This is a genomic window from Bifidobacterium parmae, assembly GCF_002860365.1.
GTDB classification, from domain to species: Bacteria; Actinomycetota; Actinomycetes; order Actinomycetales; family Bifidobacteriaceae; genus Bifidobacterium; species Bifidobacterium parmae.
The window spans coordinates 1-111,904 of record NZ_NMWT01000007.1; the positions used below are offsets into that span (position 1 = coordinate 1).

73 protein-coding genes, 2 tRNA genes and 6 pseudogenes are annotated in these 111,904 nt (G+C 65.7%); 40 read left to right on the forward strand and 41 right to left on the reverse strand.

Features of this window, described 5'->3' with window-relative positions:
• Nucleotides 1–258 precede the first annotated feature (258 nt).
• Entirely contained in the window at nt 259–1,248 is a 990-nt protein-coding gene (gene rsmI, locus Uis4E_RS03145) for a 16S rRNA (cytidine(1402)-2'-O)-methyltransferase (protein ID WP_101621819.1), read from the reverse strand.
• Nucleotides 1,249–1,365: 117 nt separating this feature from the next.
• On the opposite strand from rsmI, the gene Uis4E_RS03150 reads away from it, so the two are divergent.
• Complete coding sequence (locus Uis4E_RS03150; protein ID WP_101621820.1) at nt 1,366–4,062, forward strand: YhgE/Pip domain-containing protein; 2,697 nt, start codon at nt 1,366–1,368, stop codon at nt 4,060–4,062.
• The gene (locus Uis4E_RS03155; protein ID WP_101621821.1) at nt 4,059–6,398 is read left to right on the forward strand and encodes a YhgE/Pip domain-containing protein; all 2,340 of its coding nucleotides are present in this window, start codon (nt 4,059–4,061) and stop codon (nt 6,396–6,398) included. The genes Uis4E_RS03150 and Uis4E_RS03155 overlap by 4 nt, the downstream gene beginning before the upstream one ends.
• A 604-nt stretch (nt 6,399–7,002) precedes the next feature.
• Here Uis4E_RS03155 and Uis4E_RS03165 read toward each other — a convergent pair.
• The 3 genes from Uis4E_RS03165 to fbaA form a co-directional block, all read right to left on the reverse strand.
• Entirely contained in the window at nt 7,003–7,365 is a 363-nt protein-coding gene (locus tag Uis4E_RS03165) for a hypothetical protein (RefSeq protein ID WP_101621823.1), read from the reverse strand.
• Nucleotides 7,366–7,653: 288 nt separating this feature from the next.
• Entirely contained in the window at nt 7,654–8,958 is a 1,305-nt protein-coding gene (locus tag Uis4E_RS03170; protein ID WP_101621824.1) for an ATP-binding protein, read from the reverse strand.
• Nucleotides 8,959–9,393: 435 nt separating this feature from the next.
• Nucleotides 9,394–10,461, reverse strand: a complete 1,068-nt coding sequence (gene fbaA, locus Uis4E_RS03175) for a class II fructose-bisphosphate aldolase (protein WP_101621825.1) — start codon at nt 10,459–10,461, stop codon at nt 9,394–9,396.
• 342 nt (nt 10,462–10,803) lie between these two features.
• Between fbaA and Uis4E_RS03180 the strand changes: the two genes are divergently transcribed.
• Nucleotides 10,804–12,327: a C1 family peptidase gene (locus tag Uis4E_RS03180; RefSeq protein WP_101621826.1), complete on the forward strand. Its 1,524-nt coding sequence runs from the start codon at nt 10,804–10,806 to the stop codon at nt 12,325–12,327.
• 505 nt (nt 12,328–12,832) lie between these two features.
• On the opposite strand, the gene Uis4E_RS03185 is transcribed toward Uis4E_RS03180, so the two are convergent.
• The 3 genes from Uis4E_RS03185 to Uis4E_RS03195 form a co-directional block, all read right to left on the reverse strand.
• Nucleotides 12,833–12,906: transfer RNA gene (locus Uis4E_RS03185), tRNA-Gly, on the reverse strand.
• A 186-nt stretch (nt 12,907–13,092) separates the two neighbouring features.
• Nucleotides 13,093–14,016: a copper homeostasis protein CutC gene (locus tag Uis4E_RS03190; protein WP_207764537.1), complete on the reverse strand. Its 924-nt coding sequence runs from the start codon at nt 14,014–14,016 to the stop codon at nt 13,093–13,095.
• Nucleotides 14,017–14,089: 73 nt separating this feature from the next.
• Complete coding sequence (locus tag Uis4E_RS03195) at nt 14,090–15,313, reverse strand: ROK family protein (RefSeq protein ID WP_101621827.1); 1,224 nt, start codon at nt 15,311–15,313, stop codon at nt 14,090–14,092.
• A gap of 309 nt (nt 15,314–15,622) precedes the next feature.
• Here Uis4E_RS03195 and Uis4E_RS03200 point away from each other — a divergent pair, with 309 nt between their 5' ends.
• Nucleotides 15,623–17,158 (forward strand): xylulokinase, encoded by a 1,536-nt coding sequence (locus Uis4E_RS03200; RefSeq protein ID WP_101621828.1) that lies wholly within the window; start codon nt 15,623–15,625, stop codon nt 17,156–17,158.
• Nucleotides 17,159–17,408: 250 nt separating this feature from the next.
• Here the strand turns inward: Uis4E_RS03200 and Uis4E_RS03205 are convergent, their stop codons facing one another.
• The 6 genes from Uis4E_RS03205 to Uis4E_RS03230 all read right to left on the reverse strand — a co-directional run bounded on the left by Uis4E_RS03205 (nt 17,409) and on the right by Uis4E_RS03230 (nt 26,761).
• The gene (locus Uis4E_RS03205) at nt 17,409–18,053 is read right to left on the reverse strand and encodes a sugar O-acetyltransferase (RefSeq protein ID WP_101621829.1); all 645 of its coding nucleotides are present in this window, start codon (nt 18,051–18,053) and stop codon (nt 17,409–17,411) included.
• 348 nt (nt 18,054–18,401) lie between these two features.
• Nucleotides 18,402–19,778, reverse strand: a complete 1,377-nt coding sequence (locus Uis4E_RS03210; RefSeq protein WP_101621830.1) for a sugar porter family MFS transporter — start codon at nt 19,776–19,778, stop codon at nt 18,402–18,404.
• 701 nt (nt 19,779–20,479) lie between these two features.
• On the reverse strand, nt 20,480–21,823 hold the full coding sequence (gene xylA / locus Uis4E_RS03215) for a xylose isomerase (RefSeq protein ID WP_101621831.1): 1,344 nt from the start codon (nt 21,821–21,823) through the stop codon (nt 20,480–20,482).
• A 748-nt stretch (nt 21,824–22,571) separates the two neighbouring features.
• Nucleotides 22,572–23,543: a zinc metalloprotease HtpX gene (gene htpX / locus Uis4E_RS03220; RefSeq protein WP_101621832.1), complete on the reverse strand. Its 972-nt coding sequence runs from the start codon at nt 23,541–23,543 to the stop codon at nt 22,572–22,574.
• Between the two features lie 200 nt (nt 23,544–23,743).
• A complete protein-coding gene (locus Uis4E_RS03225) occupies nt 23,744–25,051 on the reverse strand; it encodes a serine hydrolase (protein WP_101621833.1) in 1,308 nt (435 codons plus the stop codon).
• Between the two features lie 234 nt (nt 25,052–25,285).
• Complete coding sequence (locus tag Uis4E_RS03230) at nt 25,286–26,761, reverse strand: FAD-dependent oxidoreductase (protein WP_165784826.1); 1,476 nt, start codon at nt 26,759–26,761, stop codon at nt 25,286–25,288.
• Between the two features lie 261 nt (nt 26,762–27,022).
• On the opposite strand from Uis4E_RS03230, the gene Uis4E_RS03235 reads away from it, so the two are divergent.
• Nucleotides 27,023–28,546 carry an amino acid permease gene (locus Uis4E_RS03235; RefSeq protein WP_101621835.1) on the forward strand — a complete coding sequence of 508 codons (1,524 nt, stop codon included), beginning with the start codon at nt 27,023–27,025 and terminating at the stop codon, nt 28,544–28,546.
• A 26-nt stretch (nt 28,547–28,572) separates the two neighbouring features.
• Nucleotides 28,573–29,568: an asparaginase gene (locus Uis4E_RS03240; protein ID WP_101621836.1), complete on the forward strand. Its 996-nt coding sequence runs from the start codon at nt 28,573–28,575 to the stop codon at nt 29,566–29,568.
• Between the two features lie 48 nt (nt 29,569–29,616).
• Here the strand turns inward: Uis4E_RS03240 and Uis4E_RS03245 are convergent, their stop codons facing one another.
• Both Uis4E_RS03245 and Uis4E_RS03250 read right to left on the reverse strand, forming a co-directional pair.
• Nucleotides 29,617–32,148: an HAD-IC family P-type ATPase gene (locus Uis4E_RS03245; RefSeq protein ID WP_101621881.1), complete on the reverse strand. Its 2,532-nt coding sequence runs from the start codon at nt 32,146–32,148 to the stop codon at nt 29,617–29,619.
• 748 nt (nt 32,149–32,896) lie between these two features.
• The gene (locus Uis4E_RS03250) at nt 32,897–34,960 is read right to left on the reverse strand and encodes a S1C family serine protease (protein WP_101621837.1); all 2,064 of its coding nucleotides are present in this window, start codon (nt 34,958–34,960) and stop codon (nt 32,897–32,899) included.
• A 554-nt stretch (nt 34,961–35,514) separates the two neighbouring features.
• Between Uis4E_RS03250 and tgt the strand changes: the two genes are divergently transcribed.
• The 5 genes from tgt to Uis4E_RS03275 all read left to right on the forward strand — a co-directional run bounded on the left by tgt (nt 35,515) and on the right by Uis4E_RS03275 (nt 38,949).
• Nucleotides 35,515–36,903: a tRNA guanosine(34) transglycosylase Tgt gene (tgt, locus tag Uis4E_RS03255; protein WP_243394300.1), complete on the forward strand. Its 1,389-nt coding sequence runs from the start codon at nt 35,515–35,517 to the stop codon at nt 36,901–36,903.
• 92 nt (nt 36,904–36,995) lie between these two features.
• A complete protein-coding gene (locus Uis4E_RS03260; RefSeq protein ID WP_101621838.1) occupies nt 36,996–37,850 on the forward strand; it encodes a nitroreductase family protein in 855 nt (284 codons plus the stop codon).
• Nucleotides 37,851–38,116: 266 nt separating this feature from the next.
• Nucleotides 38,117–38,202, forward strand: a tRNA-Leu gene (locus tag Uis4E_RS03265).
• A 109-nt stretch (nt 38,203–38,311) separates the two neighbouring features.
• On the forward strand, nt 38,312–38,572 hold the full coding sequence (locus Uis4E_RS03270) for an AbrB/MazE/SpoVT family DNA-binding domain-containing protein (RefSeq protein ID WP_101621839.1): 261 nt from the start codon (nt 38,312–38,314) through the stop codon (nt 38,570–38,572).
• Nucleotides 38,569–38,949: a type II toxin-antitoxin system PemK/MazF family toxin gene (locus Uis4E_RS03275; protein ID WP_101621840.1), complete on the forward strand. Its 381-nt coding sequence runs from the start codon at nt 38,569–38,571 to the stop codon at nt 38,947–38,949. The genes Uis4E_RS03270 and Uis4E_RS03275 overlap by 4 nt, the downstream gene beginning before the upstream one ends.
• 17 nt (nt 38,950–38,966) lie before the next feature.
• Here Uis4E_RS03275 and Uis4E_RS03280 read toward each other — a convergent pair whose 3' ends face one another.
• Nucleotides 38,967–39,299, reverse strand: a complete 333-nt coding sequence (locus Uis4E_RS03280; RefSeq protein WP_101621883.1) for a putative heavy metal-binding protein — start codon at nt 39,297–39,299, stop codon at nt 38,967–38,969.
• A gap of 379 nt (nt 39,300–39,678) precedes the next feature.
• On the opposite strand from Uis4E_RS03280, the gene Uis4E_RS03285 reads away from it, so the two are divergent.
• The 6 genes and pseudogenes from Uis4E_RS03285 (at nt 39,679) to Uis4E_RS03305 (ending at nt 44,834) form a co-directional block, all read left to right on the forward strand.
• On the forward strand, nt 39,679–40,515 hold the full coding sequence (locus Uis4E_RS03285) for a GNAT family N-acetyltransferase (RefSeq protein WP_101621841.1): 837 nt from the start codon (nt 39,679–39,681) through the stop codon (nt 40,513–40,515).
• A gap of 929 nt (nt 40,516–41,444) precedes the next feature.
• Nucleotides 41,445–41,547, forward strand: a pseudogene (locus Uis4E_RS12395) (DivIVA domain-containing protein); the annotation flags it as partial.
• Nucleotides 41,548–41,585: 38 nt separating this feature from the next.
• Nucleotides 41,586–41,936 (forward strand): annotated as a pseudogene (locus tag Uis4E_RS11820) (DivIVA domain-containing protein); the annotation flags it as partial.
• 95 nt (nt 41,937–42,031) lie between these two features.
• Nucleotides 42,032–42,472: pseudogene (locus Uis4E_RS03295) on the forward strand (very short patch repair endonuclease); the annotation flags it as partial.
• Nucleotides 42,473–42,875: 403 nt separating this feature from the next.
• Complete coding sequence (locus tag Uis4E_RS03300) at nt 42,876–43,235, forward strand: hypothetical protein (protein ID WP_101621844.1); 360 nt, start codon at nt 42,876–42,878, stop codon at nt 43,233–43,235.
• 108 nt (nt 43,236–43,343) lie between these two features.
• Nucleotides 43,344–44,834 carry a Sau3AI family type II restriction endonuclease gene (locus Uis4E_RS03305; RefSeq protein ID WP_101621884.1) on the forward strand — a complete coding sequence of 497 codons (1,491 nt, stop codon included), beginning with the start codon at nt 43,344–43,346 and terminating at the stop codon, nt 44,832–44,834.
• Nucleotides 44,835–44,953: 119 nt separating this feature from the next.
• Here the strand turns inward: Uis4E_RS03305 and Uis4E_RS03310 are convergent, their stop codons facing one another.
• Nucleotides 44,954–46,084, reverse strand: a complete 1,131-nt coding sequence (locus Uis4E_RS03310) for a hypothetical protein (RefSeq protein WP_101621845.1) — start codon at nt 46,082–46,084, stop codon at nt 44,954–44,956.
• A 214-nt stretch (nt 46,085–46,298) separates the two neighbouring features.
• On the opposite strand from Uis4E_RS03310, the gene dcm reads away from it, so the two are divergent.
• Nucleotides 46,299–47,573: a DNA (cytosine-5-)-methyltransferase gene (gene dcm / locus Uis4E_RS03315; RefSeq protein WP_101621846.1), complete on the forward strand. Its 1,275-nt coding sequence runs from the start codon at nt 46,299–46,301 to the stop codon at nt 47,571–47,573.
• Between the two features lie 46 nt (nt 47,574–47,619).
• On the opposite strand, the gene Uis4E_RS03320 is transcribed toward dcm, so the two are convergent.
• The gene (locus Uis4E_RS03320; RefSeq protein WP_101621847.1) at nt 47,620–49,326 is read right to left on the reverse strand and encodes an AIPR family protein; all 1,707 of its coding nucleotides are present in this window, start codon (nt 49,324–49,326) and stop codon (nt 47,620–47,622) included.
• An 83-nt stretch (nt 49,327–49,409) separates the two neighbouring features.
• On the opposite strand from Uis4E_RS03320, the pseudogene Uis4E_RS03325 reads away from it, so the two are divergent.
• The 5 genes and pseudogenes from Uis4E_RS03325 to Uis4E_RS03345 all read left to right on the forward strand — a co-directional run.
• Nucleotides 49,410–49,865 (forward strand): annotated as a pseudogene (locus Uis4E_RS03325) (DUF3427 domain-containing protein); the annotation flags it as partial.
• Nucleotides 49,866–50,124: 259 nt separating this feature from the next.
• Nucleotides 50,125–50,817, forward strand: coding sequence for a hypothetical protein (locus Uis4E_RS03330; RefSeq protein WP_101621848.1), 693 nt, complete (start codon nt 50,125–50,127; stop codon nt 50,815–50,817).
• Between the two features lie 349 nt (nt 50,818–51,166).
• On the forward strand, nt 51,167–51,946 hold the full coding sequence (locus Uis4E_RS03335; protein WP_133125384.1) for a hypothetical protein: 780 nt from the start codon (nt 51,167–51,169) through the stop codon (nt 51,944–51,946).
• A gap of 122 nt (nt 51,947–52,068) precedes the next feature.
• Nucleotides 52,069–52,599 (forward strand): nucleotidyltransferase domain-containing protein, encoded by a 531-nt coding sequence (locus tag Uis4E_RS03340; protein ID WP_101621850.1) that lies wholly within the window; start codon nt 52,069–52,071, stop codon nt 52,597–52,599.
• Between the two features lie 5 nt (nt 52,600–52,604).
• Nucleotides 52,605–53,033 (forward strand): HepT-like ribonuclease domain-containing protein, encoded by a 429-nt coding sequence (locus Uis4E_RS03345; protein WP_101621885.1) that lies wholly within the window; start codon nt 52,605–52,607, stop codon nt 53,031–53,033.
• Nucleotides 53,034–53,112: 79 nt separating this feature from the next.
• On the opposite strand, the gene msrB is transcribed toward Uis4E_RS03345, so the two are convergent.
• From msrB to Uis4E_RS03375, 6 genes and pseudogenes are all read right to left on the reverse strand, one after another.
• A complete protein-coding gene (gene msrB, locus Uis4E_RS03350) occupies nt 53,113–54,123 on the reverse strand; it encodes a peptide-methionine (R)-S-oxide reductase MsrB (protein WP_101621851.1) in 1,011 nt (336 codons plus the stop codon).
• 10 nt (nt 54,124–54,133) lie between these two features.
• Nucleotides 54,134–57,007 carry a bifunctional lysylphosphatidylglycerol flippase/synthetase MprF gene (locus Uis4E_RS03355; protein WP_165784829.1) on the reverse strand — a complete coding sequence of 958 codons (2,874 nt, stop codon included), beginning with the start codon at nt 57,005–57,007 and terminating at the stop codon, nt 54,134–54,136.
• Nucleotides 57,004–58,656 (reverse strand): alpha/beta hydrolase, encoded by a 1,653-nt coding sequence (locus Uis4E_RS03360; protein ID WP_243394301.1) that lies wholly within the window; start codon nt 58,654–58,656, stop codon nt 57,004–57,006. The genes Uis4E_RS03355 and Uis4E_RS03360 overlap by 4 nt, the downstream gene beginning before the upstream one ends.
• Nucleotides 58,657–59,320: 664 nt before the next feature.
• Complete coding sequence (locus Uis4E_RS03365; protein WP_101621853.1) at nt 59,321–59,851, reverse strand: Hsp20/alpha crystallin family protein; 531 nt, start codon at nt 59,849–59,851, stop codon at nt 59,321–59,323.
• A 787-nt stretch (nt 59,852–60,638) separates the two neighbouring features.
• Nucleotides 60,639–60,899: pseudogene (locus Uis4E_RS03370) on the reverse strand (acylphosphatase); the annotation flags it as partial.
• A gap of 120 nt (nt 60,900–61,019) precedes the next feature.
• Nucleotides 61,020–61,994 carry a DMT family transporter gene (locus Uis4E_RS03375; RefSeq protein WP_101621855.1) on the reverse strand — a complete coding sequence of 325 codons (975 nt, stop codon included), beginning with the start codon at nt 61,992–61,994 and terminating at the stop codon, nt 61,020–61,022.
• A 51-nt stretch (nt 61,995–62,045) separates the two neighbouring features.
• Here Uis4E_RS03375 and Uis4E_RS03380 point away from each other — a divergent pair, with 51 nt between their 5' ends.
• Nucleotides 62,046–62,378 carry a hypothetical protein gene (locus tag Uis4E_RS03380; protein ID WP_243394302.1) on the forward strand — a complete coding sequence of 111 codons (333 nt, stop codon included), beginning with the start codon at nt 62,046–62,048 and terminating at the stop codon, nt 62,376–62,378.
• A 72-nt stretch (nt 62,379–62,450) separates the two neighbouring features.
• Here the strand turns inward: Uis4E_RS03380 and Uis4E_RS03385 are convergent, their stop codons facing one another.
• The 6 genes from Uis4E_RS03385 to Uis4E_RS12160 form a co-directional block, all read right to left on the reverse strand.
• Entirely contained in the window at nt 62,451–63,641 is a 1,191-nt protein-coding gene (locus Uis4E_RS03385; protein WP_243394303.1) for a toxic anion resistance protein, read from the reverse strand.
• Nucleotides 63,642–63,928: 287 nt separating this feature from the next.
• Complete coding sequence (locus tag Uis4E_RS03390) at nt 63,929–65,038, reverse strand: substrate-binding domain-containing protein (RefSeq protein ID WP_101621856.1); 1,110 nt, start codon at nt 65,036–65,038, stop codon at nt 63,929–63,931.
• Entirely contained in the window at nt 65,035–66,036 is a 1,002-nt protein-coding gene (locus tag Uis4E_RS12155) for a hypothetical protein (protein ID WP_243394304.1), read from the reverse strand. The genes Uis4E_RS03390 and Uis4E_RS12155 overlap by 4 nt, the downstream gene beginning before the upstream one ends.
• Nucleotides 66,036–67,772: a substrate-binding domain-containing protein gene (locus Uis4E_RS03400; protein WP_243394305.1), complete on the reverse strand. Its 1,737-nt coding sequence runs from the start codon at nt 67,770–67,772 to the stop codon at nt 66,036–66,038. Before Uis4E_RS03400 ends, Uis4E_RS12155 begins: the two co-directional genes overlap by 1 nt.
• Nucleotides 67,773–67,879: 107 nt before the next feature.
• Nucleotides 67,880–68,977, reverse strand: coding sequence for an alpha/beta fold hydrolase (locus Uis4E_RS03405; protein ID WP_101621857.1), 1,098 nt, complete (start codon nt 68,975–68,977; stop codon nt 67,880–67,882).
• Between the two features lie 21 nt (nt 68,978–68,998).
• A complete protein-coding gene (locus Uis4E_RS12160; RefSeq protein WP_243394306.1) occupies nt 68,999–72,334 on the reverse strand; it encodes a S9 family peptidase in 3,336 nt (1,111 codons plus the stop codon).
• A 691-nt stretch (nt 72,335–73,025) separates the two neighbouring features.
• Here Uis4E_RS12160 and Uis4E_RS03430 point away from each other — a divergent pair.
• The 7 genes and pseudogenes from Uis4E_RS03430 (at nt 73,026) to pknB (ending at nt 82,275) form a co-directional block, all read left to right on the forward strand.
• The gene (locus tag Uis4E_RS03430; protein ID WP_034529472.1) at nt 73,026–73,727 is read left to right on the forward strand and encodes an FhaA domain-containing protein; all 702 of its coding nucleotides are present in this window, start codon (nt 73,026–73,028) and stop codon (nt 73,725–73,727) included.
• A 55-nt stretch (nt 73,728–73,782) separates the two neighbouring features.
• Nucleotides 73,783–74,370 carry an FHA domain-containing protein FhaB/FipA gene (locus Uis4E_RS03435; RefSeq protein ID WP_101621858.1) on the forward strand — a complete coding sequence of 196 codons (588 nt, stop codon included), beginning with the start codon at nt 73,783–73,785 and terminating at the stop codon, nt 74,368–74,370.
• Between the two features lie 7 nt (nt 74,371–74,377).
• Nucleotides 74,378–75,815, forward strand: a pseudogene (locus tag Uis4E_RS03440) (PP2C family protein-serine/threonine phosphatase); the annotation flags it as partial.
• Between the two features lie 355 nt (nt 75,816–76,170).
• Nucleotides 76,171–77,763, forward strand: coding sequence for an FtsW/RodA/SpoVE family cell cycle protein (locus tag Uis4E_RS03445; protein WP_101621860.1), 1,593 nt, complete (start codon nt 76,171–76,173; stop codon nt 77,761–77,763).
• Nucleotides 77,760–79,226 carry a peptidoglycan D,D-transpeptidase FtsI family protein gene (locus tag Uis4E_RS03450; protein ID WP_101621861.1) on the forward strand — a complete coding sequence of 489 codons (1,467 nt, stop codon included), beginning with the start codon at nt 77,760–77,762 and terminating at the stop codon, nt 79,224–79,226. The genes Uis4E_RS03445 and Uis4E_RS03450 overlap by 4 nt, the downstream gene beginning before the upstream one ends.
• The gene (locus Uis4E_RS03455; RefSeq protein WP_101621862.1) at nt 79,223–80,197 is read left to right on the forward strand and encodes a serine/threonine-protein kinase; all 975 of its coding nucleotides are present in this window, start codon (nt 79,223–79,225) and stop codon (nt 80,195–80,197) included. Before Uis4E_RS03450 ends, Uis4E_RS03455 begins: the two co-directional genes overlap by 4 nt.
• Nucleotides 80,194–82,275: a Stk1 family PASTA domain-containing Ser/Thr kinase gene (gene pknB / locus Uis4E_RS03460; protein ID WP_101621863.1), complete on the forward strand. Its 2,082-nt coding sequence runs from the start codon at nt 80,194–80,196 to the stop codon at nt 82,273–82,275. Before Uis4E_RS03455 ends, pknB begins: the two co-directional genes overlap by 4 nt.
• Before the next feature lie 437 nt (nt 82,276–82,712).
• Here pknB and Uis4E_RS03465 read toward each other — a convergent pair whose 3' ends face one another.
• From Uis4E_RS03465 to Uis4E_RS03475, 3 genes are all read right to left on the reverse strand, one after another.
• Complete coding sequence (locus Uis4E_RS03465; RefSeq protein WP_101621864.1) at nt 82,713–83,357, reverse strand: anthranilate synthase component II; 645 nt, start codon at nt 83,355–83,357, stop codon at nt 82,713–82,715.
• A 176-nt stretch (nt 83,358–83,533) separates the two neighbouring features.
• Nucleotides 83,534–84,742, reverse strand: coding sequence for a class E sortase (locus tag Uis4E_RS03470; RefSeq protein WP_101621865.1), 1,209 nt, complete (start codon nt 84,740–84,742; stop codon nt 83,534–83,536).
• Between the two features lie 6 nt (nt 84,743–84,748).
• Nucleotides 84,749–85,639 (reverse strand): DUF881 domain-containing protein, encoded by an 891-nt coding sequence (locus tag Uis4E_RS03475; protein WP_101621866.1) that lies wholly within the window; start codon nt 85,637–85,639, stop codon nt 84,749–84,751.
• Between the two features lie 183 nt (nt 85,640–85,822).
• Here Uis4E_RS03475 and crgA point away from each other — a divergent pair, with 183 nt between their 5' ends.
• Complete coding sequence (crgA, locus tag Uis4E_RS03480) at nt 85,823–86,287, forward strand: cell division protein CrgA (RefSeq protein WP_207764538.1); 465 nt, start codon at nt 85,823–85,825, stop codon at nt 86,285–86,287.
• 2,782 nt (nt 86,288–89,069) lie between these two features.
• Here crgA and Uis4E_RS03485 read toward each other — a convergent pair.
• Nucleotides 89,070–89,777 carry a rhomboid family intramembrane serine protease gene (locus Uis4E_RS03485; protein WP_101621890.1) on the reverse strand — a complete coding sequence of 236 codons (708 nt, stop codon included), beginning with the start codon at nt 89,775–89,777 and terminating at the stop codon, nt 89,070–89,072.
• A gap of 133 nt (nt 89,778–89,910) precedes the next feature.
• Between Uis4E_RS03485 and Uis4E_RS03490 the strand changes: the two genes are divergently transcribed.
• Complete coding sequence (locus Uis4E_RS03490; RefSeq protein ID WP_101621868.1) at nt 89,911–90,147, forward strand: hypothetical protein; 237 nt, start codon at nt 89,911–89,913, stop codon at nt 90,145–90,147.
• Nucleotides 90,148–90,388: 241 nt separating this feature from the next.
• Here the strand turns inward: Uis4E_RS03490 and Uis4E_RS03495 are convergent, their stop codons facing one another.
• A complete protein-coding gene (locus Uis4E_RS03495) occupies nt 90,389–92,833 on the reverse strand; it encodes a glycogen/starch/alpha-glucan phosphorylase (RefSeq protein ID WP_101621869.1) in 2,445 nt (814 codons plus the stop codon).
• A gap of 251 nt (nt 92,834–93,084) precedes the next feature.
• On the opposite strand from Uis4E_RS03495, the gene Uis4E_RS03500 reads away from it, so the two are divergent.
• Nucleotides 93,085–93,528 carry a sterol carrier family protein gene (locus tag Uis4E_RS03500; RefSeq protein ID WP_101621870.1) on the forward strand — a complete coding sequence of 148 codons (444 nt, stop codon included), beginning with the start codon at nt 93,085–93,087 and terminating at the stop codon, nt 93,526–93,528.
• A gap of 2 nt (nt 93,529–93,530) precedes the next feature.
• Here the strand turns inward: Uis4E_RS03500 and Uis4E_RS03505 are convergent, their stop codons facing one another.
• On the reverse strand, nt 93,531–93,938 hold the full coding sequence (locus Uis4E_RS03505; protein ID WP_101621871.1) for a DUF3073 domain-containing protein: 408 nt from the start codon (nt 93,936–93,938) through the stop codon (nt 93,531–93,533).
• A gap of 185 nt (nt 93,939–94,123) precedes the next feature.
• Between Uis4E_RS03505 and trpS the strand changes: the two genes are divergently transcribed.
• The 3 genes from trpS (at nt 94,124) to Uis4E_RS03520 (ending at nt 96,811) form a co-directional block, all read left to right on the forward strand.
• Nucleotides 94,124–95,251, forward strand: a complete 1,128-nt coding sequence (gene trpS, locus Uis4E_RS03510; protein ID WP_101621872.1) for a tryptophan--tRNA ligase — start codon at nt 94,124–94,126, stop codon at nt 95,249–95,251.
• 139 nt (nt 95,252–95,390) lie between these two features.
• On the forward strand, nt 95,391–96,176 hold the full coding sequence (locus Uis4E_RS03515; RefSeq protein ID WP_101621873.1) for a hypothetical protein: 786 nt from the start codon (nt 95,391–95,393) through the stop codon (nt 96,174–96,176).
• A gap of 128 nt (nt 96,177–96,304) precedes the next feature.
• The gene (locus Uis4E_RS03520; protein ID WP_165784830.1) at nt 96,305–96,811 is read left to right on the forward strand and encodes a hypothetical protein; all 507 of its coding nucleotides are present in this window, start codon (nt 96,305–96,307) and stop codon (nt 96,809–96,811) included.
• Between the two features lie 320 nt (nt 96,812–97,131).
• Here Uis4E_RS03520 and Uis4E_RS03525 read toward each other — a convergent pair whose 3' ends face one another.
• Nucleotides 97,132–98,157 (reverse strand): hypothetical protein, encoded by a 1,026-nt coding sequence (locus Uis4E_RS03525; RefSeq protein ID WP_101621891.1) that lies wholly within the window; start codon nt 98,155–98,157, stop codon nt 97,132–97,134.
• A 250-nt stretch (nt 98,158–98,407) separates the two neighbouring features.
• Between Uis4E_RS03525 and Uis4E_RS03530 the strand changes: the two genes are divergently transcribed.
• Nucleotides 98,408–99,922, forward strand: a complete 1,515-nt coding sequence (locus Uis4E_RS03530) for an amidohydrolase (RefSeq protein WP_101621892.1) — start codon at nt 98,408–98,410, stop codon at nt 99,920–99,922.
• Between the two features lie 67 nt (nt 99,923–99,989).
• Here the strand turns inward: Uis4E_RS03530 and Uis4E_RS03535 are convergent, their stop codons facing one another.
• Nucleotides 99,990–101,666: a sodium/proline symporter gene (locus Uis4E_RS03535; RefSeq protein ID WP_101621875.1), complete on the reverse strand. Its 1,677-nt coding sequence runs from the start codon at nt 101,664–101,666 to the stop codon at nt 99,990–99,992.
• 203 nt (nt 101,667–101,869) lie between these two features.
• The gene (locus Uis4E_RS03540) at nt 101,870–103,603 is read right to left on the reverse strand and encodes a threonine/serine exporter family protein (RefSeq protein WP_243394309.1); all 1,734 of its coding nucleotides are present in this window, start codon (nt 103,601–103,603) and stop codon (nt 101,870–101,872) included.
• A 411-nt stretch (nt 103,604–104,014) separates the two neighbouring features.
• Between Uis4E_RS03540 and Uis4E_RS03545 the strand changes: the two genes are divergently transcribed.
• Both Uis4E_RS03545 and Uis4E_RS03550 read left to right on the forward strand, forming a co-directional pair.
• Nucleotides 104,015–106,771, forward strand: a complete 2,757-nt coding sequence (locus tag Uis4E_RS03545) for a phosphoenolpyruvate carboxylase (RefSeq protein WP_101621877.1) — start codon at nt 104,015–104,017, stop codon at nt 106,769–106,771.
• Nucleotides 106,772–107,637: 866 nt separating this feature from the next.
• On the forward strand, nt 107,638–108,969 hold the full coding sequence (locus tag Uis4E_RS03550; protein ID WP_101621878.1) for an OFA family MFS transporter: 1,332 nt from the start codon (nt 107,638–107,640) through the stop codon (nt 108,967–108,969).
• A 235-nt stretch (nt 108,970–109,204) separates the two neighbouring features.
• Here the strand turns inward: Uis4E_RS03550 and Uis4E_RS03555 are convergent, their stop codons facing one another.
• Together Uis4E_RS03555 and Uis4E_RS03560 are read right to left on the reverse strand one after the other, a co-directional pair.
• Nucleotides 109,205–110,350 (reverse strand): ATP-binding protein, encoded by a 1,146-nt coding sequence (locus Uis4E_RS03555; protein WP_243394307.1) that lies wholly within the window; start codon nt 110,348–110,350, stop codon nt 109,205–109,207.
• 626 nt (nt 110,351–110,976) lie between these two features.
• Nucleotides 110,977–111,904, reverse strand: a 928-nt coding sequence (locus tag Uis4E_RS03560; protein ID WP_207764539.1) for a thioredoxin family protein, incomplete at its 5' end; no start/stop codon positions are given.

Below are 111,904 nucleotides of genomic sequence, written 5' to 3' on the forward strand. Positions count from 1 at the left end.
GTCGCGAATCCGAAGGCGGACGCGGCGCTGCTCGAATATGTCTCGCAGGCGGGCGGGCCGGGTGTCAAACGCGCGCTCACCGTGCTGTTGGAGTCGCTGGACGAGCGGGAGACGACAGCGCGACACCCCCTCAGTCAGCTTCGCTGACAGCTCCCCCTCAAGGGGGAGCAAAGGGATGGAGCCCACCAAGGCCGGACCACAAAAGGGATGAGCCGGGCGGAGGCCCGGCTCAGAAGAGCAAAGCCCGAGAGCGGAACGCTACTGCTTGATGGCGAGGACGGCCTGATAGACCTGCTTGCGGTTGGCGAGCGTGCCGTCGGGCAGCGGGTGTTCGCCGACGACCTGCGTGATCGCCTCCTTGATGCGCAGGCCGTCCTCGAGCGCGCGGTCGATGGCGAGCACAGCCAGATCCTCGACGGACAGCGTACTCGGCGCCACGGCGGCCGCCTCCTCGTCGGAGGCGCCGGCGACGACGAGCACCATCTCGCCGCGCGGCGGATCGTTGTGCACACTGTCGCGGATCTCGGCGATCGTGCCACGGCGGATCTGCTCGTAGTCCTTGGTGAGTTCGCGGCACAGGGCCATGCGGCGGTTCGGGCCGAACGCGTCGAGCAGATCGTCCATCGAATCGTCGATGCGGTGCAGCGTCTCGTAGAACACGATCGTGCGGCGTTCGCCCTGCAGCATGCGCAGATGCTGCACGCGTTCGGAATGCTTACGCGGCAGGAAGCCCTCGTAGCAGAAGCGGTCGGTCGGCAGGCCGGACAGGGCGAGCGCGTCGAGCACGGCGGACGGGCCGGGCGCGCAGGTGACGGGCAGATCGCGTTCGATGGCCCGGCGCACGATCGCCAGTCCCGGATCGTTGATCGTGGGCATGCCCGCGTCGGAGACGACGAGCACGGTCGCGCCGGTCTCCACGTTGTCGAGCAGGCCGTCGGCCTTGTCGCGCTCGTTGTGGTCGTGGTAGGCGACGACGCGGCCGTTCACGTGTACGCCGAGACGGTTCGCGAGGTCGTAGAGGCGGCGCGTGTCCTCGGCGGCGACGATGTCGGCGTGCTCGAGCAGCGCGCGCAGGCGTGCGGACGCGTCGCCCACGTTGCCGATCGGGGTGGCGGCGAGCACCACGGTGCCCGCCGGGATGGCGACGGCCACGGTCGCCGCCGCGCCCGCTTCCGCCACGCCGGCGCCCGCGTCCGCCCCAATCGGCCCATTCACGTCGTTCACGTTCACATCCGCTGCATTGGTCATGCCTCCAGTATCCCCCACCCCCTCGGACGCACGGGTCGACAACGCCGCGATGCCGAGTAATGTGCTCCACGGAACCGAAAACACGCGCGGTCGGAAAACGGAAAGAAGGCTGCCGAAGTGCGAACGATATGGCGTGTGTTCACCCGCGATCTGACGCGCATCCTGCGCAATCCGGTCGCCGTCGTGGTCACGTTGGGCGTGGCGATCATCCCGTCGCTGTACGCATGGTTCAACATCCTCGCGAACTGGGACCCGTACTCCGCCACCGGCAACATCCAGGTGGCGGTCGTGAACAACGACAAGGGCACCAGCTCGCCGCTCGTCGGCAAGCTGGACGCGGGCGGGCAGGTCGTCGCGCAGCTCAAGCGCAACCATCAGCTCGGCTGGCGGTTCGTCGACGAGACGACCGCGCTCAACGGCATGCAGACGGGCGACTACTACGCGGCCATCGTCCTGCCGAAGGACTTCAGTTCGAGTCTCGCCGACGCGCTCACCAGTCCGAAGCGACGCCCGAAGATCACGTACTACGTGAACGAGAAGAAGAACGCGATCGCGCCGAAGATTACCGACACGGGCGCCACCACCATCGACGAGCAGATCAACCAGACGTTCGTCGCGACCGTCGGCGACACGGTCGCGAAGGCCGTGTCGCGCGCCGGCCGCGACCTGACCGGCGCGGCCGCATCGACGCAGAGCGACGTGATCGGCGATCTCGACACCGTCGTCGACGACATCCGCGACGTGGACGCGGCGCTCGGCGACATCGAGACCACGCTCGACCAGTCCGACGGCACGATCGCGAGCGCGCGCGACACGATCGCGAAACTCCGGCGGGCCATCGCCGCCGCGCAGCGCACGTCCTCGCAGTCGGGCACGCTGCTCGCGCAGGCGCAGACCTCGTCGCAGCAGCTGTCCACGACGATGGTCGGCGCGCTCGACCAGGGTTCGGCCGGGTTGAGCGGCATCGGCGTGAAGGTGAACACGGCCGCGGGCGACGTGACCGGCACGCTCAACGGCGCGCAGGAGTCCGTCGACCGGATCCACAACGCGATCTCGACGCCGCTCGGCCAGACCGCCGGCGCGGCCGACGATCTCAAGGCCGCGCTGCGGCGTGCGGGCATCGACGAGCACACGTCCGACCCGGTCGGCCAACGCATCTGGAAGCAGGTGGACGCGCTGTCCGACGCGGTCGCGAAGCAACAGCAGCAGGTCGACGACTTCCACAAGCACACGACCGCGTTCATCGGCGCCGGCAAGGACGCGGCCACGAGCCTGTCCGGCGCGACCGGCACGGCCGTCTCCGGCGGCATCACCGGACTGAACACGGCGCGCGGCACGCTCACCGGCACGGTCATGCCGAACCTCAACGCGTCGCTGGGCTCGTTCGCCGCGTTGAACGGCACGATGGCGGGCACGCTCGTCACGCTCGCCGACACCGCCGACCAGACCGACGGGCTGCTCGGCCAGCTCGCCGACACGATCGGACAGACCAAGACGACGGTGAAGGACACGCGTGACCAGCTCGACCAGCTCATCGGCGACGTGACCGGCGTGCGCACCGACGTGGCCGCGCTCGACAGCTCCGCCGCCTACACGGCCATCAAGGACCGGCTGCATCTCGACGACAAGGAGTTCGGCAGGTTCATGGGTTCGCCGGTCGCGCTCACCACGCGCACCGTGTATCCGACCGACAACTACGGTTCGTCGGTCACGCCGTTCTACACGAACCTCGCGCTGTGGGTGGGCGGGTTCGTGCTCATCGCCATCTACAAGCTCGAAGTGGACCGCGAGCAGCGCGGCGAACTGCGTCACCTGACCGCCACGCAGGCGTATCTGGGACGCTGGCTGCTGCTCGTCACGATCGGCCTGCTGCAGGCGGTCATCGCCTGCGCGGGCGATCTCGTGCTCGGCATCCAATGCGAGCATCCGCTGCTGTTCCTGCTCGCCGGCCTCGTCTGCTCGTTCGTCTACGTGAACATCATCTACGCGCTGGCGGTCGCGTTCCGCCACATCGGCAAGGCGGTGGCCGTGATCCTCGTCATCGTGCAGATCCCGGGCGCGTCCGGCCTGTACCCGATCGAACTGATGCCGAACTTCTTCCGCGAACTGCACCCGTGGCTGCCGTTCACCTACGGCATCAACGCGATGCGCGGGCCGATCGCCGGCACGTACGCGAACCACTACTGGCTGGATCTGGGCCATCTGCTCTGCTACCTGCCGGTCGCCCTGTTCGTCGGACTCGTGGTACGCCGCTACGCGATGAACCTCAACGCGCTGTTCGACCGCCGCCTCGGCGACACCGACCTGATGATCACCGAACACGACACGATGGTCAACGAGCGTGTGCGGCTCACCTCCACGTTCCGCGTCGCCGCGGACTCCGCCGAACTGCGCGAGTTCGTCACACGCCGCGCCCGCCGGTTCTTCGACCGCTATCCGAAGATGATCGTCGCCGGCCTCGTGCTGCTCACCGTGCTGCCGTTCGTCTTCCTCATCCTCCTGTTCCTCACGCAGGCGAAGATCGCGATGCTGTCCGCGTGGATCGCGTCGATCATCATCATCGACGCGTTCCTCATCATCGTCGAATACACGCGCGAGAACTATGCGCGCGAACTGGGCGTGAGCGCGCTGAGCGCCGAACAGTTCCGCGACGTGATGCTCAACGGCTACATCTGGCGGCGCCGGCGCGCGGCGGCGCCGGAACCGGACGACGACACCGAAGACACCGAAGACCTGACCGAACGGCTGCGCGGCGTCTCCGACACGGCACAGCCCGCACCACGATCCGACGACACGAAGGGAGGCGCGCGATGAGGAACATCTGGCGCATCTTCGCCCGCGACGTGCAGCAGGCCACGCGCAACGTGATCGCGATCATCGTGGCGATGGGCCTCGTCATCGTGCCCGCGCTGTACGCGTGGTACAACATCGCCGCGAGCTGGAACCCGTACGGCAACACGAAGGCGCTCAAGGTCGCCGTCGCGAACACCGACAAAGGCTACAAATCCGACCTGATGCCGGTGCGCATCAACGTCGGCGAGACGGTGACGAGCGCATTGCGCGCCAACCACCAGCTCGACTGGCAGTTCGTCGACAAGGCGAAGGCCGTCGACGGCGTGTATTCCGGCGAATACTATGCGGCGCTCGTCATCCCGCAATCGTTCAGTGCCGACATGATGACCCTCTTCTCGCCGAAGATCCGCCACGCGAAACTCGACTACTACCTCAACGAGAAAATCAACCCGATCGCGCCGCACATCACCGACCAGGGCGCGAGCACGGTCGCCACGACCATCGACCGGACGTTCGTCAAAACACTTGGACAGGTGGCGTTGGGACTCGCCTCGAACGTCGCGCAATACGCCGACAGCCCGCAGATGCAGCAGTACGTGACGAACGCCACCCAGCACATCACGACCATGGCGACACGGCTGAAAGGCGCGGCCACGCAGGCCGACTCCTACGCGAACCTGCTCGGCGCGGCCGACGGGATCATCGCATCCACCGACCGGCTGCTCGGCTCCGCCGGCACCGGCGCGGCCGACGCGAAGAAGGCGCTCGCACAAGGTACGAAAGGCGCGAAGGACCTGAACGCGGCATTGTCCGGCGCGACCGGCGACGTCGGCGACGCGCTCGCGCAGGCGGGCGCCGCCTACGACGGCGTCGACAAGCAGATCGACCAGGCGTTCGGCGACGTGAACACGCAGACCGGGCAGGTCGCGGACGCGCTCACCACGCTCCAATCGAAAGTGAACGACCAGGCCGCCGCATACGGCGACTATGCGGCGGCGCTGCGCGCGCTCGCCGGATCGGCCACCGTCCCCGCGGTGCAGGACGCGCTGAACGCGGCCGCCGATCAGGCGCAGGACACGCAGACCAAGCTCGCCGCGGCCGCCGCCTCGCTCGGCGACGCGGCGAAACAGGTGACCGACGGCACGGCCGACATGGCCGCGACGCGACGCGATCTGAAGGCGCAGGTCGCGGCCGCGCGCAAGGCCGTCACCGACGCGGCCTCCACATACCGGTCGACATTGAAGCCGCAGATCGACGCACTCACCGCGTCGATGAGCACGATGGTCGACCAGGCCGGCGGCGTGGTCGACGGGCTCACCGCGACCACGGCGAGCGTGCGCGGCCTGTCCGGCGGCATCTCGGACGGGCTGACGAACGTGCGCACCGCATTGGGCGACGCGGCTTCGACGCTCGACAAGTCCGCGGCGAAACTCGACGACCTGAACGCGAAATTCGCGGGCGTGGCGGGCGGCGGCTCTGCGGGCGGCTCCGGGACGGACCTGTCCGCGATCACGTCCACCGATCCGGACGCGATCGCCACGATGCTTTCCGCACCCGTCGCGGTCGACCGGGAGGCGATCTACCCGATCGCGAACTACGGTTCCGCGATGGCGCCGTTCTACACGATCCTCGCGATCTGGGTGGGCGCGATCATCCTCGTCGCGATGCTCAAGGTCGCGATCTCCGACCATGAGAAGGCGAAGATCCTCGGACTCGGCAACGTGTTGCCGCTCGGCGAGGACGTGGGCCTGCGCGACGCGGTCATCATCGGACGGGCCGCCGGGCCGGGCGCGATGCTCGACGTGCTGCGCAAGCCGCGCTCCGAATCGCCGGGCAACGCGAGACGATTCGGTCTGCGCCTGCATCAGGAGTATTTCGGACGGTACATGCTGTTCGGCGTGCTCGCGCTCATGCAGGGCACGCTCGTCTGTCTCGGCGACCTGCTGTATCTGGGCGTGCAATGCGAGCATCCGATCCAGTTCATGATGGTCGGATGGCTGGCGGCGCTCGTGTTCTCGAACATCGTGTACACGCTCACCGTCTCGTTCGGCGACATCGGCAAGGCGATCGCCGTGGTACTGCTCGTCATGCAGGTGGCCGGCTCGGGCGGCACGTTCCCGGTGGAGACGCTGCCCCCGTTCTTCCAAGTGGTGTCGCGGTGGCTGCTGTTCCCGTACGCGGTGGACGCGATGCATTCGGCCATGGCCGGCGCCTACGGCATGGAGTACTGGGTGGCGATGGGCAAGCTCGCCCTGTTCCTCGTCCCCTCGCTCGTGCTCGGCCTCGTGCTGCGCAAGCCCGTGATCCGCCTCAACGACTGGATCATCCGCAACCTCGAAAGCACCAAGGTGATGTAACAGACCGGCCTGCCTCCCCGCCCCGCGGCCCGCTGCTATTCCCTGCCCCCGCTGGCGGGGGCTGTCGGCAAAGCCGACTGGAGGTGGCCCGCTCCACCAGCCGTCGCTGTTCCCGTCCCAAGGCCGCCGCTATCCCCGCCCCCGCCGGCGGGGGCTGTCGGCGAAGCCGACTGGGGGTGGTCCACTCCACCAGCCGTCGCCATCCCCCGCCCCGCAGCCGTCGCCATCCCCTGCCCCCGCTGGCGGGGGCTGTCGGCGAAGCCGACTGGGGGTGGTCCTCCCTCGCTCACGACGAACGTGCATGATTCCACACCCAACGTGCATGATTCGCAAGGCAACCTGCACGGTTCGCATGGCAACCTGCATACCCAAGGCGCCAACCTGCATAAGAAACCCGCGAACCTGCACGGTGTGGTGCCGAAGACTGCCCTCCAGCCGCACATCAGCCCCCGCAAAAAGCCCGGAATCCCACCATCCCACATTCCATCATCCCGCGCGAACGACCGGCTCTTCAGACCCCCACCCCACACGTTCGCCCACGGAGACTACACATCCCACCCCAAACCATGCAGGTTCGCCCCCGAACCATACACATAAGTCATCATCATGGTTGGTATCCGCGGCCTTCCGCCATGACGGCCATCAACGACGCCGGCAGCATCGCGTCCACGCCGGTGGACGACAGCACGCCGCCGTCCGCGGACGCGGCGAGCGGCGTCTTCGCCACGCCGGCCTTCACGCCGACGCCGTTCTTCGCGGCGATCTCGTCGCGCGTCTGCACGGCGATCTGCTCGTTGAGCTTCGCCGTGTCCGACTTCGACTGCTCCTCCTTCTGCGACTGCTCCGCCTTGGCGGCGGCGTCCTTCACGGCCTGCTGGGCGGCGCTCACCGCCTGCTGCGCGTCCGCGACCTGCTGCTGCGCCTGCCCGATCTGATCGGACGGGGTGACGACCGTCTCATCGGCCATCGCCACCTGGGGAGACAGCAACGTTGCCGCGGCAACAGCACCAACGATACCTGCCCTCGCAAGTCCTGACTTATCACGATTCGCCTATCAACAGCTTGAAAAAGGGGAGTCACGCCCGGGAACGCCAGCCAACCCAAGCTTGATGAACATCATGGCGATTGCACAAGTACTGGGAGTCCACGTCGACCAGCTCCTCCCCGCGCAATGGCCGGACCTGCGGGCCAGATGACCATCCACCAAGAATGACCGAACGATTCCGGACATAGGACTGGCCGGACAGCGACAAGCTCACACGCCCAATGCGCCGATGGGGATGACGTAGATGCCGTCTTCGCGGCGGTAGGCGTATTGGCCGATGCCAATCAATACGGCCAGGAACTCAGGGGCGCGGGTCCGGGCGTCCGGGTTTCTCAGCAATTTGGCCTTGAGACGATTCAGGTTCGCCGCCGCTTCGGGAACCTTGTCCTCGCTTGACTTGATTTCGAGACCGCCCCATCGCCCGTCCGCCAGTTCGATGATGGCATCGCATTCCAGCCCTGAGTCGTCATGGTAGTACCGCACCGGCTCCATCCCGATGTCCGGCAATGCGCGAGCGTATACCAGCAGGTCGCGCACGCACAGGTTTTCGAACAGGAACCCGAAGGTCTGCCAATCCGCGATCAGCGCTTTCGGATTCATGCCCAACACCGCGGCGGCAATGGACGGATCGGCGAAGTATCGACGCGGCTTGGTCTGCAAGCGCTTCGGCGAGCGCGCAGGCGGCACCCACCCCGGTACCGGATCGATGACGAACATGCTCTCGAACATGCTCACGTATTCGGAGACCGTGCGATCAGACACGAAATCGTCCAGATTCTCCTCGGAACCGTACATGTCCTTGCGCAGGGTCTTGAACGTAACCGCTTGGCCGACATTGCGCGACAGGGAGTTCATCAGCCGTCTGGCGACGTCCGGATTCTTGCCCAACCGGCTGACGCCTTCGGACAACGTCAACCGAACGTACTCACGAATCAGCGTCTGCGCATCGGCCACCGGCATATCGATCGCCTCGGGCCATCCGCCCCGGCATACGGCGTCCAGCAGCGCCTCCGTATCCATTGCGGTGTTCGCCGCCTCGAACTCATGGTCGAACAGCGCCTGCAAACTGACGGCGCCTGTGGAGAGTCCGGATTCCATCAGACTCATCGGATTCATCCGAATGCGACCGATGCGCCCCGCTCCGCTATGCTGCGGCAGGCTTCGTTGCCGCGGCGTCGACGACCCCGTCAACAGCCACTGGCCCTCCTTCCCCGAATCGTCGTCCACGTGATGCCGGACCTCATCCCAAATCGCGGGGACCAATTGCCATTCGTCGATGACATGCGGACGATCGCCCAACAGCATCAGGGATGGATCGGCGCGTGCCACAGCCAGATTGTTGCCGCGATCCACATAGGTGATGCTCGACGCATGGGCCCGCGCCGACCACGTCTTACCACACCATTTCGTGCCCGTGACCTCGACGGCGCCGAAAATGCGCTGGTACCGCTCGATCTGGGCGTCCACGATTCGGGGACGATAACCGGAGGGCCTGATTGCATCGCCGTCGTTCATGCTTTCCGTCGCCTTCCATGCCTCACGATGCTGACTACCAGAATCCGAACTTTCCAACGACGAAAATCCGAATCCTTCAACTACAATAATCCGAATATCTCAACTACCAAAATCCGAATTCCTCAACGATGAAAATCCGAATCGAAAGGCACGGAGCCAGGAAACGCAAGCGGTAGCGTACGAGCCGCGAGACGGGCAGGGCTCACGCCAACGCATGCGAGAATCCTGCGAAGCCACGCAATACCAGCGAACACCAGCGAAACGGAGCATCCTCTTACGGCAGGAGGCCGGCATCGTGATGATGCCGGCCTCCTCCAATGGCCTCAATGGCTGCAATAACCGCAATAACCTCAATGGGCGTATGGGCACGATAGCCACGACAACCACCAGCCCAAAACACCCACGGACCGCGGACCGCAATCCCGCAGTCGGCCGCTACTTGAGCGCCTTGCCGGCGGAGCCGAGCTCCTGGCAGGCCTCGACCACGCGAGCGGCCATCGAGGTCTCCGCCTCGCGGCCCCACGAACGCGGGTCGTAGAACTTCTTGTTGCCGACCTCGCCGTCGATCTTGAGGACCGCATCATAATGCGAGAACATGTGGCCGGCCACCGCGCGCGTGAACGCGTACTGGGTGTCGGTGTCGACGTTCATCTTGACGACGCCGTGGCTGACGGCCTCGGCGATCTCCTCCGGACGGGAGCCGGAGCCGCCGTGGAACACGAGCGCGAACGGCTTGCCGGCCGGGAAGTCGACCGCGCCGGCGGCGGAGGCGATGCGGCCGTCGACCACGGCGGTGGCGACCTCACGCTGGATGTCGCCGAGCAGGTCCGGGCGCAGCTTCACGAATCCCGGCTTGTACGCGCCGTGCACGTTGCCGAACGTGAACGCGGCCATGTAGCGGCCGCGCTCGCCGAGGCCCAGTCGCTGCGCGACCTTCACGCCGTCGGCCGGCGTCGAGTACAGCTTGTCGTTGATCTCATGGCTGTGGCCGTCCTCCTCGCCGCCGACCGCGCCGATCTCGATCTCGAGCACGGTGTGCGCCTTGACGGACTTGTCGAGCAGTTCCTCGGCGATGTCGAGGTTCTCGTCGAGCGGCACGGTGGAGCCGTCCCACATGTGCGACTGGAAGGTCGGCTCCTTGCCGTGCGCGACCTCGTCGGCCTCGTGCGCGAGCAGCGGGCGCACCCATTCGTCGAGGTACTGCTTGGCGCAGTGGTCGGTGTGGAGCGCGACGGTGATGTTCGGGTACTTCTTCGCGACCTCGTGCGCGAACGCGGCGAACGCCAGCGAACCGGTGACGCGGTCGTTCACGCTCTGGCCGGAGAAGTAGGCGGAGCCGCCGACGGACACCTGGATGATGCCGTCGGATTCGGCTTCGGCGAAGCCCTGCAGCGCGGCGTTCAGGGTCTGCGTGCTCGTCACGTTGATGGCGGGGTACGCGTAGCCGCCGCGACGTGCGGCGTCGAGCATTTCAGCATAACGTTCGGGAGTTGCGATAGTCATACGGCCATTATCGCGCCCCCGCCCGGAACACGCACGCCGGGTGATCATTCCCCGCTGTGAATTCCCGCACAAGTCACACGCCCGTCGCCTCGCGGCCATGTGCCGCGTGCCACCCCACGCCTGTTCCACGGTTCCCGTCCCGCCAAGCGTACGTTCGCGACGGGATTATCCCTCCTCATCGTGGAAAACGTACGCTGACGATTTCTCAACGTACGTTTTCCACGGTGGCGGCCGAAAACACCGCTGCGAACGTACGCCCATACCCCGCTCACCCCAAGCACCCCTCCCACATCCCCGCACGTCTCCACTCCCTCCGCCGTCATCGCGCGATAATAGGGAACCATGACCGATACCAACGCACAGCCCACATCCGAAACCACCACACCCCCCGCGGCCACAACCCCCGCGGCCGAAACCACACCCAACGCCGCAACCGCCGCCCTCACCCCCGCCGCGCTCGACGCCTATTCCGCCGACTTCAACGCCTCCCGCGCGAACCGCGTGGCCGCGACCGCCGCGACCAGCACCGGCGTGCTCAAGGCCGCGACCGACTACCGCGGCCTGCGCGCGCTGCCCCGCGACGACTTCTCGATCGAACTCAAGCAGGGTTCGATCACCGCGCAGGAGCGGTCCGGCCGCTGCTGGATGTTCGCGAGCCTCAACACGCTCCGCCATGACGTGATCCGCCGCTGGAACCTCGACGATTTCGAGTTCTCGGAGACCTACCTGTTCTTCTACGACAAGATCGAGAAGTCGAACTTCTACCTCGATCAGGTGCTGCAAACGCTCGACGAGCCGACCGATTCGCGCCTGTTCCAGGCGATCAACGACTATCCGGCGGACGACGGCGGCTGGTGGCAGATGTTCGCCTCGCTCGCCGCGAAGTACGGTCTGGTGCCGAAGTCCGCGTATCCGGAGACCGCGAATTCCCGCGATTCGGACGCGTTCACGCAATATCTCAACGCGAAGTTGCGTGAGTTCGCGCTCGAGCTGCGCGCGCGGCACGCGGCGGGCGCGAACGCCGCCGCGTTGCGTGCGCGCGTGCGCGAGCAGATGGACGACGTGTACCGCATCGTCGCGGTCGCGCTCGGCGAGCCGCCGAGGACGTTCGATTGGACGGCGCGTCAGAAGGATGACGACGATGATGCGGACGGCGCGAAGAAGGATTCCGGCGACGCCGCGAAGAAGACCGATGCCAAGAAGGCCGATGACGGGTTCGTGAAGGGCAGACTGATCAGCGAGCACGGCATCACGCCGCTCGACTTCTACGCGAAGTACGTCAAGCAGGATCTCGACGACTACGTGGGTGTGGTGAACGCGCCGATGGCGCGCACGCCGTTCGGCCACCTGTACCGTCTCGCGCACACGGGCAACGTGGTCGGCGGGCATCCGATCGAGTTCGCGAACGTGGAGATGAGCGTGTTCAAGAAGGCGGTGATCGACCAGTTGAAGAGCGGCCGTCCGGTGTGGTTCGCGTGCGACTGCGACCAGTTCTCGCTGCGCGGCGAGGGCGTGTTCAGCCGTGACGTGGTGCGCGTGGAGGACCTGTTCGGCATCGAGTACACGATGGGCAAGGGCGATCGGCTCGAATACGGCGTGAGCCCGTCGAACCACGCGATGACGCTGCTCGGCGTGAACCTCGACGCGGACGGCAACCCGGACCGGTGGAAGATCGAGAACAGCTGGGGCAAGGACGCGGGCCGCGACGGCTACTTCGTCGCCTCCGACGCCTGGTTCGACGAGTACGTGAACGAGGCCACGATCCACACGAGCGTGCTCGACGAGTCCACGCGCCGGATCTTCACGACCGAGCCGGTCCCCGTGCAGCCCTGGGAACCAATCTCCCGCGCCACCCGCTGCGCATAACCCCCACCCTCATATCTCCGCCCCGCCGGCAGAGGCTCCCGCGTTCCGACGACTATGGAGACGGGTGGGGGTCAAATCCCGCCCCCGCCGGCAGAGACTCCCGGCGAAACCGAATATCGGAACACGTTCGACGAGATTCCGCCCCCGCTGGCGGGGGCTCCCGGCGAAGCCGGGTGGGGGTGGTCCGCACGGCAGACCACGCGCCCTACGACGGCGCAACCCGTCGACCACCCTCAGTCATGCTCCGCATGACAGCTCCCACCAGCGGGAGCCAGCGGGACCCAGCGGGAGCCGGTGGAAGCCAGCGGAAACCAGCGGAACCCAGCGGAACCCAGCGGAAGCCGGCACCCATTCCCCTACAACAGCAGAGGCGGCCGCGATACGGTCGTGACATCCACGTGACATATGCGCGGGCTCACAATAAATTGTTCTCACCGTGCGCTCACGGGAACCGGAACAACCCCCTGAAAAACAAAAGAACCGTTGGCATTCCAACGGTTCTCACTGGAGCGGATGACGGGAGTCGAACCCGCCTTTAAAGCTTGGGAAGCTTTCGTTCTACCGATGAACTACATCCGCAAGGGTGCGTCTTTTGGACGCGAGCCCCCAGTCTAAACACGGTCCGGGACGTGACGCCCCATCGTCTCACTACGCGGGCACGCACCGCGCAACCCCACGCCCACATCGCCCGCACTCCGGACACCCACGTCGCCGAACCATCCAAGCCCCCGGAAACCTCACGGGCAACCCCGACAGCACTACTCCTCACGACTCGAAAGCCCGCGCCTCCCGAACCTTCCGCGCCTCCCGAATCTCCCGAACCTCCCGCACGGCCGCGGCCACCTGCTGCGGATCGGTGCGCTCGTAGGCGCTGTCGCCGCCGCCTCCCGGCCCTCCGGCGGACCGCACCACGGTTTTGGCGGACAGGTGCAGCGCGTCGACGCCCGTCGCGGCCACACGCGCGAAATCGGCCGGGCGCAGTCCGCCGCCGGCCATGATCTGGATGCGTCCGCCGGCCCAGTCGGCGAGTTCGGCGAGCGCGTCGACGCCTTCCGGCACGCTGGCCGCGCCGCCGGAGGTGAGCACGCGCGTGTATCCGAGCGCGATCAGCGTCTCCAGCGCCTCGCGTCGTCCTGCCGCCGGCACCATGTCGAACGCGCGGTGGAACGTCATGTCGACGTGCGCGCGTTCCAGCCGCGCCGCCTCCTCGTGCGCGCGGTCGATGAGCCGTCGCGCGAAGTCCTCGTCGATCGTGCCGTCCGCGCGCAGTCCGCCGACGACGACTCCGGCCGCACCGGCCTCCAGCGCGGGGCCGATGTCGGCGAGCTGCATGGTCCGGTCGTCGGCGTCGTACACGAAATCGCCGCCGCGGTTGCGGATGAGCGCCTGCACGCCGAGCGGGATGCGCGGCGGAACGGCATCCGCACCGGCAGCACCAGCGGCACCAGCGGCACCGGCAGCACCGGCAGCACCAGCGCCGGCAGCGACGGCGGCGCACAGCCGTATCGCGCCGTAGCTGGGCGTGAGCCCTCCGGTCGCGCCGAGCGCGGCGCACAGTTCGATGCGGTCCGCGCCGGCGGCCGCGGCGACGGCGGCGCCGCACGCGTCCTGCACCGCGATCTCCAATACGGGTGCGGCGGCCTGCGCAGGCCGCTTGTCCGACGCATCCTTCTTCGCATTCATCGGCATATCGTCCATGCCGGCGATTCTACCGGACTGCCGGAGGATGCGGGGCGGCGGCGCGGCCGTCGCCGCCGGCCGTTCACGCGCCGATGAACCGCAGCGGATCGTCGATGAACCGGCGCAGGCCGCGTTCGGCCGCGCCGTACAGCGAGGGGTGTTCCGCGACGGGCGGCGTGGCGACGCGCACCGTCATGTCGGCCGGTCCGACGATCTCCTCGCGCAAGCGGTTTTCGAGCACGATGGTGAGTTCGTCGCCAAAGTGCGTCCACAGGCCACCGAGCAGCACTGTGTCCACGTCGATGAGGTTGACGGCGGAGGCGATGGCGGAGACGAGCGCGTCGATGGCCCGGTCGATCACCGCGGTGATCTGCGGGTCGCCGGCGCGCCAGCCGTCGAGGAGCCGCCTGACGGCGTCCGATTTGGTGGCGAGGCCGCCGTCGGCGAGGCCGGCGGCCTCGACCATGGCGCGGCGACCCGCGTACATTTCGAGGCATCCGCGGCGGCCGCACGTGCAGCGCGGCCCGTCCATCGCGACGGACAGGTGGCCGATCTCGCCGGAGAATCCGTGCGATCCGCGGACCACTTCGCCGTCGCGCACGATGGCGCCGCCGATGCCGACGTCGGTGGAGACGTAGATGAAGGAGTCGCGTCGGTCGACGACGTCGAGGAAGTCGGCGCGTTCGGTGGCGTAGCCGGGGATCTGCGCGATGGCGGCCATTTTCGCCTCGTTGCCGGGGATGGCGTCGAGGCGTCGCACCACGTCGAAGCGCGTGAGGTCGAGGTCGGTCCAACCGAGGTTGCGGGCGACCGCCAGCCGGTTGCCGGTGATGACGCCGGGCAGGGCGAGGCCGGTGCCGGCCACCGTGCATTTGCGGCGGGCGAGCTGCTGTTCCAGCGTCGCCGTCATGGCGTCGAGCCGCGCGAACACGTGTTGCGGATCGGAGTCGGTCATGTCGTCGTTCACCCATTCGCGGCCGAGCGTGTCGCCGTTGATGTCGAGGGCGAGGCAGCCGTAGCCGTCGGTGTTGACCTGCAGGCCGATGCCGGCGATGCGGCCGCCGTGGATGCGCAGCGGCGTGCTGGGCCGGCCGTAGGATGCGGCGGCGATGGGCTCTCCTTCTTCGGCCACGCCGGATTCGAGCAGCATCGAGACGAGCAGCGACATGGTCGCCTTGGTGAGTCCGGTCTCTTTGGCGAGGTCGGCGCGGCTCATCGGGGTCTTCGCGCTCAGCAGGGCGTCGATGGTCACGGAGAGATTGTGGTTGCGCAGGTCGTCCTGGTTGATCTTCCTCAAACCGGCCATGGTGCCTGTCCTTTCGTACTGTCGTCGCGGCCTCGCGGCTTGCTTCGTTCTCGCTTCTCCCATATTCGCCATCCGATGAGCGGGTCGCGCGCCCGGAGGAATCCGAGGCGCCGGGCTTCGGGCCGTGTGGCGACGTAGACTTTCATAGTAGACGCCGCACGATGCGTTCCGACCGGCCGTCGCATGTCGCATGGCGTGCGACGCGACCTCACTTGCATCTTCATGCCGGAATACAGTATAGTTTAATCGTCTAACTTATTAGGTGCGGCGCGTCGAACCCTTGCGCGCGGCCCTCATCGAGGAGGAAACATGACTCGCACATTGGTCGCAGGAGTCGATACATCAACCCAATCAACTAAAGTCCGCATCACGGACGCCGCCACGGGCGAACAGGTGCGTTTCGGACAGGCCAAGCACCCGGACGGCACGTCCGTCAACCCCGAATACTGGTGGGAGGCGTTCCAGGCCGCCGCAGCGCAGGCCGGCGGCCTCGACGACGTGGCCGCGCTGGCGGTCGGCGGGCAGCAGCACGGCATGGTGATCCTGGACAAGCAGGGCAACGTGATCCGCGACGCGATGCTGTGGAACGACACCAGCTCGGCCCCGCAGGCCGCCGCGCTCATCGAGAAGCTCGGCTCGGCGGACGCGGTCGACGACGGCGCCACCGAAGGCGAGCCGGAGGATGTCGTCGCACGCGGCAAGCAGCGCTGGGTCAAGGCCGTCGGTTCCTCGCCGGTCGCCTCCTACACGCTCACCAAGGTCGCGTGGGTCGCCGAGAACGAACCGGAGAACGCGAAGCGCATCGCCGCGATCTGCCTGCCGCACGACTGGCTGAGCTGGCGCATCGCCGGATACGGCCCGGTCGCGGAAGGCGAGGACGCGCACCTCGACAAGCTGTTCACCGACCGCTCCGACGCGTCCGGCACCATCTACTACGATGCCGCGCACAACGAGTACCGCCGCGACCTCATCGCGATGGTGCTGGCCGCCGCCGAAGGCGAGGAGGCCGCCAAGGCCCACGCCGATGCGATCGTGCTGCCCACCGTGCTCGGCCCGCGTAAGACGGCCGCGGTGAAGGCCTCCCCCGCCATCGCCGGCAAGAGCGTCGAGGGCGGCTGCATCCTCGGCCCCGGCGGCGGCGACAACGCAATGGCCGCGCTCGGCCTCGGCATGGGCGTCGGCGACGTGTCGATCTCGCTCGGCACGTCCGGCGTGGCCGCGGCCATCGCCGAGAACCCGGTGTACGACCTGACCGGCGCGGTCTCCGGCTTCGCCGACTGCACCGGCCACTACCTGCCGCTCGCCTGCACGATCAACGGCTCGCGCATCATCGACGCCGGCCGCGCCGCCCTCGGCGTGGACTACGACGAGCTGGCCGAACTGGCGTTCCGGTCCGAGCCGGGCGCCGGCGGCATCACGCTCGTGCCGTACTTCGACGGCGAGCGCACGCCGAACCGCCCTGACGCGACCGCCTCGCTCACCGGCCTGACCCTGCACAACACCACGAAGGAGAATCTGGCGCGCGCGTTCGTCGAGGGCCTGCTGTGCTCGCAGCGCGACTGCCTGGAGCTGATCCGTTCGCTGGGCGCGCGGATCGAGCGCATTCTGCTGATCGGCGGCGGCGCGAAGTCGGTGGCGATCCGCACGCTGGCCCCGTCGATCCTCGGCATGGATGTGACCCGCCCGGCCACCGACGAGTACGTGGCGATCGGCGCGGCCCGTCAGGCCGCGTGGGTGCTGTCCGGCGAGGCCGAGCCGCCGGAGTGGAAGCTCACCATCGACGGCGTGGAGACCGGCGAGCCCACCGAGGCCGTGTACGAGGCCTACGCGAAGGCCCGCGGCTGAGGAAAACCACCGCCCCGCCGGCGCCGGCGGGGCTTTCGCCTCCATTTGGTTCCTGTTCGGTTCATTTGGCAACCGCTGCCGGTGCCAGCCACCATCGCATATGATGAACCCCCGGAATGAAGCCATTCTTCATTCCGGGGGTTCATCATATTCCGCCTCCGGTTACCACATGAAGCGATTACGAGCCATGAAGCCCGTCGTCGGTCATCACAACCGCAGAGTCGACCGTCCGGCGCCTCCAGACCACCGCTCAGCCCTCCGCGGCGGCACGCTCCTCGGGTGTCCAATCCTCGGGCACCTCGCCGATCACATGGCACGGGTTCCCCACGGCGATCGCGTTCGCAGGGATGTCGTGCGTGACGACCGATCCGGCGCCGATGATCGCGTTGTCGCCGATGGTCACGCCCGGGCAGACCACCACGTTGCCGCCGAGCCACACGTTGTTCCCGATCGCGACGTCCTCGTTGTGCTGCCATCCTTCGAGCCGCGGCTTGGCGGGGATCGCATGGTTCGGCGTGTAGATGCTCACGCGCGGCCCGATGAGGCAATCGGAGCCGATGGAGATCGGTCCGCCGCCCACGATGAGGAAGTCCATGTTGATGAACGTGCGGTCGCCGATGCGCAGCCCCAACCCGTAGTCGAGGCGGATCGGCGGCCGGAAGTCGACGCCTTCGCCGGCTCCGGGCACGAGTTCGCGGAACAGCCGTTCCGCCTCGGCGGTGTCGTCGAAGTAGATACGGTTGATCGTCGCGCACGTGGATTGCGCCTCGCGCGTGAGTTCCGGCAGGATGTCCGATTTGCGGTATTGCAGCCAGTCGTCGGCGAACAGGGCGGCGACGTCCGGATGGTCGCGTTTGAGCGCTTCGAGGTCCCGCTTGGGAACGTGGGTGGTCATGGTTTGCCTCGATTCGGTTGACGATGGGAACGATGCTTGGCGGCGGGACACGATGCGGGCGGTGCGACGCGCGATGCGCGTGCCCGGCCCCGCCCGCGTCACCAGCGGCCGTCGCGGCGCAGCCGGGCGCGCAGGGCGACGCCGAAGCCGGAGAGGATGAGGGCGATGAGGGATGCGATGGCCATGGTGGCGGTCCTTTCGTGGTTCGGGCCCGGATCGGGCGGTCGTGGTCGAGAGAAAAGGTCGGGCCCGGCCGGGAGGTTCCCGGTCGAGCCCTGATGGAAGGAATTCAGGAGAAGAGCGGTAGGCCGGTCCGGCCTGGGCCATGAATCCGGCCCATGAGTCCGGTCATGCCGCGGCGGTCACCTTGGCGACGCGGGCGCGCAGGCTGGTCTCGATCTCCTCAAGGGAGCGGTTGCGGGTCTCGAAGACGTACTTCGCGACGAACCACACGGACGCGATGCAGATCACGCCGTAGCCGATGAACAGGCTGCCGGTGCCGAACAGGTTGGGCAGGTAGGGGAAGGTGAGGGACACGACGGCGTTCGCGGCCCAGTTGATGACGCTGGAGAACGAGGTGCCGAGGCCACGGATGTTGAGCGGGAACACCTCGCCGATCATGATCCACATGACCGGGCCCCACGTGCCGGAGAAGAACGCGATGTAGACGGTGAGCGCGATGACGCACACGATGGCGGCGGTGTGCGATCCGCCGGAGAACTTCATCGCGAAGCTCATGACGAACAGGGAGACGCCCATGCCCACGGCGCCGACGATGAGCATCGTGCGACGGTCGACCTTGTCCATGATGGCGATGGCGATGGCGGTGACGATCACGTTGAAGATGCCGATGCCGATGCCGATGTGCGCGATGAGCGCGGCGGACACGCCGAAACCGACATCGGTGAAGATCGTCGGAGCGTAGTAGAGGACGGTGTTGCAGCCCATGACCTGCTGGAAGATCGCCAGTCCGATGCCGATGACCAGCGCCGGGCGGACGGTCGGTCCGAACAGTTCGGCGAAGCCCTTGTTCTCGAGCTTGGCCTGGCCTTCGATCTCGTGCAGCTCCTGCGCGACCTTGGTCTGGTCGTTGTCGTAGATCTGGCCGAGCACGGCCTTGGCGGCGTCCAGATCGCCGGTGCGCACGAGGAAGCGCGGGGATTCGGGCAGGAACAGGCCGCCGAGGAACAGGATGATGGCGGGCAGGGCGGCGAAGCCGAGCATCCAGCGCCATCCGTGGACCATGAACGAGAACGTGTAGTTCGTGATGTACGCGAGCAGGATGCCGGTCATGACCATGAGCTGGAACAGGCCGGAGACGGTGCCGCGCTTGCTCGCCTGGGAGAGCTCGCCCAGGTAGGTCGGGATCAGCGCGGAGGCGACACCCACGGCGAGGCCGAGGACGATGCGGGAGATGATGAGGGTCCAGAATTCGGGCGAGAATCCGGAGCCGAGCGCGCCGACCGTGAAGATGACGGCGGAGATGAGCAGCAGCTTGCGGCGGCCGAGCTTGTCGGACATCGGCCCGATGAACGCGGCGCCGAGCACGGCGCCCAGCAGCACGGCGCTGACGACCCAGCCCTGCTGCCATGCGCCCAGGTTCATCTGCTTCTGGATGAAGAGGATGGCTCCGGAGATCACGCCGGTGTCGTAGCCGAACAGCAGGCCGCCGAGCGCTCCGAAGAAGTAGACGACTCCCTTGGGGAGTTTCCTTGTGGTGTTCATATGTTCTTCCTTGAATCGATTTGCGTCACCGATGGACCAAGCACCCCTGCTTGCGGTGGTCAGCATCGTTCGCGGAAACGGCCATCCCACACGCCGACGCTCACGGTCTGCTGTAGGATAGGTGCGTTCCCATGAACGTCCGTCATGACGTTGATGTGGAACATTCGGGATGGCAGCCGCTACGGCCTCAATCGAAGGGGCTGCCATCCCCTTTTCGTATTCAGTTATGCATGTGGCTTCCGCTCCCGCCGGCGGGAGCCGTCGCATCGCGGAGGAATCCCCCACCCGATGTTCACGCCCCCGCCGGCGGGAGCCGCCGCATCACGATGGGCATCCCACCGGATACCGATATTCACGCCCCCGCTGGCGGGAGCCGTCGCATCGCGGAGAGATTCCCCACCCGATGTTCACGCCCCCGCTGGCGGGGGCTGTCGGCGAAGCCGACTGGGGGTGGTCACGATCCGATGCGGAACCACCCTCAGACCGCCTACGGCGGCCAGCTCCCGCCAGCGGGAGCCGAAGCGGTATGGCGGACGGGGATGACCCCGTCATACGGGATTGGCTCCCTCGGTCGAGGGAGCCAATCGGCATCACGCCTCGTTCCGCAATTACGGAGCGCTACGCGCGCCACGTATCAGCTCGGCTTCGGCTCCCGCCTCGACCTCGCCCGAGGCTACCCGAAAGCCCACCGGGCTTTCGGCTCACGCCTCGGCCAGAGCGTCGATGATGTAGTTGTTGATGGTGGCCTTGACCTGCTCGAGGTGATCGGACTTGGTGGCGGCGCGCAGCTCGGCCTGGGTCTTGTCGAGGCTGTACTCCTCAAGGGAGGCGAGCGTGACGTTGCCGTCCTCGATGTCCTTGCCGATGCCGGACTCGTAGGAGCTGTAGCGATCGGCCTGCAGATCCTCGATGTAGTGGTCCTCGTGCATCTTGGCGGCGACCAGGAGGCCGGCGGCGTAGGAATCCATGCCCACGATGTGCGCGCGGAACAGGTCGTCGGCGGCGAAGGAGGTGCGGCGCGGCTTGGCGTCGAAGTTCAGACCGCCGTGGGGGCCGATCGAACCGTTGGCGAGGACCTCCCACATCACGGCGACGCAGTCGTACAGGTCGGACGGGAACTCGTCCATGTCCCAGCCGATGAGCTTGTCGCCCTGGTTGGCGTCGAGGGAGCCGAGGATGCCGTTCTCGCGGGCGAAGCGGACCTCATGCTGGTAGGAGTGGCCGGCCAGGTTGGCGTGGTTGCCTTCGAGGTTCAGCTTGAACACGTCGTCCAGGTCGAAGGTCTTGAGGAAGGCGAGCGCGGCGGCTGCATCGAAGTCGTACTGGTGCGAGGTCGGCTCCTTCGGCTTCGGCTCGATGAGGAACTGGCCCTCGAAGCCGATCTCCTTGGCGTAGTCGGCGGCGAGGTGGAAGAGCTTGGCCATGTGGGCCTGCTCGCGGTGCATCTGCGTGTTCCACAGGTTCTCGTAGCCTTCGCGGCCGCCCCAGAACACGTAGTTCTCGGCGCCGAGGCGCTTGGCGATCTCGAGGCTCTTCTTGACCTGCGCGCCCGAGTAGGCGAAGATGTCGGCGAACGGCGAGGTGGCGGCGCCGGAGACGAAGCGCGGGTTGGTGAACAGGTTCTGGGTGTTCCACAGCAGCTTGACGCCGGTGGACTTCATGTTCTCCTCGATCTTGTCGACGACCTTGTCGAGGTTGGCGTTGGTCTCGCGCAGGGTGTCGCCCTCCGGGGCGATGTCGCGGTCGTGGAAGCAGAAGTATTCGACACCCAGCTTGGTGTAGAACTCGAAGGCGTAGTCGACCTTGGCGAGGGCCAGATCCATCGGGTTGGTGTACTTGTCGTACGGGCGCTCGGCGGTGCCGTCGCCGAATGGGTCGACGAGGCGCTGGTCGAAGGTGTGCCAGTAGGCGACCGCGAAGCGCAGCCAGTCCTTCATCTTCTTGCCGGCGACGACCTTGTCGGCGTCGTAGTAGCGGAAGCCGAGGCCTTCCTTCTCTCCCTTGCGACCGACGTACTCGATCTTGTCGATATCCCACAGACCCATTGCAGTCTCCTTTGATGTTCGTGTTCACTGCGTTCTTCGTCGGATCCGCGTGGCGCCTCAACGCTGTGCGTCGCCATCCGTTTCCGATTGACGATTCAATATGTTAAATGGTCGAACAATGTTTGTCAATCGAATGAACTTAATGGGCCGCATACGGCGTGTCCCCAATGATTCCAACGTTTTCCCACATCGGTAAATCACCGCCCCAACGCGCCCCACTGCAACAAATGGCAACTCCATCCCCAAAATGCCGGCAGCCGGTATCCCCTCTCTCCGAAGCAACCGACACCCCACCCCACCGAAGCAACCGACACCCCGCCACACCAGAGCAGCCAGCCGCACTACCTCACCACCAAGGTCCCCTACCGACCAAGAACTCCACCATCCCTACGGCCAAGGAGCCACGCCCCCGGCATCGTCAACCCCCGGCATCATCAACCCCCGGCCCAAACACCCGTTATCTCCGATGTACAGCGCCAAACACCCGATTCAATGCCCCCGAACCGTCCATTTGACGCTGTAGACAGCAAAAAACGGGGGTTTGCGCCGGGTGGGCAGTCGCCGGCGCAAGACGGAGGCATGATTCGGAGCACAACCGCCGGCACAACACAAGGCGCCCCCGCCGGCACAACGCGAGGCGCCCCGCCGGCACAACACAAGGCGCGCCCCCGCCGGCACAACACAAGGCGCCCCGCCGGCACAACACAAGGCGCGATTCGAGGTACGACCGCTGAAACCACTCGCGAATCTACCAGCGCACCTGCGCGGGACCGCCGAACCCGCCGGCACCGGCACCGGCACCGCCGCCGTACACTTGAGCGGCGCTCATCTCCTGGGCCATCTGCATGAGACGCTTGATGCGGTCCTCGGTCGGCGGATGGGTGGAGAACAGCTTCGAGAATCCGGCGGCGGAGAACGGGTTGGCGATCATCATCGCGGAGACGGACTGCGTGCCGGCGGTCTTGCGCATCGGCGTGGTCTGCGCGCCGTACGAGATCTTGTTGAGCGCGGAGGCGAGCGCCTCCGGATCGCCGGTGAGCACGCTGCCGTCCTCGTCCGCGTCGTATTCGCGCGTGCGGGAGATCGCCAATTGCAGCAGCGAGGCGGCGATCGGCGCGAGGATCGCGCTGAGCAGCACGCCGATCAGTCCGAGCCCGCCGGACGCGTTGTCGCGGTCGTCGCGCGACGTGCCGCCGCCGAAGTACATGAGCGAATAGCCGAGATACGTGATGACGGTCGCCATCGCGGAGGCGACCGCCGAGGTGAGGATGTCGCGGTTGTACACGTGCATGAGCTCGTGGCCGAGCACGCCGCGGATCTCGCGTTCGTTGAGGATCCTGAGGATACCCTGCGTGCAGCAGACGGCGGCGTGGCGTTCGTTGCGCCCGGTGGCGAACGCGTTCGGGCTCATCGTCGGCGCTACGTAGATGCGCGGCATCGGCTTGCCGGCCTTCGCGGACAGTTCGCGGACGATCCGATACAGCGTGGGCGCCTCCGCCTCGCTGACCTCCTGCGCCCCCATCGACGCGATGGCGAGCTTGTCGGAGAACCAGTAGGAGAAGAACGTGGAGCCGAGTCCGATGAGGATGAAGATGCCGAGGGTCCCTCTACTGCCGCCCGTGGCCCACCAGACCAGCATGACGACGGCCCACATCAACCCGAAAAGCAGGGTCGTCTTCAGGCCATTGTGATGGCCGTGCACACGCATTTTGCCGTCCATAGGGCTCACGCTAACGGGGATATCTGAAATTTCGCTGGACGGCAACCGAGCGCGACGCGAACGCAGCCACCGGCGCGACGCACCCCCACGTCCGCCATGCGATGTTTCACGTGAAACACCCACCTCGCCCCGCGCCCCCCCCAGCCGGCTCCGCCGACAACCCCCTCGCCAGAGGGTGCCGAGACAGGACGACGAAGCCCTCACTTCGCCATCGCCGACGAGTGAATCCCGTCCAGCGCCGAGACCAGTCCGGCGACCAGATCGTACTGCCCGACCGCGTCGGTCATCACCGCGATCACGTAATCGCCGGAACCGGTCGTGACGATGCCGGCGTCGTTCAGCGCCTTGTAGTCGCCGTCGTCGATCCACCCCGCCTTCGTGTACACGGCATAACCGTCCGAACCGCCCAGCGCGTTGTGGATGCTCGAGTTGAGCGTATCGGTGAACTCGCCCGCGAGCCACTGCCGCGCCGCATCGGACGTGGCGGGCTTCGACCCGCGCACGGCGAGCGTCGCATCGCCGTGGAACAGGTAGCCGTATCCCATCGTCCACATGCGCGCCATGTCGGTCGACGAGATGTCGAGGTACGCGCCACTCGTCACGTCGGCGCCCACATGCGCGCGCGTCGCCCACGCGGCGAACGAGCCGGACCCGTACGTGCGGTGGAGCGCGGCGAAACTGCTGTTGTCGGACACGGTGACCGTCTGCGCGATGAGCTGGTTCACGCCCGCGCCGGTCGAGGTCAGCGTCATGTCCGACGCGATCGCCGACTCGTCCTCGCCGGACGCGGCGGCGGTCGCGCCGGTCGTGTCGCCGTCGCCGGACGACACCGGCTTGCCGTCGGCGCCGACGCCGGTCGGATCGGAGTCCGACGACTGCGCGACCGCGTCGAGATCGACGGTGCCGGTCGCGGCGAGCGCGAGGATGTACGGTCCTTTGATCGCGGAGGCGGAGTAGCGCGCGTCGCCGCCGTGCACGGCGAGCGCGCGGTAGGTCGTCATGTCGACCATCGTGACGGAGACGCCGTATCCGGCGGACGTGACGGTCGCGACGGCCTGGTCGAGGGCCGCGCGATCGTCGTCGGAGAGCGTGAATCCTTCCGTGGAGACGTCGGCGTTGCCGTCGAGCTTGCCGAGCGCCGCCACCGCGCGTTCCGCGGCGGTGAGCGCGCGCGGCTTGCTCGCGGCCGTGCGGCTCAGCGAGGGGTGTCCGGCGGCGCTCACCGCGTCGCCCGCGCCGGACAGCCAGCCGGGCACGTGCGCGACGACGGCGACGACGAAGCAGATGACGGCGAGCGCGGCCGTGCCGACGACGATGCGACGGCGGCGGTAGACGGCGCGCATGCGTTTCGACGCGCGCTGGTATTGCGTCGTGTGATGGCGGCGCGTGGTCTTGCCGGAGTTGCGCGACTGCGGGAGGGAGGTCCGGCCGTTGCGGCCGCCGCGCGGCGAGCGGGCGCCGCCCGACCTGCCCCCTCGCGGAGAGCCGGCGGAACGCGACTGCTTCATGATGACCACCTTCCCGATGCGCAAACGGGCGACGGGCGTGGGGACGGACTATCGAACCGTTTGATGAACCTGTATACGAGAATATGACGAAGCCGCGATTGGCGGGGGTTCGCACGAATCATCGTGCGGAACCACCGCCGATCGCGGCTTCGGTGCGATGCGTCGCGGGACGCGGATGTTTCACGCGGTTTCACATCGTGTCACGTGAAACACGATGTGAAACAGGCGGTGCGATCACTCGGCGTGGGCGAGCTCGCGCATCTGGGCGGGCTCGATGACCTTCTTGTGCTCGCGGCCCTCCTTCGCGCCTTCGGCGCGTTCGAAGGCGTCGACCTTCTTCCAGCCGGCGAAGTCGATCGGCTTGACGCCACGCTCGGCAAGCAGGCGGTCGATGGACTCGGGGTCGCGGTCGGCGGCCACGCGGCCACCTTCGGCGGCCTTGGCGAGATCCTCGAGCATGTTGGTGACGATGGCGAGCGCGTCGGACTTGGTGGAGCCGATCAGGCCGACCGGGCCGCGCTTGGCCCAACCGGTCGCGTAGAGGCGTTCGCGCACCTCGCCGCCTTCGGCCTCGGTGGTGATGCGGCCGTCGCCGTTCGCGTTGGCGAGGTGGGCGCCGTGGTCGTCGTAGGCGATGCCGGGGGCCTCGGCCGGCTGGTACCCGATCGCGTGGTAGACGGCCTCGACCGGGTAGTCGGTGAACTCGCCGGTGCGGTGCATCACGCCGTCGGCGCCGGTCTCGGTGCGCTCGACGCGGATGGCCTTCACCTTGCCGTCCTCGCCGACGATCTCGGTGGGCGCGGAGTTGAAGTGGACGTAGTACTTGCGGTCGGCCGGGTTGCCCTCGTAGTCGACGTCGCCGTCGTCCTCCATGTCCTCGGCCATCTCGCGGATGGCGAACAGCTCCTCGACCATCTGGCGGGTGAGCTTGTCCTTGCCGGCGACCTCGATGGTGTCGTCGTCCAGTTCGAAGTCGTCCTCGTTGATGATGAGCTGCACGCCGGGCAGCTTCTCCATCTCGCGCAGCTCCTGCACACTGAACTTCGCCTGGGCGACGCCGCGGCGGATGAACAGGTGGAGCACCTTGGCCTTGTTGTTCCGGATGCCTTCGTAGACGTTGTCCGGGATGTCGGTCTTGGCCTTGAGGTCGTCGGCGTTGCGCATGAGCTCGCGCGCGACGTCCATCGCCACGTTGCCGCCGCCGATCACGGCGACGTTCTCGGCCTCAAGCGGCCATTCGCGGGCGCCCGTGGGGTAGCCGTCGTACCATTCGACGAACTTGGCGGCGCCGTACACGCCGTCGAGGTCGGCGCCGGGGATGCGCAGCGGCTTGTCCTTGACGGCGCCGGTGGCGAACAGCACGGCGTCGTAGCGGGCGAGCAGGTCGTCGAGGGTGACGTCCTTGCCGAACTCCACGTCGCAGTACAGGTGGATGTCCGGGTTGTCGAGCGTCTTCTCGAGCGCGGAGGCGATGAACTTGATGGACGGGTGGTCGGGGGCCACGCCGTAGCGGACCAGGCCGAACGGCACGGGCAGCTTCTCGAACAGGTCGATGCGGGCCTTGGTGCCGAGGCCCAGCTCCTCGCCGAGCTTCTTGAGCTGGCGCAGGAAGATGTCGGAGGAGTAGACGCCGGCGGGGCCCGCGCCGATCACGGCGATGCGGAGTTCGTTTGCAGTCGCGTTGGTTGCGGTATTCGAAGATTCAGTCACGCGTAACAGGTTATCGCAAGCCGCCGAATCGCGGTACCCCTGTTTTCCGCGTATTTCCGTGTGTTTTCGCACATTCCGCACATTCCCGCCCGCCTCGGCGTCCGCGCACGCCCCGGCATCCCGTTATTCGTCCCTCTCCCTTGGCCGTGCTCCGGCGGAACCCGTTCACCTGATTGGTCATCGAGCGTCATATCATGTTTCCCGATCGCGCGCCATGATGCCGCGATATCGGAGCATCCACCGACACCAAAGGACAGAATCATGAGTGAGAGAGAGAAGACGACCGCGTCGGAGCCCGCACCCGCGAGTGCCGGCACGGAATCAACCAAGGAAACCACCAAGGAATCCAGCACCGTCGTGCGCGACAAGGGCGACGCCGGCTACGCGAAGGAGCTCAAGCCCCGCCACATCCAGATGATCGCCATCGGCGGCTCGATCGGCACCGGCCTGTTCCTGGGCGCGGGCGGCCGTCTCGCGCAGGGCGGCGCCGTCCTGACCATCGCCTATGCGATCTGCGGCATCTTCGCGTTCCTGATGGTACGCGCGCTGGGCGAGCTGGCGATCCGACGCCCGTCGTCGGGCGCGTTCGTCTCCTACGCCCGCGAGTTCCTGGGCGAGAAGGGCGCGTACATCACCGGCTGGATGTTCTTCCTCGACTGGTCCACCACCGTCATGGCCGACATCACCGCCGTCGCCGTGTACTTCCACTACTGGAAGGCGTTCGCCGACGTGCCGCAGTGGCTACTCGCGCTCGGCGCGCTGGCCCTCGTGTTCGTGCTCAACATGATGAGCGTGAAGATGTTCGGCGAGGCCGAGTTCTGGTTCGCCGCGATCAAGGTGTTCACGATCATCGCGTTCATGGTCATCGCCATCTGGGCGATCGTCACCGGCGCGCCGGTCGGAGACACGCACGCCGGCATCGCCAACATCACCGAGCACGGCGGCTTCTTCCCGATGGGCATCGCGCCCGTGTTCGCGCTGACGCTGGGCGTCGTGTTCGCGTTCGGCGGCACCGAGATGGTGGGCGTCGCGGCCGGCGAGGCGCAGGAGGCCAAGGAGGTGCTGCCGAAGGCCATCAACTCGATGATCATCCGCATCTTCGTGTTCTACGTGGGCTCCGTGATCCTGATGGCGCTCGTCCTGCCGTACACCGCGTACTCGTCGAACGAATCCCCGTTCGTCACGTTCTTCTCCGGCATCGGCATCCCGCACGCGGGCGACGTGATCCAGGTGGTCGTGCTCACCGCCGCCCTCTCGTCGCTGAACGCCGGCCTGTACGCCACCGGCCGCACGCTGCGCTCGATGGCCATCGCCGGCTCCGGCCCGAAGTTCGCGGCCCGCATGAACAAGCACCACATCCCGTACGGCGGCATCATCATCACGTCCGCGCTGGGTCTGATCGGCGTGGTGCTCAACGCGGTGCTGCCGTCCGACGCGTTCGACATCATCATGAACCTCGCCGGCATCGGCATCGCCGGCACGTGGGCCTCCATCCTCGTCACGCACCTCGCGTTCCTCAGGAAGGTGAAGGCCGGCGAGGAGACGCGCCCCGAATACCGCATGCCGGGCGCCCCGTACACGAACTACGTGTCGCTGGTGTTCTTCGCGATCGTCGTGATCTCGAACCTGACGAGCGCCTCCGGCCGTTGGACGCTGGCCCTGTTCGTCGTCGTCGTGATCGCCATGGTCATCGGCTGGTACTACGTGCGCGGGCGCATCGACGGCAACCTGCTCGACGAGATGCTCGACGCCGACGCGGTGGACGAGGTCGAAGCCGCCAAGTAACGCCGCCAAGTAGAAGGGCAATCATCATGCGCATTCACATCACGTACACGGGCGGCACGATCGGCATGGTCAGCTCGCCGCACGGCCTCGCCCCCGGCGCCGACATGCTCGGCTGGCTGCACGGGCTGCTCGACGGCACGCAGATCGGCACCGACGACGTCTCGTACACCGAGCTCGACCCGCTGATCGACTCGTCGTGCGCCACGCCGGACAGCTGGCAGGCGATCATCGACGACCTGCGCAGGCACCGCAACGACGCCGACGCGTTCGTCGTGCTGCACGGCACCGACACGATGAGCTACTCGTCGGCCGCGGTGTCGTATGCGCTCACCGGCTTCGGCAAGCCGATCGTGTTCACCGGATCGCAGTATCCGCTGGGCATGGTCGAGACCGATGCCACGGCCAACGTGACCGGCGCGCTCAACGCGGTGGTCAGCGGCCGGGCGCACGGCGTCTCGCTGTTCTTCGGCCATCATCTGATCGCCGGCAACCGCGTGAGCAAGGTGTCGTCGTGGGCGTTCGAGGGCTTCGACGCGCCGTCGGCCGGACTGCTCGCGCAGACCGGCGCGCCCTGGCACTGGGAGTCCTACGAGGGCCGCGGCGAAGGCTGGTACGATCCGCTGCCATACACGCGGCATGACGTGCCCGTGATCGACATGGCGCCGGGCATCACGGCCGCACGTCTTGAGGCCATGCTCACGCCGCGCCCCGAAGCGGTGCTGATCCGCGCGTACGGCGTGGGCAACGTGCCGTGCACCGAGCCCGGCCTGACCGACGTGCTCGCGAAGGTGTTGGACGAGGGCGTGCCCGTCGTGGTGGCCTCGCAGTGCCAGCAGGCGACCGTGCTGCTCGGCCACTACGAGGCCGGCGACGCGATCGCCCGCGCGGGCGCGGTCGGCACGGGCGACATGACGCTCGAAGCCGCCTACGCGAAGATCGTGTTCCTGCTCTCGCAGGGCCTGACCGGCAAGGATCTCGCCGCCTGGATCCCCCGATCCATCGCCGGCGAGATCACCGTGTGAGCGTGTGAGCTCGCCCTTCAGCCGCCGCGTGCTGGACCGTGATTGCCGCTAATCCCGGTCCAGCACGGCGGTGAGCGCCCACAGGATGCTCACCACGTCGATGCCTTCCTGCAGGAACGCGCCGACGACCACCGGGATCAGATCGAACGCGGCCGCGACCATGCCGACGACGGCGAGCGCGAGCCCCGCGACCACGGCCTGGAGCATCACGCGCTTGGTGCGCCGCGCGATGGCGATGGCGCGCGGCACGGCGGCGATGTCGTCGTTCATCACGACGACCTGCGCCGATTCGGAGGCGGCGGTGGACGTGCCGTCGGTCATCGCGACGCCGATACCCGCTGCCGCCAGCACCGGCGCATCGTTCACCCCATCCCCCACCATCATCGTGACGGGCGCAGTGGCCGCACGCACCGCGGCCACCTTGTCTTCGGGGAACAGTTCGGCATGCACCTCGTCGATGCCGACCTCGCGCGCGACGATCGAGGCCGAGGCCCGCTTGTCGCCGGTGAGCATCGTGAGCTTGGCGACGCCCAGTTCGTGCAGGCGTGCGAGCGCGGCCTTCGTGTTCGCGCGCGGCACGTCGCGCAGCACGATGCGCGCGACCAGCCGCCCGTCCACCGCCACATACGACGCCATCTCATCCGCCGCCAGCATCCCGAACCGGCCCCGCGCCGCAGACCACCCCTCGGCTCGCACAGCTCGCCGGTCCCCGCCAGCGGGGACAGCGATTTCATCCCGCCCCCGCTGGCGGGGGCTGTCGACGGTGACGCGCTCCGCCGCCCACGTCTCCGCGATCTCATCCTGCCCCCGCTGGCGGGGGCTGTCGGCCGAAGGCCGACTGGGGGTGGCCGTCGTCACGAATCCGTCCTCGCCCGCGGCCGCGAACGCCAGCCGCCCGACGCGCACCGCATGCCCGTTGACCTCGGCGGAAATCCCCTTGCCGGGTTCCTCCTTCACCTTCGTCACGACCGGATAATCCCGTCCGTATCCGTCATGCCCCGGCACGGTTCCCGCGGCATCGCCCCCGAGCTCGTTCTCCGGGCACTCACGCCGCCCGGCCGCATACCGCGCATGCAGCCGTCCGAGCGCCTCGCGCCCGGCCGCCGCGATGCCCTTGGCGAGCACGTGAACCGAATAGCTTTCGACCACGCCCGCGAACATCAGCACATGATCCTCGTCGAGCTTCGCCGCACGCACATCCGCACCACGCACATCCGCACCACCGGCATCCGATCCGCGGGCCACACCCGTGCCACGGGCCACACCCGCGAATCCGCCATCATCCGCGCCATCATCCACCATCTCCACGCGCACGACCTGCGGCTGTTTGACGGTCAACGTGCCGGTCTTGTCGAAGAACACCTGCGTGACGCGCCCCAGCTGTTCGATCACATCCTGCGTCTTGATGAGCACGCCGGCGGCGGCGAGGCGCGACGTGCCGGCGATGTACGCGACCGGCGCGGCGATGAGCAGCGGGCAGGGCGTGGCGAGCACGAGCACCTGCGCGAACCGCAGCGGCGTGCCGGCCACCGCCCACGCGACGCCGGCGATGAGCAGCGAGAGCAGCGTGAACGGCACGGCGAGCCGGTCCGCGGTCCGCACGACCGCCGGCCGCGACTCCTGCGCCTGGCTCACCATCGCGAGAATCCGCTGGTATTGCGAGTCGGCGGCGACTTCGACGGCGCGCATGGCGAGCGTCGTCGCACCGTTGACCGCGCCGGACATGACGCGCGCGCCCGCGTACACTTCGCGCGGCACCGGTTCGCCGTTGATCGCACTCAGGTCGAGCGTGGCCGCGCCGGACAGCAGTTCGCCGTCGACCGGCACGGTTTCGCCGGGCAGCACGATGATCACGTCGCCGAGTCGCACCTGGTCGACGGGCACGGTGTCGAATCGCGCGTCCGCTCCCGGCCGTACGCGCGCGTCGGCGCGCGCGACGGCCGGATCGCAGGTTTCCGGGTCGCGGCCGGTGAGCGCGCACACGGCGTCCGCGGCGTGGCCTTCCGGTCCGGTTCCCCGACCGGACGCGCCCCGAGCGGCGGCGTGCGCGGTGGCGTGTGCGGCGGTCACGTGGCGGAATCCGTCGTCGTCGCGAATCGGCGCAATGTTGCGGGCCGCACGAGACGCCGTTTCCCTGCCCACGCCGGGCAGGTTCGCGACGTGCGCGGTGCGCGGCGCCGCGTCGAGCAGCGCGGTGAGGCTGTGTTCCGCCTTCGACTGCGCGTATTCCTCGATCGCCTCGCCGGACGTGACCATGAGCACGACCGCCCAGGACGCCCAGTATTCGCCCACGCCGAGCGTGGACAGCATGGCGAGCACGGCGAGCAGGTCGATGCCGACCTGACCGTGGCGGATGTCGTCGATCATGCCGATGACGGTGCCGATCACGGTGTATGCGACAAGCGCGACGACGATCCACTGACCGAGCGAGGGGTGGGTCAGCGCGGCGAGCACGGATGATGTGAGGGATGCGGACGACGCGGACGACGCAGACGATACGGACCCCGGGAACGCGCTCCACAGGCGGACATCCCACAGCAGCGCGACGGGAATCGCGGAGAGGATGACGACCGGCAGCATCGGCAGGCGACGGCACAGGTCGATGACCGCGGGGATGATGCCGCGATGGCGTGATGGGGCGGATGAGGCCGCAGGAATGGGGTTGGCTTGCGAATCGTGGGTCTGTGCATCGCCACGAGGCTTCGACGAAGCGGTTCGGGATCGGTCGCCGGAATCGGTGAGGGAAGGGGATGAGAGCTGGCTCATCTGATGCTCCTTACGATGGTACGGGCCGGGCGTGCCGCTTTGCACTTACTTGGCCTTGACGGTATGCAAAACGTGACGCACGGCAGGTGCGGTCACGCCTTGTTAACCCATCGGCGGGCATCGGTGGCGGGAGAGAAGAGAGATTGGTCGCGGATTGCCGAAGCGCACGGACCTCCGTAAGACGCCCGTGGGCCAATCGGCCATGGCCGATTCGGAACCCGCGATTCCCGCATGATGCATCGCTCGATACACGGCGTAAAGAATCGGTATTCGGTTATTGCGCTGCCACTCTAACAGCGGCCCTCGAACGCCGCAACCCGCGGCGTGGGGCGGCCACACGCATGGTGCGCCCCTTGAGGGGAGCGGTCAACGTGGCCGGCGGCGTGACGACGGCGTGACGGTGCATCTGTTTGCGCCCCCTTGAGGGGGAGCTGTCGGCGCAGCCGACTGAGGGGGAGCCAACAGGCACACACCGCGCCGTCGTTCCCCGCTTGCGGTCGGTCCGGAAACGACAAAGCCCCGGCACTCGCGCGAAGCGAATGCCGGGGCCGGACGCTGCCGATCACCACATGTTGAACGGGAAGCCGTCGTTGCCGGAGCCGGAGTCGCCGTTGCCGGAGTCGCCGTTGCCCGAGCCGTCCGAGCCGGAGTCGCCGTTGCCGGAGTCGCCGTTGCCCGAGCCGTCCGAGCCGGAGCCGTCAGAGCCGTCGGAGCCGCTGCCGTTGCTGCCGGTGTCGGAACGGTTGGTGCCGTTGACGGCCTCCTCCTGCTGGTCGAGCGTCACGTCGACGTCCATGGTCTTGCCGTCGCGCACGATGGTGAGCGTCGCCTTGTCGCCGAGGGCCGCGGCGCGCACGAAGCCGAGCAGGGAGGCGTTGCTGGACACGGCGTTGCCGTTGAACGCGACGATCGTGTCGCCTTCCTTCAGGCCGGCCTTGGCGGCCGGGGAGCCGGAGACGACCGCGGAGCCGGACGTGCCCTTGGTGATCTTCGCGCCGGCGCGGGTCACGCCGTCCGCCTCGACCGTGGAGGAGGTGATCGTGATGCCGAGCGCCACGTGCTTGACGGAACCGTTGTCGATGATCTCGTTGGCGACGCGCTTGACGAGGTTCGACGGGATCGCGAAGCCGATGCCGATCGAGCCGGCGGTGCTGGAGGACGACGAGCTGGACGTGGAGGCGATCGACGAGTTGATGCCGATCACCTGGCCGGCCGCGTTGAAGGTCGGGCCGCCCGAGTTGCCCGGGTTGATGGCCGCGTCGATCTGGACCGCGTTGGTGACGATGTCGTTGTTGTTGTCGTCCATCACCGTGACCGGGCGGTTGAGCGCGGAGACGATGCCGGAGGTGGCGGTGTCGTCGTAGCCGAGCGGGTTGCCGACGGCCATGATGTTCTCACCGACGGCGAGCTTGTCGGAGTCGGCGAATTCGACGGCCTTGAGGTCGCTCGGCGGATTGTCGAGCTTGATGACCGCGAGATCGGTGGTGGTGTCGGTGCCGACGACCTGCGCGGAGTACATCTGGCCGTTGGAGAGTGTCACCTGGATCTTCTGGGCGCCGGAGATCACGTGGTTGTTGGTCACGATGTGGCCCTTGGTGTCGAGGATCGCGCCGGAACCCTGCGCGGTGCCGTCGGACAGCTGGGTCTGGATGGAGACCACGGAGCCGGAGACCGCCTTGGCGACGGCCTGCCAGTCGGGGGCTTCGCCGGACTTGGCGGTGGCGGAGCCGGAGCCGGACGTGCTGGAATCCACGTTGGCGAGCGAGCTGGTGGTCGGCACCTTGACGGCGCCGCTCGTGATGGCCGCGTAACCGACGCCGAGGCACAGGCCGGCGGACAGGAGCGCGGCGACCACGCCGATGACCACGCCGCGCACGGTGCCGTTGGAGGCCTTCGGGCGGGCGTTGGGGTTCGGGCCGTTCTGGAAGGCCGGGTCGTTGGGGGCGCCCGGGGTTCCGGGGACTCCGGGGCCGGCCGGTGCGAACGGGTTGCCGTTGTTCGGGATGTTCGGGGCGTTCTGCTCGTTGCCCTGCGGGGCGAACGGGTTGGTGGACGTGCCGGTCATGCCGGCGTACGGGTTGCGGTCCTGCGCGGGCTGCGTACCATGCGCGCCGCCTTGCTCGCCCTGCGCGCCGGCGGCCGGGTTGACGGGCTCGCCGGGCTGCGTGGGAACCGGACCGTAGGCGCCGTATTCGGGGGCCGGACGGTACTGGCCGTACGCGGGCTGGGACGTGGGGATCGGGGTCGTCGGCGCGGCCGGGGCGGCGGAGACCACGGTCTGCTCGCCCTTCGCCGAGGCGTAGTCGGGGGCGACCTCGGGGGTGCCCGACGCGGTGGCCGGGGCGGCGGAGACCGGCGCCACGGGCGCGGTCGGGAAGGTCTGGGTGGGGGCCGCACCGGATGCGGCGGCGGCCTGCGCGCCCTGCACGGCCGCCGGGTCGATGGTTTCGGTGGGCTGCTCGTTCATGGTGGGGGCACCGGCGGCGGGGGTGCCGGCGGCGGGCGCACCATACTCGTTTTGCGGATTCTGCGGCGTCTGCGGCTGCGCGGCCGGGGTCTGACCGCCCTGCGGCTGCGCGTTGCCCTGGTCGCCCTGCGGGTTCCAGCTGTTCTGCTCATCAGCCATAATCGTCTGCTCCTTCATAGGAACGGCGGCTTCGTTATGTTGCCTGTTCGGTCGGTACTTCAGCAATCCCGCCGCCGGTTCGTATTGCTACCTAAGAGTAAAGGCAGTGGCTCTGTAAGTTTCCTGAATGTTCGTTGGAAGTGCAGGGTGAATCTTCTACCGACTTCCCGCATGCGCCCGTCCGGGGCGACCGCCCGGCTCGCCCAGACGGGGTCGCCCGTCCGGGCCGTTGCGCGCACTCGTCCAATGCCACCGCCTATCTCGCTTGCAAGGGGTAGATACGACGGGCCTCGAACTGCTATCCCCGTTGCAAGGGGTACTCCACTGACGGGAAACCCACGCCGGGGCGTTGGAATTCCTCTAAAACCTCCCGGGTACGCCGTCTCCGGCACCCCTCCCAACGGAGATACACATCGGCATACGTTCCGAAATACCCCTCGTAAGCGAGATAGCCCTACGTCGTTCTTCCGTCCGTTCCACCGGCACACATCCCCAGCGGCNCCGCCCGCCTCATCGGCCTTCCCGCAATCCGCTTGTCCGCCTAAAGTGAAGCTATGACCGACAACCCCACGAACACCACAGTCGACGCCGTGCCGGGCGGCGCCTCCACGAACGCCGGCACGGTCGCGACCACGGGCACGCCCGCCCCCGCCGCGATCGACCTCAACGAGCATCCGCGCGGCGCCGCCCCCGGCAAACCCGGCGACCGTGCCGCGTTCTCATTCGAGACCATCACGCGCCTCCCGGACGCGGCCGACGGCAAAGGCAAGGGCGGCGCCCGCTACGGCCGCACCGGCATCATCCACACGCCGCACGGCGACATCAGGACGCCCGCGTTCGTGCCGGTGGGCACGCAGGCCGCGATGAAGGCCGTCCTGCCCGAATCGATGCGGGACCTCGGCGCGCAATGCCTGCTCGCCAACGCGTTCCACCTGTTCGAACGCCCCGGCGAGGACGTGCTCGACGCGGCCGGCGGCCTCGCGAAGTTCATGAACTGGCACGGCCCGACGTTCACCGATTCCGGCGGTTTCCAGGTCATGTCGCTGGGCGTCGGATTCAAGAAGACGCTCGCGATGGACGTGACCGGCATGAAGTCGGACGACATCATCGCGGAAGGCAAGGAGCGCCTCGCCTGGGTGGACGAGGACGGCGTGACGTTCAAATCACCGCTCAACGGCGACGAACACCGTTTCTCCGCCGAGATCTCGATGGGCATCCAGCACAAGATCGGCGCCGACATCATGTTCGCGTTCGACGAGCTCACCACGCTGATGAACACGCGCTCCTATCAGGAGGAGTCGGTGGAACGCACGTACCGTTGGGCGCAGCGCTGCGTGGCCGAGCACCAGCGGCTCACCGAAGCACGCCTCGGCAAGCCGTACCAAGCGCTGTACGGCGTGGTGCAGGGCGCGAACTACGAGGACCTGCGCCGGCATGCGGCCGAGCAGATCGCGTCGCTCGACTTCGACGGCGTGGGCATCGGCGGCGCGATCGAGAAGCGCATCATCGGCGAGACGTGCGCGTGGATCTGCGACGCGATGCCGGAGAACAGGCCGCGCCACGTGCTCGGCATCGCGTCCGTGGACGACATCTTCGCGTGCGTGGAGAACGGCGGCGACACGTTCGACTGCGTGGCTCCCGCGCGATGCGCCCGCAACGGCGCGATCTTCACGCGCCACGGCCGCTACAACATCAAGCGGGCGCAGCACAAGTTCGATTTCGGACCTCTGGAGGAGGGCTGCGACTGCTACACGTGCGCGCATTATTCGCGCGCCTACGTGGATCATCTGCTGCGCGCGCACGAGTTCACCGGGTTCACGCTCGCCACGATCCACAACGAGCGGTTCTTCGTGAAGCTGCTCGACGACATCCGCGCCTCGATCGACGGCGGCTACTTCGAAGAGTTCCGCGACGAATCCCTGGCCCACTTCTACGGCAAGTAGGCACGGCCCGTTCCCCGGCCCCGAGACGCACGACGCACCGCCGCCCCCACTCCCATCCATCACCCCACCACAATCACCACAAAGGCATCACGATGAATCTTCTCGAAGCAATCGACGCGCGCCACGCAATCCGCGCCTACACGGACGAACCGGTCGCAGCGGACGCGCTCGCCGCGCTGCAGGCCGAAATCGACGCGTGCAACGCGGCGAGCGGCCTGCACATCCAGATGGCCGCCGGCCTGGACGACGCGTTCCTCGGGTTGAAGACGCACTACGGCCGGTTCAAGGGCGTGCATAACGCGATCGCGTTGATCGGGCGCGCGGTCGAGACCGGCACGGACACGGACGGCGCAGACGACGACAGCGACGATCACGGCACCGCGGCCGGAGCCACGCTGCAGTCGTTCAAGGACGCGGACGGCACGCCGGTCTCGCCGGCCGCCGCCGCGCTGCAGGAGCGCGTCGGCTACTACGGCGAACGGCTCGTGCTGCGCGCCGTCCAGCTGGGATTGGCGACGTCGTGGGCGGTGCTGGACGGCGCGGAGACCGTGCCGGCGGCCGACGCGTGGTGGACGTTGGATGCGGGCGAATCCGTGGTGTGGGTGATCGCGTTCGGCCACGGTGCGCGCCCGGGCGGACGGCGCAGGTCCAAGCCGATCGAGGAGCTGGCGAGCGCGGCGGACGACGGCATGGACGGCGGCATGGACGGCGGCACAGACGGCGGGACTGCCGAGACGTGGCCGGATTGGTTCACGCGAGGCGTGGAGGCGGCGATGGCGGCGCCCACGTCGCTCAGCCAGCAGCCGTTCCACTTCACGCTCAACGCGGACGGTTCGGTGACCGCGGAGGCGCTGGACGGCCTGTTCGCGCATGTGGGTCTCGGCTGCGCCAAATACCACTTCGAGGTCGGCGCCGCCCCGCATGAAGTGGAATGGCGTGCCGCCTAGGCGACTCCGGGCATATGCATGTCGGCCTGCGCGTCGGCCGTCGTCGAGCATTTCTTAGGTACATTCCGCGTTTCTTAGGTTGCCTGATTCCTGCATCGGCAACGGAGTGAAGACGATTGCACCATGCAATCCCGCCGACACCCACCCAAGAAACGCAACAAGTACCTAAAAAACGGGGGCGGAACACTGCCCTTCCACCGCGACACGCCGAAGGCGCGTCCGATTTGCGTCTCACGCGGGAGCAGTGCTAAGTTATCCACTTGTCTGCGAGTGTGGCGGAATGGTAGACGCGCTGTCTTCAGGTGGCAGTGAGTGTATGCTCGTGGGGGTTCAACTCCCCCCACTCGCACCAGCAAGAAAGGGCTGGAACCGAAAGGTTCCAGCCCTTTTGCTTTGCCCCACTCCATGTATATACTTGGCTATACATACGGATTGCATACAATCACCTAGGAGGTGGCACCGTGACTACACTGACGCTGAGCAAATGGGGCAACGCCCAGGGAGTGCGGCTGCCGAAGGACATGCGCGAACAGGTGGGCATGCCGGACGGCTCCCGCATCGAGGCGACCATCGAGGACGGCGCCATCGTACTTCGCCCGATTCGCACGAACGTCAGAATCATTCGGGTTCCCCGTCTCGCCGACGTGTTCCGCAATCGCTCCGAAGAGTACAAGGCCGAAGAGGAACTCGGCGGATCTGCAGTAGGCAAGGAGGAGCTGTGACCGCATGGCGCTATGGAGACGTCCTCCTCGTCGACCTTGACCCGGCCAAAGGGCATGAGCAGAGGAAGCGCCGCCCCGTCGTCGTAGTCAGCAACGACGACTTCAACCGCAATTGCAGCCTCACCGTCGTCATCGCGATTTCCCACGGACGCGGCGACTTCGAGCTGCACCTGCCCATCGAAGCCGTCCGGCGTGAGGACGGTGACGGATGGATCGACGGCTATGCACAAGTCGAGCAGATTCGAGCCCTCGACCTCGAAGAACGCAATCCCATCAGAATCGGACGTCTCAAAGACGATGACATGGACCGGATCACCGGAACCCTCATCAGCTGTTACATCCAGCCGGAGATGATGGTCATCCCGAATTATGCGTAACCGCCATCAATACCCCTTCACCGCGCGCGGGCGATCTGCACGGCGGTGCCGGAGGCGGTGACCATGAGCATGGAGCCGTCGGTGCCGAGCACCTCGTAGTCGATGTCCACGCCGACGACGGCGTGGGCGCCGAGTGCCTCCGCACGCTGCTGCATCTCGGCGATCGCCTCGTTGCGCGCGTTCATCAGCTCCTCCTCATAGCCCTGGCTGCGTCCGCCGAACATGTTGCGGAAGCTGGCGCCGATGTCCTTGAACATGTTCACGCCGGCGACGACCTCGCCGAACACGATGCCCTGATAGTTCGTGATCGCATACCCTTCGACCGACGGCGTTGTGGTGACGAGAATCATGATGCCCTCCTTGGCGTCCATCCAGTGACGATCCGGCGCACACCCGGATTCGCATGCGCCCATAAGCTTCAGGATAGCGGCGTGCCGCGCGGGGAATCCCCGGCGCGGGATTCCTCCCCCGCACCTCCAAGCCGACGTATGCCTCTCCCCACCTCATCAACCCCCTATTGAACCGACCCCCTTATCTCATTTCCCCCTTCGCACAACCCGGCTTTACCGAGGGGAGCACATGCACACAAATACAGTCACATCCCATTGTTGAAGCGAGTTTCGCGGAAACCTGCACACTAGTACGACCACATGGTGAATAGGGGGTATCACACGACACATATACCCCCTACTTTCGGGGGCGAGAAGGGGGAAAGGAGCATTCCATACCATGTCATGCGATACCGGCACGGAAGCCAGCAACGCAGCAACCTTCAACCATCGATCCGGCAACCCGGTCAACGGCGACCCAATCAACGGGCACCCGGTCAACGGCGAGCCGATCAACGGGCGCACCGCCGCGCGGCGCAACGCACGCCACCCGACCCATCGACGCCCGGCGACCATCAGCTCAGGCACAGGCGCCGGCGCGGGAGACGGCCCAAGTGCGATGCCGCACGCGACGAACACCCGACGACCCGAAGGCCACACCCAACGACCCGAAGGCCACACCCAACGACACGCCGGACGCAACCGCGGTCCTCATCTCTCAACGCCGACGATGGACGACCTCACCGACCTGCACACCCTGTTCGCCGACCCGCGCACCTGGTGGAACACGCCGAACCACCGCCACAACGACATCGTCCAGACACGCGCGCTTCTGGAGCGGTGGATGGACGATTGGGAACAGTACGGCATCGGCTACTGGGTGATGCGCGACAACCGTTCCGGCCGGTTCCTCGGCGCGGGAGGCATCCGTCGCACCGGCGACATTCTGAGCATGCGCTACTACATTCCGCCACGCCTGTGGCATCGCGGATACGGTTCGTACCTCGCGGCGAGCGCGCAGGAGGTCGCCGCATTGTACGATGCCGCGTTGCCGATCTTCCTCGCATCGCTCGCGCGCAACCACGCCTCCTGCATGATTGCGGACAAGCTCGGGTTCGTCGTGGTGCGCCGCGACGTCGACTTCACCGCCGACGCGGCATCCCGTCGCATCTACGCCGATCGGCCGGTGAGTCTGCACGATCTCACTGACTATCTGAACATACGCGAACGCATATGACACCGGCGATATAGCAGACCACGACGGCCATGCATGAGGCAATCCGGAAGGGGCCGGACCGCCACATGCATGGCCGCCTTGGCATGCCTCGCTCGCTTTCCTGCCGATGCCGACAGCATTGGCGGAAACCGCCTCTCCGGCAAACCGCGACTACAACCCGACCGGAACAACATCGCCCCGCTCCCGCCGGCGGGAGCGAATGGTTTCCACTCAGGGCGCACGTCTTTGCAGCATCGTCTCGCTCCCGCTGGCGGGAGCTGTCCCGCGGAGCGGGACTGAGGGTGGTCTCCCGCATTCCCAGACGCGGTCACCCCCGATTCCGCCAAAACGGACGGAAGCTAGCTCCTATCAGGCCACACCTCCGTCGGAATGTGCATGGTTCTGCGCAACACCTGTATGGTTTGACAAGCAACCTGCATAGTTCAGCATGCAACCTGTAGGATTCCGCACGCAACCTGCATGAATTGACGGTGTTCCTGCATACCCACCTCGTGAAGACAGCCTTCCCGAAGACTCAGTCATAATCAGCAATCGTTGGAATCATGCGGTTGTTCCTAGGCGGAAAAGTCGGATACCGGCCGATCTTCAGCAGGCCACCCTACACGTTCGCCACCAAGGACTACACATCCCACCTCAAACCATGCAGGTTCGCCCTCGAACCATACACATCCGGCGGCAAACCACGCAGGTTCGCCCTCTCGTTCTACAGGTTCACCAGCCCTTGCAAGACCTTTCAAGGCCATGCGAGCCGCCTTCTCGTTCGGCAGATTCGTCAGCCCACGGCCCAATCGCCTGCCTATCCGTCTGCCTATCCCCGGCACCCCATTCATGAAAGCCCGCCGGCGTTCCCCTCCCCGGCACCTACTGGGGCTAGGCTGGATATGGGATCGGTGGCTCTCCACGAGAGCGCCCAACAGACAAGGAGGACGATGATGGTCAGCGTGGACGACATCCGCAACAAGACGTTCCAGACGGTGCGGTTCAAGGAGGGCTACGACGTGGACGAGGTCGACGACTTCCTTGACAAGGTCGTCGACGGCATGAAGGCCGGCAGACCGATGACCGCGGCCGAGCTTGGAGCACAGACGTTCCACACGGTGCGGTTCAAGGAGGGGTATGACGTCGCCGACGTCGACGAGTTCCTGAACGAGCTCGCCCACGACGCGTCGACGCGCACCGGCACCCCCGTAGCCGCCACAACCACAACCTCAGCCACAGCCCACACAGCCGCCGGTATCCCCACGGCGGCCCCGGGCGGCACCCCCACGCCCGGCACCACCACGCCCGGCACCACCACGCCCGGCACCCCCATGTCTTCCGGCATCCATGATGATCCCCGCGCAAGCGGATGGGATGCGGGAGCGTCATCGGTTTCGGGGAATGATCCGTTCTCGGGCGATGAGGCTCAGATTCCGTGGTGACTGCGAAGACGACGCACACGGAGCCTCCTACGACGTCATCTCCGGCACTCCGAAAGGCACCGGTCTCGAAGGAGACGGCTCGGAAACGCGCAAGACGACCAAAACACCCGGAGAAGTACGCGCGCGGCACGCGGTCGTACACGATGTCGCATATCCGCGGCAAGGACACGTCGATCGAGGTGCTGGTGCGCAGCTACCTGTTCCGCCGCGGGCTGCGGTTCCGCAAGAACGACAAGCGCTACCCCGGTCATCCGGACGTGGTGCTGCCGAAGTGGCGCACGATCGTGTTCGTGAACGGCTGTTTCTGGCACGCGCATGAAGGGTGCGCGCGGCATAGCACGCCGAAGTCGAACGTGGAGTTCTGGACGGCGAAGCTGCTGCGCAATCGCGAGCGCGACCGTCGTCAGCATGCGGAGCTCCGGGCGGCCGGCTGGCGCGTGATCGACGTGTGGGAGTGCGAGCTCGTGAAGGCCAAGCGCGAGGAACGCCTCAACCGCCTCTACGACGAGATCGTCGTCGGTAGCGATAGCGCAGACACCACCAGCACCGCTCCCGATGCCGACGCGATCAGCTCCACTACTGGCCCCACGCCTGCCGGCAGCGACGGCACCTCCCGCAACACCCACGCTATGTGCGAAGCAACCAGTCACGATTCCATGCAGAATTCTCAGTAAGCCTTATGTCAAACTGTCAGTAGGCCCTATGCCAAACTGTCAGTAGGGTTATGGCGAGGCCGGAACGCCCATCCTTCTCGCTTCCACAGGCGCGCTCAAGCTTCTCCTGAAGACTCTTATTAATCTTTTGAAAAGTTTTATAATCCTTTATATTCTGCGCATTCACCCGTTCGGGCACCTACGCGGGAATGCAGCCTACATCCGATTGAACGCAGACCGAAAGAGCAACAACACGGCAGTGACGGGAAACGGAGAGAAAACCACTATGAGCACACGGCTCAAGGCGTTGGACACGATGCTGGAGATGCAAGGAATCGGCGGCCTTACCGAATACATGGACGACGGCAGCCTGATTCTGTTCATCCGGGACAGCGCGACCGTGGACGGCGAGCAGTCCGGCCGCGAATGGTCGTTCCGCGCCGAAACGCTCGACGACGTCGCCCGCGAGGTACGCCACATCGCCGATGACGTAATGGAACCGACGGCCATCGTCACCGGCATGCTGGACGACGGCGTGGATATCGACACCGCCCACCACCGCATGTGCACAGTCCGCGACGGGTTGCATGAGGGCGCAGCCATGGCCGACGACCTCGCCAAGGCGCTGGCGGTCACGGCGAGCTAGGGGCCTTTCAGCAACAGTTCATGATGATTTCTGACGAAATACTCCGCCAGTAAATCATCGGGCATACAATAGGTTGACCGCAAAGGAGCCAAGGGATTGGGGACGACCATGAGTGATGCCGCACTGGATTTCAACGAGACACGTGAGTATTCGAGTCTTGACGAAGTGATGACTTCGCTGTTGTCGGCGAAAGACAAGACATTCCGCGAACTCGACAAGACCGGCAGGGCGTTGAAAGGCGGGAACAAAGGCTCTCTCGGTCAAATCATCGAGGAATCCGTTCTGGGCTACGCCATCAATTCCGATGCCGAACCCGATATCCGCATCGGAGACACCAGCTATGAGCTGAAGGTGACTCCGCTCAAGCACATCAAAAAGGGCAAAGAGACTTCGGCGAAGGAACGCCTCGTCATCGATATCATCAACTACATGGCTCTCGCCGATGAGACTGACTTCGAGTCATCGAAGATGTGGGACAAGGCGAAGAACGTCATTCTGGTCTATTACTACGATGACCGCATCGACAAACAGCAGGAACTGCGCATCGACTGCAAGGTTTTGGCTTCTTATCTTCTTCGTTATCAGACAAACGACCTGGAGACCATCAAGGAGGATTGGGAGACCATCCGCGCGAAGGTCGCCAGCGGTCATGCCGACCAGCTCAGTGAATCGGACACCAACTATCTGGCGGCATGCACCAAAGGCGCCAACTCGAAGCAGTTGCGCGACGCACCGGCGCCGGAGGGTGCGGGCACGCCCATCATCCGAGCCAAGCAACGCGCCTTCAGCTTCAAGACGTCGTACATGACCGCCATTGCCCGGCAATTGCTGTCGCAGCCATCGGAGTTGCAACAGCTGCCTTTGACCGAGCATCAGAGTCTCAACGGATACCTTCAAGACCGGTTCGCGCCGTATATCGGCAAAACCGCCGGGGATATCGCAGCCGAACTCGGACTCTCAATCAAGCCGACGGCAAACCAGTACAACGCGAGCATTGCGCGTGCGATGCTCAGCATCAAGAAAAGTGACATCCTCAAGACCGAGGAGTTCTACAAGGCCAACGTCAGCATGGTGAAAACCGTGACCATGTATCCGAATGGGCTGCCCAAAGAGAACATGTCATTCAAAGCACTAACAGACGCACGATGGCAGCAGTGGGCGGACCCCGATGTCGGTTGGGACGATTCTTTCCTCAAGGAATTCTTCGAAACGAACCGCCTCCTCATTGCTGTTTCGCAATCTCCGGTCCCCCACCGCACAGGTCATGACAAGTCCAAGGACGTATTCCGCGGAGGCTTCCTCTGGAACATGCCGGCGGAAGATGTCGAGCAATACATCAAGCCGGTATGGGAATACGTACACGAACTGCTCGTCCACAAGACGTGGCTCGATTACGGCGTCCGTGGCAAGAACAAGTTGCCCGGACAGTCTTTCAATGAGGTCTTCCATCTGCGTCCTCACACGAGGCGAGGAAGGGATAGTGGACAGTCTTCGGATATCACCGTTCTTCCCAGCGGCGAGGTAATCACCAAGCAGAGCTTCTGGCTGGATAGACGCTACATCGCGAAAAGCATCAAAGCGCATAACCTGCTTGTCTGATTGTCGTTGTTGTGTTCCTGCCTAATCATGCAGGAACACAACAACCTTCGCCGCGGTTCCATTCTGAGTGTTTGTGGCAAGGCCGCAAACACTCAGACCACCGGTGATGTCACAGCCATTCAGACACGGGCAAAGGTGATATGCCCCTGCTCGTCGACATCGTAGGAAACAAGCGTGAGGTCGCGCCAAGTGCACTCCTCGGCCGGACGATAACCCCGCGTATAGTCACGCCGAGCTCCTACAGACTCAGTCGTGACGTCCCTGAAGCTCTTCGCTACGAGGAACGCCTTGACCTGACGATAATCGCCATGGGCATACTCCGACCTCACCCAATCGACATATTTCATGATTTGAGGCACATCATCGGCACTCGCAACGTCACGCTTGAGCTCGGCGACGAAATACGATTCCACAATGGGTTTGAAACCCGTCATGTAGCGGTAGCCGAAAACATCCATGTGATCCATGTATTCCGAAGGCTTGGCGGGAGAAGCTGGCACTTGATGAGAGAGGTAATCCCACTCGCCGAAGACATCAACCGTATTGGTATCACGGCGCGCAAGCTGCCAGAGCAGGCCAATCTCCAAAAACATTTCAAGCTTGAGCGAGCCATCCTTGGAGCGGTTTTTCGCAAGCAGCCCCGGCACATCGGGTTCATGTCCATTCGCGAACACATCTGCGAGCACGATTGGACCTGTGGCACGCGTAAGCGGATGGTCGGGATTCGCGCGCAATAGTGCTGCCGTAATCGCGAGGTCTTCGACGTCATCCACCTTGATGAATGAGCGTTGGTGAAAATCGCGGATGATACGGAAGGCCGCGGGATCGGAGACGAGTAAATCGTCCATGTCAACGCTTTCTTCAAGAAAAGCCGGGTCGGGTTCGAACTTAATCACCCAACGACCAACAAGTTCAGTTCGCTTCGACCCATTCTTCTTGAACCCATGAGCATCAGGCATGAAGGCAGCCTTTTTCACCGCGCTCCACTTAACAGTCGTCTGAGAGGTAGCGCCGGGGAAGTTCTCCGTGACGCAGCGCTTACCCGGAGCCGTCACCACGCGCCCGATACCATAAATCCTGCGCTTTTTGAAGAAATAGACGTGGTCACCAGGTCTCATGGTCACAAGGTCGCCAAGCACTCCGTTGGTTGGACTGGTCCACTTGATGTTCATGAGCGTGGAGTACTGACGTGACTCAAGTACATCCGCGGGAACACCAGCGTCGCCAAGTGCAAAAAGATATCCTGCCATCGTGCCCTCCTTGGAACGCGCACTCAATCTACAACCATATTACTCAAGCAGCCATTAAACGGTGGCTGCAATCGCCCAGACGGCCCAACCAAGAAGCAGTTGCGAAGCAACCATAGGCGCCGGATGACGACACCCTCCCGCTTGATCTCGGCGCCGGTTTCTTGTATACTCCAGTCAAGAGTATAGAACGTCTGTTCGGATCGAAAGGATTGCCGTGGCCAACGAGATTAGAGTCGCCGAGCTCTTTGCCGGCGTGGGCGGGTTCCGCCTTGGACTTGATGGCTACGGCAATCCCGGAGACGATTTCTACATGGAGCCCGCCGGGCCCTTCCACACCGTGTGGGCCAACCAGTGGGAGCCCATGGGCCAGAAGACCAAGCAGTTCGCCTGGCGCTGCTATGAAAAGCGCTTCGGCGAGGGGTCCTGCGTGAACGAAGACATCGCCAAGGTGCTGGATGAAGTCGAAGCCGGCGAACGCACCATCCCCGATTTCGATATGCTCGTCGGAGGCTTCCCTTGCCAGGACTACAGCGTCGCCAAACCTTTGGCTCTTGCTGCCGGCATCGAGGGACGTAAGGGCGTACTGTGGTGGAGCATCAACCGACTCTTGGAAATGCGTCACCCCAAGTACGTGCTGTTGGAGAATGTCGATCGGCTGCTGAAGTCCCCTGCAAGCCAACGCGGGCGCGATTTCGCAATTATTCTCTCTTGCCTTAATCGCTTGGGATACAACGCCGAATGGCACGTCGTAAACGCGGCTGAATACGGCATGCCTCAGCGACGCCGCAGGGTGTACATCTATGCCGAGCACAATGGTTCATGGGATGAGCCGGAAACCCATCTGCTGTCGACCGGAGTCATGGCGCAAGCATTCCCCATCACCCGCAGCGTGAAGGAGAAAGAGCCCGCCAGCTTCGATATCAGCGAAGATCCCTATGAAATCACCCAAAGCTTCGGCAAGGGCGATAAGGTCAGCGTGTTCCGCAATGCGGGTGTCATGATTGACGGTCATGTGCTGACCATGCGCGTTGACGCCATATATGACGGACCGCACAAGACGCTCGGTGATGTGCTCGTTCCCGCTTCCGAAGTGCCTGAGCAGTTCTGGATTGACGACGCCAAGCTGCCGTCATGGCAGTATCTCAAGGGCGGCAAGCGCGAGGAAAGGACCACTGCCGCCGGATACACGTACACGTACTCCGAAGGCCCGGTCGCATTCCCGGACTCAACCTCCGCCCCCAGCCGTACCATCCTGACCGGAGAGGGCGGAGCCGGAGCCAGCCGTACCAAGCATGTGATCGAACAGAACGGCCGACTTCGTCGTCTCGTCCCTGACGAACTGGATCAGCTCCAGATGTTCCCCAAGGGCTGGACCAACGACGGCATGACCGACGGCCACCGCGCCTTCTGCATGGGCAACGCCCTAGTCACAGAAATCCCTCATCGCATCGGCAAAGCACTTTCCAGAAATAGTGATGGACACGAGTGATTACTTGGGACGATGCAACCAGAGACGAACCGTCCCAAGTTAAGTATCATTCATCAGAATCAGAACATATTTGCTCTTTTAGATTTCTTATCATGTTAGTTCCTTTTGCAACGGTACTATTGCCACCCAATTTCTCATAAATAGCATTAACCCTATCTACTTCGTATTGTATAGAATCATCACCAATTAAATCAGTATCCAAACTTAGGAAATCAGAAAAAGAAACATCCTTCTTTTTGCAAGAATTAGCAATGGCACTATATATGACATAGAACAAGATATCGTTTTGCACACCCCTCGGCAGTGAGGAATTTTTAACAAATCGCTCAATACGCTTTCCAAAAGCGGCGCATTTCCAATACACTTCGATATCAATTTCATTTGAATACAGTTCATGATATTGATTATCATCGTTCAGCAAAGTAGACGGTCGCGCTCGCGCTGTATTGGGAGAAGACTTAAATATAGACATTAGGCACTGACCAAGGAAAGAGATACTAACAATTTCTGCAGGCCTCCGGCCTTGATTCCTATAATAATTCTTTTTACGATCATAATAGAGACCATGACTTTTAAGGCACATCTCTATATTTCGCTGAATTGGATCAGTAGCACGAAGAGTAACAGCCGGGATAGTCGTCTGACTATTATTTGCAAGGATAATGCAATCCCGTGAGGACTCATCTTCCGGAACAATGACGCGAACCAAGATATGACGCTGCTCATGATTCAATTGCTCTGGATTGTCACTGTAAAAGAAATAAATTTCGTTCGAGGTTTGCAAACCATTGACAATTTCAGGATCAGTGATAAGAAGTTTCTTCTGTGTTTCTTGCGTTACATCCGCTGCCAGAATAGTGACACCATTATTCAGCCACCAGAAATCATCATTGCCATCAACCCGGCACAAAGAACCCTTTATCGCCTTGTTGACATTATTCGCCCCCTGATAATCACGGACATTTGACTCAAAAATAGATTTACGAAGATTGTTTGAATCGTCAGAAATAAAACGATAATATTCATCCAGCTTCACAAGGGCGATATAATTTTTTCTGTCACCAAGAGAAATCGGCGTATCTGCTAGAGGCAATATTAGCTTAACGCTGGGAGATGCATTAACCAAAGTCATTAATTCCGATGCTCCGATATGCCTCACATTTACGCTACTATCAGGGAAGTAGCGCTCAACTTCCTCCTTCAACTCCTTTTCTTGAGATATAATATTTGGATGCACATCTTCACCCAATGAAACATAAATATACTCGAATATGATTTTAACATTCTTACCCATCAAATTCATGCGCAACGTCTTAAACATTGCAAAGAAATCAAGAACACTGGCGTTGTAACGACCTTTGAATTCAGATAATTCTTTATCAAAATCTAGAAGATTCGACGACAGTGTCTTCCACTTCATAATCACATTTTCATTAAATGAGGTTTCATTTTTCGCCTGAAGAATAACAACTCGTAGATTGGCACTACGGCCAATATTGGAAATAGCCTGAATAGCATCTTCATGAACAATTTCCGAATTGCAGAATAAATACAATCCGTCGCAGCCACCATCACCACCTCTACCAGTCAACCCTGAGGTGATATCATCAATGCCCACTCCATCACCTTTCAATGCATTTTCAGCAGCAAAAAATTCAAAATAGTCGGATTTCCTACTATACTCGGACTCATTAAAGCTTTTCTCTATATACCCCTTTAAAAGGGTCTGATTATTACTAAGATTTCCGCTCATAAATCTTCCTTGATTACGAGTATTTCTATTTGGTTAGAAAATAACATAAGACTACGACACAGCTGCCCACAATATATCTTCCGATGGCGGACGTCATGCGGCTGTGCGGATGGCGGAAGGAGAACACGCCGCAGAACGTGGGCGGATACCTGCTCGACAAGGAGACGGGCACGATGCCGATCTTCGTGAAATACGCAGCCAGCCAGTACGAGGACGAATTCCTCAACGCGCAGGAGATGCGGTACTACAGCAAGAACGGGCGCACGCCGCAATCGCCGGAATTCCGGTGGGTGAGGGAAGGTGCCGATGCGGGGCTGGCCGAATGGCAGCGCACGCACTTCGTGCCGCTGTTCGTGATGCGCAAGGCCGAGGAGGCGGACGGCCGGTACTACTACGTCGGGCACGTCGCCGCGTTCGACCGGCCGACGCTCACCACGAAACCCACCGCATCCGGCGAGGGGCGCGTGAACGTCACACTCTCCACGCTTCGATTGGCCAAGCCGCTCGACCCGGAACTCTACCGCCACCTGACCAGCTGAGCGCGGACGGGCGGCGGTGACCAACCGGCAAGCCCGTCTGGCAAGCCCGCCGGCAAGTCCACCGGCAAGCCCAGCGAAACAAACCGGACTGCACGACACCTTACCGTTTCGCTGCAGCCCCTCCCAGCGAAACGATCAGGACACCACGCGTCCGGGCCGCTACTCCTCCTCCCACCGGCAGACGGCGCAACATCACGATGGTACGGTATTGAGGCGGTACGGCATCGCATCGGCTCTGGGCGACGCCCGTAAGGAGGCCATGATGGGCATCGGCACCGTCATCCTGTGGATAGTCACGATAACGCTTCTGGCGCTCTGCCTGCTCGCCGCGATCGCAGGCATCGTCGCGGCGATACGCGGACCGAGGGATGGAGGATCCATGCCGACCGCGTCGGCATACATCGCCGGCACGATAGGCGGAGGGAAAACCGTCGCATGGACCGACGCGAAGGCACGGGCGGCCGCGGAACGCTGCGGTGCCACATATGTCAGCATCGTCCGCGGCGCGGCCAGCTCGACCACCGTCGTACGCGGCCCCGGCGGCCGCGTGTCCGTGACCGGCAACGACGGATTGGACGCCGAGGCCGCACGACTCGGCGTGCCTGTCCCCTATGGGCCACCGCCATTCGACCGTGCCTACAATCGTTCGATCCTCATGCTCATGGACAGAGTCCTCAACGGACGGCACATACGCATCTACCTGCTCCGCTACGCGGAACCATATGAGGGCTCACGGTATGAGGAACTCCGACACGAGAATCTCACCGCTCTCATTGTCGCGCAGGACCCCGGTCTGCCCGCCGCCATCGAATCGATGCTCACGAACGTCATCGCCGGCACGGGAACCGGCAGAACAATCACGTTCACCAACGGCGGCACACGCTTCCTCGCCGCGGTCGCGCCTGATTCGTCCGCGGTTGCTGCCGCATATGATGCCATTGCCAAGCTTTGACGCCGCACCCACGTGCAGCAGCGGAGCCCAGTCGGACCCTGACCCACGTAACGAGACCGGCAGTCTCCACCCACGTCGCACATGCAGCGATATGACAGCAGGCGACACTCCGCCAAGGCTTCACAACTCCACGCAGGCGAGGAACGGCGGTGTTGTTTCACGTGAAACAACACCACGCGACACACATGAACAGCGGATGAACTTACGAGTCCACCACCCCGCACCCCTCTGAACGGCGATAATCTGGAGGAAACGCGGCTCCGGTCAGAACGCGCAGACGCATAGCCCATCGAACGAGTCCGGGCGATCGGGGCGAACACGAAACCACAGGACGGAATGGAGCGGCACAGTGGCCAGCAGCAACAAGTCTCCCAACCCAAACAACCCCGGAAATTCCGGCTATGCGGGCAAACAACGCCGCATACTGATACTTCTGCCGGTGATCATCGTCGTCGGCATCGGCGTGACCGTCTGGTCCGCAGTCATCTACGGCGGCATCCGAGGACTGTTCCTCGGACTCACCGCCGACTTCGCGCTCATCATCGTATGGGCGGCACTGTTCCTCAGCACGCGCAAACTCGCCGCCGCGGAACGGGAGGCACGGGAGCGCGCCGAACGGCAGGCTCGCGCGCAGACGGCGGACGCACGCCGCACCCCGCACCTTGCGCAACAGAACCTCAATCCGTTCGAGCAGAAGACCTCCATTCTCCAGATGCGCATGGCGGACCACGCCCGCTCCCTCATCGATGTCAACGCCATCAAGGACGGGCGCGTCAGCACCATCTACGTGCATGCATCCGTGCAGAACGGCGCATCGAAGTGGGATTGCTTCTTCCGCGCCGGAGACGGCCTTGTCGGCGCAGGCGACCTGCTCCGCAACGAACCCGACGAGAGCCGACGCGCGTTCTTCGACTACGGCCGCTCGCTCATGGACGACTACCGCGCCGTCTGCGCGCAATACCATGTGGATGAACCCACCGAACTGCGCATCACCGCGAGCGCCGGCACGCATGCGATGCATACGGACGTCAACTACCAGCCGCTCGACGGCGAGCACGATGACCCGTACACCGCATGGGCATCGGAGGTCTACGCCTCCATCCGCAACGAGCAGGCCGGACGCGGATAGCCGAGCGCGAACCGACGGCCGTTCGCCCCGTCGCCCCGCCGTCGCCACCCGCCGCACGGCGCCAGGAAGAACGTCAGGTTCGCTCGACGTGTTGCATATAGCAGATATGCTATATTAGAGGTATGAAAAGCATCGCGGAACTGCGCGAAGAGCGCCGGCGACTGCACGTCACGCAGGGCGCGGTGGCGAAGGCCATGGGGACCACCCAGTCGGCGTTGTCGCGCGCGGAACGCGAGGGGAATCCGACGCAGGACTTCCTGCAGCGGTACGAGCAGGCGCTCGACGCCCTCGCCAGCCCGCTCACGCCGATCACGGCGAGCCTCACCGGAATGGACGTGCCGAACATCGCGAGTATTCGGGCCGCCGTCGCACGCTTGACGGAACGTTACGGCATCACGGACATGTACGTATTCGGCTCAACGGCACGCGGCGAGGCACGGCCCGATTCCGACGTGGATCTGCTCTACCGGCTGGATCCCGAAGCTCCGCGTTCTTTGCTGACGATCGCCCGGCTTCGCGACGAGTTGACGGACATGCTGCACCACCCCGTGTCACTCACCTCGTACGATTCGTTGCTGCGCAACGCGAAACGCAGCCGTTCCAGCAAACGGTTCCTCGACCATATCACGCCGGATCTCATCAAGGTGGCCTGATGCGTATGAGCCAGAGACAGAACACCGACGACGATTACGCCACTTCCAGTCCGCGTCATCGCCGTCACGGGCACAGCCGCCACAGCGACCAGGCATTCCGGGACCAGACGACGCTCATCCGCCTGCTGGAGCATCTCGACTACGCCATCGAAGACGCGAGCGCAGCCCGCTCGGCGGACGAACTGTATGCCGAGCGCATGCGGTTCAACTCCGTCGTCGAGGAACTGACCCAAGTACAGGAATGTGCGAAGCGCCTATCGGACGACTGTCGTTTCGCCATGCCCGATCTGCCGTGGAACGAACTGCGCGCATTGCGCAACATCCTCGTCCACGAATACGACAGCATCGACGCGGATTCACTCTACGTCACCGCGACCCGGGACGCCCCGGCATTGGCGGAACGACTGCGTCCGATCATCGACGCCATCGAATGAGCAACGAACGACAAGCATGCCGTCTGAGTCTCGCTCGAAGCACAATCTCACGTGAGACTCAGACGGCATGACATCGTGGCTACTCGCCGTCGACCTCGCCGTCGACCACCGGAATCCACTTGGCGTAGCCCTCCTCCTCCATGCGGGAGCGCGGCACGAACCGCAGCGAGGCGCTGTTCATGCAGTAGCGCAGGCCGCCGCGGTCGGCGGGACCATCCTCGAACACATGGCCGAGGTGAATCTGCGTGTCCGCCGTGCGGATCTCGATGCGCGGGCGTCCGGGCACGCGGTCGTCGGCATGCTCGGTCAGCGACGACGCCTCGATCGGCTTCGAGAACGCAGGCCAGCCACAGCCCGAATCGAACTTGTCGCGCGACGAGAACAGCGGCTCGCCGCTCACGATGTCCACGTAGATGCCCGGCTCGAACGTGTGGTCGTACTCGTTGACGAACGGGCGCTCGGTGGCGGCGTTCTGCGTCACCGCGAACTGTTCGAGCGTCAGATCCCAGATCTTCTCCACGTACTTCTGGCGGCGCTTCACGTTCGCGATCGCGGCGAGCGGGATATGGCAGTAGCCGCCGGGATTGTTCACCAGATAATCCTGATGATGCGCCTCCGCCGGATAGAAGTTGCGCAACGGCTCGATGAGCACGGCCGGGCGCTGCGGCTGGCGGTCGATCAGCTGCTCGATCGCCGCGATGTAGGTCGACTGCTGTGCTTGGGACGTGAAGAACATGCCGGTACGGTACTGGCGGCCGGAATCCTCGCCCTGACGGTCCACGGAGAACGGGTCGATGACCTCGAGGAACAGCAGCGAAAGCGTGCGCAACGTCACACGCGACGGGTCGAACGTCACCTTCACGGTCTCGGCGGCGTCGGTCTGGCCCGCGCACACCTGCTCGTAGGTCGGATTCTCGACGGTGGACTGCGCGTAGCCGACAGTCGTGTCGATCACGCCGTCCACGTTCTGGAAGTAGCGTTCCAGCCCCCAGAAGCAGCCGCCCGCAAAGTAGGCGACGTTCGCGGCGGGCGCGGAAGCCCCGCCCGTCACGTCCGTCGCGTCGTTCTTGTTCTCGTTCGTATCAGTCATACGCCCAAGACTACTTGCGCAAGGTCCTGAGCATGCCGGCTATCTCGCCGGGCGTGACGGACGGCACGTAGGCGTGCGTGACGGCCAGGCCGATCTGCGCGAGTTTCGCCGCATCCGGGTAGCACACGTACACGGGCTCCTCGCTCGGCTGGAACTTGCGTTTGAAGTTGAACAGCGAGTGGAATCCGTATGCGGGTTCCATCCAGTCGGCCACGAGCTGGAGCGCATGCTGCAGCACCTCGATGCCCGGGTCCATGCGCCCGGCACCAGCCTCGCCGGCACCGTCGGCCCCGGCGCCAGTCCCAGCGTCGACGCCATCGCCGCCGCCCGGCAGCGTGTTGTCCCGCTCCGGGTTCATGCCCGCCAGCGGCGCGGCGGACAGACTCATGAACTCGACGGCCGAGCCTGTCCCAGCCACCGAACCGGCCCCAGCCGAACCGGCCCCAGCCCCAGCCGAAACCCCCGCCGAAGCTCCCTCGTCCCGCAACCGTTCCGCCATGCGCGCGATCAGGAACTCCATCACGCCGTTCGGACTGTCCGGACGGTGCCGCATGAAGTCGAGCGTCCATCCGACGATCCGCCCGTCGCGCCATGTGGGCAGCCAGCTGGTCACGCCGAGCACGCGGCCGTCCGCGTCCATCGCGTACAGCAGCCGCACGCGCGGGTCGCGCAACTCCTCGACGCCACCCAACGTGAACTTCATCTCCGGCAACGCCTTGCCCTGCGCCCACTCCTCGGAGATGTCCTCGATCTGCTCGCGCACGTCGAGCGGCGCATCGAGGAATGTGGAGTACACGTCCACGACGCCCTGCCGCTTCGCCTTGTTGATCGCGGTGCGGATGTCCTGCCATTTCTTGCCGGTGGTCTTCCACTGCCGCGGGTCGACGACCATCTCGCCGCCCACTTCGATCGACTGCCATCCCATCGCGAGCAGCCGGTCGCGCTGTCCGCGATGCACCGCGTAGAACGCTGGCGTCAGCGACCGCGACGCGCAATACTTCGAGAACGCGATCAGATCGTCATCCCACTCGGACGGATCGCCGAACGGCCCGGTGCAGGTGAGCGCCACGCCGCCCCACACGCGGTACGCGACCGCGGACCGCCCGGAATCGGACATCCAATACTCGTTGCCCTCCCACGTGGTCATGAAGCTCATCGACTCGCCGCCGGCCTCGACGAGCCGTTCCGCGCGGGCGCGCGCACGCTCGTCGACCGCCGTCACGTCGCCCATCCACCGCACGACGACCACCAGCACGACGATCCAGAACACGAGTCCCACGCCCTGGTACACGATCGACGCGAGCAGCGTGACCGGCACGAACGCGAGCCGCACGTGACTGAGGAAACCGATCGGCAGGAACCGTCCCGGCAGCTCGGCGAGCAGCGCCGCGGCCGTGGCGCGCGGCGCGAACTCGCCCGGCAGCGCAAGACCGTACAACAGGTACACGGCCGTGCATGCGAGCAGCGCGAGCACGCACGCCGCCGCGCCGCCGGCCAACCGCCGCCATCCGACGCGCACCGGGAACCGGCGCAGGCCGACGAGCAGCGCCACGGCGAACGCGAACGGCGGCAGCGCGTTCGCGACGCACGCGGCGAACGCGCCATGGTCGACGAGCGAGTCGACGCCGTCCGGCGCGAACCGCAGCGGCACGACGAGATAGTAGGCGACCGCGACGCCCGCCGTGACGAGGTTCACGGCCACGGACAGCACCGCGGCGAACCGGCGGCCGCGGTACAGGCCCCACGCGAGCACGAGCGTGACGGCGGTGGGCAGCAGCGAACGCAACACCGCGCCGGGCATCGACGTGCGCAGCAGGTCGAACTGGAGGAAGCAGTCGGTGCGCGTGGAACCGGCGACGCAGCGGGCGAGCGTGCCGTCGTCGGCCGCGGCGGGGCTCATGATGAGTCCCAGCGTGCTCAACGGTCCGGCATGCGTGTGCGCGGTGATGGCGAGCACCGGGCCAAGCGCGAGCACGACGGCGATGGCCGCGTAGAGGCGGCGGATCTCGTATGAGGTGCCGCGCAGCCAGTGCCAGCGGGTTTCGGCGGACTCGGTTTCGGCGGTTGCGTCAGTCGCGTCAGTCGCGTCGAATCCGTCGGTTCCGGCGACGCGGGTCGCGCCCGTTCCGGCGTCGAACGCGCGCAGCCGCCGTTCGCGCTGGCGCATCACCGCGCCCGCGACATGACCGATGATCGCGGCGGCGAGGATGCAGTAGCCGCCGGGATTGCCGCTGTACAGCAGCGTGACCAGGATCGCCACGTAGCCGATGAGCCGGATGCGCTGCCGCCACAGGTGCGTGCAGTACGCGCTGGCGGCCATCAGCGCGCCGACCGGCAGCGTGAGCGGGCTCAGCACGAACGAGATGCGTTCGACGATGCGGGCGTCGTGCAGCAGCGACCCGGTCGCGGCGCACAATGTCAGCCCGACGATCACGCCGCCGAGCGCGCATGCGACGGCGATGCGCACGGTGCGCGCGCGTCCCAGCCATCGTTCGGCGATGGACAGCATGACGAGCCACAGCAGCGCGTCGAACACCAATTGGATGACGCCGCGTGCGAGGAACAGCGAGCACAGGAGCTTGCCGAGACTGAACTCGGCCATGCTGGTGTGCAGCCGCAACGGGAAGTCGAATCCGGTGACGGCCGCCGCGATCCACGCGACGAGGTTCACCGCCACGAACGCGAGGGTCGCGCCGACGGCGAACCGGTGCGCGGCCGCCCATCGACGCGCGTCGCCGGCGAGCGCCTGCCACGCCTGCGTGGTGGGCCGTGGTTTGCCGTCCTTCCGAGGCCGGCCCGACTGCCGGGACTGCGACTGCCCGGTCGTTCCGTTCCGTTGCGACTGCCCGGCCGTTCCGTTCCGTTGCGCCTGCTCTCCGCTCATTCCTGCACCTCCACTTGCGGGTACTCCTTGACGTTCTTCGTCATCGTGCCGAGTCCGGTGCGCGCGCCGAACCAGTCGACGCCGGGCCGCCACACGGCCTGCACCGCATGCCAGTCGTGGCCGTGGCCGGGCACGACGATCTCGGTCACGTCGCTTACGCCGGCCTTGCGCGCGGCCGCGGAGATCGTGCGCATGTTGCGCACGGAATCCGTGTCGCGCTCCCCCGCGCCGGCGAACAGTGCGAGTCCTCGCGCCTCGCCGGGGTCGAGCGCGGCGAGCGCGTTGACCGGCACCTGCGCGTCGTAGTCGGCGCGACGGCCGCGGAAGTAGTTCGTCGTCATGTCGGCGACGGAGCCGCTGGTCGGCTTGAGTTCGCCGTCGACGGGCAGCATCGCACCGTACAGTTCCGGGTGGCGCGGCGCGATCTGCGTCGTGCACGTGCCGCCCTGCGAGAATCCGCCGATCGCCCACATGCGCGGGGCGGTCGCGACGGGCAGCGTGCGTTTCGTCCACGCGACGACGTCGCGCGTGAGATACGTTTCGGCGTCGCCCTGGCTGGTGTCGGCGCACAGGCTGTTGTGCGTGTCGGCGCCGTTCTGGTCCGGCACGACGACGACCGGCGCGAGACCGTCATGCGCGGCGGCGTACGCGTTCATCATGCGCGCGAGGCCGGCGGCCGCGACCAGCCGCCCCGGACTGCCCGGCTGCCCAGCGAGCAGTTCCATGACCGGCAGCCGCGGCGGCCGCTTCGCGAGCGCCGCCGGCGGCAGGTACACCATCGCCTTGCGCGCGTTGAAATGGGATTCCGTGTTCGGGATGGTCACGGACAGTATGCGGCCGCGCGCGGGATGGTCCGGCGCGGCGTGGCGCGCGGCGGCGGCTCGCCACTGCGCGACCGTCATCGCCGCACGGTGGACGGTCACCGAGTCGAGCGACGGGTACGGCGTGTACCCGACGAGACTGCCGACGGTCTGGTATTCGCCGAAAATCGCGTCGATTCTGAGTCCGGTTGCGACGAGCGTGAGCGGGATGAGGATGACGGCGATCGCGCGGGTGATGCGGCGGGCGGCGGCGCGAGGCGCGCGACGACGATTCGCGACGACGATCGTGGCGGCGATCGCGCCGAGGCCGGCGAACCCGCAGGCGGCGGCGATGATGACCGGCCAGCCGAGCGAGACGCCGAACACCATGATGCCGTCGGAGAGGAACCAGGCGAGCAGCAGGCCGACGAGGCCGGCGGCGAGCGCGGCGACGGGGATGGCGAGCGCGGGGATGAGGGCGGTGGCAGTTGGAACCGTGACGCGGCGGATAATGCCGGACGAATCGGCGGCGGGATTGCCAGAGTCGGGGCGATCGGCGGGATTGCCGAAGTCGGGGCGATCGGCGGAATCGGCGGGATCAGCAGAATTGACGGAATCCGCGGAATCCGAGGAGTCGGTATTACCGGCGGCACCCGCGGGCTTGACGGGAGTCGGGCTGGAATCCCGAGTCGGGCGGACGAGCGCGATGGCGAGTGATATGACGAGCGCGATCGCGGCGCATGCGGTGACCACGAACACGGTCCGCGGCAATACGCCCCGGACCAGCGACACCTGCATCAGCCATGCCGACGACGCCGTATCCAATGTTGAGACCGAAGCAGAACCCATCCCGATCATCCCCATGACATACTTCACAATGCGCTTCACAATGCGCACGTAAGCCTAACGCGCGATTCAGGAAGAGCCGAGAAAACCCAAGCTTCTCCCCGACGATTCACATGATTCACTCAGGTACGGCACGCGGCTGTTGCTCCGCTCCCGCTGGCGCTCCGCAGACTCCCCACCTTCGCTCCCGCTGGCGCTCCGCAGACCCCCCACCTCCGCTCCCGCTGGCGGGAGCTGTCAGACGAAGTCTGACTGAGGGTGGTTCAACCTGAAAACGAAAGAGGCCGGCGCATCGGAGATAATCTCGATGCGCCGGCCTCTTCAGTTAGCTGGCATTGTTTCCGCGTCGCCCGTCTACTCAATCCCAAGGAAGGGGGACGTATGGGACGGACGGCGCAACACACAGCCGATTGGCGTACCTTCGGCAACGCGCCAGTCCTGCAATTGCGGACCGGCCTACGGCCGGACCCAAACCTGCCCTCGCTCGGCTTCCGCCTCACTCAGGCTGACGCTACGGACACCCCACCGGGGTGTCCGCTTAACGGCGTCTCCTCCGGCCCAGCAATTACGGACCGGCCTACGGCCGGACCCAAACCTGCCCTCGCTCGGCTTCCGCCTCACTCAGGCTGACGCTACGGACACCCCACCGGGGTGTCCGCTTAACGCGTCAGCCCTCAATCGCGATCTGGTGCTTGGACTCGACCTGCGGCTGGGCCTGCATCTTCGGAACCTGGATGCACAGCGTGCCGTTGTTGTAGCTGGCGTGGATGTCGGACTCCTTCACCTCGTCGCCCACGTAGAAGCTACGAGAGCAGGAACCCATGTAGCGTTCGCGACGCAGCCAACGACCGGACTCGTCCGAACCGCAGGCGCACTGCTCGCCCTTGCCCTCAGCGTCGGAGCCGTTCGCGGACTCCGGAGCCTTGTCCTCATGCTCGCTGGAACGCGAGGCGGACACGGTCAGATAGCCGTTGTTCAGCTCGAGCTTGATGTCGTCCTTCTTGAAGCCAGGCATATCGATGTCCACGTCGTAGCCCTTGTCGGTCTCACGCACATCCGTGGTCATCATGTTCGCCATCGTGTTCGCCGGCATCATGGAGCCCATCTGGTTGTCCATGTTGCGCCAACCCTCGAAGAACGGGTCATCGAACAGATCGGAGAACATCGTGTCATTCATCAAAGCCGGAAACATCGCCATAATCGGTACTCCTTCAACAAGGAGAGAACGCGGCTTGGCTACCATCCCGTCCGCCGCCCTGCCATAGGCGGCGAACCCGAACGGATATCGTGGCCGGTTCCGGAACCCCTTCCGGGGCTCTCACCTTCGCCTTTCACTTCACTCAATTCCCGGGACGGCGAATCATTCCACGGTTTTACCCACAGTGAACATGCGCGGGAATCGGCAAATATACCCGCGATCCGCAAACGTGTATAGTTCGCGGGGCAATGTGTATGGTTCAGAACGCAACCTGCATGGTTTTCGGAACAACCTGCATGGTTTTCGGAACAACCTGTATGGGTTCCGGGGCAATGTGCAGAAAACTGACGGCAACGTGTACGGTGTGGTGCTGAAGAACGCCGCGGCACAGACACAAGCGCCTGCGCAAAAGCCCGGAATTCCGCCAATCGTCCTACCGGTCGACAGAGCAAAAAAGCGACTCTTCACGCCTCCACCCCACAGGTTCGCTCAGATGGACTGCACATTCGGTCCGAAATCATGCACGTTCGCCCCAAGACCATACACGACCGGTCGAAAACCATGCACAACACCACGCAAACCATACACGTTCGCCAGAGAGCCGGTCCGTACGACCACCAGGTATACCGCAGCCCAAAAGGCAACGGAGCAGAGTACCCCGAGTAATCAACGCCGATCAGGCATCGGGATAGACACGGAAGGAATCGGCCCGTTCCGCCGCGCGACGCGGACCGCCTCCAGTACGGGAGCCTCTCCGGGAACCGGCACCCGCACGCATCCCGTCACCGTCTTCCGTCGGGATCTCGCGCACTTCCACATGCTCGACCTGCGACCAGCGGGGGCCGGTCTTCAACGCGCTGATCAACTGCGCGACAGAGCCCCGCGGACCCTGCGCCTCGACCTCCACCGAGCCGTCATACCGGTTGCGCACCCATCCGGAAAGCCCGCCGATCGCACGCACGCGCATCACCACGAAGTAGCGGAATCCCACGCCCTGCACCATGCCCGTCACCACGGCATGCACACGGATGATCTCATCACTCATCATGAATCATTCCAATCGTTCGATAAGTCCGGCGTCCCCTTCGCAAGGAAAGGAACGGGAAGGAAAAGAGGGCGGGGACTGGGAGCAACCGCGAAGGAGCGGAAGGGCCCGGGCGCGCGCCCGTCACCGCACCAGGAACACCATGGCGAGGATCAGCACGAATCCCACCAGATCGGTGGGCGTGAACACGGCCCCGAGGAACAGCACCGAGGAGACGGTGGCGGCGACCGGCTCGACCGTGCCGAGCATCGTGGCGCGCATCGCACCGACCCGCACCACGCCCGCGAGGAACAGGCCGAACGCCCCGAACGTGCCCAACACCACGGTGAACGCCATCAGCGCCCAGCCGAGCCCGTCGAACGAGGGCGATCCGGCCCACGGCCGCACGATCGGCAGCAGCACCAGTCCCGAGATGATGAACATCACGCCGTTGACCACCATGTTGCCCCATCGTTGCACGAGCCGCATCGGCAGGATCGACATCGCGCCGGTCGCCGCCGCGTTGACGAGCCCCCACACGAGTCCCATGGCCGGCAGTTTCAACGTGGCGAGGTCACCGCCGGTGGCGATGAGCACGGTGCCTGCGAACGCGAGCGCGACGCCCACGCTTTCACGCAATCCCGGCAACCGCCGTCCGCGGATGCAGACGAACAGCAGCACGAACAGCAGGTTCAGCGACTGCAAGACGGTGGCGGTTCCGGCGTTCGTCCAGTTGATCGAGGAGAGGTAGGCGACCTGCACGGCGAGCACGCATACGAGCGCGCACACGAAGAACGACGGATACGACTTGCGGTCGCGGACCGCGCCGGCGACGAGTCGCGGCGTGCGGATGCCGGCCGCGGCGAGGAACAGGACTCCGGCGAACAGTTCGCGCATGCAGGCAAGCCACAGCGGATCGACATGATACGGGCCCATCAGCACCTTCGACACAGTGGCGTTGCAACCCCACAGGAGGCCGCCGAGCAGGACGAGCCCGGCGCCGATCAGAATGTCGCGCGGCGTGCGTTCGAACGTGGGGGTACGCGTCTTCCCGGATTCCCTGCGCGATGGTTCCCCGTTCACGGATTGCCCGCGTGAGGCGCCTTGCTCTTCACTCATGGCTACCAGTATGGCACTTATGGCGCTGGAATCGGCACTATGCTGGGGCGTATGAGCGAAGCACACGAATCCAGGAAGCAGCCCCAGGGCAAGCCGCGGCCCGAAGAGAACGGGAACGACACCGCGGACGGCCTCAAGCCGGTGAGCACGAAGACGCGCACCGTCACCATCGTCGCGACCGTGATCGGTCTGATCGTCGTGTTCCTCGCATTGGGATTCTTCGTACATTGGGGACTCGCGGCGATCTTCGCGATCATCATGGTGCCGGGCGCGATCTCGATGGCGATCGTCGCACGTCACCCGGAGAAGACGGGCGGGCGCAGCATGCTCGGCGTTTCGAATCCGAACACGCTGCTCGAACCGTTCACGGGGAAGCGGAAGTAGGGGCCGCAAACGCGCGGTCTCTCCCCCAGTCGGCTTCGCCGACAGCTCCCGCCGGCGGGGGCCGATGACGAATCACATGGCTTGGGCGTTTTCGAGGAGGGCGGTCTTGAGGTCGGATTCGATCTGACGCATCTTGACCTGGGCGGCCTCACGGTTCGCCTTGCCCTGACGCTGGATCTGCACGGTCTCCTTCAGCGTGGCGATGAGCTCGGAGTTGATCTTCTCCAACGTCTCGATCTCCACCACGGACCGCTGGTTCGCCTTCTCCGCGTCCACCGCGCCCTTGTGCAGGGCGGCCGCGTTGCGCTGCAACAGCTTGTTGGTCACGTCGTCGGCCTTGTTCTGCAGGTCGAGCGCCTTGCGCTGGTTGGACAGGCCGAGCGCGATCACCATCTGCGACTTCCATACCGGGATCGTCGTAGAGATGGTCGTGTCGATCTTGTCGACGATGGTCTGGTCCGCGTTCTGGATGATCTTGATCTGCGGCGCGGTCTGCAGCGTGACGACGGAGATGCGGTCGAGGTCGTCGAGGCGCTTCTCGAAGCGGTCGAGCTTCGACTTGAAATCCTTGAGCAGCTGCGCCTGCATCGGGTCGCCGCTCTTCGCCGCCTCCGCCTCGAGCGCGGGCAGCTGCGTGGCACGGAAGTCGGCGAGTGCCTTCTTGCCGGCGAGCACGGTGATCTTGAGTTCGCGGTACTGCTGCGCGTTCTGCTCGTACATCGTGTTGTACATGGAGATGTCGGCGACGAGGCGCGCCTGCGCGGCCTCCAGCTTGGTGATGATCTCGTCGATCTGCGAGTCGACCTTCTGGTAGCGGCGGCGCAGCTTGTCGATGGAGACGGCGACCTGGCCGATGATCGGGATCTTGCGGAATCCGCCGAGTTCGGCCTCGTCGATGGTGACGAGCATCGTGCTGAGCAGTTCGCCCGCCTCGCCCGTGTCCTTCGAACGGGTTTCGGAGAGGATCTCGTCGGCGAACGTGCTGGTGGCGCGCTGTGCGTCCTTGCCGTAGCTGGATTCGATGCCGGTGCGCGTGAAGTCGATCTGGTCGGCCAGCTGCACGACGGCCTGCTGGTCGGCGGGCGGCAGTTTCGCGATCTGCTGGTCGGGGGTGAGCTGTCGCGCGTCGGCGACGGCCTGCGCGGCGGTGGGGACGAGTTCGCCGTTCGCGGCGGCGTCGCCCGGGCCGTTCAGTCCGGCGAGCGCGGGATTCGTGACCGTGTTGCCGCCGGAGAGGTCGGCGAGTGAGATCTGTTTTGCCATGATGATTGTGTTCCTTTCGGTGCAAGTTCCGTTCCTGTTGGCGGCTATCGCGATTCCGCTCCCGCTGGCGGGGGCTGTCGACGGTAGTCGACTGGGGTGGTCTGTTGGGTGAGTGAGCTGTTGACGGTAGTCGACTGGGGGTGGTCTGTTGGGTGGGTGAGCTGCTGGCGGGAACCACCCTCAGTCAGCCTGCGGCTGACAGCTCCCGCCAGCGGGAGCGGATCTCTCCCCCATCCGCTTCGCGGGAATGGGGAAATTGCCTCGCCGGAGGCGAGTCCGGTGCAACGTCACTGCGGCTGCGGCGTCACTCCTTTGAGGGCTTCGATGAGTTCCTGCATGGCGTTGTTGCGGGGCAGTTCGGAGACGGCGGGGATCTGGTCGAGCGTGCCGTTCACCTTGAAGCGTTTGATCGAGTCGGTGCCGGTGAAGTTGGCGGCGCGGAACCCGTGCTGCTCCCAAGCGAGCTTCTGAATCGCGGGCGATTTGAGCACGGTGAGCAGCTTCTCCCCCTTCTTGTCGAGCGCCATCAGCGTGTGCGTGCTCCACACGGTGGGCGTCGGGTAGACGATGACCACGTCGTCCTTGATCTGCTTGAACGCGTCCGGCTGGTTGGCGGCGAGGTCGAGGATCTGCGACTCGTAGCCGACCATCATCGGCTTGGAGCCGACGCCGAGCGTGAGGAACTGGTTGAACGAGTCCTCGGACGAGGTCTCCATCCATCCGGATTTCGCGAAGATCGACTTGATGGTCTCCTTGTCGCGGGCGAGCGAGTCGGTGGTGGCGGGCTGTCCGCCGTTGAGCACGTTGGCGATGAGCGCCGCGTACTCGTTGCCGGAGTTCGACTGGACCGGGTCGGTGGAGTCGATGCGGAACTGCCCGTAGCCGGCCTGGTAGCCGACGTCCGCCCACGTCTTGTCGTGCGTCATCGCGTCGACGGCCTTGGCCATGTCCATCGAGTAGACGCCGTCCTTGCTTTTGCTCATCAATCCGCCGGAGACGAGTCCGTCGGCGACGGCCTTGTGCGTGTACAGCACGATCGGCGAGTTGAACACGATGTCGCTCTGCGTGGCCTTCACGCCCTTGTCGGCGCCGTATTCGACGGCGGCGCGGGAGGAGGGGAACAGGTAGTCCATGCCCTTCGTGTCCGAGGTCATCATCGCGAGGCTGCCGGCCTTGCGGTAGTCGATGCTGAGACCCTGCGCGGCGGCGGCCTTCTGGAAGTCCGGATCGTCGAACAGTCCGATCTTCTCGCCGCCGAGGTAGCCATTCACCTTCACCGTTTCGACGGGCGCGGCCGGCTTGGGTTGCGCCTGCCGCCAGACGAGCGTGCCGCCGATGATGGCGACGATGGCGAGCAGCGCCACCAGTCCGATGATCTTCGATTTCGACAGTTTCATTGTTGTGATTCGACTTTCTGCTCTGGCTGCTCTGATGACTCGCCGGACCACCCCCCGGCATGCGGAGCCTGCCGACCCCCGCCAGCGGGGGTGGGGAAGGAAACCGCACCATCCCGCTCCCGCCGAACCGGGGCGGAGGAGAGGGCCTCATCATCCCGCTCCCGCCGAACCGGGGTGGGGAAGGAAACCGCACCATCCCGCTCCCGCCGAACCGGGGCGGAGAAGGGGGCCACATCATCCCGCTCCCGCCGAACCGGGGCGGAGAAGGGGGCCACATCATCCCGCTCCCGCCGAACCGGGGCGGAGGAGAGGGCCTCACCATCCCGCTCCCGCTGGCGGGAGCTGTCGGCCGCAGGCCGACTGAGGGTGGTCCCCGGCCCGGAAGGGGCCGCGGTCTGGTAGCCGTCCATGCTGGCGAGGCGTTGAATCGCGTCGGAGTCGGCGGCGATGCCGAGCGTCTTCGAGCTGACGGCGCGGCTCAGTTCGCCGGCGGCGGTGCGTTCCAGCACCTGCAACGCCTCGATGGTCTCGCCCCTCGCCTTGTCGATCTGGTCCCGCGCGCCGGACGATTCGACGTCCACGTAGGAGCGCAGCAGTTTCTGCGTCTGTTCGCCGTACACGGTGATGTAGTGGCGCAGAATCTGATACGCTGACGTGTCCTTGGCGACGTAGTCGACGAGGCTGCGCGTCGCGGCGACGAAATCGTCCGCCTCCGCCTTCACCTGCGGGTCGTTCACCTGCCGCGTGAGCATGGCGATCGCGTTGAGGCGCGAGTTGGCGGCGTCGATCGCGTCGGCGGCCTTCTGCCCGTTGGGCAGCGCACTGGCAAGCATGTGTCCGATGCGCCTCTCCGGCTCGGTGAGCGTCGATCCGGCGACGTAGCCGAGCGCGGCGAGCAGGAGCGAGACGATGAGTCCGACGAAGCCGCCGCCGGAGACGGCGAAGCCGAGCGCGGCGAGCACGCCGCCGGCGATGATTCCGCAGATGATCTGGAGCATCAGTTGAATCCCTTGACGGTGCGGAACACGTCGGCGAGGTCGCCGGTGCGGCCGTCGAACACCTTCGCGTTCGACATCTTCGCGATCGGGTCGAGCTGCGCGGAGTCGGCGTCGCCGAACATGATCGAGAAGATCGGCACGTCGAGCTTGGAGTCCTTGTATTGGGCGAGCGCGGCGTCACGGTTGCTGACCTCGGAACGGCCGTCGGTCATCAGCACGATCGCGGTCGTGTAGTCGTTCTTCTGGCCGGCGCCCGGCAACTGCTGGTACGCGGCTTCGAGGCCCGCGTAGATATCGGTGCCGCCGTCGGCAGCGGTCACGTTGGCCGTGTTGAGCAGGTCGCCGGTGTTGGCGCCGTCGGCGCGGACCGGATCGTGCGGGGCGCTTTCGAACGGGATGAGGATGTTGACGTCGTTGCCGGCGGGCTGGATGTGCGCCTTCGCGGATTCGGTCGGGTCGAGCGCCGCTGTCAGGCCCTTGACGACGCCGTTCTTGCCGTCGCCGCTCATCGAGCCGGAGTAGTCGACGACCCACACGGTCCAGCTGGGCTTGCGCAGCGCGGTCTGGTACACGTCGAGCGCCTTGGTGATGGTCTTCGCGGTGGGCAGCGGGATCGCCTTGAGCGTGCTCGCGTCCGTGTTGATGCCCCATTCGGCGCGGAACGACTGCTTGACCTGGCCATCGGAGGCGTAGGTGAGGGCGCCGCCGAGGCCGGTGCGGCGGCCGGCGCGTTCGAATTCGAGCTTGGAGTCCTTGGAGCGCAGCGCCTTCGCGAACGCGTCGTACGCCTTGCGCTTGCCAGAGCCCTGGCCGCGGTCCACGTAGCCGAGTGGCGAATCGGACACCGCGATGCCATCGGACGGGTAGATGGTGAGCAGCGGATCATGGCCGTTCTTGGTGAGCGTCTTGTCGGCCTGGATGACGAGCGACTCGTAGTTGACCATCGAGTCGAACCGGTCGGGGCTGGCGACGACCATGTCCTTCAGCCAGTCGGAGGAGCCGGAGGAGCGGTCGACGCCCTTGAGCAGCTGCGCGACCGACGAGGTGAGCGAGCTGTCGGCGAGGTCGGAGTCGGTGATCGGGCCGGTGCCGCCGCGCAGCGCGGTCATGAACGCGAGGTACGCGGAGGCGCCCGAATTGGACTGCGTGGCGGAGGTCATCGAGAACTTGAGGTCGCCGCTCTGCACCTTGGCGAGCACGTCGGCGGTGGAGACGGCCTTCGTCTTGCCGGAGGAGTCCGCCCAGCCGAGCTGTTCGGCCTTCTTCTTCGCGATGCCGAACACGATCGGCGTGGTGGACGTGCTCTGCGCGTCCTTGACGAGATGCTTGGTGTCGCCCATCGAGATCCACATCGAGGAGGCGGGCCAGACGGCATCGTATTCGGCGGCTCCGGATTCGAGCACGTTCATGATGTCGAGCGACCCCATGTAGTCGACGGTCACGGTCACGCCGGACTCGTCGGCGGCCTTCTGGATCGCGTCGGCCACCTCCTTGTTCTCGGAGCCGGAGGCGATGCGGATGTCGCCCGCCGATCCGGAGCCGGGCTTGAACGTCTGCGTGGTGCCGCCGTTGCTCGTCGACGAGGCGCCGGCGGGGGCGGACCCGTTCCCCGAACCGTTGCCGGACCCGTTCGACCCGTTGCCGCCCGACGCGCATCCGGTGAGCATCATGGCGGCGGCGCAGATCACTGCCGCCGCTGCGGCGATTCGACGGCGAAACCCAACTTTCTTATCCATGGTTCCATTGTCGAACGCGGTTCTTTCGTCACCGGGACCGCCAAGCGACATCAAGGTGAACAATGGATGAAAAACTACACCCGCCTACGTAGGTTGCAGCGCGTCCGCTAGTCCTCGGCGAGAACCTTGTCGCCGTAGAAGGCGAGGATGCGCTCCAGGTACGGCCCGTAGACCGTGTTCGGCATCGAGAACACCTCGTGCTCCGAATCGGGCAGGTGCACGAGCGTCGCCTGGCCGGAACCGTCCTTGACGCGGCGCACGAACTCGGTCTGCGGCTGGTTGCGCACCCAGATGTCGTGCCCGCATTGGAACAGCAGGATCGGCGTCTCGATCTCGGCGCAGGCGGCCGGCGCGAGCACGGCGCGGTTCATGTGCATCGCCTGCCGCACCCATTCGAACGAGGCGCAGTACGTCTGGTATTCGGGATTGTCGCAGCGCAGCTCATGGTACCAGCGTTCGCGCGGTTCGCTCGACAGCTGGTAAGGCCCCAGGTCGAGCACGCCGTCGAAATCCTTCTGCCCGAACACGCGGTGGCGTCCCAATCCGCACGCGCACAGCGTGCCGACGAGGGCGCGCGTCAGCCACATCGGCATGCCGGTCTGCGGCGCGATCATCGGCGCGGACAGCACGGCCCGGTCGAACAGCGACGGGTAGCGTTCCAGCACGGCCGCGCCGATGCCGCCGCCCATCGAATGGCAGAACAGGTTGAGCGGGCGTCCGTCCGCATACGACTGTCCGATCGTCTCGGCGAATCCGGCGAGGTCGGCGACGTACCGCCGCCAGTCGTCGATCCAGACGAGGCACGGATTGTCGACGTCGCGCGCGGACTTGCCGTGCCCGCGATGGTCGAGCACGCACACCGAGTAGCCGGCGAGCAGGAAGTACCAGACGAGTTCGTCGTATTTCTCGGCGAACTCGGTGAACCCGTGGCTGATGACGATCGCGCCGCGGAAGGCGGCGGTGGCGCCGGCTTCGCGCTGCGCGTCGAACTTGGCCGCGTCGTAGCACAGGTAGTGCAGCTGGCCGGAGCGGCCGCCGGTGTCCATGTTGCCGGGCAGCGGTTCGAGCCCGGCGGCGCGCTCGGCGGCCGACGGGTCGAACCAGCCTTCGTCGCGGCACGCCTCCAACGCGGGGATCACGGTGCCGCGCATCGTCTCGGCGTATCGGCGTTCGTCGATCATGTTCAGCTGCGTCATGCCGCCCATCCTACGCGAACCTCTGCGGACCTACGCGAGCGCGTTCTTGAGGAAGTCGCGTTGCAGGGTGAGCAGGTTCTCGGCGACGGTCTCGTCGTTGGTCATGTGGGTGATGCCGGTGAGCGGGAGGAACGTGTGCGGGCGGCCGGCGGCCATCAGCGCCTGGGAGAGGCGCAGACTGTGCGCGATGGTCACGTTGTCGTCGGCGAACCCGTGGATGATCATGAGCGGGCGCGAGAGTTTCGGCGCGTCCGCGACGATCGAGTTGCGTTCGTAGACCGCCGGGTCGAGGCCGAGGTAGCGCTCGGTGTAGTGGGTGTCGTAGAGCGTCCAGTCGGTGGGCGGCGCGCCGGCGCACGCGGCGGCGAACACGTCGGGCGCGTCGAGCACGGCGAGCGCGGAGAGGAATCCGCCGTACGACCATCCGATCATCGCGACCCTATCGAGGTCCGGCGCAGGAATCGGCGCACCACCCATTCCCTCCCGCTGGCGGAAGACGGCATCACGGGACACCTCCACTTCCTCCCGCTGGCGGAAGACGGCACCGCGGGTCTCCTCCACTTCCTCCCGCTGGCGGAAGACGGCACCGCGGGTCTCCTCCACTTCCTCCCGCTGGCGGGAGGTGGCACGCAGTGCCGGAGGGTGGTCGACGGCAACCCCATCACCACCCACGACACCACCCTCAGTCGGCTCCGCCGACAGCTCCCGCCGGCGGGAGCGGGACTCGCCGTCCGCGTTGAGCGCGGCGACGGCGTCGGGTAGGGCGCGGACGGCTTCGACCTGATCGGCGAGGGTCACGTCCTTCATGTTCTCGAAAATCTCGCGGTCCCAGCGAGGCCCGCGGCCGGTGGTGCCGCGGCCGTCCGCGGTGACGACGAGGAAGCCCTGATCGGCCCACCATTGCGCGTCCCAGTAATAGGACTGCGCGGCGACGACCTGCTGGAATCCGGGGCCGCCGTACGGTTTCATCAGCACGGGCAGCTTCTCGGCGTGCGCGTATGGGCTGTTCGCGCTCGGCGCGACTATCGCCGTGTACAGGCGATGCTCGCCGAGCCGCGTGAACGTCACGTTCGGCGTGAAGCCGGGTGCCGCCGCGTGGTTCGCGATCGTCGCGGCGAGGAAGGCGGAGGTGACCCCGGCAGCATCCCCCTCCCGCTGGCGGAAGACGGCATCGCGGGACACCTCCACTGCCTCCCGCTGGCAGGAGGCGGCACCGCGGGACACCTCCACTTCCTCCCGCTGGCGGGAGGTGGCACGCAGTGCCGGAGGGTGGTCGACGGCAACCCCATCACCACCAACGACACCACCCTCAGTCGGCTCCGCCGACAGCTCCCGCCAGCGGGAGCGAGATTCGGTCTCATCCACGTCCTCCCGCTGGCGGAAGACGGCATCACGGGTCTCCTCCACTTCCTCCCGCTGGCGGAAGACGGCATCACGGGTCTCCTCCACTTCCTCCCGCTGGCGGGAGGTGGCACGCAGTGCCGGAGGGTGGTTGACGGCAACCCCGTCACCACCCACGACACCACCCTCAGTCGGCTCCGCCGACAGCTCCCGCCAGCGGGAGCGGGAACCGTCGTTCGCGTCGAGCGCGGCGGCCAGCGAGTGTTCCATCGTGACGCCGGGAACGGCCATGGAACGGCCGGAGACGACGATGCCGCGGCCGGCGCGCGACGCGGTCCATACGCCGGGCGTGGTCGTGACCGGCGTCGTCGAGCCGTCGTAGCCGAGACTCACCACGTCGAAGCTGCGGGCGTCGCGCTGGACGACGGCGAGCACGTCGTCGTCGGTCACGTCGAGCACGGTGCGCACGTTCCAGCCGAGCGGCGTGAACGCGTGGCCGTCGACGGTGAGCCGGTTCGTGTCGCCGGCCATGTCGTTCCACGCGCTGACGAGACGCCCGTCGGGCGTGAGCGCGGGCGTGCCGGCGACGAGGTCGATCCACTGGTCGTTCGCGTGCTCCTCCATCACGTGGGTGGAGCCGAACGGATGGTCGGCGGTCGGGCGCGCGACCGTGACCTGGAGCACCTGGTCGCGCGTCTGGCGGCGGTTCTGGACGAGCACGATCGGGTCGTGGCCGCGCGTCCAGCGCACGGCGGCCACGTATTCGTAGGATTCGTTGTCCCAGTCGACGTCGGCGTTCGCGAGGATGCCCGTGTAGCGTCCGTCCGCGTCAAAGTCGAGCGTGAGCGCGGTCAGGTAGACGTCGGCGTTGCGGGTGAGCGCGCGCGGGTAGCGGCGGCCGGCGGCCGGCTGTTCCGGGTCGGCGGGATCGGCGATGTACCAGGTGGGTTCGTCGGCGGTGTTGAAGGATTCGAAGAGCACGTGATGCGAGTCGGGCGCCCACCAGAAGCCGTCGTAGCGGTCCATCTCCTCGCCGGCGACGAATTCGGCGAGGCCGATCCGCCACGTGTTCTCGGCCGGGTTGCCGTCCTCGTCCTCGACGGAGACGCCGTAGATCGCGGTCACGCGGTCGTCGAGCGGCTCGTAGTCGTCCTCGTGACCACCCTCAGTCGGCTCCGCCGACAGCTCCCGCCAGCGGGAGCGGGAATCGGTCTCGTCCACTTCCTCCCGCTGGCGGGAGATGGCACCGCGGGTCTCCTCCACTTCCTCCCGCTGGCGGGAGGTGGCACGCAGTGCCGGAGGGTGGTTGACGGCAACCCCGTCACCACCCGCGACACCACCCTCAGTCGGCTCCGCCGACAGCTCCCGCCAGCGGGAGCGGGAATCGGTCTCGTCCGGCCAGTCGCCGATGTCGACGAGCATGAGCCGTTCGCCGGTGGTGTACAGCACGTGGTCGCCGTCCGGGCTGATACGCGGGTTGAGGACCGGCGTGTACAGCGCCGGATCCTCGTCGAGCCATGCGCCGGCGAGTTCGCGCGTGGCGACGTCCGGCGCGGCGACGTGGCCGCGGCTCCGGGCCGCGCCGTCGCCGGTCTCGTCGCCGGTCCCATCGTCGCCGGCACCGTCGCCTTCCGGCATCTCGTCGTTCCAGTCGATTTCGGTGAGGTACAGGCGGCCGTTGATGGTGAACACGACGCGGTCGCCGTCCTCGCACACCGAATAGGAGACGATGCCCGTGCCGCCTTCGCGGGCGCGTTCGCGGCGGGCCTTCTCCTCGGCGGGCACGTCCTCGCTGTCCGCGTGCGCGCCGAGCAGGTCGCGCGGGTCGGCGAGCTTCGTCTCGTGGTGGCGGCCGTCCGCGTCGAACCAGCTGAGCCACAGGGCGGTCACGAGGTCCTCGGGGCCGTCGGAACGCAGGAACAGGGCTTCGGAACCGTCGCCGATCACCGTGGCGGATCGCGGGGCCCCGCAGGTGAACCGCAGGGTGCGCGCCTTCGCGCGGGGGAACTCATCGATAACACTCATACGGGCCACGATACCCGCACCCGCGTGGAGGCCCCGGCGGCCGACCACGCCCGTCGCCGCTCACGAGACCACCCCCAGTCGGCTCCGCCGACAGCCCCCGCCGGCGGGGGCGAGGTTTCTGCCGGTCCGATTGCGCGACCACCCCCAGTCGGCTACGCCGACAGCCCCCGCCAGCGGGGGCGAGGTTTCCGCCGGTCCGACTGCGCCGACAGCCCCACCAGCGGGGGCCAAAATCGCGGGACGTCTGCTTCCTCCCGCTGGCGGGAGGTGGCACGCAGTGCCGGAGGGTGGTTGACGGCAACACCATTGCCGCTCACGGAACCACCCCCAGTCGGCTCCGCCGACAGCCCCCGCCAGCGGGGGGCGGGGTTTCCGCCGGTCCGATTGCGCGACCACCCCCAGTCGGCTGCGCCGACAGCCCCCGCCAGCGGGGGCGGGAAGGAACCGGGCGGGCACACCAAGAAGGCGGGGGGCGGGAAGGAGCCGGGCGGGAAGGAGCCGGGCGGGCGGGAAGGAACCGGGCGGGCACCGAAATCGCGCGAAGTGGGCGTTGGGTGGGGAACCGGCCCTAAAACGATGCGGGACACGCGCCGGAACACGCCGTGATTTGTTGCTTTTGCAAGTATCGACGCGTGAAATATGGCCCGTTCCAACCCATGCGTACACTAGTCAAGGATAGAAAGGGATGACTATGAGCGTTCTCGACCGTTTTGAGAAAAGCGTGGAAGGCGCAGTGAATGGAGTGTTCTCGAAGTTCGGCTCCAAGGACCTGCAGCCCGTCGACCTGTCCAGCGCACTTGAGCGCGAGATCGACAACGAGGCCATGCCGGTGGGCCGCGACCGCACGGTCGCCCCGAACGAATACCGCTTCAAGCTGAGCACGCCCGACTTCGACCGCATCGAGCAGTGGGGCAGCGAGACCCTCGCCGACGAACTGGCCGACAACCTGACGAACTACGCGCGCACCCAGCACTACGCGTTCGTCGGCCCGGTGGTCGTGATCTTCGAGGAGGACCTCGATCTGAGCAAGGGCAGCTTCAAGCTGACCTCCGCCTCGGTGCAGGGCAACGCGGTGCCGGTCACCACGAACGACCAGAACCAGGACAGCCCGCTGCTGGAGATCAACGGCAGCCAGTACCTGCTCACCAAGGAGAAGACGATCCTGGGCCGCGGCTCCGGCTGCGACATCGTCATCGACGACCCGGGCATCTCCCGCAAGCATCTCGAGATCGACATCACTCCGAACGGCGTGATCGCCCGCGATCTCGGCTCCACGAACGGCACGTACGTCGAAGGCCATCAGGTGCCCGCCGCCACGCTGCTGGACGGCAACACCATCACGATCGGCCGCACGCGCATCCTCTACTGGGCCTCCTCCCAGGAGCAGGAGTGACGCGCCCCACGGCGTGAAACCCGTGCAGGCCCGTAGAAAGTAAGGTCGAAACCGCATGACCGAACTGACATTCGCACTGCTCAAGTATGGATTCCTGATCCTGCTGTGGGTGTTCGTATGGCTGGCCGTGCGTTCTTTGCACAAGGACATCGAGTCCTTCAGTCCGCGTCCCTCGCGTTCGCGTCGCCGCAAGGAGCGCCACGCCGCCCGCAAGGCCGCCGCCCCCGCCGTTCCGGTGACGGGCGGCGCTCCCGTCGTGGCGCCCTCCCCCGCCAGCGAATCGCCGCGCCGCAATCCGCGCACGTCCGCGCCCGCGCCTGCGCAGCAGCAGCGTCCCGCGGCGTCGCAGGGCCCGTCGCTGCTGGTCATCATCGACGGCCCGTTGGCGGGTTCGTCGGTGCCGTTGACCGGCGAGGCGATCACGCTCGGCCGCGCCGCGTCGAACACGGTCGTGCTCGACGACGAATTCGTCTCCTCGCATCACGCCCGCGTGTACGCCGATCCGCGTTCCGGCCAGTGGGCGATCGAGGATCTCGGCTCCACGAACGGAACCGTGGTCAACAACCAGCGTCTGACCGTGCCAACCGTACTTCCCGCCCGTGTGCCCGTGCGCATCGGCGCCACTACCTTCGAGCTGAGGTGATGCATCCATGACAGGATCCGCCGACCAGTCGCCCACCACGCCGCTGCCGCAGCACGCCGCCGCGGAACCGTCCGCGCGAGCCGACCAGGACGTGCAGGCCACGCAGGCGCTGCACGTCAACGCGAGCGACGTCGAGACCACGACGCCGCTCGTCGTGAACACCGCCGCCGCGCACGACGACTACGACGATGACGGCGACACGATCGCCTCGGTCCTGCACGGCACCGCCGCCAGCCACGAGCTGTTCGACGGCGACACCCTCGGCGACACGATCAACGACGCCGACGAGCGTGCGGCGGCCGAACGCCCCGCCGCCGACGCCGCCGACCAGAAGCTCTTCCTGTGCTCGACCACCGTCTCCGACGTGGGCACCGTGCGCGCGAACAACCAGGATTCCTCGTTCGCCGGCGAGCATTTCATCGCGATCTGCGACGGCATGGGCGGCCATGCGGGCGGCGACACCGCCTCGACGATCGCCATCCGCTCGCTCGCGCACATCGAACGCGACGACGTGACCGACGACGTCGCCGCCATCGCGTCGATGATGGAGACCTCGGTGATGGCCGCGCACGACGCGATCGTCGGCAAGGCCCGCCGCGAACGCAAGCTCGCCGGCATGGGCACCACCGTGACCGCCGTGGCGCTCGTCAACGGCTGGTGGGTGCTCGCGCACATCGGCGACTCCCGCGCCTACCTGCTGCGCGACGGCGTGCTCAGCCGCGCCACGCAGGACCACAGCTACGTCCAGCATCTCATCGACACGGGCCGCATCACGCCGTCCGAGGCGAAGAACCATCCGCAGCGCAACGTCGTGATGCGCGTGCTCGGCGATTTCGACATCGACCCGCATCCGGACGTCGCGATCCTCAAGGCGCATCCGGCCGACCGCTGGATGCTGTGCTCCGACGGCCTGTGCGGCGTGCTCGAGGATTCCACGATCTGCGAGACGATGACGGAACTGTCCGATCCGGCCGAATGCGCCCAGCGTCTCGTCGCGATGGCGTTGCGCGCCGGCAGCACCGACAACGTGACCGCCGTGATCGGCGACGCGACGCTCGCGCTCGACGCGCACGCGTTCGCGCTGCCGCAGCAGACGCCGCTCGTCGGCGGCGCGGCGAGCGCGAGTCTGGAGCCGCTCGCCGACATCGTCAACGAACCTGTCGCGACGGCACCCGCGCTGCGCGACGACGGCTCTCCGGCCCGTCGCGCCGCCGCGCTCACACAGGAGGCGCACGACGCGGCCTCCGCGAACGCCCCGCAGGCGCAGGACGAGGCGCAGCGCGTCGCGCAGCCGTCCATCGTGCGCGAGGAGGCGGGCGAACGCAGGAACCCGGATACGGGCGAGATTCCGGTCGTCAAGAAAAGCGACGGCGAAGTCACCACCGATCCGAACGATCCGGCCGTCAAACAGGCGATCCGCGAGGAGCAGGTCGAACAGCGCAAGACCGAGCACGGGCGCCGCAAGCGCCGCCGCGTGGTCGTCGTCATCGTGGTGATCGCGCTGCTCGCGGCGATCGCGGGCGGCGTGTTCGGCGCGTACCGCTACAGCCAGTCGAAGTACTACGTCGGCGAGGCGGACGGCGTCGTCGCGATCTACCAGGGCGTGCCCACGAACCTCGCGGGCTTCGAACTGTCGCATGAGGTGGAACGCACGTCGATCCAGGTGAGCAAGCTGCCGTCCACGTGGCGCACCGAGCTCAAGCAGGGCATCGTGCGCGACAGCCTCGACGAGGCACAGGACCATGTCAAGCTCATCCGCGACGAGTTGAAGACGATGGAGAAGGAAGGCGGATCCCAGCAATGATCGCCCTCCGTCTGCGACAGATCGCGCTGCTGCTGGCATCGCTCGCGATCTGCGGCGTCGCGTTCTATCAGATGTTCTACCGTATCGACGGCTCCTTCCCGCAGGAGTACGTGGTCGCGCTGGGCGCGGCCGTCGCGCTCTCCCTCGTGTTCTGGATCCTCGTGGACCGGTTCCAGCCGTATGCGAGCCAGGTGATCCAGCCGTGCGTGCTGCTGCTCACCGGCATCGGCGTGCTGATGATCGCGCGCATCGACCATGAGAACGAGACGTCGACCGGCCTGCGCCAGATCATGTTCGTGTGCGTCGCGGTCGTGCTGTGCGCGGCGCTCGTCATCGGACTCAAGGACTACCGCGTGCTGCGCCGGTTCTCCTATGTGAGCATGGTGGTGGGCCTCGTATTGCTGCTCTCCCCGATGCTGCCCGGCCTCGGCCAGGAGATCAACGGCGCGCGCATCTGGATCCGCATCCCCGGCATCGGGCAGATCCAGCCGGGCGAGTTCGCGAAGCTGTTCCTCGCGTTCTTCTTCGCCGCCTACCTGTTCGACCACCGCGACCAGCTGGCCGTCGGCGGCAAGAAGATCCTCGGCCTGCAGCTGCCGCGCATCAAGGACCTCGGCCCGATCATCATCGTGTGGGTGGCCTCGATGGGCGTGCTCATCATGCAGCACGATCTCGGCACCTCGCTCATGTTCTTCGCGATGTTCGTCTCGATGCTGTACGTGGCGACCGGCCGTCTGAGCTGGATCGTCATCGGCTTCATCGCGTTCGCCGCGGGCGCCGTGCTCTCCGCGAGCGTGTTCAGCCATGTGGGCGCCCGCGTGGACGCCTGGCTGCACCCGTTCGACAACGAGCTGTACAACCGCGCGTACGGCGGCTCCTACCAGATCGTGACCGGCCTGTTCGGCCTCGCCTCCGGCGGCCTGCTCGGCACCGGACTCGGCCAGGGGCATCCGAACATCACCCCGTTCGCGAACTCCGACTACATCTACGCCTCCGTCGGCGAGGAGCTGGGGCTCGTCGGCTGCATGGGCGTGCTCGTGCTGTACATCGTCATCATCGCCTCCGGCTTCATCACCGCGATGAAGATCAAGGACGGGTTCGGCAAGCTGCTCGCCTCCGGTCTCGTGTTCACGATGGCGTTCCAGGTGTTCACCGTGGTCGGCGGCATCACGCTCGTCATCCCGCTGACCGGCCTCACCCTGCCGTACATGGCGGCTGGCGGCTCGTCGCTCATCGCGAACTACATCCTCGCGACGCTGCTGCTCATCATCTCGAACGCGGCGAACAAGCCCACGCCGGACACCGATTCGGAGACGTTCCAGTACGAGGCGATGGCCGTGCTGCGCGACCACGAGCTCAAGGAGCGTCAGGCGGAGCGCGCCGCGGCCGACGAGGCCGACGCGGAGCGCGAGCGCCGCAACGCGCGCCGCGGCCGCCACGGCGCCTACCAGCCGGAAAGCGCGTTCGCCTACGAGATTGACGAGCCGATCGACGACACCAGCCAGGCGCCGCGCGTCGAGGCGGAGACCGAGGCGCTGCCGCGGCACGCCGGCGCCCACGCGCGCACCAGCAGGGGAGGCGCCCGATGAACAAGACGCTGCGACAGCTGTTCACCGCCGTGATCGTGCTGTTCACGATCCTCGGCCTCTCCACGACGATCATCACCGCGATCCGCGCGACCGAACTCAATTCGGACACGCGCAACTCGCGCGCCTTCTACCATGAGTTCGGCGCGCCGCGCGGCTCGATCCTCGCCGCCGACGGCACCGTGCTCGCGAAATCCGACCCGTCGAACGACGCGTTCAAATACCAGCGCTCCTATTCGAACGGCCCGCTGTACGCGCCCGTGACCGGCTACTTCTCGATCAGCCAGCGCGCCGACCGCGGCATCGAGGCGTCGCGCAACTCGCTGCTGTCCGGCGAATCGGACAGCCTGTTCTGGCAGCGCATCAAGTCGACGCTCACCGGCAGCGAGAACAAGGGCGCGAACATCGAGACGTCGATCAGCACGAGCCTCCAGCAGGTCGCGTACAACGCGCTCGGCAGCCAGTCCGGCTCGGTCGTCGCGATCGAACCGAAGACCGGCCGCATCCTCGCGATGGTGTCGACGCCCAGCTACGATCCGAACGTGCTCACCACGCATGACGGCAAGACGCTGACCAAGAACTACGCGGAGCTCACGCAGGATCCGAACAATCCGATGCTCAACAACGCGACCAGCCAGCTGTTCCCGCCCGGATCGACGTTCAAGACGGTCGTCGCGGCCGCCGCGCTGGAGACCGGCCAGTACCAGACGGACACGCAGATCCCGGCCGGCGCGAGCTACACGCTGCCCGGCACGGTCACGAACCTCACCAACGTCGAATACCAGGCGAACGGCTCGAACGGCACGATCAGCTTCGAGGACGCCCTCGCCTACTCGTCGAACACGGCGTTCGCGCAGCTCGGCGTCGCGCTCGGCGAGGACAAGATCTCGGACATGGCCACGAAGCTCGGCTTCGGCAGCTCGATCGTCGTGGACGGCACCGAGTCGACCGGATCGCCGTCGAAGGCCGTCGCCTCGAACTTCCCGACGTCGATGACCGACGACAAGCTCGCGCTCGCCTCGATCGGGCAGGGCGACGTCACCGAGACGCCGCTGCAGAACGCGATGATCGCCGCGGCGATCGCGAACGACGGCACGCTGATGCGGCCCACGCTCGTCGACCGCGTGCGCGCCAGCGACCTGTCCGTCCTGTCCGAGACGAAGGCCTCGACGATGTCCGAACCGTTCAGCTCGAACACGGCGAACAAGCTCACGCAGATGATGCAGGCGGTCGTCACGAAGGATTCCCCGACGCTCGCCCCGGACGGCGTGAGCGTGGCGGCGAAGACCGGCACCGCGCAGATCGGCGCCGACAACAGCGCGATCGACGCGTGGGTGATGGGCTTCGCCCCCGCCGACGATCCGAAGATCGCGATCGCCGTCGTCGTCCACAACACCACCGGCTACGGCATCACCTCCGCCGGCCCGATCTTCCGTTCCGTACTCGAGGAGGCGCTCAAGCAATGAAACTGATCGAAGGACAGCTCATCCATCGCCGATACCGCCTCGACTCGCGCATCGCGAAGGGCGGCATGGGCGAGGTGTGGAAGGGCTGGGACATCCAGCTCGGCCGACCGGTCGCCATCAAGGCGCTGCGGTCCGACCTGACGAACGCGGAGGCGAAACTGCGCAGGCTTCGCGCCGAGGCGCACAATTCCGCGAACCTCGCGCACCCGAACATCGCCGCGCTGTTCGAATACTACGAGCATGACGGCATCGGATTCCTCATCATGGAGTACGTGCCGTCGAAGTCCCTCGCGGACATCTTCCACGAGAAGGGCGCGATGGACCCGCTCGAACTGCTGCCGATCCTCATCCAGACCGCGCGCGGCCTGTTCGTCGCGCACAGCCACGGCGTGATCCACCGCGACGTGAAGCCCGCGAACATCATGGTCGCGGACAACGGCGAAGTGAAGATCACCGACTTCGGCGTCTCCTACTCCACCAACCAGGAGCAGATCACGCAGGACGGCATGGTCGTCGGCACCGCCCAGTACATCTCCCCCGAACAGGCGCAGGGCCAGCAGGCCACGCCCCAGTCGGACATCTACTCGCTCGGCGTGGTCGCCTACGAGGGCCTGTGCGGGCACCGCCCGTTCACCGGCGCGACGCCCGTCGACATCGCCGCCGCGCACGTGAACGACCCGGTGCCGCCGCTTCCCGCGGACATCGACGTGCAGCTGCGCGAATTCGTCATGTCGATGCTCGCCAAAGACCCGCTCGACCGTCCGAAGGACGCGCTCGTCGTCTCCCGCACGCTCGCACGCATCGAACGCCGTCTGCTCGACCAGCAGACCGAACTCAACGACTCCACCATCATCACGGGGCGACGCCTGCCGCGCAGGATCTCCAGCACCCCGCATATCCCCCTCGTCTCGACGCCTGACAGGCGTGCCGACGGCACGAACCGCCAAGCGCATTGGAAGGAGCAGCAATGAGCACCATGCCCTCTTCTCTCGCCCAGGGCCGCTACCAGCTGGGACAGCTGGTCGGCCGCGGCGGTATGGCCGAGGTGCACGTCGCCACGGACACGCGACTGGGACGCACCGTCGCCATCAAGATCATGCGCGCCGACCTCGCCAACGACGAGATCTTCCTCAAGCGGTTCCGCCGCGAGGCGCACTCGGTCGCGCAGATGAACAATCCGAACATCGTCAACATCTACGATTCCGGCGAAGAGACGGTGATGGGCGACAACGGCCAGGCGGAGCGCCTGCCGTACCTCGTCATGGAGTACGTGAAGGGCCAGACGCTGCGCGACATCATCCGCGTGAACGGCGCCCTGAGCCAGCGCGACGCCGAACAGGTGATGCTCGGCGTGCTCAACGCGCTCGAATACTCGCACCGCATGGGCGTCATCCACCGCGACATCAAGCCCGGCAACATCATGATCTCCGAGCAGGGCATGGTCAAGGTCATGGACTTCGGCATCGCCCGCGCGCTCGACGACTCCGCCGCCACGATGACCCAGTCGCAGGGCGTGGTCGGCACCGCGCAGTACCTCTCCCCCGAGCAGGCGCGCGGCGAGACCGTCGACATGCGCTCCGACCTGTATTCGGCCGGCTGCGTGCTGTACGAGATGCTCACCGGCCGTCCGCCGTTCACCGGCGATTCGGCGGTGGCGATCGCCTACCAGCACGTCTCCGAAGTGGCGACGCCGCCGAGCGCCGTCGTGCCGGGACTGCCGAAGATGTGGGATTCGATCTGCGCGAAGGCGATGGCGAAGGACCGTCAGAACCGCTACGCGACGGCCGCCGACTTCAAGAACGACATCCTCACGTACATGAACGGCGGCGTGCCGGTGGCCGCCGCGTTCAACCCGCTCACCGACCTGGCGAACATGAAGGCGCGCAAGCAGGCAGAGCAGGACGCCGCCACCGTGCCGCTCAACCCGAACGACAAGAATTCGACGCAGGCGTTCAACCCGGTGACCGGCCAGTTCGACCGCGTGCCGGCCGCGGCGAACGTCGGCGCGGGCCAGCAGACCGCCGCCGCGGCGGCCCGCACGCGCGCCGCGCAGCGCGAGGCGGCCGCGAAGGCGAAACGCAAGAAGCAGATCATCATCGGTTCGGTGATCGGCGGCCTCGTCGTCGTCGCGATCCTCATCGCCGTGTTCTTCGCGATGGGCGGCGAGAAGGCGGTCGCACAGACCGCGACCGTGCCGACGATCACCTCCGCGATGACGAAGGACCGCGCCAAGTCGACGATCGAGGCGGCCGGATTCCAGTTCCAGGCGATGGTCGACAACGATTCGACCGAACCGGAGGGCACGTTCACCAAGCAGAGCCCGAAGGGCGGCGAGAAGGCGCGCAAGGGCTCCACCGTGAAGGTGTGGTTCTCCGCGGGCCCGCAGAGCACGACCGTGCCCGACGTGAAGGGCATGTCGCAGTCGGGGGCGAAGGCCGCGCTGGAGAAGGCCGGATTCAAGGTCATGGCCAGCGTGCAGACCGAGGACAGCGCCGACATCGACCAGAACGACGTGACGCGCACCGATCCGGCGGCCGGCACCTCGCAGCCGAAGGGCACCGCGATCCAGCTGTTCGTCTCCTCCGGCATGACGAAGATCCCGGACGGCATCGTCGGACAGAACAAGGACGCGGCCACCGCCACGCTGCAGTCGCTCGGCTTCACGGTGACGATCACCGAGGAGTATTCGGACACGATCGCCGCCGGCACGGTGATGAGCGTCAACCCGGGTTCGGGTTCGTCCGTCGCGCAGGGCTCCGCGGTCACGATCGTCGTGTCGCGAGGCAAGGAGCAGGTGACGGTGCCGGACGTGACCGGCCAGACGTACTCCTCCGCGAAGGCCCAGCTGGAGGCGCTCGGCTTCACCGTCGCGCAGTCCGGTTCGACCGGCACGAGCGACAAGGTGACCGCGCAGAACCCGCCCGCCGGCCAGGCGGAGAAGGGCGCGACGATCACGCTCACCACGCAGGGCTCCGGATCGGGTTCCGATTCGGATGACTCCGGCGAGAACGGTTCCGGCACCACCGGTTCCGGCAACAGCAACCAGTGACTCAGCCGGCAACACAGTGGCCCCCGCCAGCGGGGGCCACTTCTTTCGCCCCCCGCTGGCGGGGGCTGTCGGCCGCAGGCCGACTGGGGGTGGTCAACCCATCCGACCACCCTCAGTCCCGCTTCGCGGGCCAGCTCCCGCCAGCGGGAGCACAATAGGTTCCCCGTCCAGAAGGGACCACTTTTCCGCCCCCGCCGGCGGGGGCCGTCGGCCGCAGGCCGACTGGGGGTGGTCAACCCATCCAACCACCCTCAGTCCCGCTTCGCGGGCCAGCTCCCGCCAGCGGGAGCACAATGCGTTCCCCGTCCAGAAGAGACCACTCTTCCGCCCCCGCCGGCGGGGTCACAATGGGTCCCCGTCAGAAGGGGCTACTTCTTTCGCCCCCGCCGGCGGGGGCTGTCGGCCGCAGGCCGACTGGGGGTGGTCACAACGGGCCGTTACTTCACGACTTTAGGCTGGAGACCCTGGGCGTTGGCCACGGCGGTGGTCTGGCCGCAGACGGCGAGCCAGTTGGCGAGCAGGAGGTAACCGTCCTGCGTCATCACCGATTCGGGGTGGAACTGGACCGCGAACATCGGCTTGCCCTTCACGCGGATGCCCTGCACGATGTGGTCGCCCTGCGTCCACGCGGTCACTTCGAGCGTGTCCGGCACGGAATCGGGTTCGACGGCGAGCGAATGGTAGCGGGTCGCGGTCATCGGGTTCGCGACGCCCGCGAAGATCTCGTCGTCGACATGTTCGACGAGGCTCGTCTTGCCGTGCATGATCGTCGGCGCATGGTCGACGGTGGCGCCGTACACTTCGGCGAGCGCCTGCAGTCCGAGGCACACGCCGAACATCGGCTTGCCCTGCCTGGCGCACAGGCGGATCATGTCCTCGCTGGCGCCGGAATCGGCGGGGGCGCCGGGGCCGGGGCTGATGAGCACGCCGTCGTAGCCGTCGGTCACGTGCTCGTCGTGCGGGTCGATGGCGTCGTTGCGCACCACGTCCACGGTCGCGCCGAGCGTCTTCAGATAGCCGACGATCGTGTAGACGAACGAATCATAGTTGTCGATCACCAGAATATGCGCGGAATCGGTCACGATGGCTCCTTACGGACATCCTCGCGGACGTCCTGTCGCGGGGAATGGGGACGTACTGACCGCCAGTCTACCGCCGCGCGCGCGACGTGGCCGCGGGCTTCCCGCGCCACGGACGCGCCGCGCGTATCGTCACGCGGCCGGCACGCGGCGACGTCGTCGTCACGACGACACCGCCGTCACGACGACACCGCGAAGTTGCTCATCTGCTGGAGGAACGGGATGGTGGTGGCCGCCCACGGGAACGCCCACTCGAACAGGGCGGCCGCGGCGGCGACGCACAACAGCGCGAGCAGCACGACGCGCACCGGCAGCACGCCGGGCTGGAGCCGCAGCAAGCCGCCGTAGATGCTCGCGTCGGGGCGCGGGCGGAGGCCGGCGCGGATCGCGGCGCGCGCAGGCCAACGCCACGCGACCGCGGCGGCGATGAACAGGACGAGCCAGGCGACGAGCGCGCCGACCACGACCGGCTTCATCGACCCCATGCGCGCGGGCAGCGACATGGCGGTGGAGCTGTTGCTCGCGAACTTCACCTTGCCGGACGCGTCGGTGGTGGCGAGCTCCTGCGGGATGCCGTCGGACACCTTCGCCCAGTATTTGAGTTCGCCCCACACGATCCACCGGTGCGTCGCCGTCGAGTATTTCGGCTCGCATGTGGTGAGCGTGATCATGCGCTTCGTGGCCTGCTGGCCGCTGTTGAACGGGTCGGGGGCGATCACGTACACGTCTTCGGGCAGCACGATCTTGTACTGGGTGAACGTGTATACGTACCAGTAGTCCTTCGTGCGCACGACGATCGCATCGCCCGTCTGGAGCTTGTCGACGTCGCCGAGCGGCTCGCCGTAGCCGTTGCGGTGGCCGGCGACGGCGAAGTTGCCGACTTGGCCGGGCATCTGCGTGTTCTCGTAGTGGCCGAGGCCGTGACGGGCCAGCTGGGCGGCGTCCGTGCCTTCGACGATGTTGCGCTGCCAGCCCGAGCCGAAGCGCGGCACGTACAGCTGCGCGATCAGGTCGCCGTAGCTCGCCGACTCCGGCTGCACGGGGGCGTCGCCGGACTGCGCCTTCGCGATCGTCGTCTCGCCGCCGTTCTTGGACGGGTCGGACCAGGAAACCTGCTGGCGGGTCTCGACCTGCGTGCGTTCCGCCTCGACGCCGGTCCACCACATCTGCCATACGATGTAGAGCGCGCAGATCGCGGCGAGCGTGATGAGGATCTCCGCAAGGATGCCGATCGCCTGCCAGAACGGGCCGTTGCGGCGCGCGGACCTGCCACGGGGGGCGGGAGCCGGTGCGTTTCCGGTTCCAGGGGCGGTTCCGGGTGCGGTGACGGGTGCGGTGAAGGATGCGGTGACGGGTGCGTGGCCGCCGTGGCGTGCGCTGTGCTTCATCTGTCGTTACTTCCCTTCCGTCGCGGATCGGCCTGACGAGGCATCGCCGGACTGCGCGTCTGTACCGCCTGTGCCGCCTGCTGTGCCTGTTGAGTTCGTCGTGTCCGTTGAGTCCGTTGAGTCCGTTGAATCCGTTCCGGTCTCGTCGTTCTTGCCTTTGACCACCGTCGCGTATTTGAGCGGTTGCAGCAGGGACGGTGTCTCGTCGAACGTGAGGCTCTTCTTGCGTTCCACCTTCCATCCGAGGCCGAACGCGCTCACATACTGCTTGTAGATCTCGATCGCCGGCGAATCGTCGAGCGCCTTGACGAGTTCGTCCGGGTCTCCGATCGCGGAGATCGTGAACGGCGGCGAATACTTCTTGCCGTGCAGCGAGACCACGTTGCCGGAGCAGATGACCGCGGAATTGAACAGCATGCGCTGGTCCATGAACTGCATCGAATCGGCGCCGCCCGCCCAGAGCGCGTTGATGACCGCTTCGAGATCCTGCTGGTGGATCACGTACTTGTCGATGTCGTCGCTGGAACCGGACGAGTCGACCGCCTGCTCCCACATCGGCGAATCGTCGAGCGTGACGCTGATGCCGGGGCCCTCCACTTTCGGCAGGGTCGTGCCGGTGCCGGAATCCTCGCTCGTGGACGGGGTGTCGCTGTTCTTCGCGGTGAGCTGGGTGAGCGTGCTCACGTCGGAGCTGAGCTTCTTCACGTCGGCGGACAGGCCGTCGACCTCCTTGACGCGCTGTTCGACGAGCTGCGCCGTATCCGAGTTGACGACGGTCGTGCGGTTCGCGCGCAGGTTCGTCACGAACAGGTAGCCGGTGAGCGCCACGACGACCATGATGGTGACGCCGCCCCACAGGGAACGTTTCGCGATGTGCTTGCCGCCGTGTCTGGCCATACGCTCGCCTTTCGTCTGTGCCCCGGCCATCCCCGCCATCCTCCGTCTCCGCGCGAATCGCACGAATATCGTGCGGAGGTTCCGCACCCGGGACGCAACCCGGAACGCACTCCGGAACCATCATGGCGGGCATTGTTCGCCGCTTTCGAGTGTAACCACTATGATGACTTCTAGCCTATTGAAATGGAGACTACGCTGATGGCTGACGAAGAGCTCAACGAGAACGACTCGAAGGGACAGAAGGACTGGCAGTCCGAGACCGCGACGGATGCGGCCACGGAGACCAAGGCCGATTCCGATTCCTCTGACGAGGCGTCCACCGACAACGGGTTCACCGTGGACATGGATCAGGTCGAAGCCGTCCTGAACGCCACCGCCGACAAGTCGTCGATGACGCCGCAAATGAAGCGCATGATGGCCCGCCAGGAGGAGAACACCCGCCGCGTCGAGGAGACGATCAAGGGCACCAAGTCGAACCCGCGCTGGTTCGTGCCGCTGTTCTGCATCCTCATGGTGATCGGCCTCGTGTGGGTCGTCTGCTACTACCTGACCAGCAACTACCCGATCCCGAACATCGGCGCATGGAACCTGCTCATCGGCTTCGTGATCATCATGATCGGCTTCCTTATGACCATGTGGTGGCGCTGAGCGCGGAGTAGCGCGGAAGCGACCGCAATCGCGATTGATGCGTCGGCGCATCGACGCACTGCTCCTTATGGCCTCGGGGTGCGGATTTCGAACCGCGCCCCGAGGCAACGACAGCACACGAGGATGCGGCGAAGATGAAAACTCAAATCAGAACCGCGTCCCCATGTCCCGCGCGTTCTCCGCAATGACAAGGGAGTGGCCGATGCGCCACGCCCCGCTACAACGGACAGCACACGAGGATGGGATACACGGTCGCACCGGCACAGCGACAACGGGCATAGTCACGGTGATACGGTCACACTGTGACGCCGTCACAGTCACACGCCGTCACAGTCACACGTGACGGCCACACGTCACGGCCACACGTCACGGCCACACGTGACGGCCACACGTGACGGGCCACACGTGACGGGCCACACGTCACGGGCACACGTGACGGACACACGGACACACGGACACACGGACACACGGACACGGTGACACGGACACGGTGACACGTGACGGGCACAGGCACACGACGACAGGCACGGTAGCACCAGTGACAGTGATGCGGTGATAGTGACAGTCACACAGTGACATAATGCCGGCGAAACGGTTGCCAGCGAAAACAACGGCCCAAACCAGAACCGCGTACCATCTACCCGCCCGCATCCTCCACAAGCCCTCTCATAATAGAGGCGGAACAAAACCAGACCACATCAATGACAGGGGCGTGTCCAATGAGCCACACCCCTACGCCATATTCCCCCGACTCCTGCGCATCTTGCCCATTCTCCGATTTCTTCACTCCACCACGCGCATCCTCCGCCATAACGCTCGCCCATCCTCCGCTTCCCTCGCTTCCCCACACGCGTCTCGCCCATCCTCCGATTTCTTCACTCCCCCGCACGCATCCTCCGCCATCACGCTCGCCCATTCTCCGCTTCCTTCGCTTCCCCACACGCATCTCGCCCATCCTTCGCCTTCTTCACTCCCCCGCACGCACCCTCCGCCTCCCTCACTCCCCCACGCTCGCCCATCCTCCGCCTCCATTCGCTCCACCACACGCATCTCGCCCATCCTTCGCCTTCTTCACTCCCCCGCACGCATCCTCCGCCTCCCTCACTCCCCCACGCTCGCCCATCCTCCGCTTCCTTCGCTTCCCCACACGCATCCTCCGCCTCCCTCACTCCCCCACGCTCGCCCATCCTCCGACTCTCTCTCGCTTCTCCACACGCATCTCGCTTTACGGCCGCGAAACAAACCGAAGGCCACACCGACGAAACAAATCCCCTATGCCTCTCCCCGCGAAACAAACGGGATGCCATATGCCCAGCATGATTTGCGCGAGCCCGGATGCGCAATGAATCCGCCAGCACATGGACGGAACGGCTCTCGAACGAACCAGTTAGCGAAACAAGACCGGTGGCACATCTCCGATTCCCTTCGCAACCAAGGGAACCGTCTCGGAAAGCGTGCAACCGGCCTCAACCGCCAACCACTGAAGCGGAACCATCCCGGAAAGCGTGCAACCGGCCTCAACCGCCGGCCGTGGGACCATTTCAGACGACCAAAGACAGATGCTGCGCTTCTCTTGAGCATTCAGGCGGATACCACGGCTGTACTCTGTGGTGTCTCATCAGACACCAGCCTGCCATTGGCCCGGGCAAGAGCGAAGAGCCTCCCCGCCGCCCCGCAACCGGCGGGCAAGGCCGGTTGCACGCTTCCCGAGACAGTCCCAGACAGGCCCTCCGCTGAGCCTCGACGGCCCGTTCTTCGCTGGAGGCCTTCGCCACATAAGTCCGAAAAAGCTTGTTTCGCGGTTGGATGCGAGGGAAGACGTTGCACTCAACGCGATTGGGGCGAGTTTTCGGGTTGAGGGAGCGGCCGATCGGAATCGGGATATGGCCAGCTGGGATTGCTCCCGTGAGAAACCGCCATTCCCCAAGGATTGTGACGCTGTCGATGTTGTCCCTCAGATGCGATTCGGCCGCTTATGAAGTTGAGTGGCGAATCGTCCTTTCCCTCAACCTCAAAAGCGCGGTGATTCTGGTTGAGGGGAAGGCGTTTTCTCCCCTCGACTTTGATGAAACGTTACAACAGGCTTGAGGGAAAAAATGGAGAACCCCGGCAATGCGAGAACACGGTGGGGGAAGAACAGCGGAGGCGCAGAGATAAGAGAGAGGAGAGGAGAAGAGGAGAGGAGAGGAGAACGGAGACAGAGAAGAGGGTGACGGGAATACAAAAGAGATAGTGGGAACATGCAGAAACATAGCGGGAGAAGGCCAGGAAAGGCGGCCGACAGGAACCAAGAACATGTCATGCATATCACGGTCAGCGTCCCGCGGCCCATCGGTTCCACGGCATCGCGGTGGATAACTGTGGATAACGGATGAGGAAAGTTGTCCACAGTTATCCACAGTGGCTCAAGTATTGGAAATAATGGGATTGTGAAGAACTATCGACAAGTTATCCACAGGTTATCCACAGTTGTGCACAACTTATCCACCGGTTGTCCACCAAAATCCACAGGTTATCCACCGCAAAGGACCCGCATGTGCGGAAAACGGTGTAATCCACTGTGGACAGCAACGTTGTGGATAACTTCGGACACATGTTGTCCACAGCGCACAATCGTTGCGATATCAACGATTACATGACTTATCCACGGAATCTATCCACTGTTGTCCACCGGTTATCAACTGGTTATCCCCAAGTTATCCACACACTTTTCCACATTTGTGGAAAACTACATATGTGTGATTATCCACCGAATCACCCATATATGGGTCAGCCGCCGCGCTCACCACACCGGCGCGCAGAGCAGCATGACGGCGATCAACAGCACGACCATCGCACCACCGTAGATCCACATGCGCTGGGTGAAGGAACGCCTGCGCAGCGCCGGCACGCCGGCGACGAGCAGCCAGGTGAGCACACCGCCGACCACGAACCCTCCGACATGCGCCTGCCACGCGATACCGCCGACCACAAACGGCAGCAGGAAGTTGATGGCCATCCAGATCATCATCGACCGGATGTCCTCGCCGACGCGACGGTACACGACCAGCACCGCGGCAAACAGGCCGAACAGCGCGCCGGACGCGCCATAGGCGGCGGTCATCCAGTCGCCGGTCACGCGCGACCAGACAAGCATGCCGACGGCGCCACCGAACCCGGAAATCAGATAAAGCGCGAGGAACCGCCAATGGCCCATCAGACGTTCGAGCATCGGGCCGACCGACCAGAGCGCGATCATGTTGAACAGGATGTGCATGAAGTTCGGCGCATGCAGGAACATCGACGTGAGAATCGTCCACGGTTTGGCGAGCATCGTGAGCGGCATCACCATACCGGAACCCACGAACGTGTTGAACGCGGCGGGCGCGACGAGACTGAGCAGCATCTCGACCGCCCACACGGCCACGCACAGGCCGATAATCGTCCATGTGACGACCGGACCGCCGTTGCGCCACTCGTATTGGATCTGCCGTTTCGTCGGGAATCGCATCTGCATGGTGTCATCGTATCGGGCGGGGAGAATCCCCGGTGTCGTTCCACCCAATCCACACATAACCGCGCCTATGATGGGTTGCAGGGTTGGCTTGAACGGACAGGCCGACGAGAATGGGAAAGGAGCCGTCATGGAGAACAAGTCTTCGAACGGTTGGAAATTCTTTGCGCTGCTGTTCGGCGCGCTGCTCGCGGGTCTGGTGGGCCTGTACATCTACAAGCAGCAGAACCCGGATTACGATCCGTGGGAGGAGCCGTGGGAGAACAGCTCCTCGCCGGTCGATCTGGGCCTGAACAAGGGCAAGGACGAGGATGAGGAGGCCGAAGAGGCCCCCGCCGAGGACGCTCCGGAAGCCGCCGAAGCCTGAGCTTCTTCTTCGGACGGGCGCGGCTGACGGCACGCGCCTATCCCCCCATCTCCATACGTGAGCAAGCGGAAAGCCCCGCAACCTGATAAAGGTTGCGGGGCTTTCGCATATGCAGCAACGACTCGCCCCCGCTGGCGGGGGCTCCCGCAAAGCGGGTGGGGGTGGCCGGCTCAATAACCGGAGACCACCCCCAGTCGGCTACCGCCGACAGCCCCCGCCAGCGGGGGCCGGGTCACAGAGCTCAGGCGAGCGGGCCGGTGTGCCAGATACGCTCGAGGTAATCCTCGATGGAGCGGTCCGAGCTGAAGAAGCCGGAGTTCGCGACGTTGAGGATGGCCTTGCGGTTCCAGTCGAGCGGGTGGGTGTACAGCTCCTCGATCTGGGCCTGGATGTTGGCGTAGGAGGAGAAGTCCGCCAGCGTCATGAACCAGTCCTTGGTCAGCCAGTCGGCGACGAGCGGCGCGTAGGCGTTACGGTCGCCCTCGGAGAAGGTGCCGCCGGCGACGAGGTCGATGGCCTGCTTGAGGCGCGGGTCGGCCTCGTAGTACTTGGCCGGATCGTAGCCGGTCGCGTAGAGGGATTCGACCTCGTCGACGTTCATGCCGAAGAGGAAGAAGTTCTCGGCGCCGACGCGCTCGCGGATCTCGACGTTCGCGCCGTCGAGGGTGCCGACGGTGAGCGCGCCGTTGAGGGCGAACTTCATGTTGCCGGTGCCGGAGGCCTCCTTGCCGGCCTGGGAGATCTGCTCGTCGAGCTCGGTGGCCGGGATGAGGTTCTGGGCCATCTCGATGTTGTAGTTCGGGAGCATGTGGACGGCCAGCTTGCCCTTGACGTCCGGATCGTTGTTGACGACGCGGGAGACGTTGTTGATGAGCTGGATCGTCATCTTGGCCAGATAGTAGCCCGGGGCGGCCTTCGCGCCGAAGAACACGGTGCGCGGCAGCACGTCGTCGGCGTTGATGGTGCCGTTCTTGATGCCCGCGTAGCGGGAGATGACGGCGAGGATCTTCAGGCTCTGGCGCTTGTACTCGTGCAGGCGCTTGACCATCGTGTTGAACATGGTGTTCTCGTCGATGTCGATGCCGTAGTGGTCCTTGGCGAAGCCGACGAAGGAGTGCTTGTTGGCCTGCTTGACGGCGGCGAACTTCTTGACGAACTCGTCGTCCTGGGCGAGCGGGGCAAGGCCCTGCAGCAGCTCGAGGTCGGACAGCCACTTGTCGGTGCCGAGGCCCTCGGTGATGAGGTCGGACAGCGCCGGGTTGGCGAGCTTGATGAAGCGACGCGGGGTGACGCCGTTGGTCACGTTGGTGAACTTGTCCGGATAGGCGTCGGAGAAGTTCTTCAGCGTGACGTCCTTGAGCAGCTGGGAGTGCAGCTCGGCCACGCCGTTGACGTGGGAGCCGCCGTAGGTGGCGAGGTAGGCCATGCGCACGGCGTCGCCGGTGTAGATCGCCATGTCGTTGATGGTGTTCTCGGCCACGCCCTTGTCCTTGAGCTCGGCCTTGAACTGGTCGCTGATCTTCTCGATGATCTCGAGGTGACGCGGCAGCAGCTCGCCGATCAGGCTGGACGGCCAGACCTCAAGGGCCTCCGGCAGCAGCGTGTGGCAGGTGTAGTTGAAGGTCTTCTGCGTGATGGTCCACGCGGTGTCCCAGTCGTAGCCGTACTCGTCGATGAGGATGCGCATGAGCTCGGGGATGCCGATCACCGGGTGGGTGTCGTTGAGCTGGAACGTGATCTTGTCCGGGAAGGTGGTCAGATCCGGCTTGTCCTGGCCCGGGTAGAAGACGCGGATCGCGTCGTGCAGGGAGGCGGACACGAAGAAGTACTGCTGCTCGAGGCGCAGCTCCTTGCCGACCTTGGTGGAATCCTCCGGGTAGAGGATCTTGGAGATGTTCTCGGCCTTGACCTTCGGCTCGACGGCCTCCATGTACTCGGAGCGGTTGAAGGCGAGCAGGTCGAACTCGTCGTAGCTGCGGGCGGTCCACAGGCGCAGCGTGTTCACGCGCTGGGACTTGTAGCCGGGCACCAGGTAGTCGACCGGCACGGCGCGCACGGACCAAGCCGGCTTCCACACCTTCTTGCCGTTCTCCTCGACGACCTCGCCGCCGAAGGAGACCTTCTGGTCGCGGTTGTAGTCGATGTGGCCCCACGGCTCCTCGTTGGACAGCCAGTAGTCCGGGGTCTCCACCTGCTTGCCGTTCTCGTCGAACTGCTGCTTGAAGATGCCGTAACGGTACTGGATGCCGTAGCCGAAGGCCGGCACGCCCAGCGAAGCGAGGGAGTCGATGAAGCAGGCGGCGAGACGGCCGAGGCCGCCGTTGCCGAGGCCCGGCTCGTATTCGGCGTCGACGATGTCCTTCGGCTGGAAGCCGAGGGCTTCGACGGCGGCGTCGAACTGGTCGGTCAGGCCGGCGTTGAGCAGCGCGTTCTCCAGCTGCTTGCCCATGAGGAACTCGGCGGACAGGTAGCCGACGGCCTTGGTGTTGCCGTTGACGGTGTCGGCCTGCGTGGTGAACCAAGCGTCCTGCAGATGGTTGCGGACGGCCTTGGCGGCGGCCACGTACACGTCGGCGGCGGTGGCCTGCTCGACGGTGACGCCCTGCGCGTACTTCAGTTGTTCACGAATCTCGTCGGCGAACTGCTCGGCCGTGACAGGAGATTTCGGAGCGGTAATCTCGGTCATAGTATTCTCGTTTTCCTTCCGGGGAGGGACTTCCCTGACCATCATAAGGCGCGCCGCGTGGCTCACCCCCAACACATACATGAACAGTGCGTTACATTCGCACGGCATCGTGCATACGTTTTCATCGGTCAACGGGTCCTACCTTACTACGTAGCCCCAACGAGAGCGGCCGACGCGCGTGTTCGTCGCATGCGCCGCTCCCCGCCGCGGCCGCACGGGCGGCGCGGCAGGGGTCGCGGCACAATGGCGGTATGGCAGTGATTCTGGAGAAGGATTTGGCGCGCGGCAGGCAGGCGTACGACGCGTGGCGCGCCGCGGCATACACGATGATGACGGACGCGCGCGCGGCGGGCGACGACGACGCGACGCGCGACGCGCGGCTGTCGATCGCGCCGCGGCTCGCGCGGCCGACGATGGCGATGGCCGTGCGCTACTCGCTGCACCTGCTGGAACGCAAGGCGCCCGGACCGGGCGTGGAGGTGCGCGTGGCGCCGTGGGGCGCGGTGAAGATCCTCGACGGACCGGCATCCGATCCGCACAACCTCACGCCGCCGGACGTGATCGAACTCGATCCGGACGTGTGGCTGCGCGTCGCGACCGGCGTGACCACGTGGGCGGAGGAAAAGAACGCCGGCCGCATCAGCGCGGTCGGCGAACGTGACGATCTGGGATGGCTGCTGCCGCTGGAGGCGTGAGCTCAGGCCTTCTTGGGCTTGAGGGCGCTGGGCATCGGCATCCGGATCGGCTTGTGCGGAGGCATCGGCTTCGGCGCGGCCGGCTTGGCCGACGTCTTCGGGAATTCGCCGCTGGTCGCCTTCGCGGCGGCCTCGGCGGCCCACTTGGCGTACTCGTCGAGGTCGTCCTCGGCGGGAGCGGTGGACTTGCCGGCGGCGGCGTCCGCATCGCGGGCGGAATCATCCGAAGCGGCGTCCGCATAGTGGTCATCGTAGTGATCGTCGAGGTCGGCGAACGGGTCGACCGAGCCGGTCCCCGGCTCCTGGCCGCTCAACTCCTTGGCAAGCTCGTCGTAATCGGTGTCGGTTGTCAGATACTTGAGCTTACGGGCAATTTTCTGCTGCTTGGCTTTCTGACGTCCGCGGCCCATGTGACCCCCTGAAAATAATGCTTGCTATCGATTCATCAACTAAGAAGAGTACCACTTGTTTTCCGCTGCGGGCTTGTCGGCTCGCGCTTTTACGATAAAAGCGATATTTTGCACGGTTTTGACACAACCCGCGACGGCGACACGCGCCCGATCGGGCTGCCCCCATCAATCAAAGGACGATGAGCATGACGGACGAAACGCAGGCGCAGACCACGCAGGCGCAGACCACCGAACCGCAGGTCACGGCGGCCGGCAACGAGATGAGCGCGAGCTTCCTGGCGGCGAAGAAGCGCTCCGACGCGACGCTCGCCAAGCTCGAAGCCGACCCGGGCAAGTTCACGATGCTCACCGGCGACCGCCCGACCGGCCGCCTGCACCTCGGTCACTACTTCGGCTCCATCCGCGAGCGCGTGGCCATGCAGAACAAGGGCGTCCACTCGAACATCATCATCGCCGACTACCAGGTGATTACCGACCGCGACACCACCGAGCACATCCAGGACAACGTCCTCAACCTCGTGCTCGACTACATGGCCGCCGGCATCGACCCGAAGAAGACGATGATCTACGCGCACTCCGCCGTGCCTGCCGAGAACCAGCTGCTGCTGCCGTTCCTCTCCCTCGTCACCGAGGCCGAGCTGCACCGCAACCCGACCGTCAAGTCGGAGATGGAGGCCTCCGGCCACGCGCTGACCGGCCTGCTGCTCACCTACCCGGTGCACCAGGCGTGCGACATCCTCTTCTGCAAGGCGAACGTCGTGCCGATCGGCAAGGACAACCTGCCGCACATCGAGATCACGCGCACGATCGCCCGCCGCTTCAACGAGCGCTATGCGAAGAAGCACCCGGTGTTCCCGGAGCCGGCCGCGATCCTGTCCGACGCCCCGGAGATCCCGGGCCTCGACGGCCGCAAGATGAGCAAGTCCTACGGCAACTCGATCATGCTGGGCGCCACCGCGGCCGAGACCGCGAAGCTCATCAAGAAGAGCCCGACCGACTCCGAGCGCACCATCACCTTCGACCCGGTCAACCGCCCGCAGGTCTCCGCGCTGCTCACCACCGCGGGCCTCGTCACCGGCCGCGACCCGAAGGACATCGCCGCCGAGATCGGCTCCGCCGGCGCCGGCGCGCTCAAGGCGTACGTTATCGAATCCGTGAACGAGTTCCTCGCCCCGCACCGCGAGCGCCGCGAGGAGCTCGCCAAGGACATGGACTACATCCGCGACGTGCTGCACGACGGCAACAAGCGCGCCAACGAGATCGCCAACGCCACCCTCGACGAGGTGCGCGAGGCGATGGGCATGAAGTACTGAGTACGTACCGGTTGCGTACCGAGCCGGAACGCAACCGCAAACCGCATGGGGCCCCGCTTCGCGCGGGGTCCCATGCTATCCGGATCGTCATCCGGGCACCATCCGGATGACGATCCGGGCCGCAATCGGAAAGGGAACGATGGTGTTCTTCCGTTACGTCGCACTGGGCACGACCGCGGACGGGGACCGCGTGTTCTGGGACACACGTGAGGACGTGGGCGTCAAACTCGCCGCGAACCATTGGGAGCGGCCGCGCGCACGGGAAGCGCGCCGCGCGCACGCCGGCGTCAAACCAGGCACGCGGCACGGCGCGGCATCATCGCCCTCATACGGCCCCGAACGAAATGTGGGGCTGCTGCTCGGCATGGGGGCCCTGCTGTGGTTCGCGGCACTGCTGGCGCTCTTCGTCATCAACGCGTCCATGGGCGACGCCTATCGATACCGGCGTCACGGACGCGGGGCGATGCTCGGCGCGGCCATCGATGCCGCGGGGCAGGCGGGGCCGGCACTCCGCATCGCAATGATTGCCGCAGCGGTCGCGCTCGGGCTGATGCTGTGCTGGATCTGCCACGGCGCGCTCTACGGAGATTCCCGCGACTACGAGCCGGCGACGCCGCGCGAAGTCGCGTTCGCCACGGCGCAAGATGGGCCTCGACGCTACCGGCTCGGATGCTGGTTCCTGTTCCCGCTACGTCTCGTAATGCTGTGGAGCGCGCCGGCGAACCTGCTGCGGCCGCTGCTCGACATGACGTCATGGTGGGCGGGGTCGGCCGCGAGCTGGGTGCTGGGATGGTCGCTGATGGCGTGGCTCGTGTACCCGTTGCTGTCGGTCATATGGCTGGCCGCATGCGACCGTCGCGCCGAGACGCGGGATTTGGAACGCGGCGCCTCGCCGGAGGACACAGACGGGGCGCAGACGGCATGATCACGAATCTGGCGGTGATACTGGTATATGCGGTGGCCACGGGGCCTCTTCTCGCGTGGGCGGTATGGGCGACGTTCCAGCACCCTGCGCCGTGGTATCGGCACACCATTCGGAAACGCGTGTATCCGATGCTTGTCCGGGAGGGATTGCGCGCGGAAAACGACCCGTGGGAGTCGTCGGGCGTGGTGGAACAGCTGCGCGAGCACAAGCGCGACACCGCGCAGGAGGAGGACCGTCCTCCGGAACGGGCCGCAGGCGAAACCATGCGCGGAATCATGCACGCCGAGGCGCTGCCGATCGGACCGTACCACATTCACGACGAACGGCAGGCGCGACAGGCGCGCGCCTATTACGAGGCGCAGGATTGGAGCGGGGCCGACGGATGGATCGGGTTCCATTACCGCTACTACACAACGCCGTACCACGAGACCCGCAGGAACGCGTGGATGAATGAGATCCTCGACCTGTACGGGCTGTCGGACCAGCCCCGGTGGATTCTGCGCGGCATCGAACTGCGGGCGAAGGGCATCACCCTGTCGCAAGACGTCGTTTTTCCTGCCGCGTACCTTCTTGCCTGCGCCGAATCCCGCCGGCGTGGGCGGGAGGAGAGCGACGATGAGGACTGGGACGAGTAATCCGGGTGCGCGAGGGAGATGTGGCGGAGACGTGGCAGAGACGACCGTCTAACTCCGTTACAAGGGGTACATCGCCCTGCGGCCGAGGGGCTATCTCCGTTTCGAGGGGTATCGTCTCCGCCCATNCCCGCCTATATCGGACGTTTTCCGGCGCATTCAACGCGGGTCAGCCCCGGTACGGTACCCCTCGCAACGGAGATAGATGTCCGGGTGGCCACTGGTGTACCCCTCCGAACGGAGATATACCGTCAGCGCCACAGGGCACAGGCGCCACGAGCCCGCGACGCCAGCCGCATGGAATCCAGCCGCATGGAATCCGGCTAGGCGATGGCCTCCAGTTCATCGGCCCCGCCACCATACGCGGAATCGGCAGGCGAGTCAGGCGAGTCAGACATCAGCGGGCGGAATCCCAAACGCTCATACAACGGCTTTCGCCGCATCGATCTGGCATCGCAGACCTGCATGATGGTTTTGCGCCTCGTCAGGCGGACGGCCTTGCCGGTGACCTCCCGAATATGCCTCGCGACCCTTTCGGCGAGCCGTTCCTCATCGTCCTCATTCCCGATATCCAGTTTGGTCACCTGCACGTACCGCCATCCGGCATCCTCGATCAGCTGTCGTCTCGTCACATCGTTGAGCCACTGCCCCGCATGGTGGGCTCCTTCATATTCGATGCAGATCTTGAACTCGGGGTAGGCGAGATCGAGATATATCGGACGCCCCTTGACGGATACGGGGTAATTCACTTGAGGGGTGTCCAAGCCGTACCGCGGCATCACCAGCCTTGTCCGGGTCTCCATCGAGGAGTCCGTGCCGCTTCTCGCCAACCGCAGCGCGCGCCGGCAGTTCGCGTACCCCCGGAACAGACGCCCGCTGCCGCCTTCCTCCGCCATGGACTGCGCGTATGACCGGGCGCCATCCAGATAGGCGATCAACTCCTCCATCGTCACCCGGCGGAGACGGCGATCGCGGCGCATCATCGAGTCGGCAAGCACAATCAGCTCCTCCAGATCCAGATAGGCGGCGAACATCGCCCATGTGCATGCCGGCGATACGCATGGGAAACGCCGGTCGACGAGCACCGTGTCCAACGGGAACCGCCAGACCACCGCGGCGACGCCGTCGACCCGGTATTTCCGATTCGCATGAGGCACGGCGACCATGATGCGATGTTTGAGTCTTGCGCAGCCAGCCGGCAGCCGCGGCATCTCGATCGATTCAAGCTCCAACGCCGTCGTCAGCGCATAGGGCGGACGCCATTCGCTACGCTTTTGCAGATCGGCGCAATCCCTCATTCTTTGGTGCTTCAATTCGGCCAATGCCGCCAAGGCCATCGATTCGCCCATCACCGTCACTCCCGTCCCCGTTCAAAGGATTCCCGACACCCTCCCGGCACGCCGTCATGCCTGCGGAGCCTTCAGTCTATACGGCGGCCACGGTTCCCGGGCACGGACCACCTAGCCGGTTGACGACTGTGGAAAACCCGGTGGATATTGGGAAGCGATCCGCCCTTGCGATGGTTCGTCTCGATGGTTCGCCCCAGTTCATGCCCATGGGTCGGATAGCGATTGTGCGCGCTCACACCACGGTGGCATGATGGCAGTCATGTGCACATCGCTGAACATCCTCAACGCGCGCGTCCCCGGCGGCGACGAGCGCGTGGACCTCGTCGTCCGCGACGGGAAGATCACGGCCGTCGGCCCCTCCGTCGCACGGCCCGACACGGACGAAACCATCGACGCGACCGGCCTGTGGGTCATCCCCGGCCTCGTCGACTGCCACACGCATTTCACGCAATGGTCGAAGACGCTCGGCCGCCTCGACCTCATCGACGCGAAATCCGCCGCCGAGGCGATGGCGATGCTGCGCGCGCATCTCGACGCGCGCCGCGCGGCCGGCACGCTCGACCCGGACGCGTTCGTGGTGGGCATGCGCTTCCGCCACTCGCTGTGGGCCGACGACGAGCAGCCCACGCTCGCCGCGATCGACGCGGTCACCGGCGAGCAGCCGGTGGCGCTGTCGAGCGCGGACATGCACTGCGGGTGGGTGAATTCGGCGGCCGCGCGCCGTCTCGGCGTGCATGCGGACGCGAAGACCGGGCTCGTCGGCGAGCTCGAATGGTTCGACGCGTACACGAAGTTCGACAAGGCGCCGGGCGCGGCCGAGGAGACCGACCGACTGCTGCGCGAAGCGGAGAAGGACGCCGCAGGCAAGGGCGTCACCTCAATCCGCGACTACGAGATGGCGGAGAACATCGACACGTGGATCGCGCGCTTCGCCGCCGGCATCGACGGATTGCGCGTGAAGGCGGGCGTCTACCCGGAACGGCTGGAGGCCGCGATCCGCGCCGGCTGGCGCACCGGCAAGCCGTTGCCCGGCAGCCGCGGACTCGGCGAGGTCGGCGCGATGAAGCTCATCTCCGACGGTTCGCTCAACACGCGTTCCGCCTACTGTTCCACACCGTATTCGGGCATCACGCCGGTCACGTACGGCACGCTCAGCTACACGCCGAGCCAGATCGCGCGCTACATGCGGCTCGCCACCGAGAACGGCTTCCGCATCGCCTGCCATGCGATCGGCGACGAGGCGAACGCGATCGTGCTCGACGCGGCGGAGCTCACGCACGCACGCGGGTCGATCGAGCACGCGCAGATGCTGCGCCGCGAGGACATCCCGCGTCTGGCCGCGCTCGGCCTCGAGGCGAGCGTCCAGCCGCAGCATGCGATGGACGACCGCGACGTGATCGGCAGGTTCTGGGCGAATCCCGCCGGCGTCCCGTACGCGTTCCGATCGCTGCACGCGGCGGGAACGCGGCTGCGTCTGGGTTCCGACGCGCCGGTCGCGCCGCTTGACCCGTGGATGGCGATTTCGGCGGCCGTGTTCGCGACGGAGAGTTCCGCGCGTGAGCCGTTCCAGCCGGAGCAGCGTCTGCCGCTGCGCGTCGCGCTCGCGGCATCCACTGCGGTCGGACGCGGGTACCTGCGTTCCGGCGACGACGCGGATTTCGTGCTGTTGGACGCCGATCCGTACGCGATGGAGACGCCGGAGTCGATGCGTGCGATGAGGAGCCACGTCGCGATGACGTTCCTCGCAGGACGACGGACGTACTGAGGCGCCGGCTACTTGCCGTTGACGTAACGACTCGCCTGCGGCGAGGCGATTTCCTGCCGTCGCCCGGCTATCGCCTCTCTCCGGCCGAGCCGGTGGACAGCGCACCGCGCTGTCCACTTACCTCCTCGGCCATGGCCTCCATCGGCTCGTCCACCAGCACGGAACCGGAGGGGAGGGTGCCGGGGAGCGGGTCGTCCATGTAGTGGTCGAACTCGTAGAGCATCCGGTCGTTCGACTTTTCGGTGAGCAGCGAGAACACGACGATGCACAGCAGCGAGACGAGGAACGCGGGCAGCAGCTCGTAGATCGCGAACACGCCGCCCAGCGGCTTGACGAGATTGTGCCAGATGAACACGGTGGCGGTGCCGGAGACCATGCCGGCGACGGCGCCCACCTTGTTCGCGCGACGCCAGTACAGCGCGCACAGCATGAGCGGGCCGAACGAGGCGCCGAGGCCGGCCCACGCGTAGGAGACGACCTGGAAGATCGAGGAGTTCTGGTCGTAGGCGACGAGGCAGCCGAACAGGAACATGATGACGAGCGTGATGCGCGCGACGATCATCACCTGGCGGTCGGTGGCCTTCTTGTGGAACAGACCGCGGAAGATGTTCTCGCCCATCGCGGAGGCGCCGATGATCATGTACGAGGAGCTGGAACTCATCGACGCGGCGAAGATGCCGGAGACGACCACGCCGCACACGAAGCTCGGCAGCAGCGTCTGCGCGAGCACGATGAAGATGGTCTCCGCATCGGTGCCGGTGAGCAGGTGCGTGGGCATCATCGCGCGGCCGACGAGGCCGATGCACACGGCGCTGGCGAGCGACAGCACGCACCAGGAGGTGGCGATGATACGCGACTTGCGCACCTCCTCGGCGTCGCGGATCGACAGGAAGCGCACGAGCACCTGCGGCATGCCGAAGTAGCCGAGACCCCACGCGAGCATCGAGACGATCGTGATGATGCCGTAGTCGGTGGGCGCGCCGAACACGGCCTTGCCGGCTTCGACGATCTGCTTGCCGGTCTCGGGGTCGAGCGTCGGGGAGGCGACCTGCGTGCCGGAGATGAAGCCGGGGATCGCGCGCAGGAACGCGACGGTCTCGCCGATGCCGCCGGCGGAGGCGACCGTGCCGACGAACACGACGGCGAGCGCGAAGAACATGAGCAAGCCCTGGATGAAGTCGGTCATCACGACGGACAGGTAGCCGCCGACGATCGTGTACACGAACACGACGAGTGCGCCGAGCACCATCATCAGGTGGTAGTCGAAGCCGAACAGGGCGCTGAACAGTTTGCCGACGGTCACGAAGCAGCTACCCACGTACACGCAGAAGAAGACGAGGATGATGATCGCGGAGATCGTCGAGATGACGCCCTTCGTGTCGTGGAATCGCTTGGCGAAGAAGTCGGGGATGGTGATCGCGTCGCCGGCGACGACCGAGTAGCGGCGCAGTCGGCGGGCGACGATCTTCCAATTGAGGTAGGTGCCGATGGCGAGGCCGAGCGCGGTCCACAGCGGGTCGGCTGCGCCGGTGAAGTAGGCGAGGCCGGGCAGGCCCATGAGCAGCCAGCCGGACATGTCGGATGCTTCGGCGGACAGTGCGGTCAGCCACGGTCCGACGCCGCGGCCGCCCGCGAAGTACTCCTTGGAGGAGGAGTTGGACCGCTTGGAGTAGATGAATCCGATGGACAGCATGGCCGCGAAATAGATGACCATGGCCAGCAGAATCCAGAAATCGTTCGCCACGCTAACCGCCTTATCCGAAATATCCACGGCACCGCGCAGGCGCGTGACGCCTGCGCGCGAGGCCGTGGGGCTTCTCTCTGGGAATTCCTAGTACTGTCGCCGACCTTTCCCGAAAGTGCGGACAATCCCGCGAATACGTCTCGCATGCTGAGCGAGGCACCTATGGAAAGGCCCCCTCGTCAGAGGGGGCCAACCGGTGCGGATCAGATGTCGTAGCGCCAGGACTTGTCGGTGATGACGCGGGCCATCGCCAGTCCGATCGGCAGGCAGACGATGACCATGAACGCCTTGAACGCCCAGTCGAGCGCGGTCAACGTGTCGAACGAGCCGAGGTGGAACATGGCCTGGTACATGTACAGGCCGGGCACCATGATCACGATCGACGGCACGGTCAGGCAGATGCGCGGGTAGCCGAAGTGCGGCGCGAGCCAGCCCTTGCGCACGGACGAGCGCCATGCGGTGGCGAGCAGGCCGGCGAGAAGGGCGCCGATGAACGCGCCCGCCTCGGCCGGCACGCCGTGGTCGACGAGCTCGAGGCGCAGCGTGTCGGTGATGGCGCCGATCGTCGCGGCGACGAGGCACATGCGCTGCGGCGAGTTGAACATGATGGAGAAGCCCCAGACCCCGAGGAACGCGAACACGAAGCGCAGCGCGCCGTTCACCCACACGTTGAGGCCGAGCGGCTCGAATCCGGTCGGGTTGAGGTGCACGACGGACGCGACCATCCAGCCGGCGAGCGTGGCCATCAGCACGATGCACAGGAAGTACGTGAGACGTTGGATGCCGGACGGGAAGTCGATCTTCGCCATGTCGAGGCCGCTGGTGATGAGCGGGAATCCGGGGATGACGAACAGCATCGCGCCGATGTACGCGGTGTCGTGCTGCAGCGCTATCGGGTCGTACAGGCCGATGAGGCGCAGCGTGCCGGTGCAGACGAGCGCGGCGAGCGCGACGCACACGAACGTGACGAAGAACTGGTTGAGGTGGTGCTTGAACAGGCGTCGGCGCAGCCAGTGGCCGAGTCCGGCGCCGAAGAACGCGCCGATCATGTCGTAGGGGCCGCCGCCGAGCAGGAACACGAAGGATGCGCAGGCGATCGCGGAGGCGAGTCCGGCGAAGGCGGGCGAGTAGAGCGGCTTGCGGTGTTCGATCATGTCGAGGCGGTGATGCGCCTGCCGCACGGTGATGCCGTGGCCGCCGTTGCGTTGCGCCGCGGACGTGCCGTCGAGATGGTCGAAGTGTTCGGCGTATTCCTTGGGTGGCTTGCGGTCGGACAGTTTCGGCTTGCGGCGCTGCGGCGTCTCCTGTTCCGCCTCGCGGGCCTGTTCGTCGGCGGCGCGCGCGGCGAGCGACTGGGTCATCGCGGACTGCGACCAGTCGTCCTCGTGCACGTGCAGCTGGTGGGCGCGCGGGTCGCCGGGATCGCTGTGACGGCTGGCCTCTTCGAGCGCGTCGAGCACGGCGTCCTGTCCGGGGCGGGAGGCGGCGCGTTCCTCGCGCTTCTCCTCGCGCAGCTGCTTGGAGAGGTCGGCGGAGACCTGCGAGGCGTCCTTCGCGTCGAGATGCTGCATGAGGCCCTGCGAGACCTCGGGCTGCACGTGGTACATGCTCTCCTCGCCGAGGTTTACGCTGAACCAGTCGGCGAAGTGTTCGAGCAGCCAGATGCGTTCGGTGTTGACGCCGGTGCTCGGCAGGTCGATGACCTCGGTGATGCGGTCCTTGCCGTCGGTGCAGGCGGCCTCGATGTCGGTGAGGTTGACGTCGGCGCGCACGTGCACGCCGAGCGGGTAGGCGATGCGGTGCATCATCTCGCGCACGCGGAACGATCCGGTGCCGGCCGACAGGTCGAGCAGGCCGACGCGCACGATCACGCTGGCCTTCGCGGCGATGCCCGCCTCGGCGATGGGCTTGTCCCAATCGCGTTCGATGTCCTCCATATCCAATGGGATGGAGTGGGTGTGGAAATGCTGGACGGCGATGGCGCCGTGCTCATGGCTGTTTCTGATGTCGGCATGCCCCTGGATCGGGGGCTCCCCCTGCTGATGTTGGCTCTCACTCACGGTGTCCATTACTACCGCGCAGTCTCCCCGCAATCATCGGAGACCATCTTTTTGCCCACATATCGGACTTTTTGGCGTCACGATTCGACAAACGCACGGAATCCACCCACAATTCCGCGCGAAAAATGGGATTCGTAACGTGAAGTGCGATTACCCGTGGCTACAATGGCGACCACAACCAAACGCTGCGCAGGGCTGTGGGCTCGCAACGGCCGATCTCAACAACCATGGAGGAGCCATGGACGATCGGCAGACCGAGCAACCCTCAACGCGGCAGAAGGAGGTCTGATGACAGATAACGATCAGCAGATCACGCCCGCCGACGCGACGATAGTCTCGACCGGCACCGGAACCAAGGGTCCCGAAGAGCGTCATCTTCCTGAATCACTCGCCAGCGACATGGATCTGTGTCTGCGCATTCTGCGCGACGTGCTCGGCGAGTTCGATCCCAAACTGCTCGCCACGTTCGACGAAGTGCGACAGTACGCGGTCGAGGCCAGCGCCGAACACTTCGAAGGCGTCATGGTCGATCCCGACCCGGATCACGACGGACTGAAGAAGGCCGTGGAGACCATCGACAAGATGAAACTCCACGACGCCCAGCTGCTGGCCCGCGCGTTCGCCACCTACTTCCACCTCGCGAACCTGTGCGAGGAGGACTACCGCGTCTCCGTGCTGCACGCGCGCGAGGCCAAGGTGACCGAGGACAGCGCCGTGGACCCGATCAACGAGCTCACCGTCGCCTACCACCAGCTCATCAACGAGATGGGCCCGGCGAAGGCGAAGGAGCTGCTCGACCGTCTCGAGTTCCACCCGGTGTTCACCGCGCACCCGACCGAGGCCCGCCGCAAGGCCGTCGAAGGCAAGATCCGCCGCATCTCCGAACTGCTCACCGCGCACAAGACGCTCGGCGGCTCGGACAAGAAGGAGAACTGCCGTCGTCTCTACAACGAGATCGACGCGCTGTTCCGCACCTCGCCGATCGCGCTGAAGAAGCCGACCCCGGTCGAGGAGGCGGACACGATCCTCGACATCTTCGACAACACGCTGTTCCACACGATCCCGCAGGTCTACCGTCGTTTCGACGACTGGGTGCTGGGCGACAAGGCCGGACTCGTCGAGCCCGTCTGCCCCGCGTTCTTCCACCCGGGCAGCTGGATCGGCTCCGACCGCGACGGCAACCCGAACGTCACCGCCAAGGTGAGCCGCCAGGTGGCCCGCAAGTTCTCCGACCACGTGCTCGCCGCCCTTGAGGAGGCCACCCGCACCGTGGGCCGCAACCTCACGATGGAGGCCGAGACCACGCCGCCGAGCTCCGATCTCAAGGTGCTGTGGAGCCACCAGAAGGAGATGAGCGAGCGCCTGACCGACAAGGCCGCGCTGATCTCCACCAAGGAGCTGCACCGCGCCGTCATGCTGGTGATCGCCGATCGCCTGCACTACACGATCGAGCGCGACGCCGACCTCATGTACCACACGTGCGACGATTTCATCGCCGACCTGAAGACGGTCCAGAAGTCGCTGGCCGACGCGGGCGCCAAGCGCTCCGCCTACGGCCCGCTGCAGGACCTCATCTGGCAGGCCGAGACCTTCGGCTTCCACATGGTCGAGATGGAGTTCCGCCAGCACTCCGTCGTGCACTCGCGCGCCCTCGCGGACATCCGCGAGCACGGCCTGCACGGCGAGCGCGGCGACCTGCAGCCGATGACCCAGGAGGTGCTCGACACCTTCCGCGCCCTCGGTTCGATCCAGAAGCGCAACGGCACGAAGGCCGCCCGCCGCTACATCATCTCGTTCACGAAGAGCGCCCAGAACATCAAGGACGTCTACGAGCTGAACCGCCTCGCCTTCGCGCATCCGGAGGACGTGCCGACCATCGATGTGATCCCGCTGTTCGAGCAGCTCGAGGATCTCCAGAACTCGGTGGACGTGCTCGAAGACATGATCAAGATCCCCGAAGTGCAGGCGCGCCTCAAGGCCACCGGCAACAAGCTCGAGGTCATGCTCGGCTACTCCGACTCCTCGAAGGACGCCGGCCCGACCTCCGCGACGCTGGCCCTGCACTCCGCGCAGGAGCGCATCGCCAAGTGGGCGAAGTCGCACGACATCGACCTGACCCTGTTCCATGGCCGCGGCGGCGCCGTCGGTCGTGGCGGCGGCCCCGCCAACCGCGCGGTGCTCGCCCAGCCGGTCGGTTCCGTCAAGTGCCGCTTCAAGCTCACCGAACAGGGCGAGGTCATCTTCGCCCGCTACGGCAACCCGGTGCTGGCCATCCGCCACGTCGAGTCCGTCGCGGCGGCGACCCTGCTCCAGTCCGCACCGAGCGTCGAGAAGCGCAACACGGACATGACCGTCAAGTACGCGGAGATGGCGCACGAGCTCGACGAGGCGGCACACAACCGCTTCCTCGACCTGCTGCACACGCCCGATTTCGCGCAGTGGTTCTCCACCGTGACGCCGCTGACCGAGATCGGCCTGATGCCGATCGGCTCCCGCCCGGCCAAGCGCGGCCTCGGCGCGAAGTCGCTCGACGACCTGCGCACGATCCCGTGGATCTTCTCCTGGGCCCAGGCCCGCATCAACCTGGCCGCCTGGTACGGCCTCGGCACCGCGTGCGAGCAGTTCGGCGATCTGGAGACGATGCGCCAGGCCTACGAGGAGTGGCCGCTGTTCTCCACGTTCATCGACAACATCGAGATGTCGCTCGCCAAGACCGACGAGCGCATCGCGAAGATGTACCTGGCGCTCGACGACCGCACCGATCTGCCGGAGAAGGTCATGCACGAGATGGAGCTCACCCGCAAGTGGGTGCTCGCCATCGTCGGCGACAAGTGGCCGCTCCAGCACCGCCACGTGCTCGGCCAGGCCATCCGAATCCGCTCCCCCTACGTGGACGCGCTGTCCGTCACCCAGGTGCTCGCACTGCGTTCGCTGCGTAAGAAGGTGGACAAGGAAGAGCTCTCCAAGAGCCAGCAGGCCGAGTTCATCTATCTCATCCTCTGCACCGTGTCCGGTGTCGCCGCCGGCCTGCAGAACACGGGCTGATTCGTGAAGCGAATAGCCCGGTAGGCTGTTCGTAGGATCGGCCGAACGGCGATAGCCGTGAGGAAACGATGAGTCTCGCCGAAGGCGAGCCCATTGTTGCCGTATGACGTTTCGGGCCGTGTTCTGCGCGGCCTGCGCCGCGTAGAACACGCTGGAGAAGCCCGGTGGGCTTCTCCAGCCCGAAACGTAGCGGGGTGTTCGCGCTCATGCGCTTCGCGCGCGCGAACACCCCGCAGTACAGCAAGCCTCCGCGACCCAGCGGAGGCTTTCCTTTTCCCACCGCGGCGAAGCCGCGAATCAACACAGCCTCGCCGGAGGCGAGTCCATCCCCAGCCGCCCCCGCTGGCGGGGGCTCCCGCGAAGCGGGTGGGGGGTGGTCACGCCACACCCACTATGCACACCGGCGATGCAAACCACCCCCAGTCAGCCTTCGGCTGCCAGCCCCCGCCGGCGGGGGCGGAGGCTTGGGCCGGTGCCATCCATTCATCGCCGTCCGCACCTTCCCCGCCAGTGGAGCCGGAATCGAAAGCATGTGAACTATCTCACGCGCCACGCCAGCACCATCCCGCATGCCACGTTACGAATCCCTGTTATAGTGCTCTTTGTCGGCGTCGACAGGGGGCAAGAACGCCGGCGAAACACACATCGGAGATGTTCGGTCGACCATCGGATATCTGCGATGCGCGTGATGCGCACGTTTGCGTGCCATGTGCGTCATGGCTGTGCGAGTGGACCGCGCATCATCGCACGATCATCGTGCACGCGGTCGTTTCGCACGACCGTTCCGCACGGAACGGTCACGCGGCCGACCGCCCTCTGCGCATGCCGGCAGGCCATCGTACCCCGCTACGAAAGGAACCCCGCGCATGGCAAGGCTCACCGCGAATCGTTGGAGCAGCGCGATCGCGCCCGCGCTGCTCATCCACATCCCGATCGGCACCGTCTACTGCTGGAGTGTGTTCAAGCAGCTCATCGCCGACCAGATGCACGTCGCCCCCGCTTCCGTGGAATGGGCGTTCTCGCTCGCCATCTTCTTCCTCGGCATGTCCGCCGCGTTCGCCGGGCCGATGGTGGAGAAGGACATCCGCAAGTCGGCGCTCGTCTCGATGATCTGCTTCACGGCCGGCTTCGCCGGCACGGGCGTGAGCATCGCGCTGGGCTTCCTGCCGGGCGTGTTCATCTGCTACGGCGCGGTCATGGGCGTGGGCCTCGGCGTCGGCTATCTGACGCCGGTCAAGAACCTGATGCTCTGGTTCGCGGACAACAAGGGTCTCGCCACGGGCATCGCGGTCGCCGGATTCGGCCTCGCCAAGGCGATCGGCAGCCCGTTGATGGAGACCCTGATCGGCACGGTCGGCCTCGTGAACATGTTCTACGTGCTGGCCGCGGTCTACGCGGTGATGATGCTCGCCGGATTCCTGCTCATCCGCCGCCCGGCCGGTTGGACGTACGATCCGGTCACCTCGCATGTCAGCCGCCGTTCGATCCTCACGAAGCCCGTGTTCTGGGGCATCTGGATCGCGTTCTACCTCAACATCACCTGCGGTCTGGCGCTCATCAGCCAGGAGAAGGACATCCTGCACGACGTGCTGGCCGCGCTCCCCCGCTACGCCTCGTTGACCCCGAGCGCGTTCGCCGCCGCCTCCGCGGGCGTCATCGGCTTGGTGCTGGCCGTCGATTCGGTGTTCAACACGGTCGGTCGCATCGGATTCTCCACGCTCTCCGATCATCTGAAGCGCCGCGAGAGCGTGTATCAGGTGCTGTTCGTCATGTCGATCGCCGTCTGCCTGCTGCAGATCGCATTGGACAGCATCGGCAACGCGCTGCTGTGGGCGGTGCTCGCCATGCTGTTCCTCGTCAACGCAGGCTACGGCGGCGGATTCTCCACGCTGCCGGTGCTGCTCGACCAGCATTTCGGCACGAAGACCGTCTCCACCACGCACGGACTCACGCTGAGTGCATGGGCGTTCGCCGGCCTGTCCGGCAACCAGCTGGCCTCGTTCGTGGTCACGCACGCGCCCGACCAGGCGCACCGCTACGCCGCGCTGATCCCGGTGCTCACCGTGCTGTACACGGTGGCGCTGGTAAGCGTCACCCTGGTGAAAGCCGCCGGCAAGCGTGCCGCCGTGGGCGACACGGCCCCGTCCCCGACGCCCGCCCCGACGGCGGCCCGTCCCGCCGTCGGCAAGGCCGCCTGACCCGCTCCATCCCCCGCTCACGTCCTGCTCCGCACCGTCCCCACCCCGCAGCTCCCACCATCCCAACTCCCACCCGCAACTCCCATGGTGCGGCAAAACCCTCATGGTGCGGTCGCGCAAAACGGCGGTATTCCGCCAATCCGCGAAATCGCGTTACCGCACCATGGGAGTTGGAGGGTGTGGGTGTGGATGTGGGTGTGGGTGGGGAATGTCACGCGTCGGACGAACCAGAGCGTTACCGACGCATGCGGATATACGCCGCGTGCTCACGCAGGTACCTGCGCAGATACGGTATGGCGAAATCGACCTTGCCGTACCCCATATCCCTGATGACCTGCGCGTCGATGAGGCGCGTGCGGTAGATGTTGGCGTAGTTGAGGCTTTTCCCCATACGCTTCGCTACCGCGGAAGTGGATGATGGCCCATCATCCTGAGCCATGGCCAGCAGATAGGTCTTGTCGATTGGCGACAATCCATCCATTTCGGGACCATGCACCGCATCCCCGAGTCTGGTAAGCGCGTTGTCGATGCCCTGCCGCGCATCATCCTCGCTAACGGTACGGATTCCTTCGACATCACGCTGCCGCCTGTATGCGATGCGCCACACGTGGTACCCGACCAATTGGATCATGAACGGATACCCTTCGGTCGCCTTGACGGCCATATCCAACGCCTGTCCCGCAAGGGTGATGCCGGAATCATCGAACGTGTCCTGAAGCGCGTCATGCACATCCTCCAACGGAACGTCACCGAGCTGTTCGGCCTGTGCGCGGCGCAGGAACGTCAGCACATCATCATTGAGCCATTTCGACGCTATGGTCGGCAGACCCGCGAACACGAACGCCATGTCGCGCTCCTCCCGTATGAGATGCTGTACGGCCGTGGCGATGGCGATCATGTCGTTGCGGTCGGCGGCCTGCGCTTCGTCTATGGTGATGAGCAGGCCGGCGTGTTTCCGTTCCAATCCATCCAACCGCGATCCCAACGCTTCCCTGAGCGTCAATGGCATTTGCTGCGACGATATGCTGGCCTCCCCAAGGCTCACTCCTCCCAATCCGGCGACCGACACCGAGGGTTTGAGTGAAAGACTGACGGCGGGTTTCGTGGGAGAGAGCCGTTCAAGCAGACGTTGCGCAAGACCGTTCGATGCGGTCTCGTCGATGACTTCCCATCGATGCGCTCGGGCGATGCGACCGAATTCGGTCAGCATGACGGTCTTGCCGACACCTCGGGCGCCAGTCACGCGCATGAGCCGTCCGGGTGCGCCCGGACCATCGTCGATTCCCTCTTCGAAATCCTCGATGATGGAGTCGCGGCCGATGAGCAATGGCGGCATGCGTCCAGCGGTGGGTTTGAACGGATTTGACTGACGCGTCGGCACCGGTTGCCTCTTTCAGATTACGGGAATCACGAATACAAACAGTATATATAAATATAAAAGAATATAAAAAGCTATGCGGGTGTGAATCGTCGGTCGGACGCGTCCGGGGAGTTGCAGGTCGAATCCGCCGCGTATGAGCATGACGAGACATACCCCCGGCGGAGGCAAGGCGGCTCCGACAGATGACCGAAGCACAACCGCGGGGACGGCTCCGCGGAACAGGCAGGACACCACACAGACGATTCGCTTTGCGAAGAGGGGTTTCAGCGGAACGACTCCGCCATCACATAACCGGCCCGTTTCGCACAGCCTCCTCACCGAAACAAATCAGTCACCTGCCGACCGTTCCGCTTCTCGGGCGCCCCGCCCCGCGAAACATCCCGGTCATCTGCCGGTCTTCCCGTTTCGCCGGAACCGGCCCCCTGCACCGGAACCGACCCACACACCGGAACCGGCCCACACCCAACTCCCACCCGCAACTCCCATGGTGCGGTAAAACCCTCATGGTGCGGTCGCGCAAAACGGCGGTATTCCGCCAATCCGCGAAATCGCGTTACCGCACCATGGGAGTTGGAGGGGTGTGGGTGTGGGTGGGCAGGAGTAGGAGGTGGCAGTGGGGTGGGGTGTTACGCGCCGACGAGGTCGAGCATCTGGGCGATGTTCTTCTTGCCGAACTCGACCTTTTGCTCGCCGCCCTTGTCGATGACGATGCAGGGCACGCTCATCGCGCCGTACTGGTCGCGCAGCTCCGGGAAGTGCGAGACATCGTAGGCCTCGGCGCGCACGAGCGGGTTGAGCGAGGCGATGCGCTGCGAGGCGAGCACCGTCTCCGGGCACATCGTGCAGGTGAGCGACACGAGAATCATCACGTCGGTCGGCGCGTCGATCGCCGTGGCACGCGCGCGCAGGTCGTCGTCGAGCGGCTGGCCGGGGCCGGCCGCGTTGTACAGGCCCAGCACGAACGAGTTGAACTCGTGGCCGGACGGCACGCCATGGAAAGCGAGACCGGTGAAGACGAGACGGGCCCCGGCACCAGCCCCGTCACCGGCGGAATCATCGGCCACGCAGATGCGCACGGCCGGGCGGGCGACCGGCATCACGCCGGCCGGGTCGAATTCGGCGCGACCGGAATCATCGAGCGTGCCGTACACCGGCAGCACGGCACCGTCACCGGCACCATCGGCACCACCATCAGCACCGGCACCACCCGCCGAAGCGACAATCTCCAACGGTTCGCCGACGACCAGACCAGCCGGCGCCGACGCACCGTCCACCGCCGTGACAAGACCCGCGGCATCCACGGCCACCGAATTCAGCTTGCCGCCGGACAACGCGACCATCTCGCCGATAAATCCCTGCAATTCCGCGGAAAGCGGGGTGTCGTCGAGTTCCAGCGCCAACGTGACCGGGCGTGCCATGCGACCGAACACCACGCCGAGCTGCTGCTTGATCGCGGCGGAGAACAGCTCGCCCGGCTTGCGCTGCGCCGCGGCCTGCGCAGCCGCCGCGTCGGCGCTGCGCTTGGCCGGCGCGGGCGCGGGCGACGTGCCGGCG

Bases quoted from the DNA above. Each gene is read 5' to 3' on its own strand.
- rsmI (WP_101621819.1), bottom strand. From the start codon at position 1,248: ATGACCAATGCAGCGGATGTGAACGTGAACGACGTGAATGGGCCGATT.
- Uis4E_RS03155 (WP_101621821.1), top strand. From the start codon at position 4,059: ATGAGGAACATCTGGCGCATCTTCGCCCGCGACGTGCAGCAGGCCACG.
- Uis4E_RS03165 (WP_101621823.1), bottom strand. From the start codon at position 7,365: ATGGCCGATGAGACGGTCGTCACCCCGTCCGATCAGATCGGGCAGGCG.
- Uis4E_RS03170 (WP_101621824.1), bottom strand. From the start codon at position 8,958: ATGAACGACGGCGATGCAATCAGGCCCTCCGGTTATCGTCCCCGAATC.
- fbaA (WP_101621825.1), bottom strand. From the start codon at position 10,461: ATGACTATCGCAACTCCCGAACGTTATGCTGAAATGCTCGACGCCGCA.
- Uis4E_RS03180 (WP_101621826.1), top strand. From the start codon at position 10,804: ATGACCGATACCAACGCACAGCCCACATCCGAAACCACCACACCCCCC.
- Uis4E_RS03190 (WP_207764537.1), bottom strand. From the start codon at position 14,016: ATGCCGATGAATGCGAAGAAGGATGCGTCGGACAAGCGGCCTGCGCAG.
- Uis4E_RS03195 (WP_101621827.1), bottom strand. From the start codon at position 15,313: ATGGCCGGTTTGAGGAAGATCAACCAGGACGACCTGCGCAACCACAAT.
- Uis4E_RS03200 (WP_101621828.1), top strand. From the start codon at position 15,623: ATGACTCGCACATTGGTCGCAGGAGTCGATACATCAACCCAATCAACT.
- Uis4E_RS03205 (WP_101621829.1), bottom strand. From the start codon at position 18,053: ATGACCACCCACGTTCCCAAGCGGGACCTCGAAGCGCTCAAACGCGAC.
- Uis4E_RS03210 (WP_101621830.1), bottom strand. From the start codon at position 19,778: ATGAACACCACAAGGAAACTCCCCAAGGGAGTCGTCTACTTCTTCGGA.
- xylA (WP_101621831.1), bottom strand. From the start codon at position 21,823: ATGGGTCTGTGGGATATCGACAAGATCGAGTACGTCGGTCGCAAGGGA.
- htpX (WP_101621832.1), bottom strand. From the start codon at position 23,543: ATGGACGGCAAAATGCGTGTGCACGGCCATCACAATGGCCTGAAGACG.
- Uis4E_RS03225 (WP_101621833.1), bottom strand. From the start codon at position 25,051: ATGAAGCAGTCGCGTTCCGCCGGCTCTCCGCGAGGGGGCAGGTCGGGC.
- Uis4E_RS03235 (WP_101621835.1), top strand. From the start codon at position 27,023: ATGAGTGAGAGAGAGAAGACGACCGCGTCGGAGCCCGCACCCGCGAGT.
- Uis4E_RS03240 (WP_101621836.1), top strand. From the start codon at position 28,573: ATGCGCATTCACATCACGTACACGGGCGGCACGATCGGCATGGTCAGC.
- Uis4E_RS03245 (WP_101621881.1), bottom strand. From the start codon at position 32,148: ATGCTGCCGGTCGTCATCCTCTCCGCGATTCCCGTCGCGCTGCTGTGG.
- Uis4E_RS03250 (WP_101621837.1), bottom strand. From the start codon at position 34,960: ATGGCTGATGAGCAGAACAGCTGGAACCCGCAGGGCGACCAGGGCAAC.
- tgt (WP_243394300.1), top strand. From the start codon at position 35,515: ATGACCGACAACCCCACGAACACCACAGTCGACGCCGTGCCGGGCGGC.
- Uis4E_RS03260 (WP_101621838.1), top strand. From the start codon at position 36,996: ATGAATCTTCTCGAAGCAATCGACGCGCGCCACGCAATCCGCGCCTAC.
- Uis4E_RS03280 (WP_101621883.1), bottom strand. From the start codon at position 39,299: ATGATTCTCGTCACCACAACGCCGTCGGTCGAAGGGTATGCGATCACG.
- Uis4E_RS03285 (WP_101621841.1), top strand. From the start codon at position 39,679: ATGTCATGCGATACCGGCACGGAAGCCAGCAACGCAGCAACCTTCAAC.
- Uis4E_RS03300 (WP_101621844.1), top strand. From the start codon at position 42,876: ATGAGCACACGGCTCAAGGCGTTGGACACGATGCTGGAGATGCAAGGA.
- Uis4E_RS03305 (WP_101621884.1), top strand. From the start codon at position 43,344: ATGAGTGATGCCGCACTGGATTTCAACGAGACACGTGAGTATTCGAGT.
- Uis4E_RS03310 (WP_101621845.1), bottom strand. From the start codon at position 46,084: ATGGCAGGATATCTTTTTGCACTTGGCGACGCTGGTGTTCCCGCGGAT.
- Uis4E_RS03320 (WP_101621847.1), bottom strand. From the start codon at position 49,326: ATGAGCGGAAATCTTAGTAATAATCAGACCCTTTTAAAGGGGTATATA.
- Uis4E_RS03330 (WP_101621848.1), top strand. From the start codon at position 50,125: ATGATGGGCATCGGCACCGTCATCCTGTGGATAGTCACGATAACGCTT.
- Uis4E_RS03340 (WP_101621850.1), top strand. From the start codon at position 52,069: ATGAAAAGCATCGCGGAACTGCGCGAAGAGCGCCGGCGACTGCACGTC.
- Uis4E_RS03345 (WP_101621885.1), top strand. From the start codon at position 52,605: ATGAGCCAGAGACAGAACACCGACGACGATTACGCCACTTCCAGTCCG.
- msrB (WP_101621851.1), bottom strand. From the start codon at position 54,123: ATGACTGATACGAACGAGAACAAGAACGACGCGACGGACGTGACGGGC.
- Uis4E_RS03355 (WP_165784829.1), bottom strand. From the start codon at position 57,007: ATGAGCGGAGAGCAGGCGCAACGGAACGGAACGGCCGGGCAGTCGCAA.
- Uis4E_RS03360 (WP_243394301.1), bottom strand. From the start codon at position 58,656: ATGGGTTCTGCTTCGGTCTCAACATTGGATACGGCGTCGTCGGCATGG.
- Uis4E_RS03365 (WP_101621853.1), bottom strand. From the start codon at position 59,851: ATGGCGATGTTTCCGGCTTTGATGAATGACACGATGTTCTCCGATCTG.
- Uis4E_RS03375 (WP_101621855.1), bottom strand. From the start codon at position 61,994: ATGAGTGAAGAGCAAGGCGCCTCACGCGGGCAATCCGTGAACGGGGAA.
- Uis4E_RS03380 (WP_243394302.1), top strand. From the start codon at position 62,046: ATGAGCGAAGCACACGAATCCAGGAAGCAGCCCCAGGGCAAGCCGCGG.
- Uis4E_RS03385 (WP_243394303.1), bottom strand. From the start codon at position 63,641: ATGGCAAAACAGATCTCACTCGCCGACCTCTCCGGCGGCAACACGGTC.
- Uis4E_RS03390 (WP_101621856.1), bottom strand. From the start codon at position 65,038: ATGAAACTGTCGAAATCGAAGATCATCGGACTGGTGGCGCTGCTCGCC.
- Uis4E_RS12155 (WP_243394304.1), bottom strand. From the start codon at position 66,036: ATGCTCCAGATCATCTGCGGAATCATCGCCGGCGGCGTGCTCGCCGCG.
- Uis4E_RS03400 (WP_243394305.1), bottom strand. From the start codon at position 67,772: ATGGATAAGAAAGTTGGGTTTCGCCGTCGAATCGCCGCAGCGGCGGCA.
- Uis4E_RS03405 (WP_101621857.1), bottom strand. From the start codon at position 68,977: ATGGGCGGCATGACGCAGCTGAACATGATCGACGAACGCCGATACGCC.
- Uis4E_RS12160 (WP_243394306.1), bottom strand. From the start codon at position 72,334: ATGAGTGTTATCGATGAGTTCCCCCGCGCGAAGGCGCGCACCCTGCGG.
- Uis4E_RS03430 (WP_034529472.1), top strand. From the start codon at position 73,026: ATGAGCGTTCTCGACCGTTTTGAGAAAAGCGTGGAAGGCGCAGTGAAT.
- Uis4E_RS03435 (WP_101621858.1), top strand. From the start codon at position 73,783: ATGACCGAACTGACATTCGCACTGCTCAAGTATGGATTCCTGATCCTG.
- Uis4E_RS03445 (WP_101621860.1), top strand. From the start codon at position 76,171: ATGATCGCCCTCCGTCTGCGACAGATCGCGCTGCTGCTGGCATCGCTC.
- Uis4E_RS03450 (WP_101621861.1), top strand. From the start codon at position 77,760: ATGAACAAGACGCTGCGACAGCTGTTCACCGCCGTGATCGTGCTGTTC.
- Uis4E_RS03455 (WP_101621862.1), top strand. From the start codon at position 79,223: ATGAAACTGATCGAAGGACAGCTCATCCATCGCCGATACCGCCTCGAC.
- pknB (WP_101621863.1), top strand. From the start codon at position 80,194: ATGAGCACCATGCCCTCTTCTCTCGCCCAGGGCCGCTACCAGCTGGGA.
- Uis4E_RS03470 (WP_101621865.1), bottom strand. From the start codon at position 84,742: ATGAAGCACAGCGCACGCCACGGCGGCCACGCACCCGTCACCGCATCC.
- Uis4E_RS03475 (WP_101621866.1), bottom strand. From the start codon at position 85,639: ATGGCCAGACACGGCGGCAAGCACATCGCGAAACGTTCCCTGTGGGGC.
- crgA (WP_207764538.1), top strand. From the start codon at position 85,823: ATGGAGACTACGCTGATGGCTGACGAAGAGCTCAACGAGAACGACTCG.
- Uis4E_RS03485 (WP_101621890.1), bottom strand. From the start codon at position 89,777: ATGCGATTCCCGACGAAACGGCAGATCCAATACGAGTGGCGCAACGGC.
- Uis4E_RS03490 (WP_101621868.1), top strand. From the start codon at position 89,911: ATGGAGAACAAGTCTTCGAACGGTTGGAAATTCTTTGCGCTGCTGTTC.
- Uis4E_RS03495 (WP_101621869.1), bottom strand. From the start codon at position 92,833: ATGACCGAGATTACCGCTCCGAAATCTCCTGTCACGGCCGAGCAGTTC.
- Uis4E_RS03500 (WP_101621870.1), top strand. From the start codon at position 93,085: ATGGCAGTGATTCTGGAGAAGGATTTGGCGCGCGGCAGGCAGGCGTAC.
- Uis4E_RS03505 (WP_101621871.1), bottom strand. From the start codon at position 93,938: ATGGGCCGCGGACGTCAGAAAGCCAAGCAGCAGAAAATTGCCCGTAAG.
- trpS (WP_101621872.1), top strand. From the start codon at position 94,124: ATGACGGACGAAACGCAGGCGCAGACCACGCAGGCGCAGACCACCGAA.
- Uis4E_RS03515 (WP_101621873.1), top strand. From the start codon at position 95,391: ATGGTGTTCTTCCGTTACGTCGCACTGGGCACGACCGCGGACGGGGAC.
- Uis4E_RS03520 (WP_165784830.1), top strand. From the start codon at position 96,305: ATGCTTGTCCGGGAGGGATTGCGCGCGGAAAACGACCCGTGGGAGTCG.
- Uis4E_RS03525 (WP_101621891.1), bottom strand. From the start codon at position 98,157: ATGGGCGAATCGATGGCCTTGGCGGCATTGGCCGAATTGAAGCACCAA.
- Uis4E_RS03530 (WP_101621892.1), top strand. From the start codon at position 98,408: ATGGCAGTCATGTGCACATCGCTGAACATCCTCAACGCGCGCGTCCCC.
- Uis4E_RS03540 (WP_243394309.1), bottom strand. From the start codon at position 103,603: ATGGAGGACATCGAACGCGATTGGGACAAGCCCATCGCCGAGGCGGGC.
- Uis4E_RS03545 (WP_101621877.1), top strand. From the start codon at position 104,015: ATGACAGATAACGATCAGCAGATCACGCCCGCCGACGCGACGATAGTC.
- Uis4E_RS03550 (WP_101621878.1), top strand. From the start codon at position 107,638: ATGGCAAGGCTCACCGCGAATCGTTGGAGCAGCGCGATCGCGCCCGCG.